The sequence below is a fragment of the Micromonospora sp. RP3T genome (assembly GCF_003027925.1).
In the GTDB taxonomy this organism is placed as follows: domain Bacteria; phylum Actinomycetota; class Actinomycetes; order Mycobacteriales; family Micromonosporaceae; genus Micromonospora.
In genome coordinates, this window is the sequence record NZ_PYPS01000002.1 from 173,015 (window position 1) to 288,357 (window position 115,343).

Here is a 115,343-nt window from a genome sequence, read left to right on the forward strand (position 1 = left end):
GAGTGAGCAATGACCAGTATTGCCGTGGTCGGGATGGCGTGCCGCTACCCCGACGCGCGTTCGCCGCAGGAGCTGTGGGAGAACGCCATCGCGGGTCGCCGGGCGTTCCGGCGGCTCCCCGACGCCCGGATGAACCATGACGACTACTGGGACGCGGACCCGGCCGCCCCGGACCGCTTCTACGCGCGCACCGCCGCCGTCCTCGAGGGCTACGAGTTCGACCGGGTCGCCTACAAGGTTGCCGGCAGCACCTACCGGTCCACCGATCTGACGCACTGGCTGGCCCTGGACACCGCCGCGACGGCGTTGGCCGACGCCGGGTTCCCCATGGGTGAGGGCCTGCCGCAGGAGCGGACGGGGGTGATCGTGGGAAACACCCTGACCGGTGAGTTCTCCCGAGCCAACCAGATGCGGCTGCGTTGGCCGTACGTGCGGCGGACCGTGGCGGCGGCGCTGCGCGCCGAGGGCTGGGACGACGAGCAGCTGTCCACCTTCCTCGCCAGCTACGAGACGGCGTACAAGAGCCCGTTCCCGCCGCTCGACGAGGACACCCTGGCGGGTGCGCTGTCGAACACGATCGCCGGCCGCATCTGCAACTACTTCGACCTCAAGGGCGGCGGCTACACCGTCGACGGCGCCTGCTCCTCGTCGCTGCTGTCCGTGGTGACCGCGTGCCGGGCGCTGCTCGACGGAGACCTGGACGTCGCGGTCGCCGGCGGTGTCGACCTGTCCATCGACCCGTTCGAGGTCATCGGCTTCGCCAAGACCGGCGCGCTGGCCACCGGTGAGATGCGGGTCTACGACCGTGCCTCCAACGGGTTCTGGCCCGGTGAGGGCTGCGGCATGGTGGTCCTGATGCGCACCGACCGGGCCGTCGAGGCCGGTCACCGTATCTACGCCTCGGTCGCCGGGTGGGGAATCTCCTCCGACGGTCACGGTGGCATCACGCGGCCCGAGGTCGACGGCTACCGGCTCGCGCTGCGCCGCGCGTACACCCGGGCCGGCTTCGGCGTCGACACCGTGGGGCTCTTCGAGGGACACGGCACCGGCACGAAGGTCGGGGACGCCACCGAGCTGACGGCGCTGTCCAGCGCCCGGGAGGCGGCGAACCCCGAGGCGCCGGCGGCCGTGATCGGCTCGGTCAAGGGCATGATCGGGCACACCAAGGCCGCCGCCGGGGTGGCCGGGTTCATCCGCGCCGCGATGGCCGTGCACCACGAGGTGCTTCCCCCGAGCGTCGGTTCCGTCGACCCGCACGACATCCTCACCGCCGACGGGGCCCGGCTGCGCACGCTGCGCAAGGCCGAGCCGTGGCCGGCCGGGGTGGAGGTGCGGGCCGGCATCACCGCGATGGGCTTCGGGGGCATCAACACGCATGTCGTGCTCGAACGCCACGGGCCGCGCCGGCCGGTGCCGGACCGCCGGGTGCGTACCCTCGCCGCCTCGGTCCAGGACGCCGAGCTGCTGCTGGTCGACGCCGCCTCGGCGGAGGACCTGGCCGCCCGGCTCGCCGAGCTGAGCGCCTTCGTGCCGGCGATCTCGTACGCGGAGCTCGGCGACCTCGCCGCGACGCTGCACCGCGACCTGCGGGGCCGGCCGTTCCGGGCGGCGATCGTCGCCTCGTCACCGGAGGAGGCCGAGCGGCTGCTGACCGCGGCCCGCGAAGCCGTCGAGTCCGGCGAGGCGACGCTGATCCGTCCGGACGGCCGTTTCCTGCTCGGACACGTCAGCGGCCCGGCCCGGATCAGCTTCCTCTTCCCGGGGCAGGGCTCCGGACGCGGCGTCAGCGGCGGCGCGCTTCGGCGGCGGTTCGCCGAGGTCGAGGACGTCTACCTGCGCGCCGCGTTGCCGACCGGCAGCGACGTCGTCGCGACCGAGGTCGCGCAGCCACGCATCGTCACCGGGTCCGTCGCCGGACAGCACGCCCTGGCGTTGCTCGGCATCGAGGCGTCGACCGCGATCGGGCACAGCCTCGGCGAGATCGTGGCCCTGCAGTGGGCCGGCGCCATGACCGAGGACACCCTGCTGCGGGTCGCCGACCTGCGGGGCCGGACCATGGCCGGGCACAGCCAGGCCGGCACGATGGCCGACATCGGGGCGCCTCCCGAGGCGCTCGACGCGATCATCGCGGACCTGCCGGTGGTCGTGTCCGCCTACAACGGGCCCCAGCACACAGTCGTCTCCGGATCGGTCGACGCGGTCGAGGCGGTCTGCCGCAACGCCCGGGCAGCCGGGCTGAGCGCCACCCGGCTGCGGGTCTCGCACGCGTTCCACTCCCCGCTGGTGGCGCCGGCCGCGGACGCCTTCGCCGACGCCCTCGCGGACGAGACCTTCCACCGGGTCGGGGCCCGGGTCGTCTCCACCGTCACCGGTGACGTGCTGCCCGACGGGACCGACGTGGGTGCCCTGCTCCGCCGCCAGATCACCGACCCCGTCCTGTTCAACCAGGCCGTCGCGCTGGCCGCCAAGAACACCGACCTGTTCGTCGAGGTGGGGCCCGGTCGGGTCCTCACCGGGCTGGCCGGCACCGTCACGGACGTTCCCGTGGTCGCGCTGGACACCGACAGCGAATCGCTCGCGAGTCTGCTCCGGGTCGCCGGCGCCGCGTACGTCACCGGCGCGGCCCCCGCCCCGGCGGCGCTGTTCGACGGCCGGCTCGTGCGACCGCTGGAGGTCGGCGCGACGTTCTCCTTCCTGACCAGCCCCTGCGAGCAGGCGCCGGAGCTCGGCACGGCGATCGAGCGTGGGCCCGCCGTGACGACGCCGGCCGTCGTCGCCGACTCCGGCGGGCCAACCGGGGAATCCACCCAGGACCTGCTGCGGCGGCTCACGGCGGACCGCGCCGAACTGCCGCTGGAACTGGTCGGACCGGACAGCCGGTTGCTCGACGACCTGCACCTCAGCTCCATCACGGTCGGCCAGGTGGTGAACCAGCTCGCCAAGCGCCTGGACGTGCCGCCGGCCCAGATGCCGATCAACTTCGCCACCGCCACCATCCGCGAGCTCGCCGAGACGATGGAGACCCTCGCGCAGACGGCCCGGGACAGCGATGCCGTCGCCACGCCGGTGGTGGCCGGGGTGGCCGCCTGGGCCCGGCCCTGGCGGGTCGACCTCGACGAGGTGCCGCTGCCGGCGGCACCCGTCGACGCCACCGCCAAGAACGGTCCGTGGCACCTGCACGCCGACCCGGACCACCCGTTCGCCGCGGAGCTCGCGAGCACGCTCGAACGGTCCGGCCTCGGTGGCGGCGTCCTGGTCTGCCTGCCGCCCGACTGCGCCGAGGAGCAGTTGGCACCGGCTCTCCGGGGCGCCCAGCAGGCGCTCGCCGCCGGCAACACCCGCTTCGTCCTGGTCGGACACGGCCGCGGCGCGGCGGCGATCGCCCGGACGCTGCACCTCGAGGCGCCGTCCGTGCCGGTCACCGTCGTGCACCTGCCCGCCGCCGCCGAGGACGCGATCGAGCTGGTGGTCAAGGAGGTCGCCGCGACGACCTCCTTCACCGAGGTGCACTACGACGACGGGGTGCGGCGCGTCCCGACGCTGCGCGCGATGCCGGTACGCCCGGAGACGCCGGAGGCCCCGCTCGGCGCGGACGACGTGCTGCTGGTCACCGGCGGCGGCAAGGGCATCACCGCCGAGTGTGCCCTCGCCCTCGCCAGCGACAGCGGTGCCAGCCTGGCCGTGCTGGGCCGCTCCGACCCCGCCCAGGACAGCGAGCTGGCGGCCAACCTGGCCCGGATCGCGGAAGCCGGTGTCACCGTGCGGTACGCCCGCGCCGACGTCACCGACGCCGCTGCCGTACGCCAGGCGGTGCGGGACCTGTCCGCCGAGCTCGGACCGGTCACCGCGGTCCTGCACGGCGCGGGCCGCAACGAACCGGCCGCACTGGCGAGCCTGGACCCGGCCGCGTTCCGCGCCGCCCTGGCACCGAAGACCGACGGCCTGCGGGCGGTGCTCGACTCCGTCGACCCGTCCCGGCTCCGGTTGCTCGTGACGCTCGGCAGCATCATCGGCCGGGCGGGGCTGCGGGGCGAGGCGCACTACGCCACCGCGAACGACTGGCTGGCCGAGGAGACCAAGGCGTTCGCCCGGGCGTACCCCGAGTGCCGCACCCGGTGCCTGGAGTGGTCGGTCTGGTCGGGCGTCGGCATGGGCGAGCGGCTGTCGGTGGTCGAGTCGCTCAGCCGGGAGGGCGTCACGCCCATCACCCCCACCCAGGGCATCGCGATCCTGCGGCGTCTGGTCTCGGACACCGCGGCGCCGGTCGTGGTGGTGATCAGTGGCCGCACCGAGAGCGTCCACACGGTCCGGTACGACCAGCCGTCGTTGCCGTTGCTGCGGTTCGTCGACCGCGTGCTGATCCGCTACCACCAGGTCGAGATGGTGGTGGAGACGGAGCTGAACGTCGGCACCGACCGCTACCTCGCGGACCACGATCTCGACGGCAACCTGCTGTTCCCCGCGGTGTTCGGGATGGAGGCCATGGCGCAGGTGGCCGCGGCCGTCTCGGGCGAGGACGTCGTCCCGGTCATCGAACGGGCGGAGTTCCTGCGGCCCATCATCGTCTCGCCGCACGGGCACACGAAGATCCAGGTGGCCGCCCTGGTGACGGACGACGACACCATCGAGGTCGCGATCCGCAGCGAGGAGACCGGCTTCAACGCCGACCACTTCACCGCGCGGCTGCGCCTCGGTGGCGACACCGCCCCCGAGGGTCCTCCGGACCAGGTGTCGGAGGGGCTGGCCCCGGCCTCGATCACGCCCTCCGACGACCTGTACGGCGTGATCCTCTTCCAGGGCGCCCGGTTCCAGCGGCTCCGGCAGTACCACCGGGCCGCCGCCCGCCACGTCGACGCGATCGTGGCGGCCGACGAATCGACCACCTGGTTCGCCCCGTACGTCTCCCCGACGCTGCTGCTGGGTGACCCGGGCGTCCGCGACGCGCTCATGCACGGCAACCAGGTCTGCGTGCCGCACGCCACGCTCCTGCCCGCCGGCGTGGCACGGATCCATCCCGGCGGGGCCAGGCTCTTCACCGCCGGCGAGCTGCGCTACTGCGCCACCGAACGGGAGCGCGACGGCGACACGTACGTCTACGACATCGCCCTGCGCGACGAGGCCGGGGTGACCGTCGAGCGCTGGGAGGGGCTGCGGCTGCGCGCGGTCCGTAAACAGGACGGCAGCGGCCCGTGGGTGGCTCCGCTGCTCGGCTCCTTCCTGGAGCGCGAACTCGGCGACCTGGGGATGCCGGGCGTGGCGGTGGCGATCGAGCCCGACGGGCCGGCGCCGGCGGACCCGGCCGAGCGGACCGCCGCGCGTCGCCGGACCAGCGCGGTCGCCGCCGGGCACGCGTTCGGGCGGCCGGTCGAGGTCACGTACCGGCCCGACGGCGGACCCGAGGTCGCCGGGGACCGCACCGTCTCGATCGCGCACGGCGCCGGGATCACCCTGGCCGTCGCCGCGGAGGGTCTGCTCGGCTGCGACGTCGAGAGCGTGGCGCCGCGCAGCCCGGAGGAGTGGCAGGGGCTGCTCGGCCCGCACGCCGGGCTGGCGGAGCTGCTGGCCGGCCGGCCGGGCGAGACCCCGGACATCGCCGCGACCCGCGTCTGGACCGCGGTGGAGGCGATGCAGAAGGCCGGACTGCCGATGCACGGACCGCTCGTCCTGGCCGGTGGGGAGCGTCCCGGCTGGGTGCTCTTCGGCGCCGGCGGCGCCCGGGCCGCCTCCTTCGTCACCAGTCTGCGCGGCGGCGAGGGGCAAGTCGTCATCACTGTTCTGGCTGGTGCGAGGGGATGAGCATGGAGAGCTACTACGAGCTGAGGCACACCGTCGGGTTCGAGGAGACGAACATCGTCGGCAACGTCTACTACGTCAACTACCTGCGGTGGCAGGGCCGGTGCCGGGAGATGTTCCTCAAGGACCGGGCGCCGGCCGTCCTCGCCGACCTGCAGGCCGACCTCAAGCTCTTCACGCTCAAGGTCGAGTGCGAGTTCTTCTCCGAACTCACCGCGTTCGACGAGATCGCCGTCCGGATGCGGCTGATCGAGCGGGCGCAGACGCAACTCGAGTTCGGCTTCGACTACGTGCGCCTCGGCCCGGACGGTGAGACCCTCGCCGCCCGGGGGATCCAGCGCGTCGCCTGCATGCGGGGCCCGAACAACCGGACCGTGCCCACCCGGGTGCCGGAGGCGCTCGAGGACGCCCTGGAGCCGTACCTCGCCGTCGGGCTCCGGCGATGACGACCTTCGACACCGAAGAGGTGACCGACTCGGCGCACCTGCGCCGCGTCTACGGAACCTTCGCCACCGGCGTCACGGTGGTCAGTGTCGGTGGGGACGAGCCGCACGCCATGACCGCGAACTCGTTCAGCGCCGTGTCGCTCGACCCACCGCTGGTGCTGGTCTGTGTCGACCGGGACGCGCTCATGCACCAGGCGCTCAGCCGCGCCGGCACGTTCGGCATCTCCGTGCTGGCCCCCGACCAGGAGGCGGTGGCGCGCTACTACGCGGACCGGCGCCGGCCGCTGGGACAGGAGCAGTTCGAGTTCGCCGACTGGCGGCCCGGTGGGCGGACGGACGCGCCGTTGCTCGCCGGGGCCGTCGCCCACTTCGAGTGCGAGCTCTGGCGGTCGTACGACGGGGGAGACCACACGATCTTCCTGGGTCGTCCGCGGGGCATGCGCCGGTACGGCGACGGCGACGCCCTGGTCTTCCTCGGTGGCCGGTTCCGCCGGCTCGAGATGGCGCCGTCCGCGGTGGTGACGTCGTGACCGCGGCAGTCCGCCCGGCGGCGTCGTCGTCACTGAACGGGCCGTCGCGTACCGCCGCCGTCAACCTGCTGATCATGATGAACCGCGACCGCCTCGGCATGATGACCTCCACGGCGGCCCGCTACGGCGACGCCGCACGGCTGCCGGTCGGACCGAAGACGCTCTACTTCTTCAACCACCCCGGCCACGCCAAGCACGTGCTCGCCGACAACGCGGCCAACTACCACAAGGGCATCGGCCTGGTGCACGCCCGCCGGGCGCTCGGCGACGGACTGCTCACCAGCGAGGGCGAGCTGTGGCGCGAACAGCGCAAGGTGGTGCAGCCGGCGTTCCAGAGCCGGCGCATCGCCGCGCAGGCCGGCATCGTCGCCGAGGAGGCGGCGGCGCTCGTCGCCCGGCTGCGGACACTCGGCCGGGCGGGCCCGGTGAACGTGTTCCACGAGATGACGAGCCTGACGCTCGGCGTGCTCGGGCGTACCCTGCTCGACACCGACCTCGGTCGGTTCCCGTCCATCGGCCGCGACTTCACCGCGGTGCAGGACCAGGCCATGTTCGAGCTCGCGACGTTGAGTGCCGTGCCGCCCTGGGTGCCGCTGCCGCGTCAGCTGCGGTTCCGGCGCGCCCGCCGCCGCCTGCAGACGATCGTCGACCAGCTCGTCGACGAGCGCGGGGGCCACTCCGGCGACCGCGACGACGTGCTGTCGCGGCTCATCGTGTCCGCCCGGGCCGAGGCCGACCCCGGGGTCGGCCGGCAGCGGCTGCGGGACGAACTCGTGACGCTGCTGCTCGCCGGGCACGAGACCACGGCCAGCACGCTGAGCTGGGCGCTCTACCTGATCGACAGGCATCCCGACGTGCGCCACCGGCTGCGGGAGGAGGCGCTCACGGTGCTCGGCGACCGGCTGCCGACCTTCGACGACCTGGGCCGGCTGCGGTACACCGCGATGGTCATCGACGAGGTCGTACGGCTGTACCCGCCGGTGTGGATCCTGCCGCGCAAGGCGCTCGCCGACGACGTGGTCGGCGGGCACCACGTGCCGGCCGGCGTCGACGTGCTGATCTGCCCCTACACGCTGCACCGGCATCGGGCCTTCTGGGACCGCCCGGAGGAGTTCGATCCGGAGCGCTTCGACCCGGACCGGGTCACCGACCGCCCGCGGTACGCCTACATCCCGTTCGGCGCGGGACCGCGGTTCTGCGTCGGCAACCACCTCGGCCTGATGGAAGCCGCATTCGTCCTCTCGATGCTGGCCCGGGAGCTGAGGCTCACGAAGGTCGCCACGCACGACGTCGTACCGGAGCCGATGTTGTCGCTGCGGATGCGCGGTGGCATGCCGATGACCGTCAGCCCGGCCGGCTGAACGACAACCGGGTGACCGCCGACCGCCGTCACCCATGACCGCACCACACAGGAGCCCGCCCTCGCCGGGGCGGGCGTCACCCCGAGGGGGACCGTTGCCACCGAAACCAGTGGGTCCGCTGCGCCGGCTCATTCCCGCCATGCTCGTCCTGGTGCTCGTCGCGGGGCTGTTCACGATCTCGCGACTGCCGTCCGCGTCCGCCGCGGACCGGGAGGCGATGGCATCGCGGTTCGCGTTCACCGAACTGCCCATCGCGCTCCCGCCAGGCCTGCCGCAGCGCACGGTCCGCACCGTGAACCCGAAGTACGAGCACATCCGTTCCTGGATCTCGTCGGTGGGCGCCGGAGTGGCGCTCAACGACCTCGACGGGCAGGGCGGAGCCAACGACATCTGCCTTGTCGACCCGCGCAGCGACAGCGTCGTCGTCACCCCCGCACCCGGTGGTGGTGCCAGTTATGCGCCGTTCGTGCTGAACCCGGCGCCGCTGCCGATGGGCCCGGCGATCGCGCCGATGGGGTGCACGCCGGGTGACTTCAACGTCGACGGCCGAATGGATCTGCTGGTCGTCTACTGGGGTCGGACGCCCGTCGTGTTCCTCCAGAAGGGCGACGCGCAGGGCCTGAGCCTCGCGTCGTACCACCCCGTCGAGCTGATCCCGCAGCAGCAGACCGCCGACGGTTTCTACCACGGGCCGCTCTGGAACACCAACGCGACCGCAGTCGCCGACTTCGACGGGGACGGCCGACCCGACATCGGCATCTTCAACTACTTCCCGGACTCGCAGGTGCTCGACCCGCAGGGCTTGCCCAACGTGCAGATGAACCACTCCATGTCCCGCGCGCAGAACGCGGGCGGGGCGCACATCCTGCGCTGGACCGGGGCCACCGGCGGCGCCGCGCCGAGTGTCACCTACGAGGAGCAGGACGCGATCGATCCCCGGTACGCGACCGGGTGGACCCTCGCCTCCGCCTCCGCCGACCTCGACGCCGACCTGCTGCCGGAGCTGTACCTCGCCAACGACTTCGGCAACGACCGGTTCTTCCACAACGTGTCGGCACCCGGCCGGATCAGGTTCAAGCTGGCCGAGGGCCGCCGCGGCCCGCTGGACCCGAAGTCGCTGGTGGTCGGGCACGACTCGTTCAAGGGGATGTCCGTCGACTTCGCCGATCTGCGGGGCAGCGGCCGGTTCGACGCCTTCGTCAGCAACATCACCGCGTCGTGGGGGCTGGAGGAGAGCAACTTCGTCTGGCAGAACACCGCGAAGACCCCGCAGGAGGCGCGGGACCGGCTCAGCAAGGGCATCGCGCCCTTCGAGAACAAGGCCGCGGCGAAGAACCTCGCCTGGGTCGGCTGGGGCTGGGACGCGAAGATGGCCGACTTCGACAACAGCGGCCGGCTCGTCGTGGTGCAGTCCTGCGGCTTCGTCAAGGGCACGATCAACCGGTTCAACTGGCTCCAGGAACTGGCCGCCAGCAACGACCTGATGCTGCGCGAGCCCGACATGTGGCCCAACGCCCAGCCGGGCGACGACATCGCCGGCTCCGACGCGCTGGCGTTCTGGGCACCGGAGGACAACGGTCGCTACGTCGACCTGAGCCCGCAGCTCGGGCTCGCCGACCGGACCCCGACGCGCGGGGTCGCCGTGGGAGACACCGACGGCGACGGCCGCCAGGACTTCGCGGTGGCGCGGCAGTGGGGGCCACCGGCCTTCTACAAGAACACCAAGACGGAGATCGGCAACTTCCTCGGGCTGCGGCTGCACCGGCCCGCGCTCGGCGCCGGCCGGTCCGGCGACGCCGGCACCCCGGCGTACGGCGCGCAGGCGCGGGTGACCACGGCCGACGGCCGCACCCAGCTCGCCCAGCTCGACGGCGGTGGCGGGCACTCGGGCAAGCGCAGCTTCGACGTGTTCTTCGGGCTGGGCGCCCAGGGCGCCGCACCCGTCACCGTCGAGCTGAGCTGGCGCGATCTCTCCGGCACCCGGCACCAGCAGACGCTGTCCCTCTCCGCCGGGTGGCACGACCTCATGCTCACCGACCGAGCCCAGGAGCTGACCAAGCCATGACGGACGTCAAACGCGCCCCGGAAGGCGCGACCACCACGGTCGAGGCCGCCGACGCGGCCCGCAACGGCGCCGGCCCGGGTGGGGCCCACCGGGGCGTCGACACCCCGCCGCCCGTACCCCGGGTGGACAAGCGTGACCCGCGCTACCTCGCCCTGCGCAACTTCGCCATCTCGATGTCCATCCTCAACATCCTCGGTTACACGATCCTCGGGTTCGAGCAGCCCTGGACCTGGCCGCTGTTCGTCCTGGCGCTCGGGTACACCGTGGAGCTGGTGATCGAGGCGGTCGCGGCCCGGTCCCTGGGCCGCCGGCCGGCCTACAGCGGCAACGGCGCGTGGGGTGTCTACACGTTCCTGCTGCCCACCCACATCACCGCGCTCGCGGTGAACATGCTGCTCTACGCCAACGACATGTTCTGGCCGATCGCCTTCGCGGTGGTGGTGGCCATCGGCCAGAAGGCGGTGCTGCAGGCGCCGATCAACGGGCGCATGCGGCACTTCATGAACCCGTCGAACTTCGGCATCACGATCGCGCTGCTCACGTTCTCGTGGGTCAACGTGGCTCCGCCGTACCACTTCACGGAGAACGTGCCGGACGTGTTCCGGATGTTCATCCCGATGGTGGTCCTCACCGCCGGCACCATTCTCAACGCGATGCTCACCAAGAAGGTCGCGCTGATCGTGGGCTGGGTCGGTGGCTTCGTCATCCAGGCGCTGATCCGGCACTACGTCTGGGACGTGCAGCTCTGGTCGGCGCTGAGCATCATGACCGGGGTGGCGTTCGTGCTGTTCACCAACTACATGATCACCGACCCGGGCACCACGCCGTCGAAGGCGCGGAACCAGTTCATGTTCGGCTCCTCGGTGGCCATGGTGTACGGCCTTCTGATGGTCTTCAACGTGGTCTACACGTTGTTCTTCGCGGTCACCATCGTCTGCCTGGCCCGGGGCCTGTTCTGGTGGGTCAAGTGGCTGATGGAGCGGCGTGGCGAGCGCACCCCGGTGCAGCCGGTGCCGCCGCCCGCGGCGGTCGAACTGCCGATCGCCCGCTGACCCGCCACCCGGCACGACACCGACCGGACCGTCCTCCACCCCTGCGGGGCACCGCGGGGGGAGGGCGGTCCGGTCGTTTCACCGACAGGTGTCAGCCGGCGCATTGCGGACAGCTTCCCCCCGGATGTGCCCTCCGCCGTCTACTGTGCACTCTGGGTACCCGTGATGTTCGGTCACCACGGGCTTCCCCCGATGCGCGACAACCGGACGGAGGCACCGGCATGGAAGTGTCCACCCAGCAGTGGAAGTCGATCCGCGACGACGTCAACGCCGCCGGCGAGCGGTTCGCCGCCCTGGTCGAGAAGGCCCCGGCGGACGTGCGGGCAACCCGGGAGTGGTCGGTCGTCGACACCGCGGTCCACCTGGTCACGGTGACCGACCTCGACGCCGTCATCACCCGCGCCTACCCCGAACCGGCGTTTCCGCACCCCGGCCTCCACGAGCAGTGGCAGCGCACCAACGTCGACGATCTCAGCCTCCTCAACGTCGAGGTGATGCGCCTGTGCGAGGAGCGTGACCCGGCGGCGCTGGCGGCCCGGATCCGCGCGAACTGCGCGGCGATGCTCGACGCCACGAGCGACGTCGACCCGTCGGCGCCGCTGCCCTGGCTGGGCGGTTCGACGCTCACCATGGCGGGGCTGTTCGCCCACATCGTCAACGAGTTCAACATCCACGGCTGGGACATCGCCCGGGCCGCCGGTCTCCCGCACGAGATCCCACCCGGCGAGGCGGCGGCGTTCTTCGAGGTCTTCTTCGTCGGGCTGGTCCGCGACGGGTACGGTCACCTGCTCGACACCCCGAAACCGCTGCCCGACGTGCGCGTGGCGGTCGCCTTCGAGTCGCGGCACGCGCGCCCGGTGACCCTGCTGCTCGACCGGAACGTGGTGAGCGTCGCCGAACCGGGCACCCGACCGGACGTCCGGGTCAGCTACGACCCGGTGGTCCTCAACCTGATGCTCTTCGGCCGGGTCTCACCCGTGCGGGCGATGCTCTCCCGCGGCGTCCGGGTCGGCGGCCCCAGGCCGTGGCTGATGCTCGCGTTCATGCGCAAGGTCCGCTGCCCGAGCTGACGGTGCGCGGGCCGCCGGTGACCGGGCGGCGCGGGGTGTCGACGCCGTGACGAGCCCGGTGACCCCGTGATGGTCACCGGCCGCCCGCGACACCCGCCGACGGCACCGGGTCGGCGCCGCCACCACGCAGGACCCGACGCGCGATCGCGGGTCGGAGCAGCCGGGTCGGCGGGTCCACCAGGTTGAGCACGCGCAGGAACGCCTCGCCCAGCACCGCGTCGGTCCGGGCCGCCGCGTGCAGCCGGTGCACGTACCAGTTGACCAGCCGGACCCGCGCCGAGCGCGGGCCCGGCACCTGCGGGAACCGCAGGTCCGTGCCGACCGCGATGGACCACGGGCCGTCGATCAGCCTGCCCGCGCCGCGGAAGAAGCGCCGGGCCAGCCGGTCCGGGCCACCGGACAGGAGCGAACGGAGCAGCAGGCCCTCGGTGGCGGCGACCGTCATGCCCTGGCCGTACACCGGATTGAAGCTGCACACGGCGTCGCCGACCACCAGGTAGCCGAGCGGGAAGCGGCGCAGCCGCTCGTAGCGTCGGCGCACGCTCGCCGGATAGCGCATCTGGGCCGGGCCGCCCACCGGGACGGCGTCGCGCACGAAGCGGCTGATCACCGGCATGCCCAGTGACTCGGCGAACCGGGTGAAACCCTCGTGGTCCGACGGCGGCCGCTCACCGAGCATCCCGCTGAGCGCCACCGCGAACCGGCCGTCCTCCTGCGCGGCGACGATGCCGGTACGGGGGCGACCCGGCACGGCGTTGGTCAGCGCGCCGAGCAGTCCGTCGAGATGCCGGGGTTCGCGCTGGTAGACGCGGGTGACGTAGGTGACGTCCACCGGGACCCGCTGCTCCGGCGGGGTGGGGTAGCCGAGTTCGGCCAGCCACACCGGGCTGCGGGAGGCCCGGCCGCAGGCGTCGACCACCAGGTCGGCGTGGATCGGGTACGCGGCCCCGACGCGCGGCGTCACGAGCACCCCGATGATCCGGCTGCGGTCCTCGGTGCTCAGCAGCGCGGTGGCCTCGGCGGGCGGGCAGAACCGGACGTTGCCCAGGCTCCGTACCCGGGCGCGCACCGTGCTCTCCAGCAACGGGCGGCTGACGCCCACGCCGACCAGGTCCGAGGCGGCGCGCCGCATCGGGTGGCCGTCGTTGCACCAGTGCACCTGATCGTGCAGGTCGACAAGGGGCGCGCCGGCGGCGGACAGTTCGTCGCTGAGCCCTGGGAAGAGCTCGTCGAGGGCCCGTCGGCCGCGCGCCAGCAGCACGTGCAGTTGGCGGGACTGCGGCACCCCGCGCCGGGCCGCCGCCGTCTCGGGCAGCGGGTCGCGGTCGACGACGGTGACGGTGTCGTACGCCTCGCTCAGCACCCGGGCGGCGATCAGGCCGGCCATGCTGCCGCCGAGCACCACGGCGTCGCCTGCGGAGACCATGACCGGAATGCTAGGCCGGACCGGGCGGGTGCCTCGCCTCTCGACGTGCGCACCTCGGCGGCGCGCGCCCAGAGGCAAGGCAGCACATTGGAAGATAGCCATCCGTGGCGGCGCTGTTACACAATGGAGCAATTCGTGTCAGTTGACATTGGGAGTCGCCGTGTCCAACCTCGTGGAGTCATCGCCGGCCACCAGAACCGGCCGCCCCTGGGGGCTCAACGGCCGCCATCACCGAGCCGCTCTCTCCGTGTTCATGGTCATCGTCCTCGCGCACTGGGCCGAGCACCTCACCCAGGCGTACCAGATCTGGGTGCTGGGCTGGACGCCCCCGCAGGCGCGCGGCGTGCTCGGGATGCCGTTCCCGTGGCTCATCAAGTCCGAATGGCTGCACTACGGCTACGCGATCGTGATGCTGGTCTTCCTGTTCCTGCTGCGCCCCGGGTTCGTCGGCCGCAGCCGGACCTGGTGGACGGTCGCGCTCGCCATCCAGTTCTGGCACCACATCGAGCACTTCCTGCTGCTGGTCCAGGCGCAGAGCGGGCACTTCCTGGCCGGTCGTACGGTGCCGACCAGCATCCTGCAGCTGGTGCTGCCCCGCGTCGAACTGCACCTGTTCTACAACACGGTGGTGTTCCTGCCGATGGTCGTCGCCATGTACTACCACCTGCGGCCGTCGCGGGCCGAGTCGCGGAACATGATCTGCAGCTGCCGTCCACTGCCGGCATGACCTCCGTGTCTGCGACCCGTCGCCGGCTGCTCCTCGGCGCTGCCGGCGTCGGGCTGGCGCTGCTGGTGGTCTACCTCGTCTTCGGCCGGGCGGCGCCGGCCCAACTGGAGGCGGTCGAGCCCGCCGACGGCGCGTCGGTCGCCGTCTCGCCCACCCGGGTGGCGCTGCGGTTCGACACCGCCCCGCACCCGCGCGCCATGCACCTCACGGTGATCGGCCCCGGCGGGGACAAGGTCTCCAGTGGCGATCCGGTGCTGAACGACAACCGGATCAGCGTCCCGGTCTCGGCCGGCCGGCCCGGCCCCTACCAGATCGGCTACCACGTCGAACTCGACGACGGCACGCCCGTCGCGGGGATCGTCACCTTCACCGTCGGCCAGGGGACCGGGACCCCCACGGGACCGGTCGAGGCCGCCGCCCCAGCGCACGAACACCACCTGGAGCGGGACACCAGCACCCTCGTGCTCGTCCTCATCGATCTGGTGCTGGTGGCCGGCCTGGTGTCGGTCCTGCTGCTCCGGCCACGGGTGCGCTGACCCGACCACCCGGCGGCGCCGCCCGGCCCTCGGGTCGGGCGGTCCCCGGGCCGGGCGGTCCCGGGACGGCGGCCGGTCAGGCTCCCAGCCCGGCGATCACCTCGGCGACCGCCGGGGCGTGGGCCGGGGCGAGCAGATCCAGGTGGGAACCGGGCACCCGGTGCACGCGCACGCCGCCCCGGCACCGTTCCGCCCAGATCTCCAGGCTCTCCTCGTCCACGCGGGGCTCCTGCGGGCGGACCAGCTCCACCGACCCGGGGTAGGACGGCAGCCGGTAGACGCGTTCCGCCTCGGCGTTGATGGGATAGATCTCCACGAGGCGGCGCAGCCGTTCGGTGCCGAAGCCGGGCGGCAGAACGCCCCGGGCGGTCCCCTCGTCGAGGATGCGCGTGCACATCGCCTCGGGGGAGAGCCCGGCCAGCTCGTCCGCCGGCAGGTCGAGACCGAGATTGTGGTTGACCAGGGACCAGAGCAGCCGGGCGCGGGAGGCCGGTGGTTGCGCGCGGCGGGTCACGGCGGTGTCCAGCAGCACCACCGCGGCGGGTCGCTCGCCGTCGTCCGCCATCCGGCTCGCCATCTCGTACGCGACCAGCCCGCCGAACGAGTAGCCGACCAGGACGAGTTGCTCCGGGCGGTAGGTGCGGGCCAGTTCCGCGCGGTAGGCGGCGGCCATCTCGCCGATGGTGTGATCCGGCTGCATCCGCGGGTCGAGGGCCCGTGCCTGCAACCCGAGGCAGGCGTGGTCCGGTGGCAGCGCGTCGGCGAGGTGCCTGTACCACAGGACGCTGCCGCCGAGCGGGTGCACACAGGCGACCACCGGGCCGCCGGGCTTCCCGGGCCGGATCGGCACGACGGGGGTGGGCGTGTCCGTGAACCCGTCGCGCAGCAGCCGGGCCATCGCGGTGACGCTGCTGGCCCGCGCCATCACGGGCAGCGGCAGGGACACCCCGGTGCGTCGTCGGATCTCCGACAGGGTGCGCACCGCCTGGAGGGACGTGCCGCCGTGGGAGAAGTAGTCGTCGTCGACGCCGAGGGCGGGGTTGCGCAGGTGGTCGCGCCAGATGCGCAGCAGCACCAGTTCGATGGCGTCCCGTGGTCGGCCGTCCCGGACGGCCGTGGTCGTCTGTGTCATTCCGGTGTCCCCCGTTGGCGGTCGACTGGCGCGGACGGGAGGTCCGCGTTGCTGGGGCCGGGCCGCGCGACACGGCCCGACGGGTCAGGAGGGGGCCGGCTCCGGGCGGGTGCGGCGGGCCCAGGCCACGACCGGGCCGCTGAGCGCGGCGCCGGCCAGCGGGATCAGGGCGAGAACCAGCCAGCCGGCGGCGCCCAGACCGCCGGTCAGGCCGGTCACCAGGGCCGGGCCCGCCACCGCCGGGACCGCCTGACCGAGCCGGAACACCCCGGCGTAGCGGGCCTGCGCGCGCTCCGGGGCGAGGCCGAACTGCATGGTCCACCGCGCCGTCTCACCGCCGAGTTCGGCGAAGGTCAGCAGGACCGCGACCAGCACCAGCACCGCGATCGCGGGTGCCGCCGGCAGTCGGCCGGTCAGCGCGGCCACCGGGCAGGCGGCGGCGAGCAGCAGGAACGCGAACCGCTGGAGGCGGGCGGCGGACGGAACGGTGTCGCCGGCCCGTGACACCCGGACCTGGAGCAGCACGACCAGCACGGTGTTGATGCCGGTCAGCCACGCCGCGAGCGGGCGGGGCGCGTCGGTGGCGGAGACGATCCACAGGGGCAGCCCGACCAGCAGGATCGTCTCGCCGATCCGGGTGAGGCAGCTCACCTGCGCCACCAGCAGGTAAGGCAGGTCGGCGAGGGGTCGGACGCGCTCCCGGGCGCCGTCCGTCGGGGCGGGCCGCGGCCAGGCCGGCAGTAGCAGGTAGAGGCCGGCGACCGCGACCCAGCACGCGGCCACGGCCGCCAGCATGCCGAGGTACGCCGCCCGCGAGTCGACGGCGAGCACCAGGCCGGCGGCCAGCGTGCCGAGCGCGAAGCCGGCGTTGAACACGCTGCGCAGGTACGCCGAGACGCGCACCCGGTCGCTTCCGGTGACCGCAGCGGCGATCATGCCGTCGCGGCTGACGTCCCAGGACTGCTCGGCGACGGCGACCAGCGCGACCAGCGGCACGAAGAGCCAGAACCGGTCGGCGGCCAACAGCAGGAGCACGAACAGCGCCTGGAGCAGCACGAACACGACGGACATCCGGCGGGCGCCGTAACGGTCCGCCAACCGGCCGGCCGGGACGCTCGCCGCGATGCCGGCGAGGGCGGCGGCGGAGAGCCCGGCGCCCACCTGGCCGACGGTCAGGTCACCGGCGCGGAGGAAGTAGACCGGTGCTCCGGCCAGGTAGAGCCCGGCGCCGACACTGCCGGCCAACTGGGCGGCCGCGAGCCAGCGGGCGGGGCCGCTCACCGGGAGGAGAGCTCCGAGCGCGACACCCAGGCGCCCCGGCGGCGCCCCGTCGCCTCCGGCGCCGGACAGAGTGGACTGCGGTGACGCCATGCCGTTCCCCCGTGTGAGCTGCGTGTTCCGCGTGCGAGATGGCGAATCCCGGCTCATTGATCTTTCTGTGCCCGGGGACGGGACACCTGAACACGCGCATTGACGCGAGCGATTCTAACAGCACTCCGCATCCGCGCCGCGGACACTGACCCGCGTGGATTGCTCGGCGCTGCGGTCGCGTGCTACGGTCCGGTGCGGGCCTCTCAATGGGAGGCCCGCACTCGCGCAGGCGTCGTCAAAACGGGGGTTCTGACGTCTTGGAAAATGCATTTTCCCCTGCCCTCCTTGAGCTTTCCCGCGATGTTCTCGGCATTTCCGAGAATCGGTTTCCCGCTGATTCGGGGGAATCCTTCGCCGCCTTGGGCGGCACGTCGCTGCGGGCGATGCGGCTGGTCGCCCGGGCCGAGCGCGAGCTCGGCCTGCGGATCGACCTCGCCGACCTGTTGCGTCCCGGGCCGCTCGTCTCCGCGCTCGGCCGCAGCGGGCCGCTGGAGCGCGGTGGGCGACGGGAGCGACCGGCGACGGACCGGCGTCCCCTGCTGCCCGCGCAGCACGCGATGCTGGTGCACGAGCAGCAGTGGCCGGGCGTCGGTTACCGCCTGTTGTTCAGCCTCCGCTGCCCGGGTCCGGCCCGCGCCCGCCACCTGCGGGACTGCCTGGACGCGTTGACCGCCCGCCACGAGACGCTGCGCACCGTGTTCGACGCCGACGCCGACCAACCCGGGCGCCGCGTCCTGCGCCGGTGGCGTCCGGTGCTGCGGGAACAGGGGCACTACACCCCGGACGGCGACCCGGTCGCGGCCGCCCACGCCCACCTCGCCGAGCTGGCGTCCGGGCTGGACCCGTTCCGTCGGCCGCCCGCCGAGTGGCTGCTGACCGAGCTGCCCGGGGGCGGGGCCCACGTCGTCTCGCTGCTGGCCCACCACGCCCTGCTCGACGGTTGGGCGGTCGGGCTGCTGCTGCGGGAACTGGCCGCGGCCTACCTCGGCGGCACCGTGCCACCGGCCGAGCCGGGCGTCCCCCCTGACGTCCTGCTCGCACACGCCCGCCCCGCCGACGAGCTGCGCCGGCACCGCGCCGGCCAGTTGGCCGGTGCGCCGCAGGTGGTGGAGTTGCCCGGTCGGCCCGGCGCCACCGGTCGGCCGGGTCGCCCGGGCTCGCGGCTGACCTTCACGCTCGGGCCCGGGGCCACCGCCGCGTGCGACGACCTGGCGCGCGACGCCGGCGTGACCCGCCCCGCGGTGCTGCTGGCCGCGTGGGCGCTGGTCACGGGCCGCCGGTGCGGGGTCGACGATCTGCTCGTCGGGGTGCCGGCCGCCGGCCGCCCGACCGCCGAGCTGGCCGAGATGGTCGGCCTCGCGACCCGGGTCGTGCCGGTGCGCTGCCGGTGGGACGACGACGCGCCCGCGAGCGCGCTGGGTCCCGCCGTGGCCGACGCCCTCGCCGACGCGGTCGCCGCCGCCGAGCTGCCGTTCGAAGCGCTCGTGTCCGAGCTGGGCGCGGCCGGGGCGATCGACCGCAACCCGCTGGTCCAGATCGGGTTCGCCGCCCACGACGAGCTGATCCCCGCCGCGCTGCCGGGACCCGCCGGGACGGCGACCGTCCACGAGGGTCACGACGGGGGTTCGGTCTTCGACGCGATGCTCTACCTCCAGGCCTGGGGGGAGCGCCCCCGGTTCGCGCTGGAGCACCGGCTGGCGGCGCTCTCCCCGGCCGGCGCGGCGGAACTGGCCGAGGCGTTCGAGGCGACACTGCTGGCGCTGGCGCAGGCCCGCGACCTGCCGCTCCGGACGGTCCGGGGGATGTCCGAGCGGCAGCGCGCCCGGCTCGACGAGTGGGGTCGCGGCCCGGACGCCAACCCGGACGCCGGCCCGGTGACCGGGCTGTGGCAGGCGTTCGCGGAGCAGGTCCGCCGGCGACCCGGGGCGATCGCCGTGCGCGGCCCCGAGGGCAGCACCACGTACGCCGAACTGTTCGACCTGGCCGAGCGGTTCTCCGCCGACCTCGCGGAGGCCGGGGTGACGGCCGGGTCGACGGTGGTGGTGGCGACCCCGCCCGCCACCGCCGAGCTGGTGGCCGTGCTGGCGACGCTGCGGCTGGGGGCGGCGTACACCGGCCTCGATGCCGACGCCCCGGACGAGCGGGTGGCGGCGCAGCTGGCCCGGTGCCGCCCCGCCGCCGTCGTGGGTGATCCGCGGATCGCCCGGCTCGCCGGGGTCGGCCCGGCCCTCGGCGGGCCGTCCCGGTCCGCCGGCGTCGCCGTCCCTCCCGTGGCCGCGCCGGCCGATCCGCGGCGGGTCGCCTACCTGGCGTTCACCTCCGGGTCGACGGGCGAGCCCAAGGCCGCCCGGATCACCCACGCCGCGGTGCTGCGCCTCGTGCACGACCCCGACGTGTTCCGGTCCGAGCCCGGGGACGGCTTCCTGCGGCTCGCACCGCTGGCCTTCGACGCGTCCACGATGGAGCTGTTCGTCCCGCTGCTCACCGGCGGCCGGGTCGAGATCTTCCCGGGCCCGGTGCCGCACCCCGGTGAGCTGGCCCGTTTCCTCGCCGAGCGTGAGGTCACCGTCGCCTGGCTGACCGCCGGCCTGTTCCGGGTGCTCGCCGACTACGACCCGGCGGCGTTCGGCGGGCTCCGGCAACTGCTCGCCGGCGGCGACGTGGTGCCGGCCGGGCAGGTCGCGGCCGTGCTGCGGGCCTGTCCGGGGCTGCGGGTCACCAACGGCTACGGCCCCACCGAGAACACCGTCTTCACCACCGTGCACCACGTCGACGACCCGTGCGAGCTGCCGGACGACGTCCCGATCGGCCGGCCCGTGTGCGGCACCGGCGTCCTCGTCGTCGACGACGACGGCGAGCTGCTGCCGCCCGGCGCGGTGGGCGAGCTGTGCGCCGTCGGCGCCGGGCTGGCCCTGGACTACCTGGACGATCCGCAGCGGACCGCGGCGGCGTTCCGGTCGCTCGGCGACGGCACCCGCTGCTACCGGACCGGTGACCTCGTGCGCTGGGACGAGCAGGGTCGACTGCGCTTCCTGGGTCGCCGCGACCAGCAGGTCAAACTGGACGGCCACCGGGTCGAGCAGGACGAGGTGACCCACCGGCTGTCGGCGCACCCACTGGTGTCCGACGCGGCGGTCGTGGTCGCCGGCGACGCGGAGAACGGCCGCTTCCTGGTGGCGGCGCTGGTCGCCCCGCCGGAGGCCGGTCTCGTCGAGGAGGTGCGCGCGTCGGTGTCGCGGAGCCTGCCGGCGTACGCGGTGCCGAAACGCTGGGTGCTGCTCGACGCGCTTCCCCTCACCAGCAACGGCAAGGTCGACGCCCGGGCGATCCTGCGCAGAGTCGAGGAGCAGGTGGCTCCGGCGCCGCACCACGCCCCGGCGCCGCACCACGCCCCGGCGCCGCCCGGCCCACCGGCGGAGGACCTCGAATCGCTGATCGCCGAGGTCTGGGCCACCGTGCTCGGCGACGACGACTTCGACTTCGACGAGCCGTTCTTCGAGGTGGGCGGCGACTCGTTGCAGTTGGCCAGGGTGCACCGGCTGCTGCGGGACAGACTGCCCGACCGGTCGATCGTCCTGCTGGACCTCTACCGCCACCCCACCGTGGACTCGCTGGCCGGCTGGCTGCGCGGCGCGGGCCCGGCGACCACGGCGGCGACGCGGTGAGCGCCGGACGCGAACCGGTCGCCGTGGTGGGCGTCGCCGGCCGCTTTCCCGGCGTCGCGTCGCTCGACGAGCTGTGGGACGCGTTGGTCGAGGGCCGGGAGCTGCTCACCCGGTTCACGCCGGAGCAGCTCGCCGCCGCCGGCGTCCCCGAACCGGAGCGCGACGACGAGGACTACGTGCCGGTGCGTGGGGTGCTCGACGGCATCGAGGACTTCGACGCCGCCTTCTTCGGTCTCCCGCCCCGGGAGGCGATGATCACCGATCCCCAGCACCGGTTGCTGCTGGAGTGCGCGTGGGAGGCGCTGGAGTACGCGGGCCACCCGCCCGGCCGGGAACCCGGGCGCATCGGCGTCTTCGTCGGCACCGGCGTCAACACCTATCTGACGAACCATCTGCTCGGGCGACCGGACCTGCTCGCCGAGCTGGGCGCCCTCCCGATGATCATCGGGAACGAGAAGGACCACGCCGCGACCCGGATCGCGTACCGTCTCGGCCTGCGCGGCGCGGCGATCGGCGTCCAGACGGCCTGCTCGACCTCGCTCGTCGCGGTGCACCTGGCCTGCGAGAGCCTGCACAGCGGGGACACCGACCTGGTCCTGGCCGGGGGCGCGACGGTCAGCACCCCGCAGCAACGCGGCTACCGCTACGAACCGAACGGCATCGGCGCGCCGGACGGGCACTGCCGGGCCTTCTCCCGCGACGCCGCCGGCACGGTGGCCGGCAACGGCGCCGGGATCGTCGTGCTGCGACGCCTCGCCGACGCGCTGGCCGACGGCGATCCGATCCTGGGGCTGGTGCTCGGCTCCGCGGTCAACAACGACGGGGCCGCGAAGGTCGGCTACACCGCGCCCGCGGTCGCCGGTCAGGCCGAGGTGATCGGCATGGCCCTGGCCCGGGCCGGCCTCGACCCGGCGGACGTCGACGTGGTGGAGGCGCACGGCACGGGCACCGAGATGGGCGACGCCATCGAGGTCGCCGGCCTCGGCGCGGCGTTGGGGCCGGGCGGGCCGGCGGGCGGACGCCTGCTGGGGTCGGTGAAGCCGAACCTCGGCCACCTGGACGCCGCCGCCGGGATCACCGGGATGATCAAGATGCTGTTGGCCCTGCGCCACGGCGTCGTGCCGCCCACCGTGCACCACGACCGACCCCACCCCGACATCCCGTTCGCCGACGCCGGCCTGCGCGTCAACCCGACGGCCGAGCCCTGGCCGGCGCGGGGCGGGCCGCGCCGGGGCGGCGTCAGCTCGTTCGGCATCGGCGGCACCAACGCCCACGTGGTCCTCCAGGAGGCGCCCCCGGCCCCGGACCCGTCCGGGCCCGCGCCGGACGTCGACCTCGTCGTGCTGAGCGGGCGCACCCCGCAGGCGGTACGGGCGGCGGCACGGCGGCTCGCCGACCACCTGACGGCGGCACCCGGGTGGGCACTCGCCGACGTCGCGCACACCAGCCGCGTCGGCCGTACCGCCTGGCCGGTCCGGCGGGCGATCGTCGCCACCGACCGCGCCGACCTGCTGCGGCAGCTCGGCACCGATGCGGAGCCCGTCGTCGTGCCCCGCCGGGCGACGCTCACGTTCGCCTTCCCGGGGCAGGGCAGCCAGTTCCCCGGGATGGCCGCCGACCTCCACGCCCGGCTGCCCGGCGTCCGCGATCGGCTCGACGCCGGGCTGGACGCACTGCCCGCGGGCACCGCCGATGCGGTCCGCGCCGCGCTCCTGGACCCGTACGCCGCCGACCGGGCGGCCCGTCCCTCGATCGCCCAGCCCGCCCTGTTCCTGGTGGAGTACGCGCTCGGCGCCCAACTCCTCGACTGGGGCCTGCGACCGCAGCGGATGATCGGGCACAGCGTCGGCGAGTACGCCGCGTTCTGCCTGGCCGGCGGCCTGCGCCTGACCGACGCCCTGGCGCTGCTCGCGGAACGCGGGCGGCTGGTGGAGCGCACCCCGCCCGGCCGGATGGCCGCCGTGCTGGCCGACCGGGACCGGGTGGCCGCGCTGCTGCCGCCGGACGTGCAGGTGGCCGCCGACAACGCCCCCGGCGTCACCGTCGTCTCCGGCTCGCCGGCCGGGGTGCGGGAGCTGACCGACAGGTGCGCCGCCGCCGGCCTCCGGGTGCGCCCGGTGCCCGCCGCGCACGGCTTCCACTCCAGCCTGCTCGACCCCGTCCTCGACGACTTCCGGGCGGTCGTCGGCGCGGTGCCGCACCACCCGGTCACCACCACCGTCCACTGCGGGCTGACCGGCCGGTCGGTGGTCGAGGGCGCGACCCGTCCGGCGGAGCACTGGGTACGGCAGCTGCGCGAGCCGGTGCGGTTCCGGGAGGCCGCCGCCGAGCTGCTGACCACGCGCCACCCGGTCGTCCTCGAGGTCGGGCCGGGGCGGGCGCTGACCGCGCTGGTCCGGGCGGCGGGCGGCGGACGGGTGCCGGTGGCGCCCACGATGCCGGCCGAGCCGGGCACCGCCGCGCTGCCGGCGCTGCTGCGAGCGCTCGGGACCGCCTGGACCGCCGGCGTCGAGCCGGACTGGGCCGCGTTCCGGCTCGACCCGGACGCCCGGCGGGTGCCGCTGCCGACGTACCCCTTCGAACGCGTCCGGCACTGGGTCGACCTCACCGAGCCGGCGGCGGGGGAGGAGGCGGCGGACACCGCGGCTGCGGAGCCGCCCGCCGAGCCGGCCGAACCCGAGACGCCCGCCGCCACCGTGGAACGGGAGATCATCGCGGCGTGGCGGGACCTGCTCGGGGCGACCGACGTGGCACCCGACTCCGACTTCTTCGCGTTGGGTGGGGAGTCGCTGGTCGCCGTGCGGATGCTCAGCCGGCTGCGGCAGCGGTGCGGCGTGCGCGTGCCGCTGCGCATCCTGGCGCAGGACCCTACCGTGCGCGGGCTGACCCGGGCGGCGCTCGACCGCCTGCCGGCCGGCGCGAACCAGTGACACAGGGAGAGACAGTGACCGCACCGGCGCCCACCCTGGAAGTCCTCGCGGACGGTCCGGGCGCACCACTCGTCGTCATCGACTTCATCCGCATCGCCGCCGGGGCCGGGCTCGGTGAGCTGCTGGCCTCGGCGCCCCACGACCGGCCCGTGTACCGGGCCGACCCGGTCGAGACGCTCCTGGGCGGGCCCGGGTTCCGGGCCACCACCGACCTCGCCGAGGAGTACGCCGCGGCCGTGCGTCGGCTGCCCGTACGCCCGGCCCTGATCGTGGGTTACTGCAGCGCGGCGCCGACGGCCATCCGCACCGCCGAGCGGACCGGCGTGCCGCTCGTCCTGGTGGAGCCCACCTGGCAGGATCGGGGTGCCGTGGCGCACGACTTCCGCGCCTTCCGTGCCACCCTGCGGGAGGGCGAGCCGGCCGCGGTACCGCTCGACGCCGACCCGGCCCGGGCCCTCGCGGTGATCACGAGCACGCTGGACGACGACCTCGACGCGTTCGCCCGGGCCAACGACCTGCCGGACGACGAACGCCAGGACACCCGCGAACAACTGGTCGACAGGTACGTGGCCTGGCTGCACGTGCTGCTCTCGGCGTCCGCGGACCCGGTGCCGCCCCGGCCCGCCGACGTCGTGCTGGCCAGCCGGGACTACACGGGCGAGCACCCCGGCGTCGAGACGCTCCGGCTCGACCTGTCCGCCGACGAGATGCCGACCGCGCCCGCCACCCGGGCCGCCCTGACCGCGCTGGCCGAACCGACGGCGGTGGCCCGGTGACGGCGTTCCTGCCCGAGCTGGTGCTGGCGCAGGCCGACCGGACCCCCGGGGCGTGTGCCGTCGTGGACGAGCGTGAGTCGCTGACGTACGAGGAACTCGTCCGGCAGGCCGGCGTGGTGGCCGGGCTGCTCACCGCGGCGGGAGTGGCACCGGACGCCGTGGTGGCGGTCCACGCCGAACGCTCGGCCCGGCTCCCGGTGCTGCTGCTCGGGGTGCTGCTCAGCGGCGCCGCGTACCTTCCCCTGGAACCGGGTGATCCCGCGCCCCGACTGGCCGGCATGCTGGACGACGCCGGCGTGGTCCTCGTGCTGACCGAACCCGAGCTGAAGGCCGCGGCCGAGGCCGTCGCCGGCAGCCGTCCCGTGCTGGCGGTCTCGGCGACCGAGCTGCGCGCGGGCGTCCCGGTGCCGCCGGTGCCACTCCGCTCGGACCTGGGGCTGGCCTACGTCCTGTTCACCTCCGGCTCCACCGGGCGCCCCAAGGCCGTCGCCGTGCCGCACCGCGGCATCGTCAACCGGCTGCGGTGGATGCAGGACGAGTACGCCCTGACCGGCGCCGACGCCGTCCTGCAGAAGACCCCCGCCACGTTCGACGTGTCGGTGTGGGAGCTGTTCTGGCCGCTCGCGCAGGGCGCCCGTCTGGTCATGGCCCGGCCCGGCGGGCAGCGCGACCCGGAATACCTGATGGCCGTCATGCGGCGGGAGCGGATCACCGTCGTCCACTTCGTACCGTCCATGCTGGAGTCGGTGCTCGACGAGCCCGGCTGGGACGGGTGCGACGCGTTGCGGCTTGTCGTCTGCAGCGGTGAGGCCCTCCCGCCCGCCGCGGTGCGCCGGTTCCGGGCGCGGAGCCGGGCCCGGATCGACAACCTGTACGGGCCGACCGAGGCGTCGATCGACGTGACCTGGTGGCCGTGCCGCCCGGTGGAGGACGGTGCCTCGGTGCCGATCGGGCGGCCGATCGCGAACGTCGTGGTGCGGGTCCTCGACGCGGACGGGAACCTGGTGCCCGAGGGCGTGCCGGGGGAGCTTCACCTGGGTGGGGACCATGCCCTGGCACGGGGATATCTCGGCCAACCGGGTCTCACCGCGGAACGGTTCCCGGCGGATCCCTTCGGCGACGGCGCCCGGTTGTACCGGACCGGCGATCTCGTGCGCTGGCTGCCCGGCGGGATGCTGGAGTTCCTCGGTCGGCTCGATCACCAGATCAAGCTGCGCGGGCAGCGGATCGAGCCGGGCGAGATCGAGGAGACACTGCGTCGGCATCCGGCGGTGACCGGTGCCGTGGTCGTGCTACGCCGGGACGAGGGACGCGCCGAACGTCTGGTCGGCTACGTGGTGGGGCCGCCGGACGGCCCCGGCGAGCGGGACCTGCGCACCTATCTCGCCGAGCGGCTGCCCGCGTCGATGGTGCCGGCCCGGGTGGTGCGCTTGGACGCCCTCCCCCTCACCGCGAACGGCAAGCTGGATCGACGGGCCCTGCCGGAACCACCACGACGCCGGCGTCCGTCAGCGCACGAACCCGATGTGGGCGGTGGCCATTAGCGATCCGGGCTCGCAGAACGGCACCTGCTCGACGACCCGGCCCTCGTCCAGGTCCACGACGAAGAGCGTCGAGGCGCCGGTCATGAAGACGTACCGGCCGCCGGGCTCGACCGCGAGGTAGAGCGGCGACTGGCTGTTCTTGGCGCAGATGAACGGCGGCTGGACCGGCTCGTGCGCGAACAGTTCCAGGTCGACCACCGTGGACATGTCGGCGGGGTCGAGGACGAACAGCCGGTTCGGGAAGCCGGTGACCGCGATCAGCTGTCGGCCGTCGCGGTGGAACAGCTGCTGCGAGGTGATGCGCAGGAAGGTCGGCCCGGTGTGGGCCGCCTCCCGGACCGCCGCGCCGTCCTGGTACCGCCACCGCTCCAGCACGCCCGGCCCGTGCACGACGACGTTGTTCTGCCACTTCGAGATGTTGTTGCAGGAGACGTAGAAGACGTTCGGGTCGTCCAGGTCGACGTCGACGTGCGCGGAGCAGCTCGCGCCGGTGGTGTGCACCGAGGCGCGGGTCAGCTTCTCGTCCGCCACCACGAATCGCCCGGTGGGGAACTCGTTGGCCGCGTACCGCGCGACGTCGAAGCTGCCGCCGTCGGTGCCCCGCACCCGGCCGTCGGGACCGGGGCGCACCGACAGGTCCATGTCGACGCCGACCATGAACCCGTTCGGCGAAGCCTCCAGCTCGTGGATGGTGTCGCAGGCGAACTCGGGCAGGTCGCCCAGCCGGCTCGCCGCGCCGGTGCGCAGGTCGTAGCGCCAGGCGCTGCTGCGCAACTGCTGCTCCGGGTCGTGGTAGCGGCGCAGGCGGTCCTCGGTGTCGGTCATCGCGAACCCGATCACGCCCGGCTCCACCTCGCACTTGGTGGAGCTCTGCATCGCGGCGAAGTCCAGCTCGGTCGCCGGCGGCCACAGGTGCGAGCCGCCGTCGCGGCCGAGTCGGCGCAGGTAGGGCGCCTGTTTGAAGGAGACGACGACCTCGCCGTCCGCGGTCTGCACGAAGCTGTGCGGGTGCAGGAAGTACGAGAGCAGGTCCTCGAGCCGGCCCAGCCCGTACGGCACCGGGCCGTCGCCGAGCCGGTCCCGCAGCACCGCCAGCTGGCGGGCACGCAGGTCACCGATGTCGATCGTGGTCTCCCGCACGGTGCGGGCGCCCAGGTCGACGAAGAGGTACCGCTCGCGTGTGCCGTCCGTGGACAGCCCGCAGACCAGCAGCGTCAGATCGCCGTAACCCGCCGACAACGGCAGGCTCAGGTCAACAGCCACAACAGCGCCTCCCGGAGGATGGTGATGCAGTTGGTGGTGAGGACGGACTCGACGTGGAACTGGAAGCTGGTGAAGCCCTCGGAGCGCAGCGCCACGACCCGGCCGTCGGGCTCCACCGCGATGGTCACCCCCGCGGGGGCCTCGGCCGGGGCGTCGGCGAAGAACGTGTTGTAGAAGCCGACCGGCTCGGCCCGCCCGAACAGGTCGACGGTCTCCTGCACGCCCTGCAGCGGCGGGTCCACCGGGTGCACGGTCATGCCGAGCAGCCGGCAGAGGATCTGGTGGCCGAGGCAGACCGCCAGGAACGGCGTGCCGGCCGCCATCAGGTCGCCCACGATGCGGTGCAGTTGGGCGATCTTCGGGTCGTCGAGCTGGTTCGGGTCGCCGGGCCCGGGCCCGACCAGCACCAGGTCGTAGCCGGTCAGGCCGATGCCGGACTCCCGGTAGTCGCGCATGGTGACCTTGAGCCCGAGGTGCTCCAGGATGTGCTTGAGCATCTCGGTGAACTGGTCCTCGTTGTCGACGATCAGCACCGAACGGCCGATGAGTTCGGGCGCGGCGTACCGGTCGTCGAACTGCCTGTTGATCCAGAAGCGCGACAGGTAGCGGTTGCGGCTGTTGAGCACCTCCATGACCTTGTCGTCCACGAACCGGTCGAGGAAGGGGCCGGGCGGCTCCGCGGTGGTGATCGCCTTCAGCAGCCCCTCGGCCTTGGTGCGGACCTCACGGCACTCCTTCTCGGGCACGGAGTCGCGCACCACGCTGGCGCCGCTACGGATCACGGCGTGGCCGTCGGTGTCCACCGCCATCGTCCGGATCGTGATGGCGCTGTCCAGCCACTCCTGGCCGTCGTCCTCGAGACCACGGAGCATCAGGGCCGACGAGTAGTATCCGCGGGACTCGGACTCGTGACGGTGGATGACCCGGGCGGCGTTCTCCAGCGGGCTGCCGACCATGGTCGCCGCGAACATCGACTCGCGGAACGCGTCGAGCGGACTCATGGTGGCGCTGCCCTCGAGCACGTACTCGGTGTGGACGAGCGCGCTCATCTCCTTCAGGTACGGCCCGTGCACGACGCCGCCCTCGCCGCAGATCCGCGACATCATCTTGAGCTCCTCGTCGACGACCTGGAAGAGCTCGTTCACCTCCTTGCGGTCGGAGAGGAACTCGATGAGGTCGGCCCGCTTCTGCAGCGCCGCCCGCGGCAGCGTGCCGCAGATCGGGTTCATCGTGACCGTGCCACGACGGTAGGTCAGGTGCCGCTCGGGCGAGGACCCGATGAAGTAGCGCTCCCCGTCGAAGAAGCAGAACGTCAGGTACGCCCCGATCTCGTTGCGGGCGAGCCGGGCGAAGATCGTGTGCGCGACGTCGGGCCCGAAGTCGCCGATGGTCACGTCGCAGCGCCGCGAGATGAGGAAGTTGGAGCCCTCGCCGCGCTGGATCTCCTCCTTGATCACCCGGTCGATCCGGGCGGCGAACTCCTCGTCGCCGGGGGTGTGCACGGGGTCGGAGACCACCCGGACGTCGGCGTGCGCGTCGGCGAACGAGTCCAGCTCGACCTCACGGAACTCGCTGGGCACCAGGGAGACGAGGGGCTCGTTGTCGTCGTGGCAGACGTAGCCGCGCTCGCGCAGCTGCGCGTAGGGCACCATGGTCAACACCGGGTGCGTGGCCGGGCGGGGCACCTCGGCGAGTGACCAGGAGCGCACGGCCTCGCCGCGGGCGTAGTTGACCTTGCCCTCGGAATGAATGAGGCAATAAGGGCCGACAAAGTCAAGACTCACCGGAAGCCACCTTGCTGATCAGAAAGTGGTGTAGCACCAGGTAATCGATTTCCGTATCGAGGAAGCAGCTTAGCGCATCGGCCGGTGACCCGACGATTGGCTGCCCCGCGACGTTGAACGAAGTGTTGATCAGACACGGCACGCCGGTGACCTGCTCGAAGGCGTGCAGCAGGCCCGCCAGCAGCGGATTGTCCGCCTCGTCGACGGTCTGGGCGCGAGCCGTGCCGTCCACGTGCACGGCGCCCGGAACGAGCGTCCGGTATTCGGGCCGGACCGGGAAGACGAATGTCATGTAGGGGGAGGCCTTCTTCTTGCCCAATTCCAGGACGCGCGGCGCCGAGGCCGCGGGCAGCACCGGCGCGAACGGTCGGAACGGCTCCCGCCGCTTCACGCGGATGTTGATGACGTCCTGAATATCGGGAAACGCGGGGTTGGCCAGGATGCTGCGATTGCCGAGGGCGCGCGGGCCGTACTCGACGGCGCCCTGGAACCAGCCGATCACCACCGGGTCGACGAGCAGCTTGGCCACCTCGGTGAACAGCTCGTCCTCGGCCAGCTCACGCCACTCGACCCGGTCGCCCACCGCGGCGAGGGCCGCACGGACGTCGTCGTCGGTGTACCTCGGCCCCAGGTAGGGGAGGCCCGACGGGCGCACCGGACGACCCAGCTCCCGCGACGCGTACACCGCCGCGCCGATCGTCACGCCGGGGTCGCTGGCGCCGAAGCTGACCGAGGCGTCCTCGAACCGGGAGCCCTCCAGCAGCTTGGTGTTGTTCACGCAGTTCAGCGCCAGGCCGCCCTCGATGATCAGCCGCCGCGCGGAGGTCCGCCGTTCGAGCGCCGCCACCTGGTGTCGGGTGACCACCTCGACCGTGTCCTGGACGGCGCGGGCCACCCGGCACCGGAAGTGCCAGTCGGTGCGGTCGCCCGCGCACTCGAAGATCTGGTCGAAGAAGGGGTAGTACGCCTGGGTGTCCAGCAGCGGGTTGCCGACCCGCAGCCGATAGCCGCCGGTGTCCTCCAGCGTGACCACCTCGCGCAGCAGCGGATTGTCCGCGCCGAGCGGCGGATGGAAGCCGCTGAGCCCCATGACCTTGTACTCGTCGTTGTTCGGCACGAAGCCGAGATAGCGGGTGACCTTGCTGTAGAGCAGCGCCAGACTGTTGGCGATGTCGACGGTGGCGTCCGCCAGGATCGTCACCTCGCCGTCCCGGATCTCTCCCATGATCGACGAGTAGCGCTCCGCTCGCCCGTCGCTGACCAGGAACGCGGCGTCCCGCCAGCCGGCCGTGTGGTAGCCGCACGACAGGTGGGCGAGGTGGTGCGGGACGAGCCGGAGCCGGTCGGGCGGGATGGTGAAGCCGGTCCGCGCGGCGAAGTCCGCCCTGATCGCCTCCGGCGTCAGCAGCGTCGTGCGCAGCTCCTCCAGCCGGGCCAGGCGGTCGGCCCGCTCCTGCTCGGCGGCGGCCGACCGGAGGATCCCGGCCCGCTCGGTCGCCCAGACCTCCGCGGTGAAACTCCACGGGAAGGCGAAGCGGTCCACGTCGGCCAGCTCGACGCCGGCCTCCCGCAGGGCCCAGCGCAGCGCGTTGACCGGCAGGTCCGACGTCTTCTTGACCCGGCTGAGCCGCTCCTCCTCCACGGCGGCGACCAGCTCGCCGTCGACCACCACGGCGACGGCCGCGTCGTGCCCCAGCACCCGGTACCGGTCCAGGCCCGAGCGCCGGTACAGGCGACCGAACAGCTCCGCGGACCGTGTGAAACCGTTGAACCCGACGACGATCATGCCAACCCACCCCGCTATCGCAGATACCGCAGCTTGAGTTCCAACTCCGCCAGCTCCTGCGCGACCTCCGAGCCGGCCACCACGCCGCCGCCGCAGCGCAGCAGGACGTCCGGCCCGTCCTGCTCGGCGCAGGTGACGATCGTGTTGGAGGTCAACGCGTCGCCGGCCGCGTCGTAGAGCCCCACCGCGCCGGCGAAGAACCCGCGCGGCTCGCCCTCGATCTCGGCCAGCACCTCCTGGGCGCGCAGCTTGGGCGCGCCGACCACCACCCCGCGCGGGAAACTGGCCAGCAGGACCCGGCCGAGCCCGCGCGCCGGGTCGTACCGGCCGGAGACGTCGCTGGCCAGATACGTGGTGGGTCCGATCACCAACGGTTCGCACAACCGGTCGACCACCACGCTGCCGGGTTCGCAGTACGAGCCGAGGTCGTTGCGTTCGAGGTCGACGAGCATGATGTGCTCGGCGAAGTACTTCGGGTCGCCGCGCAGCAGCGCGCCCCGGTCCTGGCGCTCCCGGTCGGTCCGCGCGGCCGGCTGGGTGCCGGCGAAGACCCGGCTGCTCACCCGGCCGTCCCGCGCCAGCACGTGCGGCAGGGAGCAGTTGCCGAACACCCGGGTCCCGGCCAGGTCGAACCAGTAGGAGTAGTCGGCCGTCGCGTACCGGGCGGCCACGTCGGCGTAGTAGCGCGGCAGCGAGGTGCGGGGGCGTACCCGGACCGGCACCGAGAGCACGACCTGGTAGACGTCGCCGGCCAGCAGGTGGTCGCGGGCCCGGGCGAGCTGCCCCGCGTACCGGACCGGGTCGATGTCGACGACGACCTCGGTCAGCGGCGCGGTGAGCGGCGGCACGGTCCCGGCGGTGGCCCGGGCGCAGGCCGCCACCACGTCCGCCCGGTCCTCCGCGGCGCAGCTCAGGGTGCCGGTGGCCGGGTCGTGGACCACCGCGCGCCGCAGCGGCCCGGCGAAGCCGAGCAGCCGCCCGGGGGGCGTGGCCGGTGGCGGACCGCCCGGGATGCCGGCCTCGGCCCGCAGCCGCAGCGACAGGTCGTAGGAGAGCGCGAACGCGACGTCGGGGCCCGGGCCGCGCCTCGCCTCGGCCAGCAGGTGGTCGAGCAGGGCGGCGACGTCGCCGTCGAAGCGTTCACCGTCCCGCTCGATCCCGTCGGCCGTGACCCGCCACACGTCCGACAGCGACGCGAACAGGGTGCGCCGCTCCCGTCCGGGCAGGCGGTAGCAGAACAGCGATCCGAACCGCTCCGTCAGCGGCCCGACGAGATCGTGCGGGTCGCCGGCGAAGGAGACGCGGACGGTGGTGGCGGTGGACGTGGGCGCCGACATCGGCGGCCTAGAGCGTGAAGTTGAAGGCGTTGCTGCCGGCGCCGGTGAGCTGCCCGACGCCGCGCCGGACCGCCTCGCTGACGCCGCTGGAGTAGAACAACCGGGTGTAGCGGTCGCTGAGGTCGGCGTAGTCCTCCGTGTACGCGATCCGCCCGTCCTCCACCGTGACGATGCCCAGCGCGGCGAGCGCGTCGAAGACCGGCCGGAACTGCCGAAGCGGCTCGGAGCCTGCCGGATAGAACGAGTTGAACCGCGCGACGTCCAGCTCGCGGTGCTTCATCGCCAGCACCAGGTGCCGGCGCAACGACTCGTCCTCCGAGAGCGGGAAGGCCTTCTCCACCGCCGACCCGCCCGCCTGGATCCGGCGCATGTACTCGCGGAAGGTGAACGCGTTGCCGTACGTGTAGCCGTGCGAGTGGCTGTACGAGCTGGCGCCGAGCCCGAGGACGTAGCCGTTGTTGCCCCAGTGGTTGTCCTGGTAGTGGAAGATCCAGTTGTCGCGCGGGAAGAGGTTGCGGGAGTACTGCCAGTAGCCGTTCGCCGTCATCCGGCGCTTGGCGTACCGGAACAGGGCGAGACTGCGCCGGAAGAGCTTGGCGTGATCCTCCTCGCGCAGCGTGGTGTCGTTGATCGCGCCCTTGCGCACCGAGAGCGTGAAGAGGGTGATCTGGGTGGGCATCGGCTCCAGCGCGGTGACGGCGTCCATGGTCCGCTGCATGTTGTCGAACGCCTCGCGCTCGATGCCGGCGATGAGGTCGATGTTGACGTTGGGCACCCCGCTGTCGGCCATGTGGTAATAGGTGCGCACCACACTGGACGGGGTGTCGGCGCGGCGGGACTTGCGCAGGATCTCCGGGTCGAGCGACTGCACCCCCATGGAGAGCCGGTTGGTCCCGTTGGCCGCCATGGTCGCGATGCGGTCCTCGGTGGCCGAGTCCGGCGAGCACTCGTAGGTGATCTCCCGGCACTCGGACAGGTCGAAACGTCGGATGACCCGCTCGAAGAGGAAGTCGATCTGCTCGGGGTTGAGCCGGCTGGGCGTGCCGCCCCCGATGAACACCGTCTCGATCTTCTTGGTCCGCATCATCGGCAGGTACTGCAGCGCCTCCTTCTCGAGGCAGTGCAGGTAGTCCCAGATGACCTGGGTGTCGTTCTGCACGACCGCCACGCTGTAGTAGCAGAAGCTGCACTTCTGGCGGCAGAACGGAATGTGGATGTAGAGGTTGTGCGAGAACGTGTCGCTGCCGGCCCAGAGCGTGTCCGGGTCCGAGACGGTGGCGTCCCGCGGCTCCCAGAGGGAGATCGGCGGATAGGTGAACACCAGCCCCGGGATGTGTTCGGCGGCCTCGATGAGCTGGTCGACGACCTCCGACCGGCCGGCGTCTGTCAGATCGAAGATGAATTCCTCAGCCACTGTCGCTCCTCGAACCTGTCACGGACAGGAAGTTCTCGATGATCAGTTGCCCGGCCGGCGTGCCGATCGACTCCGGATGGAACTGGACGCCGTACACCGGCTGCCTGGCGTGCTCGACGGCCATCACGCACTCGTCGTCGTCGGCGCTGGCGACAAGCCTCAGGTCGGCCGGCAGGGTGGCCGGGGCGATCGCCAGGCTGTGGTAGCGCATGGCGGGGAAGCCGCTGGGCACCCCGGCGAAGAGCCGGCTGGTTCGGCGCAGCCGGATCGTTGACACCTGGCCGTGCCGCACGGCCCCGAGTCGCGTGGTGCGCGCCCCGTAGAACCGGCCGATGGCCTGGTGCCCGAGACAGACGCCCAGCACCGGGATCCGACCGGTGTAGTGGGCGAGGGCGGCGAGACAGACGCCGTAGGAACCGGGATTCTCGACGGAGCCCGGACCGGGCGACAGCACCAGATGGGTGGGGCGCCGCGCGGCGATCTCGGTGAGCTCCGCGGTGTTGCGCAGGACCGTCGGTCGCGCGCCGGCGACCGCCAGGTACTGCACCAGGTTGTGGGTGAACGAGTCGAAGTTGTCCAGCACGACGACGCGAGGGCTCATGCCGGTTCCCGCCGCACGGCCCGGCCCTCGATCTCGAAGCGCAGTTCCGGACGGCAGACGTCCACGGTGTTCGACAGGTGCGGCAGAGTGAGGCCGGCGTCCGAGCAGTGCGCCTCGAAGGCGCTGCGCGCCTCCGCGTCCTTGCAGTAGACGTAGCAGCTCACCAGGTCCTCGGGGGACAGGTCGGCGCCGGCCAGCAGGTCGGTGAAGCTGGCCATCGCGTAGTCCACGGCGGCCCGTACGTCGTGCTGCGGCAGGGAGACGCCCTGCTTGTCGATGCTGGAGATCCCGGAGATGTGCACCACCTGGCAACCGTTGCGACGCGACCGGTTGGCGCGTACGAAGCGGGGACCGTAGTCGTAGGGCGCGCACTGCAGGTCGGTGCCGAACGGCGTCGCCGCGGCCACGCCGTCCCGCGCGACCGCCTCGGCCATCACGGCCACCGCCTGGCCGGGGGGCAGGCCGGCGCCGATGCCGGTGCTCGCCGGGTAGGTGGTGAGTTTCCACCTGTCGAACGTGGCGTCCCGGGCCTTGTTCAGGTCGCCGTAGGTCTCCTCGATGTCGGCGAGGAAATACCAGGTCCGGTCGATGTGGTCGGGAGCCATGCCGGCCCGCGACAGCACCGCCTCCAGCCCGCGCAACGCCGCCAGCGCCTGCTCGAACGTGGACCCGTCGCGACCGGGCGCGGCGACGTGCACCAGCCGTCGGACCTCGGCCCCGTCCTCGTGGGTGCGGACCAGGCGGGTGCCGGCGTCGAGCGTGACGACCTCCACCTCCGCGCCGGGCAGCGGGACGATCGCGGTGACCTCGATGCCGGGCCGGCCGGTGGCCGGGTACTGGGGGCCGGCGGTCAGGGCCCGCAGCGACCGTTCGCCCTCGGGCGCCAGCTCGGCGGCGCCGAAGACCACGACCCGCAGGCACTCGGCGCCCGGCTCCCTCGTGATGTGTGCGACGGCGGCGTCGACCTCGGCCTGCGTGATGACATCCCGGGCCGCCGGCTGGTAGGCCTGCACCTCGTCGTACCGGATTCCGCGGACACGTCGAATGACGATGACGCCCTCCCCGTGGTGACTGTCGCGTTCGGCGGCAGGGCTGGCCGCCAGAACGAGTAATCTGGCTCTGCGAAACCGTGGGGAACGTCGTCGTGTCCCACTCCGGTCAACGCCGCGACGGCTCGCCCATCCTGACACGCGAGGGCAGCGGCGTCCACCCGACAGTCGGGAAGCAGTTAGTCGTTGATCTATGCAATAGCGGTTTCGCCAGTTCAGCACGCTCGAAGTCGGGGCTCAGGAAGGTTCGCCAGCGTGATCGGCAAACCCCAACCGGTAAGCTAAAAAGCCGCATAGCCGGATGAAACACCCATCGTGCGGGTGCGCGGGTCGGCGGGTGGTTTGACATCATGGGCGCGGAGCGCGCGGCGGGGGCTCCGTGGAAAGTGTACGGAGAAAGGGTTCTCTGATCATGTGGGAAACGGCCGGGTCGGCTTTCCAGGAAATGTTCTGCAGAATGTACGGCGTTGCCGAGCCGGCGGTGCCGCTGCACAAGATAATCCACTGGTGGGCCATCACCGCCGATGTTGGAATGCAGGACGACGACGTCAATCGCGGCACGGCTTTCGTGCCGGCCGGACACTTCTACGAGATGCACATCCCGGTGCCCGGCGACGAACGGCGCAGGACCGATCGGGACCGCGCCCGGCAGGCCGGCGCGGACTGGTTGCTCTACCCGCAGATCCGTACCACCGACGACACCACGGCGCTGGCCCGCGACGGCTTCCTCGAGCTGCCCTGGTTCATGGAGGCCCAGTACCGGGTGCGCGCCGGCGTCGACGACGACCTGCGGGCCCAACTGGGCAACTCCCGCTACCGGGACCTGCGCCGACTGGTGCGCCGCGCGACCGCCGAGTACGACCACCGCGTCCTCGACGGCGCCGGGGCGGCGGCCGACCCCGCGGCGCTCAAGGACTTCGACCGGCTGCACGCGCTCAACCTGGCGAAGTACGGACACCGCTTCAACCACCTGTCGTCCACCGCGCTCGAACTGGTCCTGGACTCGCCGCTGCGCGACCGCATGCGGCTCTTCCTGCGGCAGTCGCGGGCCGACGGCGCGACCGTCCAGGCCGTGCTCTGCTTTCTCGACCCGACCGGCACCGAGCTGACCATCCTCGCCCAGGGCATCGACCCCGCCCTGGTGACGTCCGGTCAGAACGTCTACCGCGCGGCGTTCTACGAGATCTTCCGGTGGGGCGAGGGCCAGGGCATCGGCGTCTTCAGCCTCGGCCGTGGCAACGAGGTCAAGAAGCTCGACGTCGGCGCGAACACCTACCACCTGCTGGCCAACCACATCCGCGGGGTGTCCGGCGCCGATCCGGCCGGGTTCGCGCCGATGCGCGCCAAGCTGCGCGACTTCTTCGACCGGGTGATCGGCGAACTCGAGTCCACCGGCGGTGACCGGGTGACCGTCCGGCGATGACGGACCTGGTCGAGGAGAACAGCTCCGCCACCGGGCGGCGCCGGCTGCCGCGTGCCTTCTGGGTGCTCTGGGCGGGCAGCCTGGTGAACCGGCTCGGCTACCTGATCCAACCGTTCCTCGCGCTGTACCTGTCGGGTCAGTGGCGTCTGTCGCCCGGCACGGTCGGCCTGGTGCTGGCGAGCTTCGGCGCCGGGGCCGTGGTGTCCCAGCCGCTCGGTGGTTGGCTGGCGGACCGCTGGGGCGGGCGGCGCACACTCGTCGCCGGCCTGCTGGCCACCGCGGTGACGGCGATGCTGATCCCCTGGGCCGGCACCCTGCCCGTGCTGGTCGGTGCCGTGGTGCTCTACGGCCTCACCGTGGACCTCTACCGGCCGGCGCTCGCCGCGCTCGTCGTCGTCACGGTCCCCGGCGAACACCGGGCGCGCGCCTTCGGTCTGATCTTCTGGGCGGTCAACCTGGGCAGCGCGGTGGCCGGGCTGGCCGGCGGCCTGATGGCGGCGCGCGGCTTCGTGCTGCTGTTCGCCGTCGACGCCGCGAGCTGCGTGATCTTCGCGCTGGTCGCGGCGCGACTCCTGCCGCCCGACCGGCGGCGGCCGGCCCCCGACGTCGGTCGGGGCGGCCCGGCGAGCCCGGGCTCCGACGCCCTGTTGTGGGCGGTGACCGGCACCTTCCTGGTGTTCGCGGTGCTGCTCGTGCAGGCGTACGTGACGATGCCGCTGACCATGCTCGACCAGGGGCTGCCGCCCACGGCGTACGGGCTGGTCATCGCGGTGAACCCGATCGTGATCCTGGTGCTCCAGCCGCTGCTCGCCGGACGGCTGGCCGACTGGCCGCGGCCGACCGTCTACGCCGGCAGCCTGGCTGTCACCGGGCTGGGCTTCGGGCTGCTGGCCGCCGCGCGGACCGTGCCCGGCTACGCGGTTGCGGTGCTGATCTGGACGATCGGGGAGATCGGCGTGGCCACGGTCGGGCCGACCCTGGTGACCGAGCTCGCCCCGCCGGGGTCGGAGGGGCGCTACAGCGGTCTGTTCGGCATGGCGTACGGCGCTTCCAGCCTGGTCGGGCCACTCACCGGCACCACGGTGCTGGCGGCGGCCGGGCCGACGACGCTCTGGGTGGCCTGCGCCGTGGCCGGCCTTGCGGCGGCTGCCGCGGCCTTCGCGCTGCGCGGCGCGATGGCCCGGCGGACGGCCCTCGCCCGGCCCGGGTGAGCGTCAGTCCGCGGCGCGGCTGATGGGCGCCTCCCGGGGGTTGCGGGCGAGCCGGAGCAGGTCGCGACCGTCGACCTGGAGGGTGCGGTCGTTGCGGCCGCTGCCGCAGTAGACGGGGCCCATGTCCGCGACCGCGAGGTCGAAGACGGTGATCACACCGTCGACGTCGGTGAGCGGACTGGCGCCGCCCGGCTCCATGTCGAGCGCGTCGAGCACGGCCGGGTCGGCGGGGCGCAGCCGCGACCGTGAGGTGCCGACGGCCTCCGCGAGCCCTCGGTAGTCGAGCCGGGCCGGCCCGGGCAGCACCGCCAGCACCACGGTGTCCGGTGGGCCCTGGAAGGCCAGGGTCTTCACCGACCGGGCCACCGGGAAGTCGCGCAACGTCGCCACGTCGTCGCGGGTGCGGATGGCCCGATGCGTGGCCACCGCATAGGTGACCCCGGCCCGGTCGAGAATGCGCATCGGCGTCGGTACCGCATCGCGGGAATCTGTCATGTCGCCGACACTACCGGTCCGGTGCAAGAGCGTCCGGACAATGTCCGACTTGTATGTTCGATGGGGAAGTGTCAGTGGCCCGAGGCAATGCCGACGAAGGATCATGGAAGTTCCGTTGACACCAGCCGAGGGATGGGGGTTAACTATTTCCCGGCCACCAGAGTGAGCCGCGAGGTCTTCGCGGCAACTCGACGCAGCGCTGACACGGGGGTTCTCGCGCATGAGCCACGCCATTCGGCAGACCTGAGCTATCTGTCAACCTGTTGACGTCGCCCCGCGCGGTCGCCGCGGCGACCGCTTTTCCTGCTTTTTCGCAGGTACGGCCACCACATCGCGGTGGCGGCCACCGCATGACCGAAGCCGCCACACATGCCGTTCCGCCCGTCCGGGACAAGAGGAGGCTTACCCATGTCGCAATCCTTTCCGACCTTTTCGGAAATCCGCGCGGAAGCTCAGCGCAGCCTGGCCGCGATGCCGATCGAACAGCTCGCCGAAATCGGCATTCTGCAACCGATCGAAAACTATTATCTGGTCGGCACGTACCCACCTCTGAAGGCGATGGGGGAGATCACCCCGGCCGAAACCTTCACCGGCCTGACCCGGAACGCGAACATCTACCTGCACCTGCCGTTCTGCGAACAGCGCTGCACGTTCTGCCATTTCGCCAAGGAGATCCGGCCGGACTCGCCCCGGGTGACCCGGTACCTCGCCGCGCTGCACCGTGAGCTCGAGATCGTGACCGGCATGCTCCCGCACCGGGTCACCGCGGAGACGGTCTACTTCGGCGGCGGCACCCCGTCCTACCTGTCCGCCGCACAGATCACGGCGCTCTTCGCCCGGTTGCGGCAGCACATCGACGTCCCGGACACCGCCGAGATCACCTTCGAGCTGCACCCGTCGGTCATCGACGCCCCCGACTACACCGACCGGCTCGACGCGCTGCGCGACGCCGGGGTGAACCGGTGGGTCTTCGGCGTGCAGTCCATGGACGATCGGGTGCTGCGCAAGCTCAACCGTGGGCATGAGGCGTCCCACGTCTACCGGCTGCTCGACCTGCTGCACGAGCGGGGCCTGGACAACCACTCGGTCGACCTGATCTTCGGGCTGCCGTACCAGACCGAGGAGAACTGGTACACCACGCTGACCAGCCTGATCGGGTACGGCGTCGACAAGTTCAACATCTTCCCGCTGATGTTCAAGCAGGCCGACCCGATCTCGGCGCACTACCGCAACGAGCCGGGGATCTTCCCCGACCTGCGGCAGCGGCTGCTCATGCACTTCATGACCGAGGCGTTGACCCGGCGGCTCGGCTTCCGGCGCGGTCCGCTCTTCTACTACTCGAAGGCGGCCACCCACTCCCGCCAGCAGGAGAACAAGTACGACTCCATCGAGGACGCCAACCTGCTGCCGTTCGGCGTCTCCGGGTTCGGCTATGTCGGGAACACGCAGTACTACAACGACTGCACCATGGACGGCTACATGCAGCGGGTCGAGGCGGGGCGCCCCTCGGTCTGGCACGGCGTGCACCTGTCGACCGACGAGCGGATGCGCCGGGCGGTCATGTTCAACCTGCGCTCGCGCGGCGTCGGGCGCGACGACTTCCGCAGCCGCTACGGCGTCGACCCCGCCGAGCACTTCGCCGCCGAGCTGGCGCCGTACCGGGAGCACGGTCTGATCCGGATCGACGACGACGCCATCCGCCTGACCGACAGGGGCGTACCGGTCGCCGACAGCATCGCGTTGCGTCTGGTGAGCCCGCAGGTCCTGGCCCGGATCCAGGACGCCAACTCGCGGATCGTCGACCTGAAGCGGGATCCGCTCGACAGGTACGACTTCTCGCCGCTGGAACGTGACCCGGTCGGCGCCGGCGTGGCCTCCGCCGGCCGTCGCCCCCTGCTGCCGACTGTCGAGCACTAGGCCATGACCGCACAGTCGACCTCCGGTGGCGCGTCGTTGCGGCGGGAGCTCTCCGGGCGTCAGTTGAGGATGATCGGCCTCGGCGGCGCGATCGGCACCGGCCTCTTCCTCGGCTCGGGTCAGGCGATCTCGACCGCCGGCCCGGCGGTCACCGTCGCCTACGCGATCGGGGGCGCCGTCGCGGTGACCCTCGCGTACGCGCTCACCCGCATGATCGCCGCACATCCCGACGCGGGCGGGTTCGGCGGCATGGCCGAGCGCTACCTGGGCCCGGGCCCCGCGTTCGCGCAGCGCTGGTGGTACTGGATCGCCGGGGTCGTCAACATCGGCAGCGAGGCGCTGGCGGTCGGCATCTACCTGAAGCTGTGGTGGCCGGGGCTGCCGCTGTGGGTGCCCGCGGTGCTCTTCGCGACGCTGGTGCTGGTGGTCAACTCGTTCACCGTCGGCGTGTTCGGCGAGTTCGAGTACTGGCTCGCGATGATCAAGGTGATCACGATCGTGGTCTTCGTCGGCCTGGGGGCCGTCGCCATCTTCGTCGGTCTCGGCGGCCGGTCGGCGACCGGCCTGTCGGCCTGGACCGACCACGGCGGGTTCGCCCCGCACGGCGTGGGCGGCATCTGGCTCGCCATGGTGCTGGTGACCTTCAGCTACATGGGCACCGAGGCGCTCGCCGTGGCCGCCGGCGAGGCGCGCGCCGGCGGCCGGGACCTGGTCGCCGCGACCCGCGGTGTGGTGCTGCGGCTGCTGCTGTTCTACGTCCTCGGCACCGCGGTCGTCGTCTCGCTCGTGCCCTGGAACGAGGCGGCGGCCGGTGGTTCGGTGGACGCCAGCCCGTTCGTCCGACTGTTCGACATCGCCGGGGTCCCGGCCGCGGTGCACGTGATGAACGCGGTGGTGCTGACCGCGGCGCTGTCCGCCATGAACACCAACGTCTACGTCGCCAGCCGGACGCTGCACGGACTGGCCGGCAGCGGCCAGGCGCCACGGCTGTTCGGCCGGGTCGACAGGCGCGGGGTGCCGCTGCCCGCGCTGCTGGTCTCCGGGGCCGGGCTGCTGCTGGCGGCCCTGCTCGCGGCGGTCGCCCCCGAGCGGGCGTTCCTGGCGCTGATCGGGTTCTCGCTGTCGGGTGCGCTGCTGACCTGGATCCTCATCCTCGCCACCTACCTCGCCTACCGGCGCGCGGAACGTCCGGCGGACCGCGGACTGACAGTGGCCGTGGTGCTGGCCATGGTCGTGCTGGCCGCGGTGCTCGTGTCCATGGCGTTCAGCGACACGTTCGGCCTGCCGATGCTCAGCGGGGTGCCGCTGCTGGTGGGGGTTCTGGTGGCGTACGCGGTCCACGCCCGGCGCCGTCGGGCGGCCGGGACGCCGGACCCGGACGCGCCCGAGCCGGTCGGGGCACGGTGACCCGATGACCGGTCCCGACCTCGCCGTCCCGACCCCACCGCCCGGACTGATCCCGCTCCTGGTGGGCGACACCCCCGTGGTCTCCGTGCCGGTTGCGGCCGGCGGCCGGGAGGGGACGCTGCGGCTCAAACTCGAGTCGTTCAACCCGTGCGGATCGATCAAGGACCGCACCGCCGTCGCCCTGTTCGGTTCCGTGGCCGGCCAGGTCGACCCGGTCACCGGCATCATCGAGTCCACGTCGGGCAACCTCGGGGTGGCCCTGGCCGCGCTGTCGTCCGCCGCGCACGTGCCGTTCACGGCGGTCGTGGACCCGCGTACCCCGGCCTACGCGGTACGCGAGATGCGGCGCTTCGGCGCCTCGGTGGTGGTGGCCACCGACGAGGACGGTCGGGGCGGCTACCTGCTCAGCCGCCTCGCGATGGTCGACCGGATGCTCGCCGAGCGGCCCACCCTGTGTTGGACCAACCAGTACGAGAATCCCGCCAACCCGGCCGCGCACGAGTGGGGCACCGCGCCGGAGCTGGCCCGGCAGGTTCCCGCCGACACCGTCGTCCTGGCCGCCGTCTCCACCGGCGGCACGCTGTCCGGCCTGCGCAGCTACGCCGCCCGCGCCACGAAGTGGACGGTCGTCGGGGTCGACGTGCCGGGCTCGCACGCGGTGGGCCACACCGACGGTCCGCGACTGTTGTCCGGGATCGGCTCCAGCAGGTGCTCCGGCTTCGTCTCGGCGGCCGACGGACCGGTCGAACGGATCGGTCCCGCCGAGGCGGTCGCCGCCTGCGTCTGGTTGTTGGAGCAGACCGGCATCGGGGTGGGCGCCAGCTCGGGCGCGCTGGTCGCGGCGGCCCTGCGGCTGATCGAGCGGGACCGGCTGACCGACGTCGTCTGCGTCTGCGCCGACGGCGCCGGCAACTACCTGGACACGGTGTACTCCCCGCACTGGCGGGCGGCGCACGGGTTCCGGACGGACCCGCCGGCTGTCGTCCGCGGTCCGGTGGAATGGAGCACCGCGTGAACGCCGATCCGCTGCGGGACTGGTTCGACCGGGCGGGCGTGCGGGTGGATCCGCGCCGGGTGCTGGCCGACGAGATGGACGGCGGCCGGGTGCTCTTCCCGGCCAGGTTGATCCCCTACCTCGACCACGAGCTGGTGGCCGGCCTGGCCGACGAGGCCCGGACCGCGCTGGTGGCCCGGCACGCCTACCACTACTTCGCGTTCACCGCCCACTTCGAGACGAGGGTGGTCAACCGGGCCGCGGAGATGCTCGCGAACGGCCGGGTGGACGCGCCGTTGCGCCGGGACGTACGGCTCGACGCGTTCAAGATCTACTGCGACGAGGCGTACCACGCGCTCTACTCGTTCGACGTGGTGCGGCAGTTGGAGTCCGCGAGCCGGGTCGAGGCGCTGCCGTACGACTTCACCCCGTTCCTGACCCGCCTCGACGACATCTCCTCCGGCGCGATGCCGCACCGTGGGACGCTGCCGCAACTGCTCCAGGTCGTCGTCTTCGAGACGCTGGTGACGACGCTGCTGGCGGAGCTGCCGAACGACCCGGACCTGGTCGGGCTGGTCCGCGAGACGGTCCGCGACCACGCCCGGGACGAGGGGCGGCACCATGTCTTCTTCTCGCACCTGTTCCGCGAGGTGTGGTCCGGGCTCGACCCGGCCGCCCGCCGGGAGACCGCGCGCTGTCTGCCCCGGCTGATCGGCCACAGCCTGCGGCCGGACCTGCGGCCCGCCCGGGCCAACCTCGCCGCCGCCGGGCTCACCCCCACGCAGGTCGAGGACGTGGTCCGCGACGTCTACCCACCGGAGTCGGTGCGTCGGACCACGCGCGACCAGGCCGTCCAGTCCGTCCGACTGTTCCGCTCCTGCGGGGTCCTCGACCTCCCCGAGGGGCTCGACGCCTTCCACGAGGAGGGACTCCTGTGACCACCTCCGTCGACCGCTGGTTCACGGCCGGGCTGCCCGGGCTCCGCGGGCCGGGCAGTGTCGCCGTGCTGTCGCGCGCGGACGTCCTGCGCTGCCTCGACGCGCTGGACGTGGTGGCGCTGGTGAGGCTTACCCTCGCCGACCACGACGCGGGACGGTGCGTACTGCCCGGCGAGGCGTACCTGCGCTGGGACAACAGCCGCGGCGCGTACACCCGGTCCATCGGGATGCCCGGCGCGGTGCCGGGCGCCTACGGCATGAAGATCATCAACGCCAGTGTCTCCAATCCGGAGGCCGGACTGGAACGCGCCGGCGGCGTGGGACTCTGCTTCGACCCGGAGACCGCCCGGATAATGGCCGTCGTGGAGGTCGGGATCGTCAGCGCCGTCCGCACCGCTGCCGTCTCCGCCCTCGCCGTGGAGCTCACCGGACACGCGGACGCGGAGAGCCTGACCGTGCTCGGCTGCGGTGCGCAGGGCGGCACCCACGCGGCCCTGCTCCTCGAGACCCTCCCGCGACTGTCCCGGGTCACCCTCCACGACCGCGTCGGCGCCTCCGCCCACGGCCTCGCGGAACGCCTGCGCCGGCTCCGCCCCGAGCTGGACGTACGCGTCACCGCCGAGGCGGCCACCGCGGTCGCGGCCAGCCAGGTGACGATCGCCACCACCACGGCCGACGCGGGCTACCTGCCACCGGCGTGGATACCCGCCGGCGCCCTGGTGGTCAACGTGTCGCTGGCCGACCTGACCGCCGAGGCGCTGCTCGCCGCCGGCGCCCTCTACGTCGACGACGTCGACCTGGTCGCGGAGAACCCCCGGCGCCCGCTCGGCGCGCTGATGGCGCAGGATCGGGTCACCCGCCCCGGTTCGGCCACCGGCCGGCCGATCGACGGCACCATCGGCGGTCTGGTCACCGGCCGGCACCGGCTCGTCAGCACGGATTCCTTCACCGTGGTGAACCCCTTCGGGATGGGCGTGCTCGACGTCGCCCTGATCGAGGCGGTGCGTCGCCACGCCGTCCGCGCCGGTCTCGGGTCGACGGTGGACCTCGGATGACCGGCCGTCGGGGCAGCCTGATCTCCCTGCGTGACCTCACCGCCGCGCAGCTCACCGACCTGGTCGACGCCGCCGTTCGGGTCGCCGACGACCCGGCCGCGGTGCCGCCGAGCCTGACCGGCGCGGTGGTGGCGACGCTCTTCGAACGCACCTCGACCCGGACCCGCACCGCGTTCAGCGTGGCGGCGCTCCGACTCGGCGCGCGGGTGCTGCCCTACGGGCCGGAGAGCCTGCAGACAAACACCGGCGAGTCCGCCGAGGACACCGCGCGGATCCTCGGGCTGATGCTCGACGGGGTGGTGATCCGCAGCACCCGCAGCGTCGCCGAGCTGGCCCGGATGCGCGACGTCGGAGACCTGCCGCTGATCAACGCGATGGCCCGGGAGGAGCACCCCACCCAGGCGGTGTGCGACCTGGCCACGTTGCGACGGCACCTCGGCCCGCTGGACGGCATCCGGGTGGTGTACGTCGGCGAGGGCAACAACACCGCCTCCGCGCTGGCGTACGCGCTGGCCCGGATCCCGGGCGCCGAGCTGACCCTCCACACCCCGCCGGGCTACGGCCTCGACGCCGCGACCCTGGCCGCGGCGGCGGCGGACGCCGTGACCGGCGCCCGGGTGCGCCAGACCCACGAACGAGACGACCTGCCGGACGTCGCCGACTGCGTGTACACCACACGGTGGCAGACCACCGGAACCGTCAAGGAGGACCCGCTGTGGCGCCAGACCTTCCGGCCCTTCCACGTCGACGAGGCCTTCCTGAGCCGCTGGCCGCAGGCGGTGTTCCTGCACGACCTGCCGGCACACCGGGGGGAGGAGGTGTCCGCCGCCGTCCTCGAGTCGCCGCGGAGCCTGGTGTGGCAGCAGGCCCGGATGAAACTGGACAGCGCGACGGCGGTCCTGCAGACCTGCTGGGGCACCTGAGCCGCCTGACGGTGGCGGTGCACGCCGGGCCGGTGACCGCCGAGCGGGACGCGGTGCTGTGCCTGCTGGAAGCGGTGGAGGTGCTGCTGCCCCTGCTCGGGCCGGCGCCGCGGCGCCCCAGCCGCGAGGACCTGCACACCATCGACGGGCAGCTGCGGGCCATGCGGACGTCCCTGCGTACCCATCTCTGGCAGACGCCGACCGGCTTCTCCCGGTCGGCCCCCGCGAACAGGAGCGATGACGCATGCAACCAGTGACCCTGCTGGTGTACGGCAAGGGCGGCCCGGCGTTGGAGTACCTGCTGCCGAGGCTGACCAGCCGGTCCATCGTCGACGTGCTGCTGGTCGGCGAGCCCCAGCCCTGGCAACGCGAACTCCTGTTCCGGCTGTGCCGCCGGCTCCACCACGCCCGGCCGGACGCCCCGCTGGCCGACGAGATCGTCGCGCACGCCACGGCCGTCCGCGCCGACGCCGTGCTCACCTTCTCCGAGTACTGCGTGGTGCCCACCGCGGCGGCCTGCCGGCGGCTCGGCCTGCCCGGGCCCGGTCCGGGCGCGGCGACCTCCCGCAACAAGCTGCTCATGCGCCGGGCCTGGGAAGCGGCCGGGGTGCCGAACCCGGCGTTCCGCCCGGTCGACTCGCTCGACGACCTGACCGCGGCCTGCGCCGAGCTGACCGGCCCGGTGATCGTCAAGTCGGTGCTGGGCGCCGGCTCGATCGGGCAGGCCACGATCGAGCCGGGCGACGACGTCGAACCGGTGTGGCGGGAACTCGCGGCGGCCGTCGACGCCGCGAGGAGATCGGGCATGTACGAGCACGGCAGTTCCAGCGGACCCCGGTTCCTGGCCGAGGAGGTCATCGAGTCGAGCACCGACGGCTGGTACACCGAGCCCGGCTTCGGCGACTACCTCAGCGTCGAAGGGCTGGTGACCGGCGGCACCTACCACCCCCTGGCGATCACCGCGCGGCTGCCCACGATCCCGGTGTACGTGGAGCTGAGCAACCAGGCGCCGTGCGTGCTGGCGCCGGAGTTGCAACAGCGCATCGCGGACGTCGCCCGCCGCGCCGTCGACGCGCTGGACCTGGACACCTGCGCCACCCACACCGAGTTCAAACTGATGGCCGACGGCACGGTGCGGTTGCTGGAGTCGGCGGCCCGCGCCGGCGGCGCGGCGGTCACCCGGGAACTGCTCGAGGTCTACGGCGTCGACCTCGTCGCCCTCCAGCACGCCGCCGCGCTCGGCGACCGGCCCGAGCTGCCGGGGCGGTTGCTCCTGCCCTCGGACGCCACCTGCGCCGCCGCGTCCCTCTCGGTCATCGCGTCCGACTCGGCGGGCAAGCCCTGGCCCGTCCTGCCGCCGTTCGACCCCGACCGGGTCGACTGGTCGTCGCTCGTGTCGCCCGCCACCAGCGTCGAGCTGGTGCGCGGCCAGTCCCAGGAGCCGGGCAGTCCGATGCCCCGCTACCACCCGAACACCGGCGTGCTGGGCTATGCCGGCCTGCTCTTCCTGCGGACCACCGACCCGCTGACGCTGCGCGACGACGCGGTCCGCATCCTCGACGGCCTCGCCGAGGCGATGGACCGCTGCCGTACGACGCCCTGACCAGCCCGCACCGCTCCGACACAGGAAATGGAGTCCGATGTCTCTCGTGCTCGGTCTGAACCTCAGCCACGACCGCTCCGCCTGCCTGGTTCGCGACGGCGAGATCGCCGTCGCCGTCGAGGAGGAGCGCCTGGACCGCATCAAGCACTCCGAGGGCTTCCTCGTGCAGGGCCACTTCGAACGCCTCACCAAGACCCTGCCGATGAAAGCGATCGCCTACTGCCTCGACGCGGTCGGTGCCGGGATCGACGACGTGGACCTCGTGGTCGGTAACCGACCCCTCGGCGACGGCGCCGTCCACCGCATCCTGCGCGAGCTGCCCATCAAGGACAAGAGCAAGGTCCGCGCGCTGCCGCTGCCCGGCCACCACCGCGCCCACGCCGCCGTCGCCTACCACCCGTCCGGGTACGACGAGGCGGCCGTGCTCGTCGTGGACCAGGCCGGCGCCCGGTTCCCGGACGGCACCATCGAGAAGCACACCCTCTTCCGGGGCGACGGCGACCGGTTGACGCCGGTGACCGCCTGCCGTTACCCGGCCGACTACTCCGACCTGAGCCTCGGCCTGTTCTACGACTTCTTCACCGTCCGGCTGGGCTTCGTCACCCGGTACGGCACCCCCGACTTCGGGGTGTTCGGCTGCGGTGGCTATCCCGAGGCGGGCAAGACCATGGGGCTGGCGCCCTACGGTCGGCCGCGTCCCGACTGGGGTGACTGGCTGACGTTGGACGGGTTCGACATCCGCTCCGCCCAGAAGGATCTCGAGGACATCTGGCAACGGCTGCTCGCCGAGGAGGGCGCCGACTACGACCCGGCCGACCCGCTGCGCTGGCAGTCGCCGTTCGCGGAGGACGTCGCCCACCACGTGCAGGCCGAGCTGGAGCGGGCGATGCTGCACCTCGCCGGCGTGGCGCACGAGCTGACCGGCTCGGCCAACCTCTGCATGGCCGGCGGGGTCATGCTCAACTCGGTCGCCAACGAGCGGGTCCGCACCGAGTCGCCGTTCCGTGACCTCTTCATCCCGCCGGCGGCCGGCGACTCGGGCGTCGCGATCGGCGCGGCCCTCTACGGCAGCGTCGAGCTGCTCGGCAACCGGCGTCCCTCGGTGATGCGGACGGCGTCGTTCGGCCGGTCGTACTCCCGGGACGAGGTGCTGGACGCGGTGCGCCGGGTCGCCGACCACACCGGGGTCGAGCTGACCTCGCGGGAGGCCGGCCCCCGGGACGTCGCCGAGCTGCTCGCCGCGCACCGGGTCGTCGGGTGGTTCTCCGGCGGTTCCGAGATCGGCCCGCGCGCGCTGGGCAACCGCAGCATGCTGGCGGACCCCCGGCACCCCGCGATGCGCGACTACCTGAACAACGTGGTCAAGCACCGGGAGCCGTTCCGCCCGTACGCCCCGTCCGCGCTCGCCGAGCACGCGGGGGAGTGGTTCGACTTCACCGGCGACAGCAACTTCATGCTGCTCGTCCCGCAGGTCGTCGCGGCCCGCCGGGAGAGCGTCCCCAGCATCACGCACGTCGACGGCACCGCCCGCCTGCAGACGGTCTCGGCGCACGACAATCCGGCCTACCACGGGGTGATCTCCGCCTTCCACGAGCTGACCGGGGTGCCGATCGTGCTGAACACGTCGTACAACGACGCCGGGGAGCCGATCGTCGAGACACCGCTGCACGCGCTCTGCACCTTCGTGCGCACCGAACTCGACCACCTCTACCTCGACGGCATCCTGGTGTCCAAGGCCGGGCGGGAGCTCGGCGCGTCGCATCCGGCGCGCACCCCGCTGACGGGAGACTCTGCTCGGTGACTCTGCTTCCGGACACCGGTTCCGTGACCCGCCGCGAGCACCACCTGCGGCGGGTCCGCACCGGCTTCGTGCTCAGCCAGGTCTTCTTCGGCCTGGCGACCAGTCTGTTCGACATGTACTACGCCCTGTTCCTGGGGCAGGTGGGCATCCCGCCGGCCGGCGCGGGGCAGGTCTTCTCGGTCGGCTTCACCGTGATGGCGGTGATCGTGCTGCCGCTGAGCGCCTTCACCGACCGGCTCGGTCTGGAACCGATGATGCTGCTCAGCAGCTTCGGTTTCGCCGGCACGATGCTGGCGATCCCGTTCGTCGACAGCCTCTCCGCCCACCTGCTGCTGTTCGGCCTCAACAGCGTCTGCTCGGCCCTGATGCTGGTCAGCGTCAACGCCGTGCTCGCCTCGGCCATCCATGACGAGCAGGAACGCTTCGCGCTGTTCCGCACCGGCTTCGTCGCCTTCCTGACCGCCTCCGCGGTCGGCAACGTGGCCGGCGTGCTGCTCGCCCGCGTCGGCGCGGAGACCGCCGGCTGGTACCGCTTCGACCTGCTGTGTTCTGCCGTCCTGGCGGTGCTGATCGGAGTGGCCCGCATCGCGATGTGGCGCCGCGACGCCGGGCCGGCCGTCGTGCCCGGCGCGCCCCGCCCTCCGGTGCTGCCGGCCCTGCGCGCCAACGCCGGTCACCTCGCCGGCCTGTTCGTCCTCGCCGTCCTCGTCGGTGGGGCCGGTGTCCTCGCCATCCGCTTCATCAACCTGGTGGCCGTCAACTATCTGCACCTGGCCACCGAGTCGCTGGGGTGGCTCCTGGTCGCGGACCGCCTGGCCAGCGTCCTGGGCATCTTCGTCCTGTTCCCGCTGATGAAGCGCGGCGGCGCCCTCCGGGTGGCCGGCTTCGCCATGATCGCGGCCCTGTTCCTGCAGATCCTGAGCGCCACCGCCGGCACGGCCGGCTTCTTCGTGCTCTGGTACCTGCTGCGCCAGGGGGCGCACTACGCCCAGATGCCGGTCCTCGACAACCTCGCCAACAGTCGGGCCGCGCAGGGCACCCGCGCGTTCGTCAACGGGGTGCAGCGGATGGGCATCTTCGCCGGCAGCGCCGCGGCCTCCCTCGCCTACGGGACCCTGATGTCCGCCGGCCGCTACCGGGGGGCCGTGGTCCTCTCCGGCGTGCTCTCCCTCCTGGCCGGCGTGACGTACCTGGTCCAGTCGCACGTCGGGCTCCGCCGTCGGGGCGCGGATCAGTGAGGCGTCACCCGAACTCGGTGTGCATGACGGCTTCCACCAGGACCTCGCCGGTGGACGTCAGCGTGACGGAGCCGGCGTCGTGGTCCGTGGTGAGCAGGCCGCGGCGCTCCAGGGCGGCGAAGGCGCTGCCCCACGGCTCGTCGAACAGGGACCGGCCCGCGAACCGGTCCCGGTGCAGGTCGTCCCGCAGCGGTTGCAGCGTCGACAGGGCCATCTTGATCGACCGGGACTCGCTGGCCAGTGGCCCGAACCGGGTGGCCGAGGCCAGCGGCAGCACACCGGCCTCCACCGCCTCGACGTAACGCCGCTCGTTGACCTCGGTCATCGCCTCCGAGCGCCGGCAACTGGAGCTGCCGCCCAGGCCGATGGCGACCTCGGCGTCCTGCCGGTCCTGGTCCACCATGATGGCCTTCCACGTCTCCGGGGCGTGCCCGGCCCGGTGGAAGTACATGGTCGGGTGCTCCCGGTAGCCCGCCGCGGTCAACCCACCGGCCAGCACGTCGCGCATCTGGTACTGCTCGCCGAGCGTGGGCCAGTGGTGGCCGGCGGCGGCGAGCCGGTCCCGGTAGCCGGCGAACTGCCAGGCGGCGGGCCGGTCACCGGCGACACCGGTGCGGGTGTCGGCGTACGAGCGCAGGTGCAGCTTGGTGCAGACCAGGCCGGGCACCTCGTACTCCCGGACGGTGTCGAGGTCACGCCGCACGCTGTCGACGGTCTGGTCGAGCAGTCCGTACATCAGGTCGACGGTCACCCAGTCGAAGCCGAGCCGGCGGGTGTTCGCCAGGAAGGCCCGGCACTCGACGGCCTCGTGCTCCCGCCCGGACAGCCGCAGCACCGGGTCGTCGAACGACTGCACCCCGCAGGACAGCTTGCGGCAGCCCTGCTCCAGCAGGAACTCCAACAGCGGCTCGGTGAAGGTGGTCGGGTCGCCCTCGAACCGGATGGCGGTGTCCGGGGCGAAGGCGAAGTTGGCGCGGTAGAAGTCGAGCAGCCGGGCCACCGCGTCGAGCGACATCAGGGACGGGGTGCCGCCGAAGACGTTGAACTCGCCGATCGGCGCGTCGCGGAGGTTCGGCACCCGGTCGAGCCAGAGCTGGGCCTCCCGGATGTTGAGGTCGACCCACCGGTCCACCTTGGCCCGGGTGACCGTCGGGTCGCCCTTCACCAGCACCACCGGGTACTGGCAGAACCGGCACCGATAGCTGCACGTCGGGATGTAGGACCACAGGTGGATGGGGCGGGTGTTCGCCAGTTGCGCGTTCAGGTCGTCGAGGAAGGAGTCCACGGGGGCGTCCGGGATGTCGCCGGGGAAGACGTGCGACCCGAACGGGTCGAGGGCGACGTACTCGAGCAGCCGGCGGTTCTCCGGCGCGGCGAGCACGTCCACGACGGCGGGCCGCGGATGGTCGGGGTCGAGACGGGACAGCGAGGCCAGCGCGTCCTGGTAGGCGTCGCTCATCAGAACACCCCTCCGTTGCCGAAGTAGTCGTGTGCCGCGCCGGATTCGCGGTCCTCGCAGTAGTGGCGGACGAAGTCGCGGAACCGCCCCGGATCGCCCTCCTCCCGGATCTCCTGGAGGCAGTCCGGCAGCGGCGGCGGATATCCGATGTCCGGACCGACCGTGGCGCGGAGCCGGGCGAACAACTCCTCGGCGAACTCGAAGTAGAGCCGGAAGCTGGGGGACTTGTAGGAGTGGATGGGGACGAAGTCGATCAGCCGGCTCTCGGCCCTGATCTCGGCGATGCGTCGCGCCAGCCGGTCCGCCAGCGCGGGCGTGAAGAACTCGATCACCGCGCGTTCGTGGAGCAGGGCCGGGGTCAGCAGCACCGGAAGGATCATGTTCTTCGGCACGAAGTCCTTGATCGAGAACTCCCACGCCTGGACCGCCTCGTCCTCGGTGAGGTCGACGACCGGCGAGTGGGCGGCGTCCGGGCGGATGTCGCGCATGGTGATGATGCCGCCGGCGCCGTACGCCCGCCCGGCGATCACCTCGTCGATCGCGTGGTCGACCCGGCGAGGGTTGATCTCCACCCGGGACCGGGGCACGTAGGTGATGTCGTCGCCGCTGGCCCGGACCAGGATGCCGAAGTCCCAGTCGTCGGAGAGGTGGTTGACGAACCGGCCGTCCTTGACCTGGTAGGACAGTTCGATGCCGCCCACCCGCTGGTAGGCCTGCCGTTCCACCGCGAATCCCTTGCCGTCGGGGAAGCCGCCGAACAGGCCGAACGTCACCGCCCGGCACCGCAGCGTCCGGTCGATCGCGTCCCAGAGCAACGGCCGGTCGGTGAAGTGCTCCGGGTCGTAGTGGTAGTCGCAGACCCCGATCGCGGCCTTGCCGCCGTCCATCGCCGTCAGCAGCGCCGACAACCAGTACCTGTCGACGCGGCAGTCGGCGTCCGCCGAGACGAGGTAGAACGGGGGCAGGCCGGTGTCGGCCGCGTCGCGTCGGCGGGCCCGCTCGGCGGCGAGGTCCATGCCGGCCTTCCGGGCGCACGACACGCCCTGCGCGGACTCTCCGATGACGTGTACGCGCAACCCCGGATGGGCGGCGGCCAGTCGGCGGGCCCGGGCCACGGTGTCGTCGGTCGAGTTGTTGTCGACCAGCAGCACGTCGAACAGCGCCCGGTCGAGGGGGCCGTCGGGCCCGCGTTGGCCGGCCAGCGATCCGAGCACCGCGGCGAGGTTGGCCGCCTCGTTGAGCACCGGCAGGACGACCGTCATCCGGGTTTCCGCCGTCAGGGCGGGCACGGCGGCCCGCCCGGCCCGGCCGTACACCTCGGGGGCCGCCGGCCCGGGCCGGCGGGCGGGCGCCGGCGCGGCGCCGAGCAACTCGTCCACCAGCTCCGCGGCCCGGTTGGCGGCGAAGTAGCGCTTGCCGCGGGTGTGGTTGAACGCCGCCACCCGGCGGTGCAGGACCGGATTGGTGAGCAGCTCGGCGACCTCGGCGACGAAGGCGTCGGTGATCGGCGCCTCATCGGTGGCCGTCACGTCGAGCACCGGCGCGTGCAGCCCCTTGCTGCCGTACACGGCGTCGTACATCTGGTAGCGGGTGGTCAGGTAGGGCACGCCGGAGGCGATCGACTCACCGATCGGGTTGCCGTAGCTCTCGTAGTCGTACGAGGTCAGGAACGACGTCAGGTCGGCCTCCGCGAGCAGGTCCGCCACCGTGTGGCCGCGGTCCGGGCCGGGGGGCACGTCCCGGGGCGCCAGCCGGCCACCGAAGACCACCCGGTGGGCGACCTTCCGGTGTGCGGCGTACGCCCGCAGCGCCGCGGCCGTGGCCGGGTGTTCGGTGGGGTCGCCGGCGACGAACAGGTGGACCGGCCGGTCGACCCCTCGGTCGGCGAACCATCGGATCAGCCGGGCGAGCAGGTCGATGTCGCGGTCGATCCGCTTCTGCGGCACCAGCCGGGTGAAGCGCGCGATCACTGCCGCGTCGTCGGGGATCCCGTGGTGCGCCCGGAACCGGCGGTCGACCGGGGCCGGCTCGGCCGGCTCGAACCGGAACGAGTTGTGCAGCACGCGGATGTCCCGCAGCCCGGGGGACCAGTCCAGGGTGCGTCGGCGGGCCTGCTCGTGCAGGGCGAGGTAGCGGATGTGCGGCGAGTCGACCGGGCGCACCGCGTGCGGGTAGGGCGGAACGCCGTACTTCCCGCTGGCCGGCTCACTGGTCCACATCAGGTCGTGGTCACGCCACAGCACGTAGGTGCCCAGGCCCGTCTCCCGGCCGTACCGTTCGATGGCGCGGTACAGCGCCCTGGTGTACGCGACGTTCTCCGGCAGCGTGCCGTTCTCCACCAGCACGGCCGTCACCGAGTGGCGACGCCAGGTGGCGACGATCCGGTCGGCGATCGCCTCGCTGACCGCGTCGGTCCGGGACGGCAGGGGGTCACCGTGGCGTACCGCGTGCAGCGTGTCGCGGACGAACGCCGGGTCGTAGCCGGCGACGTCGGCGAGCCCGTCCACCCGGGTCAACTCGATCCAGGACGGCAGGCACCGGGCCTCGTCGGTGTAGGGCTCGAAGAAGCGGTTCTTGTCCTCCTTGATGTCGTACCCGATGTCCAGCAGCACGCGGTGGCCGCGTTGGCGGAACACGTCGGCGAGCTTGACGAACTCGACCACGACTCCGGACATCGGCGTGCCGTCGAAGGAGACACCCCAGAGGACGGCGGTCTTCGGCGCGCTCGACTGTGGTGCGTCGAGAGGCAGGTGCATCCGGATCTCCCTTGTCCGAACGGGACGGACGGCGATCACGCCCCGCAGCGGCGGCGTTCCGCCGAGCCTACGACGACCCGCCGATCGACGCTCTGCGGCCGAGCGGCCAGCAGGTGAACCAGGTTCCTAGGACGCGCTACGGGTGGTGCGCCGCCTGACATGGCACTGATCACAGTCCGTCCACAGAGCCCTGCGGAGCGTCACTGTCGTGGGATCATCGATGCGCGTTACGTCACTGTGGGGCGTCGGATGGTGGGGGGAACATGCCGACCAGTCAGGTGCAGCGTGACCGGTTCGGACCGGTGCTCAGGGCGTTCCGTCGGGAGCGGGGGCTGACCCAGGAGGAGTTGGCCGAGGCGGCCGGCTCCAGCGTCCGTGGCATCCGCGAGATGGAACGTGGTCGGGTCCGCAACCCGCAACGGCGCACTGTGGTGCTGCTCGCCGACGCGCTGCGGCTGGCCGGGGCGGACCGCGACCGCTTCGTCGCCCTGGCCAGGGCCGAGCGGCAGTCGTCCGCCCGTCCGGTCGGGCCGGACGACCACCCGGCGGTGGCCGTGCCCGGGGAACTTCCGGCGCCCCTGCCGGATCTGGCCGGCCGCGCGGAGATCCTGGACCGGCTCGCGACGCGGGCCGCCGACGTCGCCGCCGGGCGGCCGGACACCGCCTCGGTGGTGGTGGTGCACGGCCCGCCGGGGATCGGCAAGACCAGCCTCGCCGTCGCGGCCGGTCAACGACTCGGTCCGGCCTTCGCCGGTGGGCAGCTCTTCGTCGACCTGCGGGGCGGCCCACCGGCCGGACCGGTCGACCCGGCCGAGGCGCTGGCCGGGTTGCTGCGGTCGCTCGGAGTACCGGACAGCCGGGTACCGGTGTCGCCGGCCGAACGGGGTGGGCTGTTCCGCACCCTTTCGCGGGACCGGCCGCTGCTGCTGGTCCTGGATGATGCCGCGGACGAGGCCCAGGTGCGTCCGCTGCTGCCGGCCGGGCACCGGTGCCTCGTGCTGGTCACCTGCCGGCGTCCGCTGACCGGTTTGGCCGGCGCGGTCCGGCAGCCGCTCGACCTGCTCTCGCCGGCAGCCGGTCGACTGCTGCTCACGGCGATCGTCGGCGCCGACCGGATCGCCGCCGAGCCGGCCGCCGCGGATCAACTCGTCAAGCTCTGCGGCCGGCTGCCGCTGGCCCTCCGGATCGCCGGCAACCGCCTCGCCAGCCGACCGGAGTGGACGGTCGGCCGGCTCGTCGACCTGCTCCACGACCAGCGTCGGCGGCTGACCGTGCTGACCGCCGGTGACCTGGACGTCCGGTCCGCGTTCGAGGTCTCCTACCGGCAACTGGACCCGATGACCGCACGGGTGTTCCGACGCGCCTCGCTGATTCCCGGCGCCGACTTCGCCGCTGAACTGGTCGCCGCCGTGGCCGGCACCGACGAGGAGACCGCGTCGGCGGCGCTGGAGGAGCTGGTCGAGGCCGGGGTGCTCCTGACCGTGGGGGACCGCTACCAGTTCCACGACCTGGTTCGGCTCTACGCCTCCGAGCGCCTCGACGCCGAGGAGCACCGGGGCTCCCGGACCAGGGCGCACGACCGGATGGTCGACTGGCTGCTGTGGCGCACCCGGCAGGCCGGTGCGATGTTCGAACCGGTCGCCTGCCGGGCCGACTCGGAGTTCGACGACGACCGGGCGGCGGCGTACTGGCTGGACCGGGAGTCCGGCAACTGGCTGGCGGCGCTGCGCGACGCGTCCCGGCGCGGTCGGCACGCCGACGTGGTCGCGGTCGCCCGGGCGCTGCACTGGTATTCCGACGCCAACAGCCACCGGCACTCCTGGGACGAGATCTTCTCGCTGGGCCTGGCCGCGGCCCAGGCCGCCGGCAGTCCGCACGACGAGGCCGTGCTCCTGAACTTCCTGGGATGGGCCCGGTACTTCTGCCGGGACCGCAACGCCGACGGGCTGGCCGCCTTCGGCCGGGCACTGGACCTGGCCCGGCGGATCGGCGACCGCCGCGAGGAGGCGTGGGCGCTCACCTACCTCGCCGCGATCCAGGTCCGGACCGGGCACGGCGGGCCGGCCATCGACCACAGCCGCCGGGCCGTCGGCCTGTTCCGCGAGATCGGGTACGCGCTCGGCGAGTACAGCGCGGCGAGCGTGCAGGGCGCCGCGCTGGCCGCGCTCGGCCGGTTCGCTGAGGCGGCCGGGGTGCACCGCGAGGTGCTGGCGTTCTACGGTCGGGGCAACGGTCTCAGCCGTACCGGCGCGGCGGTGGCCCGGGCCGGCGCGATGATGAGCCTGGGCGCGGACCTGGCCGGGATGGGTCGGTGGCGGGACGCCGCCGACCAGTACGACCGTGCCCGCCGGGTGTTCCAGCGGTGCGGCGCGACGTTCAGCGAGGCCAACGCCGTGCACCGGTACGGACTCGCGCTTCGGGCGTTGGGCGGGGCGAAGGCGGCGGCCGACGCGCTGCGGGCGGCGCTGGCCCTGTACGCCGCGCTGTCCTGCCCGTGGTGGGAGGCGCAGACGCTGCACGCGCTCGCGGCCCTGGCCGACGCGAGCCCGGACCTGGGCGACGACGCCGGTCGGCTGCGTCGGCGGGCGCTCGACAGGTGCGGCGAACTGGACGCCCCCGAGGTGCGGGCGCTGCGCGCCACGCTGCGCCGGGAGCTGGCCCAGGGGCTGGTGCGGCGGAACCGGCCGGCCTGAGCGGACCGGCGGGGCCGGGCCGGCACGACGGCCGGGCCCCGCCGACGGTGCGGCGGGGCCCGGGTCGGTGGGCGAGGTCAGTTGCAGGTGGTGCCGTTGAGCGTGAACGGCGCCGGCACGGCGGGGGAGCCGTCGGCGGTGAAGCCGACGTTCACCGCGCCCCCGGTCGGGATGGCGGCGTTGTGCCCCTCGTTGGTGACGGTCACCGCCGGGCCGGTCTGCTGGAAGACGCCGTTCCAGTGGCCCTGGACGACCTGGCCGCCGGGGAAGGTCCAGCCCAGCGACCAGCCGTTGACGGCCGGGCCGTCGTTGTAGACGGTGACGCTGGCGGCGTATCCGGTGCTCCACGAGTTGGTGACGACGAAGGAGACGCGGCAGGTGCTGGCGCTCGCCGTCGCCGGCACGAGGTTGCCGTAGTCGTCGCGGGCGGTGGCGAAGTCCTGGAAGCCGAAGCCCGGGCCCGCCGAGCGGGTGGTGGTGCCGGCGGCGAGCACGGTGCCGTCGGCGTTGACGGCGTAGACCGGACCGCCGCTGTCGCCGCCCCGGGCCGCCTCGTCGCCGTCGAGCTGGGTGGCCTCGACGAGGTCCTCGATGTCGTCGTAGTGGAATTCCACCCGCAGGTCGCAGACCGGGCCGCCGAGTGCGCCGGCGGAGGTGTACCCGGACTGGCACAGCAGTTGGCCGGGGAAGACCTCGGTCCAGCCGGCCACCCGGGCCCGAACCTCGTCGTGCTGGCCGCCGACGTAGATGTGGTCCCCGGGGGCGGACGTCGAAATGATCATCGTGTCGTGGTCGTCGTTGCTGTCGACCGCGTAGCCGACGAGCGTGCCGGTGCCGGTGGACGTGTTCCAGCCGACGTGCCAGGGCGAGCCGACGGCGCCGCAGTGCTCGGCGGTGAGGACGTAGCCGGCGTTGGTGTCCGCGTTGCGGACGCCGAAGCCGGCGGTGCACCCGGGGGTGGTGAACCCGATGCCCGCGCCGCCGTCGAACGGCGCGGCGTCGTTGGCCCGCGACCGGTGCACCATCCGGTCGCGGGTGACCACGCTGGTCCGGACGCCGGTGGCCGGCAGCTTCGGCAGCGCGGCGCCCGGGGTGCGGTCGACGGCGATCTCGATGCCGCTGCCGTCGGTGCGCAGTCGCACCGAGCGGCCGGCGCCCGCCGGGCCGGCCTCCACCACCGGGGTGAGTCGGGCGGCGGCCTCGCGCAGGTCGGCGCGGGACCAGGTGGCGCCGGCCACCTGGACCGGCGCGGTGCGGCGGGCGGCGGTGACGGCGGCCGTGACGTCGGCGGGTGGCGCGCCCTTCCACCACAGGGTGACGTGGTCGTCGACCAGGCCGATGCCGGCGTAGCCGCGGGCCGGCGTGCGCTCCACAGCGGTGCGGATGACGTTGGCGGCGTCGACGAGCGGGGCCTGGGCGACCATCCGGTCCACGGTCCGGGCCGGGATGACGTCGAGGATTGTCCTGGGGGTCCCGGCCGACTCCGGCCGGTCGGACGCCGCGTGTCCGGCGAGGGGTCCGGTGAGCGCCGTCGCGCCGATCACCGCTCCGGCGACCACCGTACGGGCGATCGCTTTCCGAATGTGTGTCATGACGCCGAGTCAAGCAACGTCCGATGTGGGAGGACAGGCAGGACGTCCGGCAGGAGTCAACCTGCCGGGGAACGGCCGGTGCCGTCGGCCGTCGCCTCGCCCTGCCCCCGGCGACGCCGTCGTGCCAGCTCCCGGGCGGCGGCCGGCCAGTGGGGGTGGGTGAACGTGAATCCGGCGTCGGTGAGTCGTCCCGGGGTGACCCGCCGGCTCTTCAGCAGCAGCTCGGTGTCCGACCGGAGCGCGAACGCGCCGAGCTCCGCCATCCATCCGGTGGCGGGCAGGCCGACCGGCATCCGCCAGGCCGACCGGAGCGCGCGCATGAACTCCCGCTGCGGCAGCGGGTGCGGCGCGGCCAGGTTCACCGCCCCGGCGAGGTCGTCGCGGGCGATCAGGAAGCGGACGGCGCGGACGAGGTCCCGGTCGTGGATCCAGGAGACGTACTGCCGGCCGCCGGCGACCGGTCCGCCGAGGCCGAGCCGCGCCAGCCAGCTCAGCACGTCGAACACGCCGCCACGGTCGGGACTCATCACCATGGCCGACCGGAGTGCGACCTTGCGCGTGTACGGGGTCGCCGCCTGGTCCTGTGCCGCCTCCCAGTTCCGCGCGATCTGGACGCTGTACGCCCAGTAGCCGGGTACGCCGGGTTCGTCGCCGCCGATCAGGCCGGTGTGTTCGTCGTTGGCGGCGTCGAGGCGGTGCGCGTAGATCGTCGCGGTGCTCATCTGCAACCACACCCGGGGCGGTCGGGCCGCCCGGCCGATGGCCTCGCCGACCACCCGGGTGGACTCCACCCGGGAGCGCATCATGGCGTCGAGGTTCGCGGCGGTGTACCGGCAGCTCACACTGCGCCCCGCCAGGTTGACGACCACGTCGCTGCCGTCGATCCGCTCGGCCCAGTCGCCGAGCGTGGCACCGTCCCACCGGACCTGACGTGGCCCTGCCGGCGAGCGGGTCAGCAGCACCACGTCGTGGCCGTCGGCGGTAAACGCCCGATCCAGGACGGCGCCGATCTGCCCGGTGCCGCCAGGAATGACGACCTTCATGGCCCCTCCTCGCCCGAGCTTGTTTGAACGTGTTCAACTTATCCCCGGGCGGTCGGGTGGTCAAGATCGACCGAGGTGTGGGACATGTTGGCGATCATCGATGTCTGCGGGCATCGTCGAGGTATGACAGGCGTCTGCTCGTCCGCGCTGTTCCGCCGGCCACGGTCGGTTCTGCTGGCCGTCCTCGTGCCTGTGGTCGCGGTACTCGGCACCACGGTGGGCACCACACCGGCGATCGGTTCCCCGGATCCGGCCGCGGCGCCCAGCACGCCGAGCACCACGCCCTTCCCGCCGAGCCCGCCCACGAACCTGACCGCCAGCGAGGTGACGACCCGCTCGGTCACCCTCACCTGGACCGCCGCCGCGCCCGGCTGCTGCCCCGTCGCCGGCTACGACATCACGTACTACCAGCCGTTCGACGACGTCCTCTACAGCGCCGGCGTCGGTGACGTCACCACCACCACGATCACCGGCTACATCCAGCCGGGCCGTCAGTACTCGTTCCGGGTGGCCGCCCGGGACAGCCTCGGACACCGCTCCGGCTCGTCGGACACGGTCACCGTGGTCACCCCGGTGACGGACACCGGCCCGGACACCACGCCGCCGAGCGCCCCCCGGAACCTGACCGTCGGCGAGGTGACCGGCACGACCGCCGCACTGTCCTGGTCGCCGTCGACCGACGACGTCGGCGTGCTCGGATACGACGTCTACCGCTTCGACGGCTGGTTCAGCTCGACGCGCGTCGCCACCGTGGCGGGCACGACCTACACGGCGGCGCTGCCCTCGTCGACGCCGCTGCGCAACCTGTACTACGTGCGGGCCCGGGACGCGGTGGGCAACGTGTCGATCGCGTCCAATACCGTCACCCTGCCCACGGCGGACACCCCGCCCACCCCGCCGTCGTCGACCTGTCGGGTGAGCTACCGGAACGAGTCCGAGTGGCCGGGCGGATTCGTGGCCACCGTGACGGTCCGGAACACCGGGGCAGCGCCGATCGACGGCTGGACCGTCACCTTCACCTTCCCCGGAGACCAGCAGGTCACCTCGGGATGGAACGCCACCCTCGGGCAGACCGGCGCCGCCGTGACCGCCCGCAACGTCGACTGGAACCGGACGCTCGCGCCGGACGGCTCCGCGACCTTCGGCCTTCAGGGCCGGTGGGGTGCCAGCGACGCGGCGCCGACCGGCTTCTCGCTGAACGGCGCCCCCTGCGCCGTCGGCGCGTGAGGGGCCGGGCAGTGCGCAACCGTGCCGCCGTACCCCACCGCCGCCCCCGGGCCCTGGCCGCGGCCGTCGCGGCCGGCGTCCTCGCCGTCACCGCCACGCTCGGCGGCCCGCCCGCGCCGGCCACCGCCGCGAACACGCTCAGCATGCGGGGCGCCGACGTCTCCTCGTTGCAGCGCAGCCTGGACCTGGGCGCGAGGTACTACGACGCCGCCGGTGTCGCCCGCGACCCCCTGGACATCCTGAGGTCCGTCGGCGTCAACTACGTCCGGCTACGCGTCTGGAACAACCCGGCCAGCGGCTACAACAACAAGAGCCGGGTGCTGACCCAGGCGAGCGCCGCCCGGGCGAAGGGCCTGAAGGTGCTCATCGACTTCCACTACTCCGACACCTGGGCCGACCCCGGCAAGCAGTACAAGCCGGCCGCCTGGGCCGGCCACAGCCTGAGCCAGTTGCGGACCGACGTGTACGCCTTCACCTACGACGTCTGCGCCAGCCTCCGGGCGCAGGGCACCCCGCCGGACAGCGTGCAGATCGGCAACGAGATCAACGTCGGGATGCTGTGGAACGAGGGGAAGGTCGTCAACAACGACTTCGCGCCGCTGGCCGGCCTGCTGAAGCAGGGCTACCAGGCGACCAAGGCGTGTGGCGGCGACATCCCGGTGATGATCCACACCGCGGACGCCGACAGCAACGCCAACGCCCGCTGGTTCTACGACGGCATCCGCGCCCAGGGCGTGCAGTGGGACGTCACCGCCCTGTCGTACTACTGCATGTGGCACGGCACGCTGGCGAACCTCTACCGGAACATCGTCGACCTGCGCGGTCGCTACGGCAAGCCGGTGGTGATCGTGGAGACCGCGTACCCCTTCACCCGCGACGACGCGGACGGCGAGCCGAACGCCGTCGGCGACGCGACCTGTGACGGCATCGCCGCCACCTGGGCCGGGCAGGCCCAGGAGTTCGACTGGGTGCAGAACACCGCGCGCAACGCCGGCGCCATCGGAGTCTTCTACTGGGAGCCGACCTGGTACGCCGTGCGCGGCAACGGCTGGGACCCGGCCGACATCAACGGCACCGGCAACCAGTGGGACAACATGGCCGTCTTCGACTGGTCCGGGCGGGTGAACCCGGGCGTACGCTGGACGCCCTGACCTGCCGTGCCGGTGACCGGCGCCGGAGCCGCACCGCCGGGACGTGCGCCCGAGCATCCGCGCGCTGCTCGGCCCCGCCCACGGCCCGGTACGGAGCGCACGCTGACCCCGCGCCGGGTCCCGACCGTGGGGGATTGTGTCGACCTTCACCGATGGGTAACGTAGCGCACCGATGTGACTACTCAACGCTGTTGTCGGAGGTGGTCCATGTGATGAGTGCCGTGGAAGCGGAACTGCCGCTCTGGCCGCCGGTCAACCCCACCCGAGGTCCGTTCGCCCCGCTGGACGAGGCGGAACGTCAGCGTTACGTCGGCCCGGTGAGGCGGGTGCGCCTGCCCACCGGGGCGGCGGCCTGGCTGGTCACCCGGCATGCCGACGTCCGCCGGCTGCTGCGGCACCCCGCCTTCAGCTCCGACGTCAACCGTCCCGGCTTCCCGTTGCTGCGCCCGCTGCCGCCCCGCCTGGCCGAGGACAACAAGGGCGGGTTCCTCCAGATGGACGGCGCCGAGCACGCCCGGCTGCGGAGGATGCTCACCGCCGAATTCATGATCAAGAACGTTCGTCGGATCGAGCCGCTGATCGACCGTACGGTCGAGGAGTCGCTCGACGCTCTGGCCGCCGCCGGCCCCCCGGCCGACCTGGTGTCGACGTTCGCCCTGCCGCTGCCGTCCATGGTGATCTGCCATCTGCTCGGCGTCCCCTATGCCGACCACGACTTCTTCCAGACCCGCAGCCGCACCCTGCTCGACCGCGGGATGCCGCCGGAACGGATCCAGCACGACGTCGGGGAGCTGCGCGCCTACCTCCGGGCGCTGATCGACGCCAAGCGGGCCCGGCCCGACGGGTCGGACGACCTGCTCGGCCGGCTGATCCGGGAACGGGTCGAGCCGGGGGAACTCGACGTGGGCGAACTGGTCGGGATGGCGCTGTTGCTGCTCATCGCCGGTCACGAGACCACCGCCAACATGATCGGGCTGAGTGTCCTGCTGCTGACCCGGGAACCCGGCCGGTACGCGATCCTGCGGGACGACCCCGACCGCACGGCGGATCTGGTGGAGGAGTTGCTGCGCTACCTGAGCATCGTGCGGACCGGGTTGTTCCGGGTGGCCACCGAGGACGTCGAGATCGGCGGTCGGGCGATCCGGGCCGGCGAGGGCGTGATCGTCCTGATCGCCCTGGCCAACCGGGACGAGGAGGTCTTCGACGACCCGGACCGGTTCGACCCGTACCGGCAGGCGCACCAGCAGGTGGCCTTCGGGTTCGGGGTGCACCAGTGCATCGGGCAGCCGCTGGCCCGCGCCGAGCTGCGTATCGCGCTGGCGGCGTTGGCCCGCCGGTTTCCCGACCTGCGGGTGACGGCCGCCCCCGAGGAGTTGACCACCCGGGACAACTCGGTCGTCTTCGGTCTCGACGCCCTGCCGGTGACCTGGTGACCGCCGCCGACCGCCCCGTCGGTGAGAAGCGGACGGTGCGGGTGGAGGTGGACCGGGACGCCTGTTGCGGCTCGGGGAACTGCGTGCTCACCGCGCCGGAGGTGTTCACCCAGGACGACGCGGACGGGCTGGTGCTGCTGCTGGCCGCCGCCCCGCCGGTAGGGAACGCCGAGCTGGTGCGCCGCGCCGCCGACCTCTGCCCGGCCGGGGCGATCCGGGTCGTCTGAGGCCGCCCCGGGCGTCGGTACCCTGGATCACCTGCGGGCCGGGAACGCGGGCGCAGTGCCGACGGACATCGGAAGGAACACATCGTGGACGACCAGCCCGAGCCGGCGTCACCGGCCGAGACCGTGGCGATCGACCCGGCCCAGCCCCCGAGCGGGCCGGGCTGCGTCGAGTGCGAGTCCACCGGCGGGTGGTGGTTCCACCTGCGCCGCTGCGCGGCCTGCGGCCACGTCGGCTGCTGCGACTCGTCGCCCGCCCAGCACGCGACCGCGCACGCGGCCACCACCGGCCACCCGGTCGTCCAGAGCTTCGAGCCCGGCGAGTCGTGGTTCTGGGACTACTCCCGCGACCAGTTCCACGCCGACGGGCCGAAGCTGGCCGAGCCGCACGCCCGTCCGCTCGACCAGCCGGCTCCGGGTCCCGAGGGCCGGGTGCCGAGCGACTGGAAGACCCGGCTGCACTGACCCGGCCGGCGCTGCGGGGTGCGGTGCCGGCGTAGCCGGGGCGCCGGCTCACTCCGGCTGCGGCGCCGGCCCGGCGGCACCGGGCGGGATGGAGGACGGGAATCGGCCGGCCCGGTCACCCGGCGAGCGTCGGGAGTGGCGTCGCCGACCGACGGGCGGAGGCCGAGGCGGCCATCGCCCTCATCGACGGTCTGCTGCTGCTGCGCCAACTCGCCGGGCCCGACGCGGCCGACCGCGCCGCCGGGCGGATGCGGCTCGGGTAGGACCCACCCGGTGGTCCGTGGGGCGGCGCGCGGTCCTCGCCGGCGAAAACCTTTTACACTTTCTCAACCCTTGTAAATATTTATCGTCGTCGTGATACTGGCACCGGGTCCGGCGACCGTCCCGGACCGGACGGGCCGGGCCAGCGAACCGGCCGGTCACCTCCTGGATGAGGAGCGCCGATGCCGACTTCCCTCCGACGCCTCACCGGCCGACTGGCCGTGGTGGTGCTCGCCGTGACCGCCGTCCTGGTCGGTCCGGCCGCCGCGCAGGCCGCCACACCGGCCTGGCCGACCCTCGGCGCCGGCATGTCCGGCGCCAACGTCGCCTCGGCCCAGTTCCTGCTCCGGCACCACGGCCAGACGCTGACCGTGGACGGTGCCTTCAGCGCCGGCACGACCGCGGCGACGCAGGCGTTCCAGTCCGCCAACGGCCTCACCGCCGACGGCGTCGTCGGCGCCCTGACCTGGTCGCGGCTCGTCGTGACGCTGGACCCCGGCGCGAACAACAACGCGGTACGCGCGCTGCAGACCGCGTTGAACAAGTACGGGTACGGGTTGACGGTCGACGGGGCCTGGGGCGCCGGCACCACCGACGCGGTGACCGCCTTCAAGACCGGACGCGGGCTCACCGGCGGCACCACCGTCGGCGCGACGACCTGGCAGTGGCTGCTCGGCGGGGGCGGTGGCGGGGGCCTCTACGCGCCGATCATCGACCGGTCGGTCCTGCCCCGGTCGGAGTACGACGATCCGCACCACGACTACCCGGCGATCGACCTGCCCACCGTGACCGGCGTGACCACGTACGCGATCACCGGCGGCACGGTCGGCTACGCGGGCGGCAGCTGCGGCAACGGCATCGGCCTCACCGCCGACGACGGCGCCTACTACCTCTACTGCCACCTGTCGTCCCGCGTGGTCGCGGCCGGGGCGCGGGTCAGCGCCGGGCAGGTCGTCGGCTACACCGGGGCCACCGGCAACGTGACCGGGCCGCACCTGCACCTGGAGATCCGGGTGAACGGCGCCAACCGCTGCCCGCAGCAGCTCCTGCTGGCCGTCTACGACGGCGCCGCCGTCCCGGCGCCCTCCGCGCTGCCCGCCACCGGATGTTTCTACTGACCACCGGGCGTGCCGGTCAGAGCGGGATCGAGACGACGTCGACGTCGATGCCGCTGGTCGGCGTGTAGTCGAACCAGGTCGCCATGAGCGAGGCGCCCGCCGCGGCGGAGATGTCCGCGTCGACGCCCTCGCCGCCCGGCTCGCCGTCCGCGCCGTAGGAGATCAGGTCGAAGTCGTTGCCACTGCCCGGCAGCCGGTACACCAGCTCGCGCCCCCAGGCGTCGAGGTACGGGCCGCCGGGCAGGTCGGCGAGCTGCGCCGGATAGCTGCCGGTGGTCTGCCGGTGCAGGTCCAGCGCGTCGAGCACCACCTGCATGGTGTCCCACGTGGTGCGCTGCTGCGGATAGAGCAGCGGACGGGCGTGCTGCTCCGGGTTGGCCGGCGGAATCCCGGCGTAGTTGGTGTGCGCGAACGCGGCCACCTCCTGCGCGATCGTCAGGTAGGGCGACGTCCCGGTCGGGCTGCCGGTGTCGAGCAGGTGGGTGAACCGTTCCTCGAAGCCCGGCCGGATCGGCACCACCACCCGCGCGTACCCGGCGCGCAGGAAGTCACGGTGGCCCGGGTCGGCGTGCTCGAACAGCAGCTTCTCCCGGGCCAGGTCGTCGCTGCCCCAGAAGTACGGGTAGAGGAAGTACAGCAGGTTCTCCCACTCGACGGCGTGGTGGACGAACTTCACCAGGTCCCCGAACCCGGACACGGTGCCCCACTGGGCCGCGGTGAGCCGCCGGTCGGGCTGCGGTCGGTCGTCGGGGGTGTCGACGGCGTCCGCGTCGCGGTCCATGGCCAGCTTGACGATGCTGCCGACCTCGCTCGGCGCGGTCTCGAACTCCGGCCCGATCAGCCAGGTCAGCACGCCACGCATCAGCTCGTCGCGCTCCAGCCGCCGCAGCGTCAGGGTGTCCTTGCCGGACAGCAGCATCCACAGCCGGTCGCGCTTGTCCTGGAGCAGCGCCTGCTGCGTCTGGTACCGGGCCAGGGCGGTGTCACGCAGCACGGTCCACACCCGCTGCTTCCAGTCCCGGAACGTCCGGTCCGTACGCCGGGCGACGGCGACCAGCGAGAACTGCATCGTGTACTCGGCCGTCCGCATGAACGTGATCATGAGCTTGTCACCGCCGGCGATACCCCTGCCGGTCACCCGGGCGACGCCCGTGCCGGGGGTGGGCTGCTGCACCTGGAGCGTCGTCTCCGCGGTCGGCCAGAGCATCAACGGGGTCCCGCTCGGGCCCCACCACTCGATGACGCCCTGGAACTCGCTGTCCATCGCGTACCCGGCCGGCGCGGTGAACTCGATCGGGCCGTCCACGTCCTTGCCCGCGTCGAAGCGGTGGGCGTACGGGAGCTTGACGGTTTCGGCCGGCGGCGGTTCCAGCCCCACCCCGTACTCCTTGGCCAGCGCCACCCAACCGGTGTCGGTGATGTCGTCGACGGACAGGGCGAAGGTGAACGGCGTTCGGATCCGTACGTCCAGATCGGCCAGTTCCCGGTGCCGCGCCCACAGCCGGGCACCCGGGTTCGGCACCGCGACGTCGAACGTCAGCCGCAGCCCGTAGCGGAACAGGTCCACCCGCCACCTGCGCATCATCCGGAAGTAGTCCACCCGCAGCGCCCGGTCGGCGTGCGGGTTGGTGATGGTCCGGAAGGACGCGTCCTCGCTGCCGCGCGTCGACTCCAGTTTCACCGACACCTTGTGCTCCTGCCGGGCCCGCGCCGACGCCTTCTGCGTGACCTCGCGGACGTTCGACACGCTCTCCCGCACCGCGGCGCGGTCCTCCGACGAGGTGGACAGCCCGACGCTCACCGACGCGGTCACCGGCCCGTACCCGCCGCTCACGCTGGAACCGAAGTTGAACGCGCTGGTGTGCCGCGACTCGTTCTCGGTCGAGATCGACGCGTCGGTCTTGTCGACCACGCCGCGCTCGCTGTAGCTCTCGAAGTAGTCGGAGACGATCTGCTCGTACTCGTCCTTGGCGATCGACCATTCCTTGTGCGAGACGGTCACGGTCTCCATCGGCGTCATCGGGACCGTGAAGACCAGCTCGCCCCGCTCGGTGCCGGCCGGGCACATCTCGATGCGTTCGAGGTGCAGTCGCCCGACCGGCGCGATGCGCAGTCGCTGCTGGAACGCGGCCACCGCGTACGTGGTCGCCGGGGTGGCCCGCAGTCCGGCGACCGCCTGCCCCAGCCGCACGAAGGTCGCGTCGTCCAGGGCCGCCATCCGTCCGGCGGTCAGCAGGTGCTCGGCCGGGCGGTCGGTGAGCGCCTGCGCCAGGTCGAGCAGGTGCTGGTCCTCGGGCAGCGCGTGCCGCAACGTGCGCAGTTCCGCCTCGCCCAGGGCCAGGTCCCGGACGAAGTTGACCTTCTCCAGCGCCCGGCCGCTGACCGACCGGACGCGGGAGCGGTCCTGGTCGGACAGCTCGGTCTGCACGTAGCTGGCCTTCAGCAGCACCCGCTTGCTGTTGGTGAGTTCCATCGGACCCTCTCGATCAGCGGACGGAGACCCGGCCCAGGTAGCGGACCTTCAGCGGAGCCGGACGTTCGGGAAACGTGGACAGGTCCCCGGCGTCGCGGGTCTGCCCGTAGTCGTGGATGTTGATCAGTTCGCCCGGTACCGGGTCCCGCGGCCCGCGGTGCGCGGCCAGCGCCCGGACCAGGTACACCCCGGAGGAGACCTCGGCGATCAGCCGCTTCGGGTCCGGCGCGGTCACCTCCGTCCGCGGCTGCGGCTGGTCCGCCCCGGCGGCGGTGGGCGGGGCGGACGGGGCCGCGTACGCCTGGGTGGAGAACGTCAGCACGGCGATGCCGCCGGCCGCCATCGCGGCGTTCCGGGCCACCGGCGCGGCGGCCCGCATCGCGGTGGTCAGCAGCGGCACCACGTTGCTCGTCGTGTTGGCGGCGGCGCCCGCGCCACCGACCTGCGCCAGCGCGACCTCCTGGAACGTGGTCACCACGCCCCGGCTGGCGGTCGCCGCGGCCACCTGGGCGCCCGACCCGGCCTCGACGACCACCTGGGGGAGCGCGGTCCGGCCCAGCCCGCCGATCATGTTCGCGCCGACGAGTTCCCCACCGCTCAGTTCGGCGGCGGCCAGCGCGCCGCCGGCCAGCAGGCCCGCCTCGATCGCCACCGCCAGGCCGCCGGTCACCACCACCGGCACCACCACCAGCGCCACCGTCAGGTAAGGGTGCTCGCTGATCCAGCGCAGCACCCTGTCGGCGAACTCCTTCAGCCCCGGCACGGCGCCGTTGGCCAGCCGGGCCATCTCCTCGATCCGCACCAGCACCTCCTGGCGCAGCAGCGTCACGCCCCGCCGGCCGCCCAGCAGCTCCGCCCAGGTCTCGGCCTGCCGGCGGAACTGCTCCCACAGCCGGTCCACGGTCGGGCCGGGCAGCGGCACCAACTGCCGGTACGCCGTCTCGTCGCAGACCAGCAGCCACTGCTCGCCGGGCAGCGCCAGCCCGCGCTGGAACATCGCCTCGTCGATGCGGGCGGTGAACGGCCGCAGCGGTTCGATCACGTCGAACGCGCACCTGATGCGCGGCACCGCGTCGCCCTCGTACGAGGTGTCGCCCAACTCCTCCCGGAGGTCCTTGAACCGGTGCGGGGCCAGGCAGTACACGTAGACGGCGAGGATGTGCTTGGCCAGGGCGGTGGTCAGGGTCCGCAGCGCGCGCCGGTCCGCCGAGTCCATCTCCACGCAGATCTTGTAGAGCAGCAACCCCGGGCGTTCCCGGCGCACCTGGAGCGCCAGCCGGATCGCAGTGATGCCGTGCCGGGCCAGCAACGTGCCGCACAGCGCGACGAACGCCCGGTTGACCGGCAGCGGGATCCGCATCGGACGGTCGTACGGCGGGTAGTGGGCGCCGGGCCGGTAGGGCAGCCGGAACTTCCGGTAGACCGCGACGATGTTCGTCAGCTTCTCCACGCCACGGCTCAGCCCGGTCTCGGAGTCCGGCTTGATCTCGTAGAACTCGTGCCGGCCGCGGGCGAGCGCGGGGCGCGTCGCGCCGGGCCGGCCCGGGTGCAGCAGGAGCGAGTTGACCAGCGCCACGATCGGCGGGGCGGAGACGCCGTCGTGGGTGACGATGTCCGGCCACTGCATCCGCTCGGCCATCAGTTGCTCGACCGTCACGTGCGGGTTGCGCCGGGCCAGCATCTCGCAGTAGGGGCGCTTGCGGCCGCTGTCGGGCCAGTCCCGTTCGTCAAGTAACGCCTGCGCGAAGGCGGCCTGGTTGGTGACCACCACGTAGTGCTCGAAGATCACCTTCTCGGCGACGTCCAGCCCGAAGATCTGTGTGCCGTTGAGCTGGCCCCGGTCCTTGGCCGCGTCCAGCAACTCGCCGACCCGGTAGCACCCGCCGGCCGTCGTGGTGGTCATGCGCCCACGGTAGGAACGGCGACCGCCGCGCGCCGCCGACTGTCCGATGTGCGTCGCTGACCGGTATCCGGCGCAGGTCGCGGCCGGTGTAACGGGGATGAAACGGTCCTGTCGTTACTGTCCTGGTCCAGCGGCGCGCGCTTCGGACTCCCACCGTCTACGACAGGACCTTCTCCATGCGACGGACATTTCTCCGCGTACTCATGATCGCCGCCCTGGTGGCCGGCGGCCTCGGCCTCGGTGCGGGCGCCGCGCCGGCACCGGCCCTGGCGGCCTACGGCGCGGTCAAGTGGCCGGCGACCGGCGTGATCACCAGCAAGGTGGACGACCGGTGCCCCGGCTACGACAACCACGACGGCTACGACATCGCCGGCAACTACCGGTCGGTGATCTCGGCCGCCTACGCCGGGTCGGTGAGCTACATCGGCTGGGACGCCGGCGGCTACGGGAACTTCGTCATCATCACGCACACAAACGGTTGGAGCACCCTCTACGGCCACCTCGACGGTTACGTCTCCCGGATGCGGGTGGGGGAGTACTTCAACCGTGGTGACGGCATCGGCTACATGGGTTACACCGGCGGGGTCTCGCCGCCCGGCATCGGCGGCACGCACCTGCACTTCGAGATGCTGCGCTACGACTCGCCGCAGGTCTGGAACTCGGCCGGCACCTGTGGCCAGAGCGTGACCCGGGGCAACTCGATCCCGTTCGACTTCGCCGGCCTGAACTGACCGGTGACCGTCCCGGCGGCGGCGGGCGGGTGGGTCACCCGCCCGCCGCCGTCGCCTGTCGGGCGTCGCCCCGGCTGCCCACCGCGAGGTAGGTCCGCCGGGCGCGTGCCATGTCACCGGCCAGCACCGCCTCCGCCGCCTGCCGCCACGGGGAATCGACGGGCGCGTGCCGGGCGAGGACGCGCCCGTCGAGGCCCGCCTCGCGCAACGCCAACGGCAGGTCGACGCCGAAGCTGCTGGTGAGCGCCGCGCCACGCACCCGGTCCAGCAACTCCTCGGCCGTGGCGGTGATGCGGGCACGCGGCCGGCCCAGGGCGATCCGCACCCGCAGCCGCTGCACCAGCGCGGGGCCGAGCAGCGCTGCCCCGCCGTCGCGCCGCGCCAGGCGTTCCGCCGCGCCGGAGTGTCGGTCGGCGGCCGGCAGGTCGCCCTGGTGCAGGGCCAGGCGCGACAGGACGACGTGCACCTCGGAGGCCATCCGGTGGTGGCGGTGCTCGCCGCGCAGGTAGCGGACGCCCGCGCCGCGCGCCGCGGTCCACCGGCCGCGCTGGAACGCCTCCCGCACCCGTTCGGCGACCAGCCAGGGCACGTCGGCGGTCGCGTCCTGCCCGCGGATGCTCCCCACGGCCAGTTCCCGGTAGCCGGCCGCCGGACCGAGCCGCGCCCGCCGGTCCTCCGCGTCGGCCAGCGCGACCCAGAGCGTCGGCGGCACCCAGCCGAGCCGGTCCCGGTACGCCTGCGTGAGGCGGGCGAGTTCGGCGGCCACGTCGGCGTGTCCGGCGGCCAGGTCGACGAGCGCCAGGTTGGCGCGGGCCCGCAGGTCCAGCGGCGTCAGGGACATCTGCCGGGCCCAAGCCAGCCCGAGCAGTCCCGCTCGCCGCGCCGGCCGGCCCCGGTCGCTGACCGCCAGGATCCCGCAGATGTTGACCAGGGCCGCCGTGCCGGCCGGGTCGGGCGCGCGGTCGTCGATCAGGTCGACGGCCTCCGCCACCCGCCGCAGGGCGGAGTCGCCGTCCCCGGGTCGGAGCCAGAGCACCCGGGCCTGCCAGGACAGCGCCTCGGCGGCCTGGTGCCGCCGGTTCTCCCGGCGGAACAGCGTCGCCGCGCGGGCCAGTTCGTCGAGCCCCGCGCCGGTCTGGTGGTAGCGGACCTCGCCGAGCCGCAGCAACGCCTCGGCGCGGGCGGCCGGGTCCCCGCCGAGCCGCAGGGTGGCGGTGAGGCAGTGCGCCGCCCGCCGGTAGTCGCCCCGGTCGGCGATGTAGGCGCCGGCCTCGGTCAACGCCCGCAGCGCGGCCCGGCTCCCCGGCGGCGGCGACCGGTCGTCCGCGCCGGCCCGGATCACCTCGCGCGCCGGCGGCGAGCCTCCCGGCGGCTCGCCGTGGTCGAGGATCCGGCGGTACGTCCGCACCAGCGCGGCGCTCGGCTCCACCCCGAGGTCGTCGCGCAGCCGCCGCCGGAAGGCCCGATGGGCGGCGACGGCCTCGTCGTACCGGCCGGCGAGCGACAGCGCGCGCAGGTGCAGGTCGTGCACCCACTCGGCGGTGGGTTCCTGCGCGGCGAGGGCGGCCAGGTCGGGCAGGACCGTCCGGTGGTCGCCGAGCCGCAGGCGCACGTCGAACGACATCCGCCGCAGTCCCCGCACCTCCTCGCCGACCGCCACGAGTTCGGGCCACCGGCCCGGATCCGACCAGACGCCCTGGCACGGCGCACCGCGCACCAGCGCCGCCGCGCGGTCGAGCAGGTCCACGGCCCGGGCCAGGTTCCCGCTCGCCTCGGCGCGGCGGGCCTGGTCCCGGAGCTGACGGAGGTCGGCGAGATCGCTGCTCCCCGGGCCGAGGTCCCACCGGTAGCCGTCGGCGGTGCGGCGCAGACCGGCGTCGGCGTCGGGATCGGCGGTCCGAAGCCGCTGCCGGACCCGGTGCACGAGGACGCGGATCGCGCCGCGGTCCACGTCGTGCCGCTCGGGCCACACCCGGGCCGAGAGCGCGGACAGGGGCACGCCGGCCGCGTACCGCAGCGCCAGCGCGGCCACGAGCGCCCGCTGTCGCGGGCCCGGCCCGAGCACGTCGGTCCCGGCGACCCGTACGTGCGGCGGGCCCAGGACCCCGCACCACAGCGGAGGACGTCGCCCGGGCTCGTCGCGCCCGGTCGTCGGATTCGGGTCGGGCCGGTCCCACGCCAGCCGCCCAGGGCCCTTGTCCATCGATGCACCTCGACGTCAAGTCTAGGCGTCGCCGGGACCGGTCCCGACCCTTGACATGCGAACTCAGATTACCGAATAATGGATCGTAATTCGAGGGGGAGTACCCATCCCGCACCGGACGCGTCGGCCGTCAGGACGAGCCCGCCCACGGGCTCCGGCCACGCGAGCCGTCCGCACCCGCCGGGCGGCCAGGGGAGACCTTCGACCCGTTCGCCGGCAACCCGCCGGCCCGGTCGGAGGGAGCGCCCGCCGTGTCCGTACCCCTGTGGGCCTGGTTGGCCCTGAGCCTGGTGATCGCCGCGATGCTCGCGGTCGATCTGTTCCTGCACCGTGACAACCACGTCATCGGCTTCCGCGAGGCCGCGATCTGGTCGGCCGTCTGGATCGCCGCCGGGCTGGCGTTCGGCGTGGTGCTGTGGCTGTGGCAGGGCGACGAGGCCGCCGGCGCCTACTACGCCGGGTACCTGATCGAGAAGGCGCTGTCGGTGGACAACGTCTTCGTCTTCGCCCTGGTCTTCACCTACTTCGCCGTGCCGGCCGCGTACCAGCACAAGGTGCTCTTCTGGGGCGTCATCGGCGCGTTGCTGTTCCGGCTGGTGTTCATCTTCGTCGGCGCGGAACTGCTCGAGACGTTCTTCTGGACCGCGTACGTGTTCGGCCTGTTCCTCGTCTGGACCGGCTGGAAGATGGCGTTCCGGCACGACGCCGAGATGAACCCCGACCGCAACCTCGTCGTCCGTCTCGTCCGCCGGGTCGTCCCCACCGACGCCCGCTACAACGGCGACCGGTTCTTCGCCCGGGTCGACGGCCGGCGGGTCGCGACGCTGCTGTTCGTCGTCCTCGTCGCGGTCGAGGCCACCGACCTGATCTTCGCGATCGACTCCGTCGCCGCGATCCTGGCGATCACCACCAGCACGTTCATCGTCTGGACCGCGAACGCCTTCGCGGTGCTCGGCCTGCGCAGCCTCTACTTCTGCCTCGCCGGCCTGCTGCGGCGGTTCGTGCACCTGCACTACGGCCTGGCGTTCCTGCTCGCGTTCGCCGGGGTGAAGCTGGTCCTCTCCGAGACCCCGGTCGGCAAGCTGCCCATCCCGCTGACCCTCGGCGTCATCGTCGGCACGCTCGCCGTCTCCATCGGCTGGAGCCTCGTGGCCACCCGTGGCCGGCAGTCGGCCGGCGACGGACCGCGCACCCCCGCCGCCCGCTGAGACGCCACGGCGGCGCCCGCCACGACGCGGGCGCCGCCCGTGCCGGGCGGTCACCGGGGTGACCCGGAATCCGCCCGGCACGCGGTGGATCAGGCGCAGTCGGCGGTGATCTGGTAGTCGGCCAGGATCACGCCGTACCCGCCGCCGCTCTGCCAGTTGCCGTCGCGGTAGGTGACACCACAGGTCTTGCCGAACTGCTGCTCGTAGGCGTGCATGCTCGCCTCGGCGTTGGCCTGGGCCCGGGCCAGGGCGTCCTCGATGGTGTTCCCGGGGCCGCCACCGATCACGGCGGTGGAGTAGCCGGAGAAGTACTGGATGTTCGCCGCCTGAGCCGGCCCGGCCGCGGACACCACGCCCGCGGCGGCGAGTGCCACCGCGGCCGCCGCCGAGGCGGCCCTTCGGGTCCTGGTCATGGTTCTCCCTTCTCGAACGGACGGGGATCACCGGCTACTTTACATCGATGTAAGTCTTGTCGCCGGACGGCGTCGCGCCGCCCGCCGACGAACTGACCGCGCCGGTCAGACGCCGTCGGGGCCCTGGCGGCGCAGGTCGTCGACAGTGGTCATGGCCTGTCGTAGCTGGGTCAGCCAGTCGTCGGTGTGCCGGCCGACGAGCCGGACGCACCAGGCCAGCGCCTCCGAGCGGGAGCGGGCGACGCCGGCGTCCACCAGGGTGTCGAGGATCTGCCGCTCCGGTTGGCGGAGCCGGGTCATCACCGGCGCGGCGAGGTGGGAGAACAACTGCTCGGTCGCCCCGCAGCGCACCCCCCAGCTCACCTTGCGCTGGTAGCGGTGCTCGACCTGGCGGGCGACGCGGATGCGGTCGTCGCGGGTGTCCTCCCGGAACCGCAGTATCCGCCCGGCCTGGGCGGCGGCGCGGTCGGCGTCGGTGGCGTCGGCGGCGAGCTGGGGTTCGGGCAGGCGGCCCCAGATGGTGATCTCGTCGCGGTCGATCACGACCTGCGGTGGCTCGGAGAACCATCCGTCCGGGGTCACGCCGGTGATCCAGCCGGTGGCGTCGGCGGTGGATTCGGGTCGGGCGTGGGGTGGGGTGTGGCGAGGGGACATGACGACTCCTTTGCTCGTGATTACATGATTACACGATTACAGGGTCATGCGGCTACCGGAGGGGGTGCTCGACGGGCGGACCGGCCGGGTGCGTCGATAGACTCCGCGTCGCGGCACGATGACCTTCAGTCGCTCGTCGCGTACCGGGCTCCCGGTGGGTGCAGAAAGTGGGTGATCCCGAGTGAGCGCTCTGTCGGTGATCGCAGCCGACACCATCACCACGGCCCTGGTGGTCCTCGCCTCCGACGGCCGGCCACTGTGGCGCAACCTGGCCGGTCACCGGTTGGGACCGGGCCTGGACGAGCTGCCGCTGGCCGGCCTGGCACCCGGCGAGAGCATGACCGACCTCCCCGTCCCCGCCGCGGACGGCACCCTGCGGTGGTTCCAGATGCGGTGCCACGGCATGGAGCACGCCGGCCAGCGGCTGCGGCTGGTCGAGGTGCGTGACGTCAGCGCCGAACGCGAGGAGCGCGAGCGGGGACGCAACTACCGGTGGCGGCTGGCGCACATCGAACAGCTCGCCAAGGTCGGCACCTGGGAGTGGGACGTGCGGGGCAACGCGGTCGTCTGGAGCGACGTGCTGCTGCAGATGTTCGGCCTGCCACCCGGCACCACCCTCGACTACGGGTCGTACCGCCGGATGCTGCACCCCGACGACGTGGCGATGATCGAGAGCACGCTCGACACGGCGCTGCGCACCGCCGAACCCTTCTCGTACACGCACCGGATGTTCCTCGCCGACGGCGTGAGTCTGCGCGTGTTCGAGTGCTACGGCGAGGTCTTCACCGACGACGCCGGCGCACCGACGCGGGTGCTCGGCACCGCCCACGACATCACCGACATGCGCCGGGTCCAGGACGAGCTGACCCGGCTCGCCGAGCGCGACCCGTTGACCGACCTGCCGAACCGGCGTGCCCTGCTGGCCCGCATCGACGAGCTGCTCGCCGACGACCAGGGCACCGGCGCGTTGCTGCTCGTCGACATCGACAACTTCAAGGACATCAACGACGTGCACGGGCACGCGGTGGGCGACGAGGTCCTGCGCGCGCTGGCCCGGCTGCTGGCGCACGAGTTGCCGCCCGGCACCGTGCTGGGCCGGCTCGGCGGGGACGAGTTCGCCGTCGTCCTGCCCGGGGCGGACGCGGCGGGCGCCGTGGTGTTCGCCGAGGCGATGTGCGACGCCGTGGTGCGTGCCCCGGTGCCGACCGCCGGCGCCGGGCTGCGGGTCACCCTCAGCATCGGCGCCGCCGCCCGGCAGCCCGGCGACACCCGCGACACCCTCCTGGCGCACGCCGACCTGGCCCTCTACGAGGCGAAGGGCGCCGGCCGCAACCGGGCCCGGCTCTACCTGCCCGAGCAGTACCGGCACGCGGTGCGCCGGATCAGCGTGACGACCCGGGTGCGCCGGGCGCTCGACGAGAACCGGATGAGTCTGGACGCGCAGCCGATCGTCGACCTGTCGACCGGCCGGGTGATCAGCCACGAGCTGCTCATCCGACTGCGCGACGGGGCGCAGCCGGCCCTGTCGCCCGCGCAGTTCCTGCCCACCGTGGAACGCGACGACCTCATCGGTGACCTGGACCGCTGGGTGGTGGCCACGGCGACGGCGGCCCTGGCCGCGCCGGGTCCCACCCGGGCCCGCCTCCGGCTGGACATCAACATCTCGGCCCGCTCGCTGGAGTCACCGGGGTTCGGCGACTGGGTGGTGCGGACCCTGCGCGCCGCCGGCATCGAGGCCGACCGGCTGGGACTGGAGGTCACCGAGACCGCGGCGATCACCAACGTGGCCGCGGTCCGCCACCTCGCCGACGCGCTGCGCGCCGCGGGCTGCCGGCTGAGCCTCGACGACTTCGGGGCCGGCTTCGGGTCGTTCGCCTATCTCAAACACCTGCCCTTCGACACCGTGAAGATCGCCGGGGACTTCGTCCGGCAGGCGGACCGCGGTGGCGCGGACCCGGTCCTCATCGACGCCGTCGTCCGCGCCGCGCACGGCCTGGGCATGCGGACCGTCGCCGAGTCGGTCGAGCACGCGCCCCTGGTGCCGGCGCTGCGTTCGCTCGGCGTCGACGCCGGGCAGGGCTACCATCTGGGCCGTCCCGCGCCCCTGGACGACCTGTTGCGTCGGACCGCCCACGCCTGGCAGGACACCGTCGTCGTGCCGACCGTCGTCCGGCCGCCCGAGCCCTGACCGACCGACCGCACCCGGAGGACCCCGTGACCCCACCCCTCGCCCCGGCTTCGCCCATCGGCGCCGAACTCGTCACCGACGACCTCGACGCGGCGCGTGACTTCTACGGTGACCTGTTCGGCTGGACGTTCACCACCACCGCGCACGGCGGCTCCGCGTACGCCGGTGGGGTGGTCGCCGCCGAGCTGCGCCGCGGCGACGGCGGGGCCCGGTGGTGGACGGTCTTCGGCGCGGCCGATCCGGCCGGCGTCCGGGCGGCCGCCGAGCGGGCCGGAGCCCGGGTCACCGGCGACGAGGTGCGCGATCCGCTCGGCGCGGCCTTCCGCCTGCGGGCCGGCGCGCCGGCGGCGGCCTCCGGGGTGGGCCAGCCCTGCTGGTACGAGTACATGACCGGGGACACGGAGTCGGCCGACCGGTTCCTCGCCGACGCGCTGGGCCTGCGGGCCACGGTGCCGCCGGGCGCCCCGGACGACTCGTACGCCCTGCTCGCCGGTCCGACTGGTCCGGCCGCCGGCCGGCTGCGGATGCCGCCGCCGTTGCGGAACCTGCTTCCGACCGGCTGGATGGTCTACGTGGCGGTGACCGATCCGGACGACACCGCCGCGCGGGCCGTCCGGTCGGGTGGCCGGGTGCTGGTGCCGGCGAGCGACGTCATGACCGGTCGGGTGTGCGCCCTCGCCGACCCGGCGGGTGCGGTGCTCACCGTGATCCGGCCGGTCGCCGCCGGCGGCTGACCACCCGTCGGGACGACCGGCCCGACTGCATGCCACGCTGGCGGGATGCCGACGTTGCCACTGACCCCCGACGACCTGCTCACCACCACCCGAACCGTGCGTAAGCGCCTGGACCTGACCCGTCCGGTGCCGATGGACCTCGTCCGGGAGTGCCTGGAGATCGCCCTACAGGCGCCCTCCGGCTCCAACCGGCAGGGCTGGCACTGGGTGGTCGTCACCGACCCGGCCGTGCGGGCCGCGATCGGCGGGTTCTACCGCCGCGCGGTCGAGAGCTACCTGGCGTCGGAAGGGTCGGCGGCGCGGTTGTTCGTCGACGAGCCCGAGCGCGCCGCGGTGCAGCGCCGGGTGGGGGAGAGCGTGGCGTGGCTCGGCGACCGGATGGGCCAGGTGCCGGTGCTGCTCATCCCGTGCCTGCGGCTCTCCGGCGGCGGCGAGCTGGCGGCCGGCAACCAGGCCGGGCTGTGGGGGTCGCTGCTGCCGGCCGCGTGGAGCTACATGCTGGCGGCGCGCGCCCGCGGACTCGGCACCGCCTGGACCACGCTGCACCTGGCTTACGAGGCGGAGGTGGCCGAGCTGCTGGGCCTGCCGGCCGAGGTCCGGCAGGCCGCCCTGATCCCCACCGCCTACTACACCGGCGAGACGTTCCGGCCGGCGAAGCGGCAGCCACTCGACGAGGTGCTGCACGTCGACCGCTGGTGAGCTCGCGCGCCGGAGTCAGCCCGCGATGCCGTCCAGCCAGCGCTGGTGCCAGCGCAGCAGGGAGCGGGTCAGCACCGGAGCGGCCAGGTGCGGCAGCAACCCGGTCTGCGTCTCCTCGGTGACCACCCGGGTCCCGCCCGGCACCGGGGTGAGAATCCAGCGGTGATGTCCGGACGAGCCGACCGCCCGTCCGGTCCAGCCCAGCAACCGGTACGGCTCCCAGCGGTCGACCACGCACCGGACCCGGACCCGCAACGTCGTCCAGCGGAACTCGACGCCGGGGCCGAGGACCGGCGCGCCGGTCAGCACGACGCGCCGCGCGTTCGGGTACCACGACGGCCAGGCGGTGGCGTCGACCAGCCGCTCCCACACCGCCTGCGGGGGCAGCGGCACGAACGCCTCGTTGCGGGTGTGCACGGGGGAACGTGCCGGATCCCGGCCGGGCGGCCATCCGGGGGCGGTCACCGCAGGTCCCGCAGCGTCGTACCGGGTGTGGTCAACGCGATCCGCGGGCCGTGCACCTCGGCCGGGGTGCGGTAGCCCGCCGGCGCGTCACCCGCCGCCGTGCGGGCCAGCAACTCGACCGCGGTGTGGGCGCTGTACCGGTAGGCGTCCGGGCCGGTCAGCACCGCCTCGGCCACCGTGCCCGCGTCGTCGCGGACCAGCCCGTGCACCAGCGTGCGACCGGCGTCGAGCTGCGCCGGGGTGGGCCCGTCCGGCAGCCGGGCCAGCAGCGCGGCCCGCACGCGCCGCGCGGCCGGCGACGTGACCAGCCACGGCGCGGCCGGGGCGGCGCGTAGCGCCAGGCGGATCGGCGCGGGCGCGGCGAAGAACGTCGCGACGTCCGCGACACCGGTGGACCGCGCGGCGGAGACGACGTCCGCGCGCCAGGGGTTGGTGACCACCCGGGTACGCGTCGCGCCGTCGCCGATCCACCGGTGCTCGACGGCGGCGCGCGTCGGTACCAGCCGCCCGTCGCGTCGCTGCACCCCGGCGTCCGCCATGCCCCCGGTCAGCGTGTCGAGCGTGCCGCGCGACACCCGGCCGACGGTGGCGAACGACAGCTCCAGCCGGCGGGCGGTCGGCAGCCGCCGGGCGAGGTGCACGGCCACCGCGTCCGTCGGCACCACACCGAAGCCGACGCCGGGCATCGCCATCACTCCGGCGGCGGTCAGTTCGGCGTCCCGCCGCCACACGGTCAGGAACTCCGCCGCCTCCCCGGACAGGTCGAGGTAGGGCGTTCCGGTCCGGACGCAGGCGTCGAGCAACGGCTGCTGGGTCAGGGCGAACGGGCCGGCCGCGTTCAGCAGCACCGAGGCGTCGGCGAGCAGCCGGTCCAGCGCGCGCGGCTGGTCCAACGCGGCGGTCCGGACCGGGGCGTCGAGACCCAGCGCCGCGAGCCGGTTCGCGTCCCGGCCGGCCAGCACCGGGCGGAGCCCGCGGTCGACGGCGAGGCGGGCGACGAGCCGGCCGACGTAACCGGTGGCTCCGTAGATGATGAGGAAAGACACGCCACGACCATGACCCGCCGGGACCGCCGGTGTCCAAGAGACGCCGGCGCGGTGTCGAGAGGTTTCTCCTATCCGACCTGGCTAGGGTGGGGCCGGTGGACCTGGAGCGGGTACGGGCCTTCGTCGCCGCCACGGAGTGGATGAACTTCACCGCCGCCGCCGAGGAGCTGGGCCTGGCGCAGCCGTCGCTGTCGGCGCGGATCCGGGCGCTGGAGGCCGACCTCGGCGTCGAGCTGTTCTCCCGGCGCAGACGGCAGGTCGCGCTCACCGCGGCGGGCCGGGCGTTCCTGCCGCACGCGCGCGCCCTGCTCGACCTCGCCGCCGAGGCACGCCGCGACGCGCGCCGGGCCGCGCACGCGGCGCCGGGCCGCCGGCTGCTCATCACCACGCTGGCCGCCAGCGTCGACGAGTTGAAGGCGGAAACCGTCCTCGGGCTGCGGCGTGACCTGCCGGGCTGGCAGGTCACGCTCACCGGCGTGCCGTTCCGGGAGCACGTCTGGCGACTGCGGGACGGCACCGCCGAGGCCGGCTACCTGTGGCCGCCGTACACGCCGGACGCCGTTCGCGACCTCCACCTGGAGCCGGTCGGCGCGTTCCGGCGGCTGCTGGCCGTGCCGGCGCGGCACCACCTGGCCGGACGGCCGGAGGTGACAGTGGCCGAGCTCGCCGGCGAGCCGCAGGTGCCGCTGCCGGACGACGTCGACGCCGCCTTCGTCGCCGGGTGGCGGCTCACCCCGGACGCGCCGGTCGGCGGCGGGGAGCCCGTGGCCGACGTCGCCGGGCTGCTGCGCGCGGTGGCCGGCGGCGTCGGCTGCTGCCCGGTGCCGTCCCTGCTGGCCCGCACCGCGGCCACGCCGGGCGTGGCGTACGTCCCGGTGCGCGGGGCGCCGCCCGCGACGCTGGCGCTGGCCTGGCGGCTGGACGCGCACCCCGAGATCGACCACGCGCTCCGGGCCGCCGCACGCCGGGCCCGGGGCGGGCCGGCGGACTGACCGGGCTACCCGACCCGGGACCGGCCCGGGGCGTCGCTGCTGGTCAGCGCGTCGGCGATCGCCGCCCACACGCCCGGGTGGGCGACCATCCCGCCGTGCGAGCTGTCCACCGTCACGCAGCGGGCCGCCGGGTCCTGGGAGGCGTGCCAGGACACGATGCCGTCGCTGCGGCTGGCGATCGAGGTGAACGGCAGGCCCGGCGGCGCGGCGGCCAGCACGTCGTCGTGGACCTCGCGGCAGCAGTCGCCGAACGGGCAGTCGCGCACCCAGTCCCGGCGGCCGAGCCGGGTCATGGTGGCCATCCACATGGTCAGCAGTCGCACCGCCAGGTGGATCCCGAACGGGTCGGTCAGCGGCGAGCCGAGCGCGACCAGGGCGCGTACCCGCCGGGGGTGGCGGACGGCGAGGGCCTTCGCGAACATCCCGCCCCGGCTGTGGCCGACGAGGGTGACCGGCCGCCCGGTCTCGGTGTGCAGGCGGACCAGGGCCGCCTCGACGACGGCCAGGTCCCGGCTGGAGCAGCGGCGGCCGTCGGTGAGCCCGGTCGGTCGGGCGTCCCACCCGCCCTCGCGCAGCCAGTCCCGCAGCAACGCCACCCGGTCGTCGCCGGCGGCGAAGCCGGGCACGACCAGCACCGGCGCCCCCGGCTCGGGCGGCGTCGGCGGCGCGGGACGCGCGGCCCGCAGGGCGGCCAGCTCGGCACCGGCCCGCCGTTCCCGCCAGATCGGCGGCATCACGCTGCGCGGCAGCCCGAGGTAGTGCAGCGGCGTCCGGAACGGCTGCCAGGCGCCCTCGCTCACCGGGTGCTCCCTTCCGTCGTCGGCCGGGCCGCGCCGTCCGCGCCGTCGTCCTCCCGGCGCAGTGCCGCGTCCAGCCGTTCCAGTGTGGTCGCCATGCCGGCGCGCAGGTGGGCGGTGCGGTCCGCGACGCCGACCAGGCGCTGGACGGCGCGGACCGCCGCCATCTGGGGCGTCGCCCGGGTCATCGACTCGGTGACCCGGGTGCCGCCGTCGACCGGCTCCAGCTCGTAACGCCAGGTGGACGACGACGGCCAGGCGGTGGTGAACCCGAACACCCGGCCGGGCACCGCCTCCGTCACGGTCGCCGTCATGCGCCAACGGTAGAACGGACCGATCCGGTTGCTGCCGGTGAACCGCCGGCCCGGTTCCCGCCACCGGGCGGCGTACGTCTCCGGGCTCCACTCGCCCATCCGGGTGACGTCGCTTACCAGCGCGTACACCCGGTCCGGGGCGGCCGCGACGGTGCGGCTGACGCTGACCGAGAGCGCGGGCCGCGCCTCCTGGTCGGCGATGACGCGGCGGGCGAGTCGCGCGGACGACGCGGGGTTCTGCCCGGTGTAGAGGTTGCGGTCCACGGTGACGAACGGCCGCAGCGGCACGCGACCACTGACGTAGCGGGCGCCACGCGCCACCAGCTCGTCCTCCAGCAGCCAGCGGGCCTTGCGGGCGAACCGGTTGAGCCGCTCCTCCCGGTTCGACAGGCCGGTCATCGTGTAGCCGGCGAACGGCCACGTCCCGTCCTCGCCGGTCGCCGCCAGCGTGGCGGCGGGGGCGTGGCAGAGCAGGGCCAGCGGCGTGCCGGCGCGCAGGGCCCGGGTCAGCAGCGCGCCGGAGACCGGGTCGACGGCGAGGTCCTCCATCGGGCCGTGCCCGCCCGGGTAGAAGACCGCGTCGTAGTCGGTCGGGTCCACCTCGGACAGCTTCCGCGGGTGGGCGAACTCCCGCGCGTGGGCGGCGAGATAGCGGCGGTGCCGGCGCGCGCGCCGGGGGCCGGTCGCGGGCAGCCGCAGGCTGAGCGGGTCGACCGTCGGGGGCACGCCGTCGGGGGTGGCCAGGGTGATCCGCCAGCCGGCGGCGGAGAAGAGCCGGTGCGGCTCGACGACCTCCTCGGCCCAGACGCCGGTGGGGTGCCGCGTGCCGTCCCGCAACGTCCAGTGGTCGGCCGCGGACAGGACCATCAGCACCATGCGCATCGCTCCGCCTCCCTAAAATCAAACCAGTTGGTTCGGTTCAGGTATAGCACCGGTCGCGGGAAAATCAAACCGTCTGGTTCGATTCGCGTCGCGCGGGTCGACGCCCCGCGCGGACGACGTCAGCCCGGCGGACGGACCAACCGCTGCGCGGCGCGGCGGACCTGGGCCCGGGCGTCGTCGACCGAATCGGGCTGCGGCCCGAGCGCCCGGTGCAGCTCGACCGGGGCGGTGAGCCAGGACGTGGCCACCGCGATCAACGCGGCCAGCAGGTGGTGCGGCGGCCACTCCGGATCGACCAGTCCCGCCCGCTGCGCGTCCCGGATCACCGCGATCTTGTGCCGGTAGCCGGTCACGCGCTTCTCCGACACCTGCTCGGCCCGCCCGCGTTCGTGCAGCCACGCCCACGCCGCGATGCGTTGCAGGTCGGGCCGGGCGGCGAACGTGTCGTGCAGCCGGACCGTGTAGTCCACCAGGTCGGGCGTGATCGGCACCACCCGGGACAACTCCTCGAGCCCGACCTCCATCACGGTGTCGAACAGGGCGTCCTTGTCGCCGAACCAGGCGTAGATCCGTTCCTTGCTGGCCCGCGCCCGCTCCGCGATCCGGTTGATCCGCGCGCCGTCGACGCCGTGCCGGGCGAACTCCGCCATCGCCGCGTCGAGCACCCGCCGCCGGGTCTCCAGGCCCCGCGCCTGCGTCGCTGGAGAGGTCATCCGGCCACGTTAGCGCAGATGGTCGCGCCCCTCGGCCGGGCCCGCCGGCCCGCCCCGCCCGCACCCCGAGCGGTGCTGCGGCCCGGCCACCCGGTCCGTGCCGCCGGGGGTTGCTAGTCTGCGCGTCGCCGCGGGAGCGCCCCGGGGCGGCGTCGCGGCCGAGGGAGGAACCACAGTGCCCACGATCCCCCGGGGCCGCCGATGGACGGCGGCCGGAGCCGGCCTGCTGCTCCTCCTGTCCGGCTGTGCCCCGGACCCGGCACCACGGACCGGAGCGACCACCACCGCACCGACCACCACCGCGCCGACCGCCGGGGCGCCCGACCCCTCGGCCGCGGACGCCACCGGCGCGCCGGGTGGCGGCCGGGCCGGGCTGGGCCCCGCGCCGCTCGACTGCCCGGCACCCGGCCGGGCGCCGCGGTCGGCGAGCCGGCTCGACCCGACCGCCGGCTCCTACCTGGGACGGGCCGGCGGCGCGGCGACGGCGGTGGACGTGGGCCCGACCTGCCAGCTCGTCGTCGGCGGCCGGTTCACCGGCCTGCCGGGCGAACCGGCGACCACGATCGGTCGGGGCGGCGCCGGCGCGGTGCTGCTCCTGGACGGCACCGGCCGGCGGCTGCTACGTACCGTCCGGGTGGCCGGCGCGGTCGAGGACCTGGAGGTGCGCCGCACCGGCGGGGAGATCGCCGTGGCCACCGACCGGGGCGTGCTGCTGCTGGACGCGGCGGCCGGGCGGGCGCGGTGGCAGCGCGGCGGGGCCGCCAGCCGGGTCGCGGTCGGATCCGCCGGCACCGTCGCGGCGGTCACCGGCGCCACCGTCACGGTGTACGACCTGACCGGCGCCACGCTGACCCGGATCGCCCCGAGTGGTCGCACGGTCAGCGACGTGGCGGTGGACGACCGCAGCGGCCTGGTCTTCGTCAGCGGGTTCCGGCAGACCTCCGGTGGGCGGTGCGTGCCGGTGCAGATCGCCTATCTGCACGCCTACGACCGGCGGGGACGACTGCGCTGGCGGGCGTACGACCATCCGGCGGACCGGCTGGGCGACCTGTGCGCGGACAGCCGGGCCGACCGCGTCGCGATGGGCCGGGACGGCCGGCTCTACCTGGCCGGGGAGACCGCCGGCGGGAACAGCGTGTTCGCCCGCTCGGCCGCCGACGTGGGACGGCCCGCGCCGAACGTGGTCACCGACGACTTCAGCCAGGCGACCAACACCGGCAACGCGCACCACACCTATCTGGCCCGGTTCGACCCCGCCTCGGGGCGGCAGCTCGCCGGCCAGGTGGTGATCAGCCGCGTCGACAGCAAGGGAAACCGGGGCAACACCATCACGCCGCTCGCGATCGGCGCCGACGAGTCCGGCCGGATCTACGCCGGCGGGGTGTCGGCGTACCAGATCGCCGACCGGTCCCGGGTGACGCTCGGCGGCCGGCGGCTGGCCCCGTACGCCGGTGGGGACGCCTGGGTGCTGGTGCTCGCCCCGGACCTGCGGCGGCGGCTGAGCTGGGTGGTGCTCACCGACGGCGGCGCCGGGACCGTACGGGGGGTGGCCGCGGCCGGCGGCGTCGCGGCGGCGGTGGCGCAGGTCGACAAGGCCGGGTTCTGGCGTGGTCCGGGGCCGTCCCTCGGCACCGGCGGCGGCTACCTCGCCGCCTGGCCCGGCCTCGGCTGACCGCCGGTGCCGCGGCGCGCACCGCGGCACCGGCCGGCGATCAGGGGGTGCCGGTCACCGTGGTGCCCGTCCTGGTGATCCGGTACGTGGTCCGCGCGCCGCTCCAGAAGTGGAAGGTGAGCGTGACGGTGCCGTCCTTCACCTCGGCGAAGAACTCCGGTTTCAGGATGATGGTGTCGGCGGCGTAGTCGGGTTGGAAGTGTCCCCAGAACTCCTTGAACGGCGTCCAGTTGGCCGGGCCGGCGGGGCTGCCGTCGGAGTAGGTGGCCTCCATGGTGGCGAGCTGGTCACCGTGGAACCGGGTGGGAATGGTGAACGAGCTGGTCGTGCCGGTGGCGGCTGCCTGGGTGGGCGGGTCGGAGCTGATGATGTCGATCTTCCAGGGCGCACCCTGGGAGAAGCGGGCCTCGACGGTGGCGTCGACGCCGTAGGCCCGGTTGCCGACCAGGCGGGTCAGCGCCGCCGGGGTGAGCGTGACGGTGGTGCCGGTGACCGTGTAGTCGGCGCCGGCGGCCAGCGGGGTGTCGCCCTGCCAGAGACCGCGGAACGACAGGCCGTTGAGGTTGAGGGTGAGCGCCCGGCCGGTGATCGCGCCGGTGTGCGGCACGTACACCTGGTCGCTGGACGCGGTGCCGGAGCGGCTGGTCCAGCTCGCCCTGATCATGTCGGCGACGCGCTGGTCGCGCCAGCGCAGCGCGGTGCGGTCGAGGAACTGACCGGCGTCCCACAGCATCGTGGTGAGGTTGCGGGTGCGGGCGTGGTAGCCGACCGCTTCGAGGTACTTCAGGAACTCACCCCGTTCGATGATGCCGGGCCGGGTGTGGTCCCAGGAGAGCAGCGCCCACTCGCCGATGAGGACCGGGATGCTACGGGCGACGAACGTGTCCCGCAGCCGGTCGAACGTGCCGACCAGGTCCTGCTCCACGTTCGTGTCGTACCGGGTGCCGCCGGCGATGTTCACGCTGAACGGCCACCACCCGTAGAAGTGCACGGTGGCGGCGAGGTTGGGGTCGTGCAGTTCGGCGATGCCGGCGGACAACGCGTCCAGCCGCGCCTGCTCGCCACTGGTGTGCAGCGTGGGCAGGACCAGCAGCCGGGTGGCGTTGGCCCCGCCGGCGGCGCGTACCAGGCGGACGAACTCGGCGTTGAGCTCCCGGGTCGCGGTGTCGCCCTGCGCGTCGGTGGTGTCGGCGAACTGGGGCTCGTTGATGCTCTCGAAGACCAGCCTCGGTGAGTGGTCGCGGAACGTGGTGGCGAGTTGCGTCCACAGTGCCCGGTACCGGTTCGTCACGCCGGCCCGGTCGCTGGGGTAGGTGTTGAGCCACTGCCAGGAGTCGTGATGCAGGTTGATCATCACGTAGAGGTCCTCGGCGAGCGCCCAGTCGACGATCTGGCGTACCCGGCCCAGCCAGGCCGCGTCGATGGTGTAGTCGGGCGCCGGGCCGTGGTGGTTGCTCCAGGTGACCGGGAGCCGGACGCTGCGGTAGCCCTGCGAGCGCACGTGACGCAGGAGCGCCTGGGTGGTGAGCGGGTTGCCCCAGGCGGTCTCGTCGGGGATGGCGTCGAGCGTGTTGCCGAGGTTCCAGCCGGGTTGCATCGCGGCCACCGTGGCCATCGGGTTCCCGGCCGGGGGAGGGGTGCTCGGCGGCGTCGACGGTGACGCCGTGGCGGTCGGCGACGGGCTCGTCGACGGAGTGGTCGACGGGCCGCCGGTCGGGGACGGCGTGCCGCCGGCGTCCCCGGCGCAGGTGACGCCGTTGAGCGTGAAGCCGGTCGGCGCGGTGTTGACGCCCGACCACGAACCGTTGAAGCCGAACGACACGGTGCCGTCGGTCGGCACGGTCGCGTTCCAGGCGGCGTTCGTCGCGGTGACCTGGCCGCCCGTCGCGGTGACCGTGGCGTTCCACGCCTGGGTGACCCGCTGCCCGGACGGGAACGTCCAGGCCAGCCGCCAGCCGTTGACCGGTGCGCCGAGGTTGGTCACGTCGACCGCGGCGGTGAACCCGCCCGACCACTGCGACGGCACCGCGTACGCCACGCGGCAGCCGCCGGCCGCCTGGGCGCCCACGGCCGTCATCGTCGACGCCACCAGCAGGGCCGCGACGGCACCGGCGAGCGGACCGCCCCGGAGGCGGAATCTTCGGGTGCGCAGGATCATCGTGTTCTCCCTTGCCGTTGTCCGCCCGTACGCGGCCGGTGGCCAACGGTTCCGGACGGGTGGGGGCGCGCCGGCGTCGCCGGGTGGCCGCACGGCCCACCCGGCGACGCCATCGCGCTGGAGTGCTTCTCGCGGACGCCGCCCGATGCCTCCGCCGATCGCCGCGCTGCGGCAGCAACTTCCCGGCTCCCTGGAAAGTTTCGGGTCGAACGCTACGCGTTTCTTTGATGACGGTCAATGAAGATGCGGGTTCGGCGGCGGCCTTTGGCGTCGTGCGACGTCAACGGCGCGAAACGGCGCGGAAAACGCGCGAGATCGATCGGAAAGTTTCGGCCCCGTCCGGTGCGCACCGGCGGCGCTCGGCGACACCGGCGGGCATGGACGGACGGCTATCCTGAGACCGGGCAGGGGTGGCCGCCCGGAGGGCGGGTCGGCCGGGGGAGGAGCCAGCTTGTCGCAGACCGAGCCGGACGCGCCGGCCATCGGGCCGGACGACGCCACAGCGGCTCCGGGCCGGCCGGTCACGATCTCCTACATCGCGGAGACCGCCGGGGTGTCGGTCCCGACCGTTTCGAAGGTCATCAACGGCCGGACCGGAGTGGCCTCGGACACCCGGGCCCGGGTCGAGGCGCTGATCAGCCGGTACGGCTACCGCAGGCCCACCCCGTCCACCCGCAGCAACCTGGTGGAACTCGTCTTCGACCAGCTGGAACACATGTGGGGCGTCGAGGTCGTCCGCGGCGTCGAGCAGGTGGCCCGGGCGCACCGGGTGGGCGTGGTGCTGACCGAGTTCGGGCCGGAGCGCGGCGGCGTCCGCTACTGGATCGATGACACGCTCGCCCGTCGTCCGGACTGCGTCGTCTCCGTCGCGCAGCTGTCCGGCGAACAACGCGACCAGTTGCGGGCGCGCGGCATCCCGTTCGTGGTCTTCGATCCCACCAGCGAGCTGCCCGAAGACGTGCCCTTCGTCGGGGCGACCAACTGGGCGGGCGGTCGCTCCGCCACCGGGCACCTGCTCCGGCTGGGGCATCGCCGGATCGCGATGATCGGCGGTCAAGACCGCATTCTCTGCTGCCGGGCGCGGCTCGACGGCTACCGCGCGATGATGGAAGCCGCCCACCTCCCGGTCGACGCGGACCTGGTGGCCCGCGCCGACCTGACCGTGGCCGGCGGGCGGGCCGCCGCGCTGCGGCTGCTCGGCCGGCCGGACCGCCCGACCGCGATCTTCGCCGGCAACGACCTCCAGGCGGTCGGCGTCTACCGGGCCGCGCGGGAACGCGGGCTGCGGATCCCGGCCGACCTGAGCGTGGTCGGCTTCGACGACCTGCCGATCGCCGAACTGCTGGATCCCCCGCTGACCACCGTGCGTCAGCCGCTCGCCGAGATGGCCGTGGCCGCGACCGAGCTGGCGCTCGCGCTCGGGCGGGGCGAACCGACGCAGCGGACCGGTCTGGAGCTGGCGACCAGCCTCACGGTCCGGGAGAGCACCGCCGCGCCGGCCCGCTGAGGCGGGCGGTCAGCCGACCTGTCAGCCGCGCCTCGGGCCCGGAGCCGGTGGCGGGCGCCGATCCGACCGGGTGAGCGCGGTCGACGCGCGGCCAGACGTTCGCTATCCCTCGGACGGCAGGTCGAGGTAGCAGCCGGCGGGCTCCTGGCCGGACAACTCCTGGATGGCGGTCATGATCTCGTCGGTGACGGCCCGCCGGGCCCGCCCGCTGCTGCCGGTGACCGGCGGGGTGAAGTGCAGGGGCGTGCCGAACCGTACGGTCACCCGCCCGGGCCGGGGCAGTCGGGCGCCGACCGGCTGGATGCGGTCGGTGCCGAGGACGGCGACGGGGACCACCGGGGCGCCGGAGGCCAGCGCGAGCCACGCCACGCCGGTGCGACCACGATAGAGCCGCCCGTCGCGGGAGCGGCTGCCCTCGGGGTGGATGCCGAAGGCCCGCCCGGCGGCGAGCACGTCGAGCGCCACCCGGAGCGAGTCCTGGGCCGACCGGTGGCCGCCCCGCTGCACGGGGACGGCGTCGATGCCGGTGAGACAGGTGCGGGTGAGCCACCCCCGCGGGCCGGGCCGCCGGAAGTACTCGGCCTTGGCCAGGAAGCTGACCGGTCGCGGCGCCACCAGCGGGATCACCACGCTGTCGATGAAGGACAGGTGGTTGGCGGCGAGGATCACCGGCCCGTGGCGCGGCACGTTGTCCCGGCCCTCGACGACCGGCCGGAAGGCCATCCTGCCGAGTGGGGCGAGCACCAGCCGGGTGCCGGTCTGCAGCAGCACGTGATTCCTCCGCGGGTCGGTCCCGGTCACCGTGGGACGCCGGGCGTGGGCCGGCCGAGGTGGGCCGCCACGGCAGCGCGCAGCAGCGGTTCGACGTCGTCGCTGCGCACCATGGTCTGGAGGCTGCCCCACTGCCGCAGCTCGGCGATGCCGTGCAGGTTGGCCCAGAGCGCGCCGGCGACGACCGGCGGCGCGGGGGCTTCGGCCGCTTCGGGCCGGGCCCGGGCGACGAGGTCGACCAGGACGCCGAAGAGTTCCTCGCTGGCGTCCCGCAGGCCGATGCCGTTGCCCCGCAGCAGGTCGTGCCGGAACATGAGCTCGAACATGCCGTGGTTGGTGCGCGCGAACCGCAGGTAGAGCCGGCCCAGCGCGAGCACCTGGTCGTACGGATCCGGCCCGGTGTCGCCGATCGCGGCGGTGACCTCGGCGCGGAGTTGCTGGTAACCCTCCCGGGCGATGGCCGCGAGCAGGGCGAGGTGGGTCGGGAAGTGACGCCGCGGCGCACCGTGGGAGACGCCGGCCCGCCGGGCGATCTCGCGCAGCGTGAGGGCCGCGGTGCCCTCCTGGGCGAGCAGGTCGACGCCGACCCGCACCAGGCGGGCCCGGAGCGTGCTGTCGGGCGGCGGCATGGACCCTGTCTACCAGCCTCCGTAGACAGTGTCTACGGACCTTGACGACAGTGACCCGCGTTACCTCTCGGCCAGCCGGGAATCAGGTCGACGCCACCGCATTTGAACCGAGGTGTGACTACCGCACCGAACCTCGCCCGGCCGCGCCCTGACCGGGCGGAGGTCTCCCGATGACCGATGTCCGTCCCGACAAGCTGTCGACGCCCGGTGCCCGGACGCCCGGTGACCTGATGAGTCGTGGACAGCGGGCCCGGCTCGTGCTGGTCCTCGGTTCGCTGATCGCGGTGGGACCCCTGACGATCGACATGTACCTGCCGGCGCTGCCCGCGATCGTCGACGACTTCGCGACCACCTCGGCGGCGGTCCAGCTGACGCTCACCGGCACCCTGGCCGGGCTCGCCCTCGGCCAGCTCCTGATCGGCCCGCTGTCGGACGCCGTCGGGCGGCGGCGTCCGCTGATCGCCGGCCTCGTCCTGCATGTCCTCGCGTCGTCGCTCTGCGTGGTCGCGCCCAACGTCGCGGTCCTCGGCGCGCTGCGGGTGGTGCAGGGCCTCGGTGTCGCCGCCACCGCGGTGGTCGCGATGGCCGTGGTCCGGGACCTGTTCAGCGGCGCGGCGTTCGCCACCCTGCTGTCGCGGTTGCTGCTGGTGATGGGGGCGGCGCCGATCCTCGCCCCGACCCTCGGCAGCGGGGTGCTGCGCTGGAGCGACTGGACCGGCGTCTTCGTCGTGCTGGCCGCCTTCGGCGTACTGCTGGTGGTGGTGGCCGCGCTCGGTCTGCCGGAGACGCTGCCGCCCGCGGGGCGCCGGCGCGGCGGCGTCGTCGCGACCGCGGCGCTGTACGGATCGCTGCTGCGCGACCGGGTCTTCGTGGGCCTGGTCCTGGTGGCCGGCCTCGCCATGGCCGCGCTGTTCGCGTACGTGGCCGGTTCGTCGTTCGTGCTGCAACAGGGGTACGGACTCGACGAGCAGCAGTTCGGGCTGGCGTTCGGCGCGGGCGCGGTGGGCCTGATCGGGGCGACCCAGTACAACGTCCGGCTGCTGCGCCGCTTCTCGCCGCAGCGGATCCTGGTCGCCTCGCTGGCCGCCGGGACGCTGGCCGGCCTGGCCCTGGTGGTCTTCGCCGCGACCGACGTCGGCGGGCTGCCCGCGTTGCTGGTGTCGTTGTGGCTGGTGCTGGCGGCGGCGGGTCTGGCGATGCCGAACGCACCGGCGCTGGCGCTGTCCCGGCACGGCGAGGCGGCCGGCACCGCGTCCGCGTTGCTGGGCGCCGTGCAGTTCGGGGTGGGCGCGGTGGCCGCGCCGCTGGTGGGCGTGCTGGGCACCGGCGCGTTGGCGATGGCCCTGGTGGTGGCCGGCGGCATGGCGGCGGCGCTGGCGGTGCTGCTGGTCGTGGTCCGACCGGCCCGGCTCGCCGACCTGGAGCCCGCGCCGGCGGTCGTGGCGGTGCACTGACCGGCCCGACGCCGTCCCGGGCGGTCGGGGCGATCTCGTCGGATACTGGGCCGATGACGAATCCCGACCTCGACCCCGCGCTGTACCCACCGATCGATCCACGCGAGGACGTGCCGGACGACCCGGGGGAGCTGCTGCCGGACACGCCGGACGTCCTGCCGGAGGCGCCGACCGAGCCGATGCCCGACGACGGCGAGCCCGGCGGCGTGCCGGAGCCGGCCTGACCGGCCCCGGCGCGGCCGGTCGCGGCGACCGGGCCGTCGGTAGGGTCGTCCGCGTGGATCTGGACGACACCGCCGTCCGGCTCGGGGTCCGCCCGGACGACGCCGCCGAGGTCATGGCGGGTTGGCCCGACCCCGGCTCCGCCCTGTGGACCCCGGAGCTGCGCTGGCTGCTCGACCGCTCGATCGCGCTGGTCCGCGCCGATCTCGGGGGCCACGACTGGCTGCCGCCCGGCCCGGCCCTGCCCCGCGAGCGGGGCCCGGCCTGGCGGCACCTCTACGTGTACGCGTACCTGGCCCTGGTCGACGTGGTCACCGCGTACCACCGCGACCACGGCATCGACGACGCGGTGACCCGGGCGACCCTCGCCGACCTGGGCCGCAACCTGGCGATCGACAGGCGGATGGCCGGCGAGGGCTGGCCGGTCATGCAGAGCTGGCTGACGCTGCACACCCGTGGCGGGCTCTACGAGCTGGGCCGGCTCCAGCACCAGCGCGGCGACGCCATCGGCCTGCACGTCCCCGAGGCGGGGCCGCTGACCCCGGCGGCCGTGGACGCGTCGCTCGACCGGGCCCGGGCGTTCTTCCCGCGCCACTTCCCCGACGAGCGCCACACGGAGTTCTCCTGCGGCTCCTGGCTGCTCGACCCCCAGCTACGGGAATACCTGCCGGAGGACTCCAACATCGTCCGGTTCCAGCGCCGGTTCGAGCTGGAGCCCTACCAGGAGCCGGACGGCATCGACGCCGACGTCGAGGTGCTGCGGTTCGTGTTCCGCACCCTGAGCACGCCGCTCGACCGGCTGGAGCGCCGCACGGCGCTCCAGCGGGCGGCCGTCGACCACCTGGCCGCCGGGCGCCACTGGCGCTGGCGCGTCGGCCGCTTCCCGATCTAGGAGCATTCGAACGTCCATTGTGACATCAGATTCAAAAGCAGCTCACACCCTATGTTGTCTGGCTTCCATGGGGCCGCTACGGTGACCGTATGCCCGAGCAGCTCACGATCACCGTGCCGGTCGCCAAGGTGCTGGCCGCCCTCCTGGGTGATCCCGACGGCGACCACTACGGACTGGCCCTGATCAAGGCCACCGGCCTGCCCAGCGGCACGTTGTATCCGATCCTGCTGCGCCTGGAACGCGCCGGCTGGGTGCGCTCGACGTGGGAGGACATCGACCCGGCGCGGGCACATCGACCGGCCCGCCGCTACTACCGGTTCACCGGCGACGGTGCGACCCGGGCCCGCGCCGGCCTGGCCCGGCTGCGGGCGCAGACCCGTCCCGTCACGACGCCGAGGTGGGCCTGATGCGTACGCCCCCGCAACCCCCACGACTGGCGCTGCTCCTGCTGCGGTGCGCCGCCGGGCGGTGGCCGGCCGAGGTACGCGACGAATCACACCGTACGTGGCTCGCCGAGGTGTACGCGCTGGCCGCCGACCCGGACCTCGGCCGAGGGGCCCGCACCTGGCAGGCCCTGCGCTTCAGCGCCAGCCTGGCCGCGCGTCGTCCGGCGCCGTCCACGGCGCCGCTGACGCCGGTCGCGGCGACACCGCGGCCGACACGCGAACTCCTCGGCGCCACGATCGGCGTCGCCGTCGTCGGCACCCTGGCGGCGACGCTGCTGGTCCACCTGCCCGCCGCCGTCGCCGACCGGCTGCCCGACCCCGACGGCAACGACGCCCTCCACCGACTGCCCCTGCTGGCCCTGGTGCCGATCCTGGTGGCCGTCGGCGTGCTGGCCGGGCGTCGGCTGGCCCGCCGCGACACCCCCGCCGGGGTGACCCAGACCGTGCTCATCATCGTGATCGGCTGGTGCTGCGCCCGACTGCTGCCCATGTTCGGCGAGATCGTCTCCGCGCTGCCCGGGCTGGCACTGTGGGCCACCGGACTGTGGGCAGCCGCGCACGTGACCGCCCGCCTCGCCCACCGCCCCCGTGGGTCCCTGCCCTGGGTGGCCCTCGCCGTCGGCGTCCTGGTGCTGGTCAACCTGCCGGTGATCTCCACCGTCTGGTTCAGCGTCGACGCCGGCGACGCGCCCCGCGCGTACGCGTTGTCCTGGCTCCCCGGCGTGCTGCTGGAACCGGCCTTCCTGCTGCCCATGGGAACCGACCCGGCCGGCGAGCGCGTCTCCGGCGTCATCGTCGACGCGGTGGAGTTCCTCCCGCACGGACTGCTCGTCACCAGCGCGTTCACCCTGGCCTACATCCATGCGACGACGACCCGCGCCACCGGTCGCCGGTCGCCGGCGCCCCGACCCGTCTGAGCACCATCGGCAGCGGGTGGGCACCGTCGACTCGACGCCGGGCGTACGGCCGGGTCACCGGTCCGTGCGGCGCCCGCCCGTTCCGGCCAGCTCGGCGCGGCGCGGCGGATCCGCGCCGGGCCGGGCGCAGGTGAGCGCCGCCACCCGGGCGGCGTGTCCGAGCGCCGCGCGCAGCCGGGCCCCGGCCAACCCGCCCACCGTCGCCGGGGTGGCGGCGCCGGCCCCGACCAGCGCGTCGAGCAGCCCGGCGGTGAACGCGTCGCCGGCCCCGACGGTGTCCACCACCGTGACCCGCTCGGCCGGACAGGTCACCTCGAGGCCGCCGCCGGTGCGCGCGTACGCGCCGGCGGCGCCCCGGGTCACCACGACCAGCGCCACGCCGAGCCGGATCAGCGCGGCGGCGGCCTCCTCGACGCCCGCGCCGGGGAAGAGCCAGGACAGGTCCTCGTCGCTGGCCTTCACCAGGTGCGCGTACCGGGCCAGGGTGAGCAGCCGGTCCCGGGCGGCGTCCGGCCCGGTGAGCATCGCCGGCCGCACGTTCGGGTCCAGGCTGATCAGCACCCGCCCCTCGGCGCGGGTGCGGGCCAGCAGGTCGGCGATCCGGTCCGCGCCCGGCGGCAGCAGGACGGCCAGCGAACCGGCGTGCAGCACGGCGGTGCCGGCCGGCAGCGCGGCCAGCTCGGCCGCGCTCCAGCACCAGTCGGCCGCGCCGTCGAGATGGAAGTCGTAGCCGGCCGTCCCGGTTTCGCCGAGCGAGACGACGGCCAGCGTCGCCGGCCGGTCGTCGGCGACGGCATGGGTCAGGTCGACGCCGTTGTCCTCGGCGTGCGCGCGCAGCCGCCGGCCGAACGCGCTCCGGGAGAAGCGGGCCAGCATCGCGGTCGGCCGGCCCAGGCGGGCCAGTCCCACCGCGACGTTCAGCGGGCTGCCGCCGGGGTGGGCGACGAACCGGTCGTCCCCGCCGGCCGGGGCGAGGTCCACCACCGCCTCGCCGAGCACGGTCAGCACGGCTCAGGCCCCCGCGGCGACGTCGTCGGCGGGGGCGACCGCGCGTCGCCCGTGCACCGAGTACGGCGTGCCGGGCTCGGCGTCGCCGAGCCGCACGGTCCCGTCCGGGTCGACCCGCACCGGGATCGGGTCGCTCAGCTCACCGACGAAGCGGCCCCGGTCGTCGTGGTTGAGGAAGGCCAGCAGTTGCCACCGGCCGTCGCCGTCGCGGACCAGGCGTCCGCTGTAGAGGCTGTCGTCGGTCAGGCGCTGCGCCTTCGTGGCGTCGAACGGACCGAGCAGCGACTCGCCCGGAACCGCCCACACCCCGCACGGGCGGGCGTCGCGGCGGTGTTCGGCGAGCTGGTCGTGGAGGCAGGAGAAGAGCAGCAGCGGTCGGCCGTCGACCACCTCCACCTGCGGCACCTCCAGGTGGCCGAAGCCGCTGCCGGGGGCCGTGACCGGGGGCTGCGCGGTCCAGTGCACCAGGTCGTGCGAGCGGGCGTGGGCGATGACGCCCCGGTCGTCCACCGGGCCGGCGTTGGCGCGCGCGGTGAGCAGCATGTGCCAGCCGTCGCCGTCCGGGTCGGCGAACACCCACGGGTCCCGCCACGCCTCGTCGGCCCAGGTGGAGTCACCGAGCCGCTCGTACCAGCGGTCGGCGGCGGTGAGCACCGGTGCGGCCGGGTGCCGTTCCCAGGTGGTCAGGTCGTCGGAGGTGGCCAGGCCGATCCGCTGCACCAGGGCGCGCTCGGTGCTGCCGGCGCCGGTGTAGAACATGTGCCAGCGCCCGTCCGGACCGCGCAGCACGGAGCCGGTCCAGGTGGCGACGTCGTCGAACGCCGGCCGGTCCGCCGGCACCAGCGCGTCCGCGACCTGGGTCCAGGTACGCAGGTCGGGGGAGACGGCGTGGCCGACGCTCGCCCGGAAGTGCCGTCGGTCCGGGTCGCCCAGCGCCCGGGAGGCGCGCAGGAAGAACAGGTGGTGGGTGTCGCCGTCGCGGGCGAACCAGAAGTCCCAGATCCAGGCGTCGGGCAGTCGTAGCACGGGGGGTCCTTTGCCGTCGGCCGCCGGTGCGGCGGCGGTGCGTCGCGCCGCGGTGGCGGCGCCGGGGGTGGGTGACGGCCCCGGGGTACGGGGTCGCGGGTGGCGTCGGGCCGCCACGCGGGGCGCGGCGGGTGATCGGTGCCGCCGTCGGGGGAAGGCGGCAGGGGTCAGCGCGGTGCGGCGGCGACCGACGCGCGGCGGACCAGCGGGCAGGGCATGACCATCTGCCGGGTGGCCCGTCGGCGGGCCCCCTTGGGCTGGTCGAGCAGCTCCACCATGGTGGTGACCGCCCAGGCGCCCATCTCGTAGTGCGGCAGCGCGACGGTGGTGAGGCCGGGGTGCAGCCCTTCGGCGATCAGCTCCTGGTTGTCGAAGCCGATCACCGACAGGTCGGTCGGCACGCGCAGCCCCAGCTCGCTCGCCGCCCGGTAGGCGCCCATCGCCATCCGGTCGTTGAAGCAGAACAGGGCGGTGGGCCGGTCGGGGCGGTCCAGCAGCGCGCGGGCGGCCCGGTGGCCGCCGTGGGTGTCGGAGACCTCGTCGCGCACCAGCTCGGGCCGGAACGGCACCCCCGCCTCCCGCAGCGCCTCCCGGTAGCCCTGGAGCCGGCCGTGGGTGGCGGGGATGTCGTCGACGTTGGTGATGAAGCCGATCCGCCGGTGCCCGTGGGCGAGCAGCTCCCGGACGGCCACCTGCCCGCCGCCGCGTTCGTCCGGCACCACCGACGGGTACGCCCCGTCGGTGTCGGCGGCGTCGAGGAGCACCACCGGCATCGGACGCAGTTCCTCGGGCACCCGCACCACCCGGTGGTACATGGTCGCGTAGAGCACGCCGTCGACGCGGTGCCGGGCCAGCGCCTGGATCTCCCGCCGCTCCACCTCCGGGTCGCGCCCGGTGGTGAGCAGCATGAGCAGCCAACCGCGCGCCGAGGCGGTCTCCTGCGCGCCGAGGATCATCCGGCCCGCGTACGGCGTGGTGGCGATCTCGTCGCCGAGCAGCCCGAGGGTCTGCGAGCGTTGCAGTCGCAGCCCCCGGGCCAGCCCGTTCGCCGCGTAGCCGAGCCGGCGGGCGGCCGTCTCGACGCGTTCGCGGGTCTCCGGGCTGACCCGGGTGCCGGACTTGTTGTTGAGCACGTGGGACACGGTGGTCACCGAGACGCCCGCCTCCGCGGCGACGTCCCGGATGCTCGCCTTCGGTCCCATCAGCTCACCATCGCAGTGCTCGCGGGTGCCCGCACGTCCGGTGTGGACGGGCGGTCAACGGTATCGGACCGGTCACTCGTCCCACAGGCCGTGTTCCGGCCAGCGGCGGGGGAGCCGCTCGGCCACCGGCGGCAGCTCCGGCAGCGGCTTGTGCGGGTGGTGCTGGTACCAGTAGGCGACCGAGGAGAAGTCGTTGCCCTGGTCGTTGGCGTGCCCGTGCTCGATGGTGACCTTGATCGACGTCGAGAAGCGCACCGGGTCCTCGATGTGGAACCGGTACATGCTCCACAGCCCGAAGTGCTCCTGCGGGCTGCTGGCCAGGCTGATGCCGTGGTACGGCCCGGCGTACGCGCCGCTGGGGAAGCCCCAGGCCGCGTTGAAGTAGTCCTCGGTGCCGGTGCCGTGCAGCGACGGTGGCCACTGCTCCCCGTCGATGAAGATCATGTCGTCGCCCTCGCCCGGCCAGGTGTACGGCTGGTTGGAGGCGTTGTGGTTGTCGATGCTGAGCACGCAGCCGACGTAGTGGCCAGCGCCGCCCTCGGCGTCCAGGATGACGTAGTTGTCGTCGCCGGTCAGGTTGACCCCGGGCAGGTCCCACGGGTTCGGCACCTCGCCCGGAGCGAGCCCGTTCGGCACCGGCACGCAGGGCTTCTCCTGCCGGTAGTGGGCGTGGAAGTAGGCCACGTCGTCCGGCTTCGCCTCGTCGGTCAGGTCGTAGTCGACGTAGTAGAACAGGTTCTCGATCGGCTGGTCCGACTCGTTGCGGATGACGATCTTCGCGCTCGTGCCGAACGGCATCGGGAAGTACGAGTTCATCGCGGCGGCGAACGGGCCCTTCGGGCCGCGGCGCGGGCCGAACACCATGCTCAGCGGCAGCGACACGTAGTGCGTGCAGGTGGCGTGCCCGACGCCGAAGAAGTCGCCCAGCGGGCTGCGGACGCTCGGGTTCTCCTCGCCGTCCCAGTACATTTCGATGACCAGCTTGCGCAGGTACTTCTCCGAGTAGCAGCGGGTGGTCAGCCAGATGTGCCCGATCACGCCGGTGCCGGTGATGTCGGCCAGCACGTGCGTCTCGCCGGGCGCGACGACCGCGAAGTCGCGGTTGCCGCCGGTGCGGTCCCAGCTCGACTCGCGCCGGGAGCGGCCGGCCTTGACCCGGGTGAGCCCCGCGAGCGGGCTGGTGGGTCGCCAGAACGACATGGTGGTTCCTTTCAGGGGGTGGGGTGGTGCGTCAGCCCTTGACCGCACCGAGGCTGAGCCCGGCGACGATCCGACGTTGCAGCAGCAGCGTCAGCACGACCGCGGGGACGGAGTAGAGCGTGGCCAGCGCCGTCATCGGGCCCCAGTCGAGGCCGAACTGGCTCTGGAAGTTGGCGATGGCGATCGGGGTGGTCTGCGCGCGGACCGAGGTGAGCAGCAGCGCGAAGAGGAACTCGTTCCAGGAGGCGAGGAACGCGAAGATGGCGGTGACCGCCACCCCGCCGGAGACGACCGGCAGGATGACCCGCAGCAGCGCGGTGAACCGGCCGCAGCCGTCCACCAGCGCGGCCTCCTCGATCTCCCGGGGTACGCCCTCGAAGAAGCTGCTGAGCAGCCAGATCGACAGCGGCAGCGCGACAGTGGTCTGGGCCAGTGCGAGCCCGGTGGGCGTGTCGGTGAGTCCCAGCGCGCCGAGGATGGTGACCAGTGGGATGCCGATCGCCACCGCGGGCGCCATCCGGACCAGCAGCGAGCCGGCCATCAGCACCCGACCGGCGCGGCTGCGGTAGCGGGTGATGCCCCACGCCGCCGGGATCGCCAGGGCCATCGACAGCACGGTGGCGATGACCGCCGTGCTGACGCTGTTGACGAACGACGCGGTGACGCCGGGCCGGTTCAGCGCGGTGACGTAGTTGTCCAGGCTGAACCGCTGCGGCAGCACCGTCGGCGGCACCGCGACCGCGTCGGTGGCCGGCTTGAAGGAGGTCAGCACCAGGTAGACGAAGGGAAACGCGTAGACCGCGACGACCGCGACGGCGACGGCCCAGAGCAGTCCGGTACGGAGGCGGGCGAGCCGCACGGGGGACATCAGGACTCCCGTCCCGGCCGCCAGATGGTCAGCACCCCGACCATCGCGACCAGCATCATGACGATCATGAACAGCGTGCTGGTGGCGGCCGCCGTGCCCGGGTCGTTGTAGCTGACCATGGTCTTGTAGATGGTCAGGCTCAACGTCTCGGAGGCGGACTGCGGGCCACCGTCGGTCTGGATGAGGATCACGTCGAACGCCCGCGCGGCGTCCACGCCCCGGATGATCAGCGCCACCGCGATCACCGGGCGCAGCAGCGGCAGCGTCACGCTGACCAGCAGCCGCAGCCCGCGGGCGCCGTCGAGCCGGGCCGCCTCGTACAGGTCCGGGGGGATGGCCTGGAGGCCGGCGTAGAGCACCAGCGTCATGAACGACGTGGTGAGCCAGACGTCGGGCAGCGCGACCGAGAAGAGCACCAGGTCCGGGTCGCTGAGCCAGGACACGTCGCCCGGGTCGGTCAGGACGCCGACGCGGGTGAGCAGCTCGTTGACGATGCCCACGTTGTCGATCATCAGGAACCGCCAGAGCAGGCCGGCGACCACCGGCGCGATCATCAGCGGATAGAGGAAGACGGTCTGCAGGATCCGGGAGCGCGGCCCGAGCCGGTGGAACAGCAGCGCCACCGCCAGGCCGAGCACCAGCTCGGCGGTGACCACGATGAGCGTGTACGCCAGCGTCCGGCCGGCCGCCGCCCGGATGCCCGGGTCGGTCAGCGCGGTCAGGTAGTTGTCCAGCCCGGCGAAGCGCCGCCCGTCGCCGAGCCCCGAGCCGGTGTAGAGGCTGTCCACGGCCAGTTTCACCAGCGGCCAGCCGACCAGCGCGAGCAGCACCACCGCGGCCGGCGCGGCCAGCAGGGTCGCGTACCGGGCGTCGGAGAGCCCTCGGCGGGTGCGCCGCCGGTCCGGCCCCGGCGCGTCCGGCACGGTCCGCGGCGGTGCCGCCTGCGCTGTCGGGCTCACTTGACGATGCCCTCGATCTGGGTACGCGCGGCCTTGAGCAGCGCGGCGTAGTCCGCGCCCGGCGTCAGCGCCTTCTGGATGGTGGGCACCAGCACGCTGTCCACGATCCGCTGCCAGTGCGGGCTGGCCGGCCGGGGCCGGGTGGCGCCAGCGTTGAGCGTGGCCAGCAGCGGGCCGAACGACTCGTAGCCGGGCTTGGCGGCGTACTGCTGGTAGGCGGACTTGCGGGCGGCCAGCCCGAGCGTGGTCTCCACGCTGAGCGCGTTGTCGTCGTACGCCGCCTTGATGAACTGCTTCGCGAGGTCGGCCTTGGCGCCGCCCTTCGGGGCGGACAGGTACCACGGGCCGGGGATGCCGGCGACGCCGGCGGTGCCGCCGACCATCGGCGCGGCGCCGACCTTGCCGGCCACCTTGGCGTCGGCGGGGATCTGCCGGTACGCGTGCGCCCAGAACCGGGTCATCGCGGTCTGGCCCTGGTTGAACAGGTTCTGCGCGGCGTTCCAGTCGGTCTGCGCGGCCCCGGCGGGGGCGACCTTGTGCTTGTTGTTGAGGTCGGCGTAGAACGTCAGCGCGGCGAGGTGCTGGGCGTTGTCGACGATGACGCCGCCGTTGTCGTCGAGCACCACGCCCGGCGACCCGGCCTGGAGGACGTGGGCGAGCCACTCGGTCTCCACCGCGCCCTTGACGTCGGTGCCGTACAGCTTCTGTTCCGGCCGGGTGAAGAAGACCGCGATGTCGGTGAACTGCTGCCAGGTGGTGGGCGGGGCGAGCGGGTAGCCGTACTTCCGGGCGAAGGCGGCCTTCTCCTTCGGGTCCTCGAAGAGGTCCTTGCGGTAGAACAGGATCTCGCTGTTGGTCCAGACCGGCATGCCGATGAAGTGACCGTCCGCCTGTGCCTCCTGGACCAGCGCGGGGAACAGGTCGGTCTTGACCGCGTCGGTGAAGAGGTCGTCGAGCGGGGCGAGCTTGCCGGCGAGCAGCGGGATCCAGACCGCGTCGACGGCGCAGACGTCGAACGACGGCCGGCCGCCGGACAGTTCGCTGGTGAGCCTGTTGAACAGGCCCTCGTAGGGGAGTTCGACGAGGGTGACGGCGACGCCGGTGGCCTGCGCGAACTTGTCCACGACGGGCTGGAGTTCGGTCTTGCCGCCGCCCTCGCAGGCGAGCGTGAGCGTCTTGTCGTCGTCCGAGCCGCCGCCGCTGGCGCCACCGGCCCCGCAGGCGGCGGTGCCCAGCAGCGCGGCCGCGCCGGCGCCGGCGGTCAGGCCGAGGAATCCGCGACGACGCCAGCCGCCGGCTGTGGTTCGGGAGTCGGGAAGGGCCATGTCTGCTCCGTTCGAGGGGTTCCTCGGGCGCGTGGGGGCGCGCGCCGGGGCGCGTGGTGGGGGACGTGCGGTGGTTGTCGAAGGAAGGTGCCAAAACCTTTTGGCAAAAGCTTTTGGCAGAGCGTAGGAGCGCCCGTTGTGACGGTCAACCACCAGATCCGTGACCGGTCGACGGTCAGCGTCGCGGGGCCGGCGACGACGGCAGCTCGGCCAACCAGCGGTCCAGGGCCGCCGGACTGCGGAACAGCAGCACCGGCGGCCCGGTCGGATCGGACTCCCAGGCCCGCATCCGCCGCCGGGCCCGCCCGAACGCGGACACGTGCCACACCAGGATCGAGTCCCGGGACAGTACGCTGCGCAGCGACTCACGGTTGCCGTTGCAGATCTCCTCGCCGCTGACCAGCCGGCCGGCGGTACGTCGCAGCAACCGCCAGAAGGAGAGCGCCCGCGGATAGTCCAGGCCCACCACCAGGTCGGCGCGGGCCAGCACCACGTCCCGCCACCCGTGGTAGGCGCCGTCCAGGATCCACCGGTCGCCCCGGCAGACCGCCTCGATCCGGCGGCGCTGCTCGGCGACCGGCACCTCGACCCAGCCGGGCTGCCACAGCAGGTCGTCGACCGGGCACCAGGGCAGCCCGAGCCGCTCGGCCAACCGCGCCGCCGCTGTGGACTTGCCGGCGCCGTACACGCCGTAGACCAGGATCCGGGCCGGCGCCGGCATCAGCTCCGGGCCTTGCCGCGGGCGCTCCGCCGGCGGTGTTCCTCGTCGCCGCCGGCGAGCCGGGTGAAGGTGAGCGCGTTCGCCGCCGCGACGCCGACCACCGCGAAGCCCACCTGCAGCGCGAGCACGATCCAGTCCCACCGCAGGATCCAGAGCCGCACCGGCGCGTCGTCGGCGATGTCGACCCAGCGGGCGACCACGGTGCCGAGCACCGCCGCGCCGACGCCGATGACGAACGTGGCGAAGACGCCGATCCGCTGCCGGCCGGGCAGCACCAGCCGCCCGAGCAGCCCGATGAGGGCGCCGATGAGCACCGCGCCCAGATAACCACCCACGAGCATTGCCGTCACTCCTCCCACCGGTTCCGGCATTCATGCCCGCCCACCGCACCACCGGAAACCCCGCGCACGTCGCGCCGGCCGGCGGCGGTGCGGCCGGGTGGCGCCGGGACGCCGGCACGTAGGATCACGCACGCCCCGCCGAGACCGCCACCCCGCCGGAGTTCCGCTGCCCGAGTCGCCCGCACCCCGCGTCGCCCGGCCGCTGCGCCGGGCGCTGGCCGTCGTGTTGCTGCTCGTCGTGGCCGCGCTGCCCGCCGGCTCGTCCACCGCCGGTGGCAGCGGGCCGGGCACCGTCCGGGTGCTCCAGATGAACCTCTGCAACAGCGGCCGGGCCGGCTGTTACACCGGCGGCTCGGTGCGGCGGGCCGCCGAGGTGATCGCCGCCGAGCGGCCCGACGTGGTCACCCTCAACGAGATCTGCCGGGACGACGTGGACACGCTGGCCCGCGCGCTCGCGGCGGTCCGGCCGGGCGGCCGGGTCGTCCCCGCGTTCCAGGCCGCCGGCGACCGCCCCAGCCGCGCCGCGACCCGCTGCGTCAACGGCCAGCCGTACGGGATCGGCCTGGTGGCCCGCCTCGCCGGACCGGGGGCCCGAGCCGGCACGCACCGCGGCACCTATCCGGCGCAGGACCTCGCGGACCCGGAGGAGCGGGTCTGGCTCTGCCTGCACGCCGCCGCCGTGCTGCACGCCTGCACCACGCACCTGGCGAACACCGACGGCGCCGTCGCGCTGGCCCAGTGCGCGCACCTGCTCGACACCGTGGTGCCGGCGATCCGCCGCGATGCCGGATACGCCCCGACCGTGCTCGGTGGCGACCTGAACCTGCGCGCCGGCGGCGCGCCCGACGTGCGGTCGTGCGTACCGTCGGGCTACCGCCGCGTCGACGACGGCGCCCGGCAGCAGATCATGGCGACGACCGACGTCGCCGTCTGCTGCCGCCGGGCGGTGGACATGCGCGGCACGACGGACCATCCGGCACTGGTGGCCACCCTGACCGTCGACCGGCCCCCGCGCTGACGGACGGCCGGCGCCACCGGGTGTCCGTACACCGTGGACAGCCCGTGGCGACGCGTCTAAGGTCGGGCGCACCGGTGTCCCGAGGAGCGGCCCATGGGTGTCTCCATCTCCCTCGACGACCTGCTCGGCGAGGAGGTGAGACGCGACCCGTACCCGTTCTACGCGAGGCTGCACGGGATGGGGGAGGCGGTCGCCTTCCGGCCCGGCGAACCGCACGCCCTGGTCGTCCACGGCTACCAGGCGGTCCACCGGGTGCTGCGGGACCCGGTCTTCCGGGTGCTCGGCGCGGAGTTCCTGGACCGGGCCGGCACCCGCTGGCGCCAGCACCCGGTGACCCGGATCCTCCAGACGTCGATGCTCAACGCCGCGCCCGGCGACCACCTCCGGGTCCGGCGCCTGTTCGGCCAGGCGTTGACCCCACGCCGGGTCGCCGCCCTGGAGCCGGCGATCACGCGGATCGCCGATCGCCTGCTCGACCGGCTCGCCGCCGCCGGCGCGGACGGCCGACCGGTCGACTTCATGGGCGGGTTCGCGCTCACCCTGCCCAGCGACGTCGTCGGCGAGCTGCTGGGCGTGCCGGAGCGGGACCGGGCCTGGTTCCCGTCCCGGGTGCGCACGTTCGACGCGGTGCTGGAGATCGGCCGGCGATCGATGCGGGAGGTGCGGGCCGCCAACGTCGCGGCGACGGAGCTGACCGCGTACTTCACCGAACTGCTGGCCGCGCGCCGGGACCGGCCGCGCGGGGACCTGGTGTCGGCGCTCGTGCGGATCCGGGACCGCGACCCCGACCAGCTCTCCGCCGACGAGCTGCTGGCCAACCTGATCATCATGTACAACGCCGGGTTCCGGACCACCGCGAACCTGCTCGGCAACGGCCTGGTCCTGCTCGTGGCGCGGCCGGACGCGCGGGCCGCGCTGCGCGCCGACCCGTCGCTCGCCCCGGCGTACGTCGAGGAGATCCTCCGGTACGAGCCGCCGGTGCACTTCGCGCTCCGGTACGCGGCGGCGGACACCGAGGTCGCCGGGCTGCCGGTGCCGGCCGGTCGGACCGTGGTGGTGCTGACCGGCGCCGCCAACCGGGACCCGCGCCGGTTTCCCGACCCGGACGTGTTCGATCCGTCCCGGGTGGACAACCGCCACCTGGCGTTCAGCGCCGGGCCGCACCACTGCTTCGGCGCGGCCCTGGCCCGGGCGGAGGGCCGGCTGGTCCTGCCTCTCCTGCTGGACCGCTTCCCGGCGCTGGCGCTCGCCGCGGAGCCCGGCGAGCGGCGTCAGCTCATGCTGCGCGGGTACGACCACCTGCCGGTGCGTCTCACGCCGCCGAGGCCGGCGGTCCACCGGCCGATCGGGACCTTGCCAAACCATCCCGATTGAGTAAGGTCGATGCCACGCTGGGGAAAGGACACACCGGGGCCATGACCGATGAGATCCGCGCGTTCCTGCTCGCCGCCCTGACCGAGATGAAGTACGACGTGGACGACGTCGACGACGACACCGTCTTCGGGCCGGCCGGTCTGGACGTGGACTCGCTCGGCCTCGCCGAGCTGGCGGTCCGGGTGGAGGACCGGTTCGGCGTGGCGTTCGACGACGACGAGGCCGAGATGCTCGCGATGATGACGCTCGGTGAGTTCTCCCGGACGGTGGCGCAGCGCATCCAGCCGGCCTCGGCGCACTGAGCGTGCGGCCGGGCGCGACGATCACCGGCATCGGGCTGGTGAGCCCGGTCGGCTCGACCGCCGCCGAGGTGTTCGACGCGGTGTGCGACGGCCGGTCCGGGCTGTCCCGGCCGCCGGAGGGCCACCCGGTGCACGGCGTGGTCGACGTCGCGGCGATCGCCCCGCCGATCGACCCGGCCTCCGTGCTGCCCGGCCCGGAGTCCCGCGTCGTGGACCGGTCGATCGTCATGGCGCTGCGCGCCGCCGGGGACGCGTTGGCCGACGCCGGTCTACGGGTCGGCCGGGACGTCGACCCGTACCGGGTGGCGGTCGTCGTCTCCGGCGTCGGCGGGCTGTCCACACTGGCCGATCAGGTGCTGCGGCGGGCCGAGCGGGGCCGCTTCGGCGTCAGCCCGTACATGCTGCCCGGCACGTTGCCGAACATGGCGGCGGCACGGGTCGCCATCACGTTCGGCATCCGTGGCTACACCTCGTCGGTCGGCACGGCGTGCGCGGCCGGCGCCCAGTCGGTCGGGGAGGCGCTGCGCATCCTGCGTGCCGGCGAGGCGGACGTGGTGCTGTGCGGGTGCGCCGAGGCGCCGCTGTTCCCCACGTTCGCCGACGCGTTCGGCAACGCCCGGGCGCTGGCCCGGGGCTGGGCCGACCCGACCGCCGCGAGCCGGCCGTTCGACCGCCGCCGCAACGGCCTCGTGCTCGGCGAGGGCGCCGGCGTGCTGGTGCTGGAACGCGCCGCGCACGCCGCCGCCCGGGGCGCCCGCCGCCACGCCGACGTGCTCGGCTGGGGCGCCACGAACGACGCGTACCATCCGACCACGCCCCGGCCCGACGGCTCCGGCGCGGCGCACTGCATGCGGATGGCCGTCCGCGACGCCGGCCTGGGCCTCGACGACATCGGGTACGTCAACGCGCACGGCACCAGCACGAAGGCCGGCGACGCCGCCGAACTGGCCGCGCTGGCCGACGTCTACGGCGCGCACCCGCCGCCGATGAGTTCGACAAAGGGCGTGACCGGGCACCTGCTCGGCGTCTCCGGCGTGCTCGAGGCGGCCGTCGGCGTCGAGGCGCTCCGGCGCGGCCTGCTGCCGCCCACGCACAACCTCGACGACCCGGACCCGGCCGGCGACGTCGACCACATCCGCAAGCAGCCCCGCCCGGTCGCGGTGGACGCCGTGCTGTCCAACTCGTTCGGCTTCGGCGGCCACAACGTCAGCCTCGTCCTGACCCACCCCACCACCCCCTGACCTCACGCCGCGCCCCCACCCCCACCCCCGTGCAGATTCACGGAAAGCGTGGCCATTCCGCTCGGGATGGCCACGCTTTCCGTGGAAGTGCGCGCCAGGGAAGGGAAGGGGGAGGGGGAGGGGAGGAGGGCTCGGGTGGGGGGTGTCAGCGGAGGGTGATCTGGGTGGCGGTGTCGTGCGTCGTCACCGTCAGGGCGAAGTGTGGGTTCAGCATGTCGACCAGGTAGTCGAGGTCCGCGACGAGCGGCACCGGGAGCAGCGCCCGCTGGTCCACGTCGACGTGGCTGGCGACCAGCTCGATCCGGTCGGCCTTGAGCAGCCCTCGGGTCAGGAATGCCGGCAGGTCCTCGGGGAGCAGGCAGCGCCACAGGTCGACGTTGACGATCACGTCCAGCGCGCCGGCCTTGAACTGCTGGAGCACGGTGCCGAGCAGGTGCGAGTTCGTGTCGCCGGGCGGTACCGCGTGGTCGAACGTGTGCGACCCGGCACCGGCGTCCACGGTGGACACCTCGTGGCCGATCAGCAACGCCCGGCTGGTGGCCAGCTCCTCCCGGAGCGTGGCGGGCAGCGCGGCCGGCCGGCCCAGCCCGGCCCGGCGGTACGCGTCGATCGCGTCCCGGTAGAGGCGGATGCGGCCCAGGTGCCGGCCGAACGTGTTGATCGCGTACAGCACCTCGACGTCGTAGCGCAGGTGCTTGCGCAACATGTACTTCATGTTGTCCATCGAGGCGAGCCCGTTTGTGGTCCGCCGGAAGTGGGGCAGGTGGTACGAGCACGCGTCCACGTCGAGGTGGAACAGCTCGGGCGGCGCGCCGTGCAGGTGGAAGACCCGGTAGAAGAAGTCGAGGTCCTCGAAGCCCCACTTCACCATGGCCTCGTCGAAGCCGCCGACCCGCCGGAACGACTGGCGGTCGACCGACGCGTTGTGGGTCAGCCCGAGCACCCAGGGCGCGCTCGGGAAGTCGCGCATCCGCTGCGGGTGGGCGATGTCCTCCAGGCGCGGGTCGCCGCGCTCGGCGTCCAGCATGGCCGGGACGATCGGCTCGCCGCGACGCAGCGCGTCCGCGCCGGCCCAGTCCAGGTCGTAGCGCTGGCCGAGCAGGACCCCGGGCCGGCCGGCCCGGTCGGCGTGGAAGTCCCGGTGCCGCTCCAGCAACCCGGGATGCGCCACCGTGTCGGCGTCCAGGAACATCAACGTGTCGGCCCGGGCCCGCGCCGCCGCCGCGTTGCGGTTGGCGCTGCGCCCCCGGTTGGTGTCGCTGCGCACGCACTCGACGGCCAGCCGGTCGCGGTACCGGTCCACGACCGGACCCAGCGCGACGGTGGAGCCGTCGTCGCCGACGATCACCTCGAAGTCGTCGCGCGGCAGGGTCTGCCGGGTGAGCGAGTGCAGCGTCGCGTCGAGCGCGGCGCCGTTGTTGTGCGCGGGCACCACCACGCTCAGGGCCGGCCGCCGCCCGTTCGCCGTGCTCAACGGGGCGTGGAGTTGGCGGTGATGTAGTCCGCCAGGTCGCCGAGGGTGGTCATCCGGTCCTCGTCCAGATCCTCCACGTCGATCTGGATCTCCAGCTCGTCCTCCAGCTCCAGCAGCAGCTCCAGGGCGAGCGACGAGCTGAGGCCGAGGTCGTCCATCAGTTGCGTCCGCTCGGTGACCGGGGCGGTCGGCCTGAGCATGCGGCCCAGCAACGCCGTGAGGCTCTCGACCACCTGGTCGCGCAGCGGCGACGTGGTCGACGTGTCGTGTTCTAGCACCGGGGTGCCGGCGGGTCGATCATGCGCTCCAGCATGGACCCATCAGAGCAAAGCACATCGGCGAGTGTCAACGGGTGGAACTCGACCACGTACGGCGCGTCACCGGGCGACGCGACCGCCCCCCGGTACCCGGCCGGCGTGACCAGGTCGGCGACCCGGTACGCGCCGGCCGGCTCGACGCACGCCACCACGTCGTCGGGGTGGACCGCCACCGCCAGGTTGGGCCAGAGCCGGCCCCCGGCCGCCTTGACCACCGCCTCCTTACGGACCCACAGCCGGGTGAACCGCCGGGCCCGCTCCCCGGCGTCGGCCCCGGCGGCGACGTGCCGGGCCTCCGCCGGGTGGAAGAACCGCGCGGCCAGCCCGACCGGGTCCCGGCCCGGCGACAGGTGCTCGATGTCCACCCCGACCGGGCGGTCCCGGCTGATCGCCACCGCGACCAGCGAGCCGGAGTACGACAGGCTGGTGTGCGGCCCGGTCGACGTCGGCTTGCCGTGCCGGCCCCGGCGCCAGACGAGCGCTGACGGCGCGACGCCCACCGCGTGCCCGGCCAGGACGCGCAGCGCGCCGTGCGCGACCGTGAACCGGTCCCGGAGCCAGGGTGTGCCGAGCGCGGCGGCGCGGGCCCGCTCGTCGCGGTCGAGCACCGCCCGGCACCGGGCCAGCTCGTCCGGCGAGCCGTGGGCGGCGATGACGCAGACGCGTACGCGGTCCGGCATGGACGGCAGCGTAACGGTCCGTCCGGGCGTTGACACGTGCCGATGCGCGTTGCTCTGATAGCCCGGTGATCGCGCAGACGGCCGAGGTGCGGGTCCCCGTCCCGTTCGCCGGCCCCGGGGCCGGGACCGCGCCGCTGACCTGGGGTCAGAAGGCGATCCTCGAGGACATGCGGGAGACCGGGTGGACGCACAACGTCAGCGGCGCCCATCCGGTGCCGGCCGGCGTCACCGTCGAGCAGATGGCGGCGGAGCTGGCCGACCTGCTGGCCCGGCATCCGGCGTTGCGGATGCGGCTCGGCACCGACGACCGGGGCGGGCCGTGCCAGGTGGTGTCCGCCGCCGGGGAGACGGTGCTCGACGTGGTGGACGTGCCGGACGACGCCGACCCGGCCGACGTGGCGACGTTCGCCTACCAGCTCGGGCACGCCCGCCTGCTGGCCCCCTACGACCTGTACCGCGACTGGTCGGTGCGGATGGCGGTGGTCCGGCACCGGGGCGCGCCGGTGCACCGGGTGCTGACCTTCGACCACCTGGTGGTGGACGGGACCGCCACGTCGCTGCTCCTGGCGGACCTCGGACTGGTCGGGCCGGCCGTCCGCCGTGGCCACGATCCGCGCACCGTGCAGATCCTCGACCTCGGGCGGCGGGAGGAGACGCCGCCGCTGCGGCGGGTCAGCGACCGGGCCGTCCGCCACTGGGCGTCGCACCTGCGGTCCGTCCCGCCGCTGACGTTCGGCCCGCTCCGGCCCGGCGACGGTCGGCAGGGCCACCGGTACTGGCACGGCCGGTTCAGCTCGCCCGCGGCGTACCTCGCGGTGCGTGCCGTCGCCCGGCGGACCCGGACGGACACCTCGCGCGTCCTGCTCGCGGTCATCGCGGTGGCGATCGGCCGGGCCACCGGCGTCAGTCCGCTCACCGCGAAGCTGATCGTGGGCAACCGGTTCCGGCCGGGCTTCGCCGAGGCGATCGCCCCGCTCAGCCAGAACGGCGTGCTGACCGTCGACACCGCCGACACCACAGTGGACGAGGTGGTGTCCCGGGCCCGGCGGGCCTCGATGACCGCCGGCATGTACGCCTACTACGACCCGACGCAGCTCGCCGAGACGGAGGCCCGGCTGGACGCGGAGCGCGGCTACCCGGCGCGCGTGAGCTGCCGGATCAACGACCGGCGGGTGACCACCCGGGCGGCGGCCGACGACCACGCCCGCGACGAGCCGGTGACCGCGGACACGTTCCGCCGCCGGGCCGCCGAGACGTTCCTGGTCTGGGACGGCCCGCTGGACCACCTTCCCGAGCAGGCGTTCATCACGGTCGAGGACCATCCGGGGACCGTGCACCTCCAGGTGATCTTCGACTTCGCGAGTTTCACCGAGGCGCAGGCGGAGCGCCTGCTGCGCGGCGTGGAGGAGGTCGCCGTGGAGGCGGCCCTCGACGCGGCGGCGCCGACCCGGGTCACGCCCGGGTCGGTCGGCGGCTGACCGGTCGCGTGGCGCTCACCTGTCGTCCCACGTCACCGGCAACGACTCCAGGCTACGAACCACCAGTCCCGGCCGGAACCGCAGCTCCGACTCGTCGACCGCGAGCCGCAGGCCGGGCAGCCGGCGCAGCAGCGCGCCGAGCGCCTCCTGGAGTTCCATCCGGGCCAGCGCCGCGCCGAGACAGTGGTGCGGGCCCGCGCCGAACGCCAGGTGCGGGTTGTGCGCACGGGCCAGGTCCAGCGTGTCCGCGTCGGGGAACACCGTGGCGTCCCGGTTGGCCGACGCGATCGCCGGCATCACCGCCGAGCCGGCCGGCAGGCGTACGCCGCCCAGCTCCACCTCCTCGGTGGTCACCCGAGGCAGCAGCACGCCGTTGTCACCGAGCTGGATGAAGCGGGACAGCTCCTCGACGGCGCGGGCGACCGCGGCCGGGTCGTCGCCGCGCAGCCCGGCCAGTTGCTCCGGGTGGCGGGCCAGCACCAGCAGAAACAGGTTGAGCTGGTTGGTGGTGGTCTCGTGCCCGCCCACGAAGATGCCGGCGGTGACGGACACCAGCTCCCGTTCGGTGAGGTCCTCGTGTTCGTCCCAGGCGGCGATGAGCGCGCTCATCAGGTCGTCGCCGGGCCGGCGCCGGCGTTCGGTGATCATTTCCTGGAACGCGTCCAGCGCCGCCTGCGGGGCCGCCGGGTCGGCGTCCCAGTCGCCGACCAGCGCGTCGGACCACTCCCGGACCCGCTCCTGGTCACGTTCCGGGATGCCGAACAGCTTGCTGATCACGTAGATCGGCAGCGGCGCGGAGAGGTGGGTGATCAGATCGGCCGGGCGGCCCGCCGCCTCCATCCGGTCGATCATGCCGGCCACCAGCGTCGCCACCGTCGGGCGCAGCTCCTCCACCCGGCGCACGGTGAACGCGTGCGACACCGCCCGGCGCATCGTGGTGTGCCGGGGCGGGTCCATGCCGATGAGCGAGTCCTCGGCGAGCGAGCCGAGTTCGCGGGTCGGCCGGTTCGGCCCGGCCGCGGCGGCCCGGCTGAACCGGTGGTCGGTGAACACCCGGCGGACGTCGGCGTGCCGGGTGGCGAGGTACGCCGACGCCCCGTCGGGCAGCTCGACGCGGGCCACCGGGCAGGTCTCGCGCAACCGGGTGTAGTCCGGTGACGGGTGGTAGATCGTCGGAGCCGGAGCGAGCGGGTACGGAACGGGCTGCGGCTGCGTCATCTGCGACTCCTCTGGCGGCTGGTCAGGTCCGGTTGCGCCGGGCGAGAGCGGTCAGGACCGGCACCACCTCGGCGGGGCTGGGCAGCGCGCGGATCCGGTCCCGCATCGCCGTGGCGGCCGTCCGCGCCGGGCCGTCGCCGATCAGCTCGCCGACGGCGTCGCGCAGCGTCGCGCCCCCGGCGTGCTCGGGCGCCAACCAGGTGCCGGCACCGGTCGCGGCCAGCCGTTCGCCGTTGAAGTGCTGGTCACTGACCTGCGGCAGGATGAGCTGCGGCACGCCGTACGTGAGCGCGGTCATGGTGGTGCCGGCGCCGCCCTGCTGGACCAGCGCGGCGCAGGTCGGCAGCACCAGCCGGATCGCCAGCGGCGCGTCGGCCAGCCGGACGTTCGCCGGCAGCGGGCCCAGGCCGCGCTGCTGCCGGGGTTCGACCACCACGACCACCTCGGCGTCCAGTTCGGCCACGGACCGGACCACCCGGGTCAGGTCCAGCCGGTCGTGCAGCCCGACGCCGGCCATCATGGTGCCGGCCGTGACGCAGATCCGCGGCCGGGCCGCCGGCCGGTGCAGCCAGGGCGGCAGCACTGCCGTGCCGTTGTACGGCACGAAGCGCACCGGCCGCCCCGGGCGGGCGGTCGGCGCCTGGAGCGGCGGCGGCGCCGGGTCGAGCGTCAGGTCGCCGTGCGGAGAGACGTCGGCGGCGGCGAGCCCGAACCGGGCGGCGAGCGGCCCGAGCACCGACTCCGGGTCCAGCCGGAGCGTCACCGAGGAGTCCGGCCCCCACAGGTTCAGCACGCCTGGCACGTCCAGCGCGGCGGCGGCCACCGGCGCGGCCAGGTTGAACGGCTCCCAGACCAGGACGTCGGGTTGCCAGGCCCGTCCGAACGCGACCAGGTCGTCGAGCAGGGCGTCGGCGAACCGGACCACGCCGCCGTCGGCGGTGATCGCCGGTTCCAGCCGGTCCGCCGGCTGGGCCCCGGGCCGGTCCAGGTCGCCCACCGCGCCGATCCGTCCCGCGAACGCCTCGGCGAAGTCGACGTCCTCGCCCAGCGGCACCGCCGCGAGCCCGGCCGAGGTGATCGCCGCGACCAGCGAGGGATGGCTGGCCACCCGCACCTCGTGCCCGGCCGCCTGGAGCGCCCAACCGAGCGGGACCAGGCTGTAGAAATGCGACCGCCAGCCCCACGTCGACATCAGAATTCGCAAAGGCGCAGTCAAATCCGACCAATCCGCACGGGAAACGGCAGCTCCGGACCACAGATGCTAGGCGATGGACGTCCGTACGCGGAAGGTCGCCGCCACCGTCAACAGATATTGACGCCGGACTAACGTGTGTTGGAGTCTTACCCGATGTCCGACGTGGACCTCGACGTGGCCGTCAATTCCGGCCCGCGCGCCTATCCGTTCGAGCCGTTCACCGGCGATCTGCCCGCCGAGCTGCTCGACATGGTGGTCAGCGACCCGATCAGCCGGGTGCGGTTGCCCGACGGCCGGGCCGCGTGGCTGGTGCTCAGCTACGAGCACTGCTGCACGGTGCTGGCCGACCCCCGGTTCTCCCGGCTGCCGCTGGGCGCGACCGAGGCGTCGGGCGCCACCGGCCCGCGGGAGCTGAACATGGACGGTCCGGCGCACGCGGTGGTACGCCGGGTGGCCAGCCGCGCGTTCACCGCGCGCCGGATGGACACGTTCCGGCCCCGGGTACGACGGCTGGTGGACGGTCTGGTCGGCGCCATGCTCGCCGGTCCCCGCCCGGCCGACCTGGTGGCCGGGCTGGTGGCGCCGCTGCCGGTGCACGTGGTGTGCGACGTGCTCGGCGTGCCGGTCGCCGACCGCCCCCGCTTCTACGACTGGATCTCCGGCCTCAACTCGATCACCGCGTACGGCTCCGCCGGCGCCGCCGACGCGCAGGCGGAGCTGCGGGCCTACCTGGCCGGGCAGCTCGCCGGGAAACGGGCGGCGCCCGGCGACGACCTGCTCTCGGCGTGGGTGCGCGGCCAGGACGCGCACGAGCTGGTCGACGCCGAGCTGGTCGAGCTGGCGATGGGGGTGCTGCTCGGCGGCCTGGAGATCAACTCCACGAGTGCCGGCCTGCGCGCGTTGTTCCAGCATCCGGAGCAGTTGGCGAAGCTGCGCGCGGCCCCGGAGAAGCTCTCCGCCGCGACCGACGAGATCCTCCGCTACACGTCGGTGAGCAGCATGTTCCGGGTCCAGGTGGTGCGTGAGGACCTGGTCCTCGGCGGGGTCTCGATGCGCGCCGGGGAGTGCGTGATGGCGCTGCCCTGGGCCGGCAACCGCGATCCCCGGCACTTCCGGAACCCGAACGTCTTCGACATCGACCGGACGCCCACCGTGCCGCACCTGACCTTCGGCTTCGGGCCGCACTTCTGCCTCGGCACGGCGCTGGGCCGGATGCAGGTGGAACTCT

Annotated in this window: 94 protein-coding genes (2 of these 94 running past the window's edge); 52 read left to right on the plus strand and 42 right to left on the minus strand. The window is 73.5% G+C overall.

The window, feature by feature from the left end; translation table 11 throughout:
• The 8 genes from C8054_RS02640 to C8054_RS02675 all read left to right on the plus strand — a co-directional run.
• Positions 1-13: the 3' portion of a DUF1702 family protein gene (locus tag C8054_RS02640; protein ID WP_107155234.1), read on the plus strand. It extends 983 nt beyond the left edge of the window; 13 of the gene's 996 nt are visible here — the last part of the coding sequence; its start codon lies off the left edge, out of view; it ends in the stop codon at positions 11-13.
• Positions 10-5,796, plus strand: coding sequence for an SDR family NAD(P)-dependent oxidoreductase (locus C8054_RS02645; protein WP_107155062.1), 5,787 nt, complete (start codon positions 10-12; stop codon positions 5,794-5,796). Before C8054_RS02640 ends, C8054_RS02645 begins: the two co-directional genes overlap by 4 nt.
• Positions 5,797-5,798: 2 nt before the next feature.
• Complete coding sequence (locus C8054_RS02650; RefSeq protein ID WP_107155063.1) at positions 5,799-6,239, plus strand: thioesterase family protein; 441 nt, start codon at positions 5,799-5,801, stop codon at positions 6,237-6,239.
• A complete protein-coding gene (locus C8054_RS02655) occupies positions 6,236-6,769 on the plus strand; it encodes a flavin reductase family protein (protein WP_107155064.1) in 534 nt (177 codons plus the stop codon). Before C8054_RS02650 ends, C8054_RS02655 begins: the two co-directional genes overlap by 4 nt.
• A 74-nt stretch (positions 6,770-6,843) precedes the next feature.
• Positions 6,844-8,130, plus strand: coding sequence for a cytochrome P450 (locus tag C8054_RS02660; RefSeq protein WP_107155235.1), 1,287 nt, complete (start codon positions 6,844-6,846; stop codon positions 8,128-8,130).
• A 139-nt stretch (positions 8,131-8,269) separates the two neighbouring features.
• Complete coding sequence (locus C8054_RS02665; protein ID WP_107155236.1) at positions 8,270-10,195, plus strand: CRTAC1 family protein; 1,926 nt, start codon at positions 8,270-8,272, stop codon at positions 10,193-10,195.
• Positions 10,192-11,247 carry an enediyne biosynthesis protein gene (locus C8054_RS02670; RefSeq protein WP_107155065.1) on the plus strand — a complete coding sequence of 352 codons (1,056 nt, stop codon included), beginning with the start codon at positions 10,192-10,194 and terminating at the stop codon, positions 11,245-11,247. The genes C8054_RS02665 and C8054_RS02670 overlap by 4 nt, the downstream gene beginning before the upstream one ends.
• Positions 11,248-11,468: 221 nt before the next feature.
• Positions 11,469-12,317: a maleylpyruvate isomerase N-terminal domain-containing protein gene (locus tag C8054_RS02675; RefSeq protein WP_107155066.1), complete on the plus strand. Its 849-nt coding sequence runs from the start codon at positions 11,469-11,471 to the stop codon at positions 12,315-12,317.
• A gap of 73 nt (positions 12,318-12,390) precedes the next feature.
• Here C8054_RS02675 and C8054_RS02680 read toward each other — a convergent pair whose 3' ends face one another.
• Complete coding sequence (locus C8054_RS02680) at positions 12,391-13,743, minus strand: squalene monooxygenase (protein WP_107155067.1); 1,353 nt, start codon at positions 13,741-13,743, stop codon at positions 12,391-12,393.
• 253 nt (positions 13,744-13,996) lie between these two features.
• On the opposite strand from C8054_RS02680, the gene C8054_RS02685 reads away from it, so the two are divergent.
• Together C8054_RS02685 and C8054_RS02690 are read left to right on the plus strand one after the other, a co-directional pair.
• Entirely contained in the window at positions 13,997-14,470 is a 474-nt protein-coding gene (locus C8054_RS02685; RefSeq protein ID WP_233219456.1) for a hypothetical protein, read from the plus strand.
• Positions 14,467-15,006, plus strand: a complete 540-nt coding sequence (locus C8054_RS02690) for a copper resistance CopC family protein (protein WP_107155069.1) — start codon at positions 14,467-14,469, stop codon at positions 15,004-15,006. Before C8054_RS02685 ends, C8054_RS02690 begins: the two co-directional genes overlap by 4 nt.
• Before the next feature lie 76 nt (positions 15,007-15,082).
• Here the strand turns inward: C8054_RS02690 and C8054_RS02695 are convergent, their stop codons facing one another.
• Both C8054_RS02695 and C8054_RS02700 read right to left on the minus strand, forming a co-directional pair.
• Positions 15,083-16,138: a thioesterase domain-containing protein gene (locus C8054_RS02695; protein ID WP_107155070.1), complete on the minus strand. Its 1,056-nt coding sequence runs from the start codon at positions 16,136-16,138 to the stop codon at positions 15,083-15,085.
• A gap of 84 nt (positions 16,139-16,222) precedes the next feature.
• Positions 16,223-17,419: an MFS transporter gene (locus C8054_RS02700; protein ID WP_158273786.1), complete on the minus strand. Its 1,197-nt coding sequence runs from the start codon at positions 17,417-17,419 to the stop codon at positions 16,223-16,225.
• 296 nt (positions 17,420-17,715) lie between these two features.
• Between C8054_RS02700 and C8054_RS02705 the strand changes: the two genes are divergently transcribed.
• The 4 genes from C8054_RS02705 to C8054_RS02715 are packed head-to-tail and all read left to right on the plus strand — an operon-like array spanning position 17,716 to position 26,424.
• Positions 17,716-21,174 (plus strand): non-ribosomal peptide synthetase, encoded by a 3,459-nt coding sequence (locus C8054_RS02705; RefSeq protein WP_107155072.1) that lies wholly within the window; start codon positions 17,716-17,718, stop codon positions 21,172-21,174.
• Entirely contained in the window at positions 21,171-24,104 is a 2,934-nt protein-coding gene (locus C8054_RS02710) for a type I polyketide synthase (protein ID WP_107155073.1), read from the plus strand. Before C8054_RS02705 ends, C8054_RS02710 begins: the two co-directional genes overlap by 4 nt.
• A gap of 14 nt (positions 24,105-24,118) precedes the next feature.
• Complete coding sequence (locus tag C8054_RS31920) at positions 24,119-24,880, plus strand: hypothetical protein (protein ID WP_158273788.1); 762 nt, start codon at positions 24,119-24,121, stop codon at positions 24,878-24,880.
• Entirely contained in the window at positions 24,877-26,424 is a 1,548-nt protein-coding gene (locus tag C8054_RS02715; RefSeq protein WP_158273789.1) for an amino acid adenylation domain-containing protein, read from the plus strand. Before C8054_RS31920 ends, C8054_RS02715 begins: the two co-directional genes overlap by 4 nt.
• Here the strand turns inward: C8054_RS02715 and C8054_RS02720 are convergent.
• From C8054_RS02720 to C8054_RS02750, 7 genes are read right to left on the minus strand one after another with little or no spacing between them, the layout of a single operon-like run.
• Positions 26,389-27,687: a hypothetical protein gene (locus tag C8054_RS02720; RefSeq protein ID WP_146179838.1), complete on the minus strand. Its 1,299-nt coding sequence runs from the start codon at positions 27,685-27,687 to the stop codon at positions 26,389-26,391. The genes C8054_RS02715 and C8054_RS02720 overlap by 36 nt on opposite strands.
• The gene (locus tag C8054_RS02725; RefSeq protein ID WP_107155076.1) at positions 27,672-29,471 is read right to left on the minus strand and encodes an anthranilate synthase family protein; all 1,800 of its coding nucleotides are present in this window, start codon (positions 29,469-29,471) and stop codon (positions 27,672-27,674) included. The genes C8054_RS02720 and C8054_RS02725 overlap by 16 nt, the downstream gene beginning before the upstream one ends.
• Positions 29,461-31,257 carry a carbamoyltransferase C-terminal domain-containing protein gene (locus tag C8054_RS02730; RefSeq protein WP_107155077.1) on the minus strand — a complete coding sequence of 599 codons (1,797 nt, stop codon included), beginning with the start codon at positions 31,255-31,257 and terminating at the stop codon, positions 29,461-29,463. The genes C8054_RS02725 and C8054_RS02730 overlap by 11 nt, the downstream gene beginning before the upstream one ends.
• 14 nt (positions 31,258-31,271) lie before the next feature.
• Positions 31,272-32,594 carry a chorismate-binding protein gene (locus C8054_RS02735; protein ID WP_107155078.1) on the minus strand — a complete coding sequence of 441 codons (1,323 nt, stop codon included), beginning with the start codon at positions 32,592-32,594 and terminating at the stop codon, positions 31,272-31,274.
• Positions 32,595-32,601: 7 nt separating this feature from the next.
• On the minus strand, positions 32,602-34,008 hold the full coding sequence (locus tag C8054_RS02740; protein ID WP_107155079.1) for a coproporphyrinogen-III oxidase family protein: 1,407 nt from the start codon (positions 34,006-34,008) through the stop codon (positions 32,602-32,604).
• A complete protein-coding gene (locus C8054_RS02745; RefSeq protein WP_107155080.1) occupies positions 34,001-34,609 on the minus strand; it encodes an aminodeoxychorismate/anthranilate synthase component II in 609 nt (202 codons plus the stop codon). The genes C8054_RS02740 and C8054_RS02745 overlap by 8 nt, the downstream gene beginning before the upstream one ends.
• Positions 34,606-35,622: a hypothetical protein gene (locus tag C8054_RS02750; RefSeq protein WP_107155081.1), complete on the minus strand. Its 1,017-nt coding sequence runs from the start codon at positions 35,620-35,622 to the stop codon at positions 34,606-34,608. The genes C8054_RS02745 and C8054_RS02750 overlap by 4 nt, the downstream gene beginning before the upstream one ends.
• Before the next feature lie 568 nt (positions 35,623-36,190).
• Between C8054_RS02750 and C8054_RS02755 the strand changes: the two genes are divergently transcribed.
• Both C8054_RS02755 and C8054_RS02760 read left to right on the plus strand, forming a co-directional pair.
• Positions 36,191-37,081 carry a GNAT family N-acetyltransferase gene (locus C8054_RS02755; protein WP_158273790.1) on the plus strand — a complete coding sequence of 297 codons (891 nt, stop codon included), beginning with the start codon at positions 36,191-36,193 and terminating at the stop codon, positions 37,079-37,081.
• Positions 37,078-38,292, plus strand: coding sequence for an MFS transporter (locus C8054_RS02760; protein ID WP_107155083.1), 1,215 nt, complete (start codon positions 37,078-37,080; stop codon positions 38,290-38,292). Before C8054_RS02755 ends, C8054_RS02760 begins: the two co-directional genes overlap by 4 nt.
• A 3-nt stretch (positions 38,293-38,295) precedes the next feature.
• On the opposite strand, the gene C8054_RS02765 is transcribed toward C8054_RS02760, so the two are convergent.
• A complete protein-coding gene (locus C8054_RS02765) occupies positions 38,296-38,787 on the minus strand; it encodes an aminoacyl-tRNA deacylase (protein ID WP_199199501.1) in 492 nt (163 codons plus the stop codon).
• A 471-nt stretch (positions 38,788-39,258) separates the two neighbouring features.
• Here C8054_RS02765 and C8054_RS02770 point away from each other — a divergent pair, with 471 nt between their 5' ends.
• Genes C8054_RS02770 through C8054_RS02815 form a run of 10 tightly spaced genes read left to right on the plus strand, consistent with a single transcriptional unit; the run spans position 39,259 to position 50,663 of the window.
• Positions 39,259-40,704 (plus strand): coproporphyrinogen-III oxidase family protein, encoded by a 1,446-nt coding sequence (locus C8054_RS02770; protein WP_199199502.1) that lies wholly within the window; start codon positions 39,259-39,261, stop codon positions 40,702-40,704.
• 3 nt (positions 40,705-40,707) lie between these two features.
• Positions 40,708-42,111, plus strand: a complete 1,404-nt coding sequence (locus C8054_RS02775) for an amino acid permease (RefSeq protein WP_107155085.1) — start codon at positions 40,708-40,710, stop codon at positions 42,109-42,111.
• 4 nt (positions 42,112-42,115) lie between these two features.
• On the plus strand, positions 42,116-43,126 hold the full coding sequence (locus C8054_RS02780) for a pyridoxal-phosphate dependent enzyme (RefSeq protein WP_107155086.1): 1,011 nt from the start codon (positions 42,116-42,118) through the stop codon (positions 43,124-43,126).
• Positions 43,123-44,043 carry a diiron oxygenase gene (locus C8054_RS02785; RefSeq protein WP_158273791.1) on the plus strand — a complete coding sequence of 307 codons (921 nt, stop codon included), beginning with the start codon at positions 43,123-43,125 and terminating at the stop codon, positions 44,041-44,043. Before C8054_RS02780 ends, C8054_RS02785 begins: the two co-directional genes overlap by 4 nt.
• A complete protein-coding gene (locus C8054_RS02790; RefSeq protein ID WP_199199503.1) occupies positions 44,040-45,098 on the plus strand; it encodes a hypothetical protein in 1,059 nt (352 codons plus the stop codon). The genes C8054_RS02785 and C8054_RS02790 overlap by 4 nt, the downstream gene beginning before the upstream one ends.
• Positions 45,095-46,021, plus strand: a complete 927-nt coding sequence (locus C8054_RS02795; protein ID WP_107155088.1) for an ornithine carbamoyltransferase — start codon at positions 45,095-45,097, stop codon at positions 46,019-46,021. Before C8054_RS02790 ends, C8054_RS02795 begins: the two co-directional genes overlap by 4 nt.
• Positions 46,022-46,032: 11 nt before the next feature.
• Positions 46,033-46,278 carry a hypothetical protein gene (locus C8054_RS02800; protein ID WP_107155089.1) on the plus strand — a complete coding sequence of 82 codons (246 nt, stop codon included), beginning with the start codon at positions 46,033-46,035 and terminating at the stop codon, positions 46,276-46,278.
• Positions 46,266-47,624: an acetyl-CoA carboxylase biotin carboxylase subunit family protein gene (locus C8054_RS02805; protein WP_107155090.1), complete on the plus strand. Its 1,359-nt coding sequence runs from the start codon at positions 46,266-46,268 to the stop codon at positions 47,622-47,624. Before C8054_RS02800 ends, C8054_RS02805 begins: the two co-directional genes overlap by 13 nt.
• Positions 47,625-47,661: 37 nt before the next feature.
• Positions 47,662-49,425, plus strand: coding sequence for a carbamoyltransferase C-terminal domain-containing protein (locus C8054_RS02810; RefSeq protein ID WP_107155091.1), 1,764 nt, complete (start codon positions 47,662-47,664; stop codon positions 49,423-49,425).
• Complete coding sequence (locus C8054_RS02815; RefSeq protein ID WP_107155092.1) at positions 49,422-50,663, plus strand: MFS transporter; 1,242 nt, start codon at positions 49,422-49,424, stop codon at positions 50,661-50,663. Before C8054_RS02810 ends, C8054_RS02815 begins: the two co-directional genes overlap by 4 nt.
• Positions 50,664-50,667: 4 nt before the next feature.
• Here C8054_RS02815 and C8054_RS02820 read toward each other — a convergent pair whose 3' ends face one another.
• Both C8054_RS02820 and C8054_RS02825 read right to left on the minus strand, forming a co-directional pair.
• Positions 50,668-52,122 carry a radical SAM protein gene (locus C8054_RS02820; protein ID WP_107155093.1) on the minus strand — a complete coding sequence of 485 codons (1,455 nt, stop codon included), beginning with the start codon at positions 52,120-52,122 and terminating at the stop codon, positions 50,668-50,670.
• Positions 52,122-54,878, minus strand: coding sequence for a glycosyltransferase (locus C8054_RS02825; RefSeq protein WP_107155094.1), 2,757 nt, complete (start codon positions 54,876-54,878; stop codon positions 52,122-52,124). The genes C8054_RS02820 and C8054_RS02825 overlap by 1 nt, the downstream gene beginning before the upstream one ends.
• Positions 54,879-55,141: 263 nt before the next feature.
• Between C8054_RS02825 and C8054_RS02830 the strand changes: the two genes are divergently transcribed.
• Complete coding sequence (locus tag C8054_RS02830; RefSeq protein ID WP_107155095.1) at positions 55,142-57,571, plus strand: helix-turn-helix domain-containing protein; 2,430 nt, start codon at positions 55,142-55,144, stop codon at positions 57,569-57,571.
• A gap of 77 nt (positions 57,572-57,648) precedes the next feature.
• Here the strand turns inward: C8054_RS02830 and C8054_RS02835 are convergent, their stop codons facing one another.
• Together C8054_RS02835 and C8054_RS02840 are read right to left on the minus strand one after the other, a co-directional pair.
• Positions 57,649-59,163 carry a cellulose binding domain-containing protein gene (locus C8054_RS02835; RefSeq protein ID WP_107155096.1) on the minus strand — a complete coding sequence of 505 codons (1,515 nt, stop codon included), beginning with the start codon at positions 59,161-59,163 and terminating at the stop codon, positions 57,649-57,651.
• 56 nt (positions 59,164-59,219) lie between these two features.
• Positions 59,220-60,206: a TIGR01777 family oxidoreductase gene (locus tag C8054_RS02840; protein WP_107155097.1), complete on the minus strand. Its 987-nt coding sequence runs from the start codon at positions 60,204-60,206 to the stop codon at positions 59,220-59,222.
• 123 nt (positions 60,207-60,329) lie between these two features.
• On the opposite strand from C8054_RS02840, the gene C8054_RS02845 reads away from it, so the two are divergent.
• The 6 genes from C8054_RS02845 (at position 60,330) to C8054_RS02870 (ending at position 66,085) form a co-directional block, all read left to right on the plus strand.
• The gene (locus tag C8054_RS02845; protein WP_107155098.1) at positions 60,330-61,433 is read left to right on the plus strand and encodes a cellulose binding domain-containing protein; all 1,104 of its coding nucleotides are present in this window, start codon (positions 60,330-60,332) and stop codon (positions 61,431-61,433) included.
• A gap of 11 nt (positions 61,434-61,444) precedes the next feature.
• Positions 61,445-62,584: a glycosyl hydrolase 53 family protein gene (locus tag C8054_RS02850; protein ID WP_233219457.1), complete on the plus strand. Its 1,140-nt coding sequence runs from the start codon at positions 61,445-61,447 to the stop codon at positions 62,582-62,584.
• Positions 62,585-62,796: 212 nt separating this feature from the next.
• Positions 62,797-64,017 (plus strand): cytochrome P450, encoded by a 1,221-nt coding sequence (locus C8054_RS02855; RefSeq protein WP_107155099.1) that lies wholly within the window; start codon positions 62,797-62,799, stop codon positions 64,015-64,017.
• A complete protein-coding gene (locus C8054_RS02860; protein WP_233219458.1) occupies positions 64,014-64,244 on the plus strand; it encodes a ferredoxin in 231 nt (76 codons plus the stop codon). Before C8054_RS02855 ends, C8054_RS02860 begins: the two co-directional genes overlap by 4 nt.
• An 84-nt stretch (positions 64,245-64,328) precedes the next feature.
• The gene (locus C8054_RS02865) at positions 64,329-64,706 is read left to right on the plus strand and encodes a UBP-type zinc finger domain-containing protein (protein WP_233219459.1); all 378 of its coding nucleotides are present in this window, start codon (positions 64,329-64,331) and stop codon (positions 64,704-64,706) included.
• A 443-nt stretch (positions 64,707-65,149) separates the two neighbouring features.
• Positions 65,150-66,085, plus strand: coding sequence for a peptidoglycan-binding protein (locus tag C8054_RS02870; protein WP_199199505.1), 936 nt, complete (start codon positions 65,150-65,152; stop codon positions 66,083-66,085).
• 16 nt (positions 66,086-66,101) lie between these two features.
• Here the strand turns inward: C8054_RS02870 and C8054_RS02875 are convergent, their stop codons facing one another.
• Positions 66,102-68,558 carry a type II secretion system protein GspG gene (locus C8054_RS02875; protein ID WP_107155100.1) on the minus strand — a complete coding sequence of 819 codons (2,457 nt, stop codon included), beginning with the start codon at positions 68,556-68,558 and terminating at the stop codon, positions 66,102-66,104.
• A 13-nt stretch (positions 68,559-68,571) separates the two neighbouring features.
• Entirely contained in the window at positions 68,572-70,461 is a 1,890-nt protein-coding gene (locus C8054_RS02880; protein ID WP_107155101.1) for a hypothetical protein, read from the minus strand.
• A 176-nt stretch (positions 70,462-70,637) separates the two neighbouring features.
• Here C8054_RS02880 and C8054_RS02885 point away from each other — a divergent pair, with 176 nt between their 5' ends.
• Positions 70,638-71,192 (plus strand): murein hydrolase activator EnvC, encoded by a 555-nt coding sequence (locus C8054_RS02885; RefSeq protein WP_107155102.1) that lies wholly within the window; start codon positions 70,638-70,640, stop codon positions 71,190-71,192.
• Positions 71,193-71,226: 34 nt separating this feature from the next.
• Here the strand turns inward: C8054_RS02885 and C8054_RS02890 are convergent, their stop codons facing one another.
• On the minus strand, positions 71,227-73,395 hold the full coding sequence (locus C8054_RS02890; RefSeq protein WP_107155103.1) for an AfsR/SARP family transcriptional regulator: 2,169 nt from the start codon (positions 73,393-73,395) through the stop codon (positions 71,227-71,229).
• A gap of 251 nt (positions 73,396-73,646) precedes the next feature.
• Here C8054_RS02890 and C8054_RS02895 point away from each other — a divergent pair, with 251 nt between their 5' ends.
• Entirely contained in the window at positions 73,647-74,603 is a 957-nt protein-coding gene (locus C8054_RS02895; protein WP_255562929.1) for a TerC family protein, read from the plus strand.
• An 89-nt stretch (positions 74,604-74,692) separates the two neighbouring features.
• On the opposite strand, the gene C8054_RS02900 is transcribed toward C8054_RS02895, so the two are convergent.
• A complete protein-coding gene (locus tag C8054_RS02900) occupies positions 74,693-75,016 on the minus strand; it encodes a hypothetical protein (RefSeq protein WP_146179839.1) in 324 nt (107 codons plus the stop codon).
• 105 nt (positions 75,017-75,121) lie between these two features.
• Positions 75,122-75,670 (minus strand): hypothetical protein, encoded by a 549-nt coding sequence (locus C8054_RS02905; RefSeq protein WP_107155105.1) that lies wholly within the window; start codon positions 75,668-75,670, stop codon positions 75,122-75,124.
• A gap of 181 nt (positions 75,671-75,851) precedes the next feature.
• On the opposite strand from C8054_RS02905, the gene C8054_RS02910 reads away from it, so the two are divergent.
• From C8054_RS02910 to C8054_RS02920, 3 genes are read left to right on the plus strand one after another with little or no spacing between them, the layout of a single operon-like run.
• A complete protein-coding gene (locus C8054_RS02910) occupies positions 75,852-77,858 on the plus strand; it encodes a bifunctional diguanylate cyclase/phosphodiesterase (protein ID WP_107155106.1) in 2,007 nt (668 codons plus the stop codon).
• A gap of 26 nt (positions 77,859-77,884) precedes the next feature.
• Positions 77,885-78,592 (plus strand): VOC family protein, encoded by a 708-nt coding sequence (locus C8054_RS02915; RefSeq protein WP_107155107.1) that lies wholly within the window; start codon positions 77,885-77,887, stop codon positions 78,590-78,592.
• 45 nt (positions 78,593-78,637) lie between these two features.
• Complete coding sequence (locus C8054_RS02920) at positions 78,638-79,291, plus strand: nitroreductase family protein (RefSeq protein ID WP_107155108.1); 654 nt, start codon at positions 78,638-78,640, stop codon at positions 79,289-79,291.
• 15 nt (positions 79,292-79,306) lie between these two features.
• Here C8054_RS02920 and C8054_RS02925 read toward each other — a convergent pair whose 3' ends face one another.
• Both C8054_RS02925 and C8054_RS02930 read right to left on the minus strand, forming a co-directional pair.
• Positions 79,307-79,756, minus strand: a complete 450-nt coding sequence (locus tag C8054_RS02925; RefSeq protein ID WP_107155109.1) for an SRPBCC family protein — start codon at positions 79,754-79,756, stop codon at positions 79,307-79,309.
• Entirely contained in the window at positions 79,753-80,802 is a 1,050-nt protein-coding gene (locus C8054_RS02930; RefSeq protein ID WP_158273792.1) for a trans-acting enoyl reductase family protein, read from the minus strand. Before C8054_RS02930 ends, C8054_RS02925 begins: the two co-directional genes overlap by 4 nt.
• A 95-nt stretch (positions 80,803-80,897) precedes the next feature.
• Between C8054_RS02930 and C8054_RS02935 the strand changes: the two genes are divergently transcribed.
• Entirely contained in the window at positions 80,898-81,794 is an 897-nt protein-coding gene (locus C8054_RS02935) for a LysR family transcriptional regulator (RefSeq protein WP_107155111.1), read from the plus strand.
• A 5-nt stretch (positions 81,795-81,799) separates the two neighbouring features.
• Here the strand turns inward: C8054_RS02935 and C8054_RS02940 are convergent, their stop codons facing one another.
• From C8054_RS02940 to C8054_RS02950, 3 genes are all read right to left on the minus strand, one after another.
• Positions 81,800-82,594 (minus strand): alpha/beta fold hydrolase, encoded by a 795-nt coding sequence (locus C8054_RS02940; RefSeq protein WP_107155112.1) that lies wholly within the window; start codon positions 82,592-82,594, stop codon positions 81,800-81,802.
• Complete coding sequence (locus C8054_RS02945; RefSeq protein ID WP_107155113.1) at positions 82,591-83,787, minus strand: SRPBCC family protein; 1,197 nt, start codon at positions 83,785-83,787, stop codon at positions 82,591-82,593. The genes C8054_RS02940 and C8054_RS02945 overlap by 4 nt, the downstream gene beginning before the upstream one ends.
• 119 nt (positions 83,788-83,906) lie before the next feature.
• Positions 83,907-84,500: a TetR family transcriptional regulator gene (locus C8054_RS02950; protein ID WP_107155114.1), complete on the minus strand. Its 594-nt coding sequence runs from the start codon at positions 84,498-84,500 to the stop codon at positions 83,907-83,909.
• A 175-nt stretch (positions 84,501-84,675) separates the two neighbouring features.
• Here C8054_RS02950 and C8054_RS02955 point away from each other — a divergent pair, with 175 nt between their 5' ends.
• Positions 84,676-86,172: a hypothetical protein gene (locus tag C8054_RS02955; protein WP_107155115.1), complete on the plus strand. Its 1,497-nt coding sequence runs from the start codon at positions 84,676-84,678 to the stop codon at positions 86,170-86,172.
• A gap of 40 nt (positions 86,173-86,212) precedes the next feature.
• Here the strand turns inward: C8054_RS02955 and C8054_RS02960 are convergent, their stop codons facing one another.
• Positions 86,213-88,330 carry a cellulase family glycosylhydrolase gene (locus C8054_RS02960; protein ID WP_107155116.1) on the minus strand — a complete coding sequence of 706 codons (2,118 nt, stop codon included), beginning with the start codon at positions 88,328-88,330 and terminating at the stop codon, positions 86,213-86,215.
• A gap of 451 nt (positions 88,331-88,781) precedes the next feature.
• Between C8054_RS02960 and C8054_RS02965 the strand changes: the two genes are divergently transcribed.
• The gene (locus C8054_RS02965) at positions 88,782-89,837 is read left to right on the plus strand and encodes a LacI family DNA-binding transcriptional regulator (RefSeq protein ID WP_233219460.1); all 1,056 of its coding nucleotides are present in this window, start codon (positions 88,782-88,784) and stop codon (positions 89,835-89,837) included.
• A gap of 102 nt (positions 89,838-89,939) precedes the next feature.
• Here the strand turns inward: C8054_RS02965 and C8054_RS02970 are convergent, their stop codons facing one another.
• Complete coding sequence (locus C8054_RS02970; protein ID WP_233219461.1) at positions 89,940-90,608, minus strand: 1-acyl-sn-glycerol-3-phosphate acyltransferase; 669 nt, start codon at positions 90,606-90,608, stop codon at positions 89,940-89,942.
• Positions 90,609-90,634: 26 nt separating this feature from the next.
• On the minus strand, positions 90,635-91,237 hold the full coding sequence (locus tag C8054_RS02975; protein WP_107155117.1) for a TetR/AcrR family transcriptional regulator: 603 nt from the start codon (positions 91,235-91,237) through the stop codon (positions 90,635-90,637).
• A 170-nt stretch (positions 91,238-91,407) separates the two neighbouring features.
• Between C8054_RS02975 and C8054_RS02980 the strand changes: the two genes are divergently transcribed.
• The 5 genes from C8054_RS02980 to C8054_RS02990 all read left to right on the plus strand — a co-directional run bounded on the left by C8054_RS02980 (position 91,408) and on the right by C8054_RS02990 (position 95,168).
• The gene (locus C8054_RS02980) at positions 91,408-92,691 is read left to right on the plus strand and encodes a multidrug effflux MFS transporter (RefSeq protein ID WP_233219462.1); all 1,284 of its coding nucleotides are present in this window, start codon (positions 91,408-91,410) and stop codon (positions 92,689-92,691) included.
• Between the two features lie 53 nt (positions 92,692-92,744).
• Positions 92,745-92,915 carry a hypothetical protein gene (locus tag C8054_RS32205; protein WP_199199507.1) on the plus strand — a complete coding sequence of 57 codons (171 nt, stop codon included), beginning with the start codon at positions 92,745-92,747 and terminating at the stop codon, positions 92,913-92,915.
• 53 nt (positions 92,916-92,968) lie between these two features.
• Positions 92,969-93,805, plus strand: coding sequence for an acyltransferase domain-containing protein (locus C8054_RS02985; protein ID WP_255562932.1), 837 nt, complete (start codon positions 92,969-92,971; stop codon positions 93,803-93,805).
• An 89-nt stretch (positions 93,806-93,894) separates the two neighbouring features.
• Positions 93,895-94,212, plus strand: a complete 318-nt coding sequence (locus tag C8054_RS31645) for a PadR family transcriptional regulator (RefSeq protein ID WP_146179840.1) — start codon at positions 93,895-93,897, stop codon at positions 94,210-94,212.
• Complete coding sequence (locus tag C8054_RS02990; RefSeq protein ID WP_146179841.1) at positions 94,212-95,168, plus strand: hypothetical protein; 957 nt, start codon at positions 94,212-94,214, stop codon at positions 95,166-95,168. Before C8054_RS31645 ends, C8054_RS02990 begins: the two co-directional genes overlap by 1 nt.
• 54 nt (positions 95,169-95,222) lie before the next feature.
• Here the strand turns inward: C8054_RS02990 and C8054_RS02995 are convergent, their stop codons facing one another.
• The 9 genes from C8054_RS02995 to C8054_RS03035 form a co-directional block, all read right to left on the minus strand.
• Complete coding sequence (locus tag C8054_RS02995; RefSeq protein ID WP_107155118.1) at positions 95,223-96,176, minus strand: carbohydrate kinase; 954 nt, start codon at positions 96,174-96,176, stop codon at positions 95,223-95,225.
• Positions 96,177-96,179: 3 nt separating this feature from the next.
• Positions 96,180-97,202, minus strand: a complete 1,023-nt coding sequence (locus C8054_RS03000; RefSeq protein WP_107155119.1) for a family 43 glycosylhydrolase — start codon at positions 97,200-97,202, stop codon at positions 96,180-96,182.
• A gap of 167 nt (positions 97,203-97,369) precedes the next feature.
• On the minus strand, positions 97,370-98,404 hold the full coding sequence (locus C8054_RS03005) for a LacI family DNA-binding transcriptional regulator (RefSeq protein ID WP_107155120.1): 1,035 nt from the start codon (positions 98,402-98,404) through the stop codon (positions 97,370-97,372).
• A 72-nt stretch (positions 98,405-98,476) separates the two neighbouring features.
• Positions 98,477-99,604, minus strand: coding sequence for a glycoside hydrolase family 172 protein (locus tag C8054_RS03010; RefSeq protein ID WP_107155121.1), 1,128 nt, complete (start codon positions 99,602-99,604; stop codon positions 98,477-98,479).
• Between the two features lie 31 nt (positions 99,605-99,635).
• On the minus strand, positions 99,636-100,472 hold the full coding sequence (locus C8054_RS03015; protein WP_107155122.1) for a carbohydrate ABC transporter permease: 837 nt from the start codon (positions 100,470-100,472) through the stop codon (positions 99,636-99,638).
• Complete coding sequence (locus C8054_RS03020; protein WP_233219463.1) at positions 100,472-101,431, minus strand: carbohydrate ABC transporter permease; 960 nt, start codon at positions 101,429-101,431, stop codon at positions 100,472-100,474. The genes C8054_RS03015 and C8054_RS03020 overlap by 1 nt, the downstream gene beginning before the upstream one ends.
• Entirely contained in the window at positions 101,428-102,756 is a 1,329-nt protein-coding gene (locus C8054_RS03025; RefSeq protein WP_107155124.1) for a sugar ABC transporter substrate-binding protein, read from the minus strand. Before C8054_RS03025 ends, C8054_RS03020 begins: the two co-directional genes overlap by 4 nt.
• Positions 102,757-102,931: 175 nt before the next feature.
• Positions 102,932-103,477 (minus strand): adenylate kinase, encoded by a 546-nt coding sequence (locus C8054_RS03030; RefSeq protein ID WP_107155125.1) that lies wholly within the window; start codon positions 103,475-103,477, stop codon positions 102,932-102,934.
• Positions 103,477-103,818 carry a GlsB/YeaQ/YmgE family stress response membrane protein gene (locus tag C8054_RS03035; protein WP_233219464.1) on the minus strand — a complete coding sequence of 114 codons (342 nt, stop codon included), beginning with the start codon at positions 103,816-103,818 and terminating at the stop codon, positions 103,477-103,479. The genes C8054_RS03030 and C8054_RS03035 overlap by 1 nt, the downstream gene beginning before the upstream one ends.
• Positions 103,819-103,915: 97 nt before the next feature.
• Between C8054_RS03035 and C8054_RS03040 the strand changes: the two genes are divergently transcribed.
• The 4 genes from C8054_RS03040 to C8054_RS03055 all read left to right on the plus strand — a co-directional run bounded on the left by C8054_RS03040 (position 103,916) and on the right by C8054_RS03055 (position 107,753).
• Positions 103,916-104,836 carry an endonuclease/exonuclease/phosphatase family protein gene (locus tag C8054_RS03040; protein ID WP_233219465.1) on the plus strand — a complete coding sequence of 307 codons (921 nt, stop codon included), beginning with the start codon at positions 103,916-103,918 and terminating at the stop codon, positions 104,834-104,836.
• Between the two features lie 93 nt (positions 104,837-104,929).
• A complete protein-coding gene (locus C8054_RS33155; protein WP_107155126.1) occupies positions 104,930-106,210 on the plus strand; it encodes a cytochrome P450 in 1,281 nt (426 codons plus the stop codon).
• A 41-nt stretch (positions 106,211-106,251) separates the two neighbouring features.
• Positions 106,252-106,512, plus strand: coding sequence for an acyl carrier protein (locus C8054_RS03050; protein ID WP_107155127.1), 261 nt, complete (start codon positions 106,252-106,254; stop codon positions 106,510-106,512).
• Complete coding sequence (locus C8054_RS03055; protein ID WP_107155128.1) at positions 106,509-107,753, plus strand: beta-ketoacyl synthase; 1,245 nt, start codon at positions 106,509-106,511, stop codon at positions 107,751-107,753. Before C8054_RS03050 ends, C8054_RS03055 begins: the two co-directional genes overlap by 4 nt.
• Positions 107,754-107,898: 145 nt before the next feature.
• Here the strand turns inward: C8054_RS03055 and C8054_RS03060 are convergent, their stop codons facing one another.
• From C8054_RS03060 to C8054_RS03070, 3 genes are read right to left on the minus strand one after another with little or no spacing between them, the layout of a single operon-like run.
• Positions 107,899-109,227, minus strand: a complete 1,329-nt coding sequence (locus tag C8054_RS03060; RefSeq protein ID WP_107155129.1) for a glycosyltransferase family 2 protein — start codon at positions 109,225-109,227, stop codon at positions 107,899-107,901.
• Positions 109,224-109,505, minus strand: coding sequence for a phosphopantetheine-binding protein (locus C8054_RS03065; protein ID WP_107155130.1), 282 nt, complete (start codon positions 109,503-109,505; stop codon positions 109,224-109,226). The genes C8054_RS03060 and C8054_RS03065 overlap by 4 nt, the downstream gene beginning before the upstream one ends.
• Positions 109,499-110,224 carry a 4'-phosphopantetheinyl transferase superfamily protein gene (locus C8054_RS03070; protein WP_107155131.1) on the minus strand — a complete coding sequence of 242 codons (726 nt, stop codon included), beginning with the start codon at positions 110,222-110,224 and terminating at the stop codon, positions 109,499-109,501. Before C8054_RS03070 ends, C8054_RS03065 begins: the two co-directional genes overlap by 7 nt.
• A 65-nt stretch (positions 110,225-110,289) precedes the next feature.
• Here C8054_RS03070 and C8054_RS03075 point away from each other — a divergent pair, with 65 nt between their 5' ends.
• Positions 110,290-111,702, plus strand: a complete 1,413-nt coding sequence (locus C8054_RS03075; RefSeq protein WP_107155132.1) for a condensation domain-containing protein — start codon at positions 110,290-110,292, stop codon at positions 111,700-111,702.
• Positions 111,703-111,717: 15 nt separating this feature from the next.
• On the opposite strand, the gene C8054_RS03080 is transcribed toward C8054_RS03075, so the two are convergent.
• Positions 111,718-112,920, minus strand: a complete 1,203-nt coding sequence (locus tag C8054_RS03080) for a cytochrome P450 (protein WP_107155133.1) — start codon at positions 112,918-112,920, stop codon at positions 111,718-111,720.
• A 22-nt stretch (positions 112,921-112,942) separates the two neighbouring features.
• Complete coding sequence (locus C8054_RS03085; protein WP_107155134.1) at positions 112,943-114,112, minus strand: nucleotide disphospho-sugar-binding domain-containing protein; 1,170 nt, start codon at positions 114,110-114,112, stop codon at positions 112,943-112,945.
• Positions 114,113-114,268: 156 nt separating this feature from the next.
• On the opposite strand from C8054_RS03085, the gene C8054_RS03090 reads away from it, so the two are divergent.
• On the plus strand, positions 114,269-115,343 hold the 5' portion of the coding sequence (locus C8054_RS03090) for a cytochrome P450 (protein ID WP_107155135.1). Its footprint extends 119 nt past the window's final position; 1,075 of the gene's 1,194 nt are visible here — the first part of the coding sequence; its start codon is at positions 114,269-114,271; the stop codon falls past the right edge of the window.

Bases quoted from the DNA above. Each gene is read 5' to 3' on its own strand.
- C8054_RS02975 (WP_107155117.1), bottom strand. From the start codon at position 91,237: ATGCCGCCGCCCGACAGCACGCTCCGGGCCCGCCTGGTGCGGGTCGGC.
- C8054_RS02695 (WP_107155070.1), bottom strand. From the start codon at position 16,138: ATGACACAGACGACCACGGCCGTCCGGGACGGCCGACCACGGGACGCC.
- C8054_RS02960 (WP_107155116.1), bottom strand. From the start codon at position 88,330: ATGATCCTGCGCACCCGAAGATTCCGCCTCCGGGGCGGTCCGCTCGCC.
- C8054_RS02990 (WP_146179841.1), top strand. From the start codon at position 94,212: ATGCGTACGCCCCCGCAACCCCCACGACTGGCGCTGCTCCTGCTGCGG.
- C8054_RS02900 (WP_146179839.1), bottom strand. From the start codon at position 75,016: ATGACCAGGACCCGAAGGGCCGCCTCGGCGGCGGCCGCGGTGGCACTC.
- C8054_RS02795 (WP_107155088.1), top strand. From the start codon at position 45,095: ATGACCGGCCGTCGGGGCAGCCTGATCTCCCTGCGTGACCTCACCGCC.
- C8054_RS03025 (WP_107155124.1), bottom strand. From the start codon at position 102,756: ATGGCCCTTCCCGACTCCCGAACCACAGCCGGCGGCTGGCGTCGTCGC.
- C8054_RS02780 (WP_107155086.1), top strand. From the start codon at position 42,116: ATGACCGGTCCCGACCTCGCCGTCCCGACCCCACCGCCCGGACTGATC.
- C8054_RS02705 (WP_107155072.1), top strand. From the start codon at position 17,716: ATGGGAGGCCCGCACTCGCGCAGGCGTCGTCAAAACGGGGGTTCTGAC.
- C8054_RS02745 (WP_107155080.1), bottom strand. From the start codon at position 34,609: ATGAGCCCTCGCGTCGTCGTGCTGGACAACTTCGACTCGTTCACCCAC.
- C8054_RS03080 (WP_107155133.1), bottom strand. From the start codon at position 112,920: ATGACGCAGCCGCAGCCCGTTCCGTACCCGCTCGCTCCGGCTCCGACG.
- C8054_RS02680 (WP_107155067.1), bottom strand. From the start codon at position 13,743: ATGGTCTCCGCAGGCGACGCCGTGGTGCTCGGCGGCAGCATGGCCGGC.
- C8054_RS02735 (WP_107155078.1), bottom strand. From the start codon at position 32,594: ATGTCGGCGCCCACGTCCACCGCCACCACCGTCCGCGTCTCCTTCGCC.
- C8054_RS02675 (WP_107155066.1), top strand. From the start codon at position 11,469: ATGGAAGTGTCCACCCAGCAGTGGAAGTCGATCCGCGACGACGTCAAC.
- C8054_RS32205 (WP_199199507.1), top strand. From the start codon at position 92,745: ATGACGAATCCCGACCTCGACCCCGCGCTGTACCCACCGATCGATCCA.
- C8054_RS02880 (WP_107155101.1), bottom strand. From the start codon at position 70,461: ATGACCACCACGACGGCCGGCGGGTGCTACCGGGTCGGCGAGTTGCTG.
- C8054_RS02730 (WP_107155077.1), bottom strand. From the start codon at position 31,257: ATGATCGTCGTCGGGTTCAACGGTTTCACACGGTCCGCGGAGCTGTTC.
- C8054_RS02765 (WP_199199501.1), bottom strand. From the start codon at position 38,787: ATGACAGATTCCCGCGATGCGGTACCGACGCCGATGCGCATTCTCGAC.
- C8054_RS03050 (WP_107155127.1), top strand. From the start codon at position 106,252: ATGACCGATGAGATCCGCGCGTTCCTGCTCGCCGCCCTGACCGAGATG.
- C8054_RS02810 (WP_107155091.1), top strand. From the start codon at position 47,662: ATGTCTCTCGTGCTCGGTCTGAACCTCAGCCACGACCGCTCCGCCTGC.
- C8054_RS02820 (WP_107155093.1), bottom strand. From the start codon at position 52,122: ATGAGCGACGCCTACCAGGACGCGCTGGCCTCGCTGTCCCGTCTCGAC.
- C8054_RS02945 (WP_107155113.1), bottom strand. From the start codon at position 83,787: ATGCGCATGGTGCTGATGGTCCTGTCCGCGGCCGACCACTGGACGTTG.
- C8054_RS02830 (WP_107155095.1), top strand. From the start codon at position 55,142: ATGCCGACCAGTCAGGTGCAGCGTGACCGGTTCGGACCGGTGCTCAGG.
- C8054_RS02875 (WP_107155100.1), bottom strand. From the start codon at position 68,558: ATGGAACTCACCAACAGCAAGCGGGTGCTGCTGAAGGCCAGCTACGTG.
- C8054_RS03015 (WP_107155122.1), bottom strand. From the start codon at position 100,472: ATGTCCCCCGTGCGGCTCGCCCGCCTCCGTACCGGACTGCTCTGGGCC.
- C8054_RS02660 (WP_107155235.1), top strand. From the start codon at position 6,844: ATGATGAACCGCGACCGCCTCGGCATGATGACCTCCACGGCGGCCCGC.
- C8054_RS02770 (WP_199199502.1), top strand. From the start codon at position 39,259: ATGCCGATCGAACAGCTCGCCGAAATCGGCATTCTGCAACCGATCGAA.
- C8054_RS03070 (WP_107155131.1), bottom strand. From the start codon at position 110,224: ATGCCGGACCGCGTACGCGTCTGCGTCATCGCCGCCCACGGCTCGCCG.
- C8054_RS31645 (WP_146179840.1), top strand. From the start codon at position 93,895: ATGCCCGAGCAGCTCACGATCACCGTGCCGGTCGCCAAGGTGCTGGCC.
- C8054_RS02885 (WP_107155102.1), top strand. From the start codon at position 70,638: ATGCGACGGACATTTCTCCGCGTACTCATGATCGCCGCCCTGGTGGCC.
- C8054_RS02690 (WP_107155069.1), top strand. From the start codon at position 14,467: ATGACCTCCGTGTCTGCGACCCGTCGCCGGCTGCTCCTCGGCGCTGCC.
- C8054_RS02870 (WP_199199505.1), top strand. From the start codon at position 65,150: ATGCCGACTTCCCTCCGACGCCTCACCGGCCGACTGGCCGTGGTGGTG.
- C8054_RS02645 (WP_107155062.1), top strand. From the start codon at position 10: ATGACCAGTATTGCCGTGGTCGGGATGGCGTGCCGCTACCCCGACGCG.
- C8054_RS02665 (WP_107155236.1), top strand. From the start codon at position 8,270: ATGCTCGTCCTGGTGCTCGTCGCGGGGCTGTTCACGATCTCGCGACTG.
- C8054_RS02855 (WP_107155099.1), top strand. From the start codon at position 62,797: ATGAGTGCCGTGGAAGCGGAACTGCCGCTCTGGCCGCCGGTCAACCCC.
- C8054_RS02980 (WP_233219462.1), top strand. From the start codon at position 91,408: ATGACCGATGTCCGTCCCGACAAGCTGTCGACGCCCGGTGCCCGGACG.
- C8054_RS03035 (WP_233219464.1), bottom strand. From the start codon at position 103,818: ATGCTCGTGGGTGGTTATCTGGGCGCGGTGCTCATCGGCGCCCTCATC.
- C8054_RS02905 (WP_107155105.1), bottom strand. From the start codon at position 75,670: ATGTCCCCTCGCCACACCCCACCCCACGCCCGACCCGAATCCACCGCC.
- C8054_RS02950 (WP_107155114.1), bottom strand. From the start codon at position 84,500: ATGACCTCTCCAGCGACGCAGGCGCGGGGCCTGGAGACCCGGCGGCGG.
- C8054_RS03010 (WP_107155121.1), bottom strand. From the start codon at position 99,604: ATGTCGTTCTGGCGACCCACCAGCCCGCTCGCGGGGCTCACCCGGGTC.
- C8054_RS02890 (WP_107155103.1), bottom strand. From the start codon at position 73,395: ATGGACAAGGGCCCTGGGCGGCTGGCGTGGGACCGGCCCGACCCGAAT.
- C8054_RS02825 (WP_107155094.1), bottom strand. From the start codon at position 54,878: ATGCACCTGCCTCTCGACGCACCACAGTCGAGCGCGCCGAAGACCGCC.
- C8054_RS03085 (WP_107155134.1), bottom strand. From the start codon at position 114,112: ATGTCGACGTGGGGCTGGCGGTCGCATTTCTACAGCCTGGTCCCGCTC.
- C8054_RS02845 (WP_107155098.1), top strand. From the start codon at position 60,330: ATGACAGGCGTCTGCTCGTCCGCGCTGTTCCGCCGGCCACGGTCGGTT.
- C8054_RS02840 (WP_107155097.1), bottom strand. From the start codon at position 60,206: ATGAAGGTCGTCATTCCTGGCGGCACCGGGCAGATCGGCGCCGTCCTG.
- C8054_RS02755 (WP_158273790.1), top strand. From the start codon at position 36,191: ATGCAGGACGACGACGTCAATCGCGGCACGGCTTTCGTGCCGGCCGGA.
- C8054_RS02805 (WP_107155090.1), top strand. From the start codon at position 46,266: ATGCAACCAGTGACCCTGCTGGTGTACGGCAAGGGCGGCCCGGCGTTG.
- C8054_RS33155 (WP_107155126.1), top strand. From the start codon at position 104,930: ATGGGTGTCTCCATCTCCCTCGACGACCTGCTCGGCGAGGAGGTGAGA.
- C8054_RS02760 (WP_107155083.1), top strand. From the start codon at position 37,078: ATGACGGACCTGGTCGAGGAGAACAGCTCCGCCACCGGGCGGCGCCGG.
- C8054_RS02920 (WP_107155108.1), top strand. From the start codon at position 78,638: ATGCCGACGTTGCCACTGACCCCCGACGACCTGCTCACCACCACCCGA.
- C8054_RS02775 (WP_107155085.1), top strand. From the start codon at position 40,708: ATGACCGCACAGTCGACCTCCGGTGGCGCGTCGTTGCGGCGGGAGCTC.
- C8054_RS02670 (WP_107155065.1), top strand. From the start codon at position 10,192: ATGACGGACGTCAAACGCGCCCCGGAAGGCGCGACCACCACGGTCGAG.
- C8054_RS03030 (WP_107155125.1), bottom strand. From the start codon at position 103,477: ATGCCGGCGCCGGCCCGGATCCTGGTCTACGGCGTGTACGGCGCCGGC.
- C8054_RS02685 (WP_233219456.1), top strand. From the start codon at position 13,997: ATGGTCATCGTCCTCGCGCACTGGGCCGAGCACCTCACCCAGGCGTAC.
- C8054_RS03005 (WP_107155120.1), bottom strand. From the start codon at position 98,404: ATGGGACCGAAGGCGAGCATCCGGGACGTCGCCGCGGAGGCGGGCGTC.
- C8054_RS02650 (WP_107155063.1), top strand. From the start codon at position 5,799: ATGGAGAGCTACTACGAGCTGAGGCACACCGTCGGGTTCGAGGAGACG.
- C8054_RS02835 (WP_107155096.1), bottom strand. From the start codon at position 59,163: ATGACACACATTCGGAAAGCGATCGCCCGTACGGTGGTCGCCGGAGCG.
- C8054_RS02655 (WP_107155064.1), top strand. From the start codon at position 6,236: ATGACGACCTTCGACACCGAAGAGGTGACCGACTCGGCGCACCTGCGC.